The organism is Kitasatospora sp. NPDC005856, assembly GCF_040629945.1.
Lineage (GTDB): Bacteria > Actinomycetota > Actinomycetes > Streptomycetales > Streptomycetaceae > Kitasatospora.
This window is the reverse complement of sequence record NZ_JBEXWT010000017.1, coordinates 1-115,343: the sequence shown is the minus strand read 5'-3', so window position 1 is coordinate 115,343 and position 115,343 is coordinate 1. Positions and strand designations below refer to the sequence as shown.

84 protein-coding genes, 2 pseudogenes and 1 riboswitch are annotated in these 115,343 nt (G+C 74.4%); of the genes and pseudogenes, 35 read left to right on the top strand and 51 right to left on the bottom strand.

Annotated features, from left to right (window positions below):
* Positions 1-30: 30 nt before the first annotated feature.
* Positions 31-1,728, top strand: a complete 1,698-nt coding sequence (locus ABZ449_RS13675) for a protein kinase (RefSeq protein ID WP_360345035.1) — start codon at positions 31-33, stop codon at positions 1,726-1,728.
* Between the two features lie 24 nt (positions 1,729-1,752).
* Positions 1,753-2,062, top strand: a pseudogene (locus ABZ449_RS13670) (DUF4291 family protein); the annotation flags it as partial.
* Between the two features lie 143 nt (positions 2,063-2,205).
* On the opposite strand, the gene ABZ449_RS13665 reads toward ABZ449_RS13670, so the two are convergent.
* The 3 genes from ABZ449_RS13665 to ABZ449_RS13655 all read right to left on the bottom strand — a co-directional run bounded on the left by ABZ449_RS13665 (position 2,206) and on the right by ABZ449_RS13655 (position 3,927).
* Entirely contained in the window at positions 2,206-2,631 is a 426-nt protein-coding gene (locus tag ABZ449_RS13665; protein ID WP_360345033.1) for a DUF3592 domain-containing protein, read from the bottom strand.
* Between the two features lie 257 nt (positions 2,632-2,888).
* Complete coding sequence (locus ABZ449_RS13660; RefSeq protein WP_360345064.1) at positions 2,889-3,080, bottom strand: DUF397 domain-containing protein; 192 nt, start codon at positions 3,078-3,080, stop codon at positions 2,889-2,891.
* Positions 2,989-3,927, bottom strand: a complete 939-nt coding sequence (locus ABZ449_RS13655; RefSeq protein ID WP_360345031.1) for a helix-turn-helix transcriptional regulator — start codon at positions 3,925-3,927, stop codon at positions 2,989-2,991. Before ABZ449_RS13655 ends, ABZ449_RS13660 begins: the two co-directional genes overlap by 92 nt.
* Positions 3,928-4,104: 177 nt before the next feature.
* On the opposite strand from ABZ449_RS13655, the gene ABZ449_RS13650 reads away from it, so the two are divergent.
* The 4 genes from ABZ449_RS13650 (at position 4,105) to ABZ449_RS13635 (ending at position 6,033) form a co-directional block, all read left to right on the top strand.
* Complete coding sequence (locus tag ABZ449_RS13650) at positions 4,105-4,548, top strand: ATP-binding protein (protein WP_360345029.1); 444 nt, start codon at positions 4,105-4,107, stop codon at positions 4,546-4,548.
* 15 nt (positions 4,549-4,563) lie between these two features.
* A complete protein-coding gene (locus ABZ449_RS13645; protein ID WP_360345027.1) occupies positions 4,564-5,118 on the top strand; it encodes a hypothetical protein in 555 nt (184 codons plus the stop codon).
* Positions 5,119-5,196: 78 nt separating this feature from the next.
* The gene (locus tag ABZ449_RS13640; RefSeq protein ID WP_360345025.1) at positions 5,197-5,502 is read left to right on the top strand and encodes a hypothetical protein; all 306 of its coding nucleotides are present in this window, start codon (positions 5,197-5,199) and stop codon (positions 5,500-5,502) included.
* Positions 5,503-5,589: 87 nt separating this feature from the next.
* Positions 5,590-6,033 (top strand): DUF6210 family protein, encoded by a 444-nt coding sequence (locus ABZ449_RS13635; protein WP_360345023.1) that lies wholly within the window; start codon positions 5,590-5,592, stop codon positions 6,031-6,033.
* Between the two features lie 144 nt (positions 6,034-6,177).
* Here the strand turns inward: ABZ449_RS13635 and ABZ449_RS13630 are convergent, their stop codons facing one another.
* On the bottom strand, positions 6,178-6,453 hold the full coding sequence (locus tag ABZ449_RS13630; protein ID WP_360345021.1) for a hypothetical protein: 276 nt from the start codon (positions 6,451-6,453) through the stop codon (positions 6,178-6,180).
* Positions 6,454-6,513: 60 nt separating this feature from the next.
* Entirely contained in the window at positions 6,514-6,960 is a 447-nt protein-coding gene (locus ABZ449_RS13625) for a DUF1772 domain-containing protein (RefSeq protein ID WP_360345020.1), read from the bottom strand.
* A 91-nt stretch (positions 6,961-7,051) separates the two neighbouring features.
* On the opposite strand from ABZ449_RS13625, the gene ABZ449_RS13620 reads away from it, so the two are divergent.
* Positions 7,052-7,630, top strand: coding sequence for a TetR/AcrR family transcriptional regulator (locus ABZ449_RS13620; protein ID WP_360345018.1), 579 nt, complete (start codon positions 7,052-7,054; stop codon positions 7,628-7,630).
* Positions 7,631-7,837: 207 nt separating this feature from the next.
* Here ABZ449_RS13620 and ABZ449_RS13615 read toward each other — a convergent pair whose 3' ends face one another.
* A complete protein-coding gene (locus ABZ449_RS13615; protein ID WP_360345016.1) occupies positions 7,838-8,503 on the bottom strand; it encodes a hypothetical protein in 666 nt (221 codons plus the stop codon).
* A gap of 149 nt (positions 8,504-8,652) precedes the next feature.
* Between ABZ449_RS13615 and ABZ449_RS13610 the strand changes: the two genes are divergently transcribed.
* Complete coding sequence (locus ABZ449_RS13610; protein WP_360345014.1) at positions 8,653-9,240, top strand: hypothetical protein; 588 nt, start codon at positions 8,653-8,655, stop codon at positions 9,238-9,240.
* Between the two features lie 134 nt (positions 9,241-9,374).
* On the opposite strand, the gene ABZ449_RS13605 is transcribed toward ABZ449_RS13610, so the two are convergent.
* From ABZ449_RS13605 to ABZ449_RS13595, 3 genes are all read right to left on the bottom strand, one after another.
* On the bottom strand, positions 9,375-12,557 hold the full coding sequence (locus tag ABZ449_RS13605) for a tetratricopeptide repeat protein (RefSeq protein WP_360345012.1): 3,183 nt from the start codon (positions 12,555-12,557) through the stop codon (positions 9,375-9,377).
* Between the two features lie 83 nt (positions 12,558-12,640).
* Positions 12,641-12,973 (bottom strand): trypco2 family protein, encoded by a 333-nt coding sequence (locus ABZ449_RS13600; RefSeq protein WP_360345010.1) that lies wholly within the window; start codon positions 12,971-12,973, stop codon positions 12,641-12,643.
* A gap of 129 nt (positions 12,974-13,102) precedes the next feature.
* The gene (locus tag ABZ449_RS13595; RefSeq protein ID WP_360345008.1) at positions 13,103-14,101 is read right to left on the bottom strand and encodes a winged helix-turn-helix domain-containing protein; all 999 of its coding nucleotides are present in this window, start codon (positions 14,099-14,101) and stop codon (positions 13,103-13,105) included.
* Between the two features lie 286 nt (positions 14,102-14,387).
* On the opposite strand from ABZ449_RS13595, the gene ABZ449_RS13590 reads away from it, so the two are divergent.
* On the top strand, positions 14,388-14,915 hold the full coding sequence (locus ABZ449_RS13590) for an RICIN domain-containing protein (RefSeq protein WP_360345006.1): 528 nt from the start codon (positions 14,388-14,390) through the stop codon (positions 14,913-14,915).
* A gap of 46 nt (positions 14,916-14,961) precedes the next feature.
* Here the strand turns inward: ABZ449_RS13590 and ABZ449_RS13585 are convergent, their stop codons facing one another.
* Entirely contained in the window at positions 14,962-15,960 is a 999-nt protein-coding gene (locus ABZ449_RS13585; RefSeq protein WP_360345004.1) for a helix-turn-helix domain-containing protein, read from the bottom strand.
* 70 nt (positions 15,961-16,030) lie between these two features.
* On the opposite strand from ABZ449_RS13585, the gene ABZ449_RS13580 reads away from it, so the two are divergent.
* Positions 16,031-16,981: an NADP-dependent oxidoreductase gene (locus ABZ449_RS13580; RefSeq protein WP_360345002.1), complete on the top strand. Its 951-nt coding sequence runs from the start codon at positions 16,031-16,033 to the stop codon at positions 16,979-16,981.
* Positions 16,982-17,051: 70 nt separating this feature from the next.
* On the opposite strand, the gene ABZ449_RS13575 is transcribed toward ABZ449_RS13580, so the two are convergent.
* Positions 17,052-17,561 (bottom strand): hypothetical protein, encoded by a 510-nt coding sequence (locus tag ABZ449_RS13575; RefSeq protein ID WP_360345001.1) that lies wholly within the window; start codon positions 17,559-17,561, stop codon positions 17,052-17,054.
* A gap of 220 nt (positions 17,562-17,781) precedes the next feature.
* Between ABZ449_RS13575 and ABZ449_RS13570 the strand changes: the two genes are divergently transcribed.
* Both ABZ449_RS13570 and ABZ449_RS13565 read left to right on the top strand, forming a co-directional pair.
* Complete coding sequence (locus ABZ449_RS13570) at positions 17,782-19,023, top strand: hypothetical protein (protein ID WP_360344999.1); 1,242 nt, start codon at positions 17,782-17,784, stop codon at positions 19,021-19,023.
* 9 nt (positions 19,024-19,032) lie between these two features.
* A complete protein-coding gene (locus ABZ449_RS13565) occupies positions 19,033-19,500 on the top strand; it encodes a hypothetical protein (RefSeq protein WP_360344997.1) in 468 nt (155 codons plus the stop codon).
* Between the two features lie 3 nt (positions 19,501-19,503).
* Here ABZ449_RS13565 and ABZ449_RS13560 read toward each other — a convergent pair whose 3' ends face one another.
* Entirely contained in the window at positions 19,504-20,580 is a 1,077-nt protein-coding gene (locus tag ABZ449_RS13560) for an NAD-dependent epimerase/dehydratase family protein (RefSeq protein ID WP_360344995.1), read from the bottom strand.
* Positions 20,577-22,709: a DUF362 domain-containing protein gene (locus ABZ449_RS13555; RefSeq protein WP_360344993.1), complete on the bottom strand. Its 2,133-nt coding sequence runs from the start codon at positions 22,707-22,709 to the stop codon at positions 20,577-20,579. Before ABZ449_RS13555 ends, ABZ449_RS13560 begins: the two co-directional genes overlap by 4 nt.
* A gap of 254 nt (positions 22,710-22,963) precedes the next feature.
* Between ABZ449_RS13555 and ABZ449_RS13550 the strand changes: the two genes are divergently transcribed.
* Positions 22,964-24,217: a threonine/serine exporter family protein gene (locus ABZ449_RS13550; RefSeq protein WP_360344991.1), complete on the top strand. Its 1,254-nt coding sequence runs from the start codon at positions 22,964-22,966 to the stop codon at positions 24,215-24,217.
* Between the two features lie 85 nt (positions 24,218-24,302).
* Here the strand turns inward: ABZ449_RS13550 and ABZ449_RS13545 are convergent, their stop codons facing one another.
* Together ABZ449_RS13545 and ABZ449_RS13540 are read right to left on the bottom strand one after the other, a co-directional pair.
* Entirely contained in the window at positions 24,303-25,016 is a 714-nt protein-coding gene (locus ABZ449_RS13545) for an IclR family transcriptional regulator (RefSeq protein ID WP_360344989.1), read from the bottom strand.
* 200 nt (positions 25,017-25,216) lie between these two features.
* Positions 25,217-25,359: riboswitch (SAM riboswitch) on the bottom strand.
* Positions 25,360-25,456: 97 nt separating this feature from the next.
* Positions 25,457-26,509 (bottom strand): hypothetical protein, encoded by a 1,053-nt coding sequence (locus ABZ449_RS13540; protein WP_360344987.1) that lies wholly within the window; start codon positions 26,507-26,509, stop codon positions 25,457-25,459.
* A gap of 259 nt (positions 26,510-26,768) precedes the next feature.
* Between ABZ449_RS13540 and ABZ449_RS13535 the strand changes: the two genes are divergently transcribed.
* On the top strand, positions 26,769-29,933 hold the full coding sequence (locus ABZ449_RS13535; RefSeq protein WP_360344985.1) for a BTAD domain-containing putative transcriptional regulator: 3,165 nt from the start codon (positions 26,769-26,771) through the stop codon (positions 29,931-29,933).
* Positions 29,934-30,060: 127 nt separating this feature from the next.
* On the opposite strand, the gene ABZ449_RS13530 is transcribed toward ABZ449_RS13535, so the two are convergent.
* The 18 genes from ABZ449_RS13530 to ABZ449_RS13445 form a co-directional block, all read right to left on the bottom strand.
* On the bottom strand, positions 30,061-30,294 hold the full coding sequence (locus ABZ449_RS13530; RefSeq protein WP_360344983.1) for a hypothetical protein: 234 nt from the start codon (positions 30,292-30,294) through the stop codon (positions 30,061-30,063).
* Between the two features lie 145 nt (positions 30,295-30,439).
* Positions 30,440-31,279: a dimethylargininase gene (gene ddaH, locus ABZ449_RS13525; protein WP_360344981.1), complete on the bottom strand. Its 840-nt coding sequence runs from the start codon at positions 31,277-31,279 to the stop codon at positions 30,440-30,442.
* Positions 31,280-31,333: 54 nt separating this feature from the next.
* Positions 31,334-32,629 carry an MFS transporter gene (locus ABZ449_RS13520; protein WP_360344979.1) on the bottom strand — a complete coding sequence of 432 codons (1,296 nt, stop codon included), beginning with the start codon at positions 32,627-32,629 and terminating at the stop codon, positions 31,334-31,336.
* Between the two features lie 6 nt (positions 32,630-32,635).
* Entirely contained in the window at positions 32,636-45,955 is a 13,320-nt protein-coding gene (locus tag ABZ449_RS13515) for an amino acid adenylation domain-containing protein (protein WP_360344977.1), read from the bottom strand.
* A gap of 72 nt (positions 45,956-46,027) precedes the next feature.
* The gene (locus tag ABZ449_RS13510; protein ID WP_360344975.1) at positions 46,028-47,023 is read right to left on the bottom strand and encodes a TauD/TfdA family dioxygenase; all 996 of its coding nucleotides are present in this window, start codon (positions 47,021-47,023) and stop codon (positions 46,028-46,030) included.
* Positions 47,024-47,031: 8 nt separating this feature from the next.
* A complete protein-coding gene (locus ABZ449_RS13505) occupies positions 47,032-47,244 on the bottom strand; it encodes an MbtH family protein (RefSeq protein ID WP_360344973.1) in 213 nt (70 codons plus the stop codon).
* Between the two features lie 176 nt (positions 47,245-47,420).
* Positions 47,421-48,605: a cytochrome P450 gene (locus tag ABZ449_RS13500; protein ID WP_360344971.1), complete on the bottom strand. Its 1,185-nt coding sequence runs from the start codon at positions 48,603-48,605 to the stop codon at positions 47,421-47,423.
* The gene (locus tag ABZ449_RS13495; protein WP_360344969.1) at positions 48,605-49,384 is read right to left on the bottom strand and encodes a thioesterase domain-containing protein; all 780 of its coding nucleotides are present in this window, start codon (positions 49,382-49,384) and stop codon (positions 48,605-48,607) included. Before ABZ449_RS13495 ends, ABZ449_RS13500 begins: the two co-directional genes overlap by 1 nt.
* Positions 49,381-51,150, bottom strand: a complete 1,770-nt coding sequence (locus tag ABZ449_RS13490) for a non-ribosomal peptide synthetase (RefSeq protein ID WP_360344967.1) — start codon at positions 51,148-51,150, stop codon at positions 49,381-49,383. Before ABZ449_RS13490 ends, ABZ449_RS13495 begins: the two co-directional genes overlap by 4 nt.
* A gap of 10 nt (positions 51,151-51,160) precedes the next feature.
* Entirely contained in the window at positions 51,161-55,606 is a 4,446-nt protein-coding gene (locus ABZ449_RS13485) for an amino acid adenylation domain-containing protein (RefSeq protein ID WP_360344965.1), read from the bottom strand.
* Positions 55,607-55,638: 32 nt separating this feature from the next.
* Positions 55,639-60,465 carry an amino acid adenylation domain-containing protein gene (locus ABZ449_RS13480; protein WP_360344963.1) on the bottom strand — a complete coding sequence of 1,609 codons (4,827 nt, stop codon included), beginning with the start codon at positions 60,463-60,465 and terminating at the stop codon, positions 55,639-55,641.
* Between the two features lie 153 nt (positions 60,466-60,618).
* Complete coding sequence (locus tag ABZ449_RS13475) at positions 60,619-61,866, bottom strand: glutamate synthase-related protein (protein WP_360345062.1); 1,248 nt, start codon at positions 61,864-61,866, stop codon at positions 60,619-60,621.
* A gap of 74 nt (positions 61,867-61,940) precedes the next feature.
* Positions 61,941-62,933, bottom strand: a complete 993-nt coding sequence (locus ABZ449_RS13470; protein WP_360344961.1) for an asparagine synthetase A — start codon at positions 62,931-62,933, stop codon at positions 61,941-61,943.
* 97 nt (positions 62,934-63,030) lie between these two features.
* A complete protein-coding gene (locus ABZ449_RS13465; protein ID WP_360344959.1) occupies positions 63,031-64,389 on the bottom strand; it encodes a methylaspartate mutase in 1,359 nt (452 codons plus the stop codon).
* Positions 64,386-64,829: a cobalamin-dependent protein gene (locus ABZ449_RS13460; protein WP_360344957.1), complete on the bottom strand. Its 444-nt coding sequence runs from the start codon at positions 64,827-64,829 to the stop codon at positions 64,386-64,388. The genes ABZ449_RS13465 and ABZ449_RS13460 overlap by 4 nt, the downstream gene beginning before the upstream one ends.
* Before the next feature lie 301 nt (positions 64,830-65,130).
* On the bottom strand, positions 65,131-66,396 hold the full coding sequence (locus tag ABZ449_RS13455) for a helix-turn-helix domain-containing protein (protein WP_360344956.1): 1,266 nt from the start codon (positions 66,394-66,396) through the stop codon (positions 65,131-65,133).
* 404 nt (positions 66,397-66,800) lie between these two features.
* Positions 66,801-67,235 carry a hypothetical protein gene (locus ABZ449_RS13450; RefSeq protein ID WP_360344954.1) on the bottom strand — a complete coding sequence of 145 codons (435 nt, stop codon included), beginning with the start codon at positions 67,233-67,235 and terminating at the stop codon, positions 66,801-66,803.
* A gap of 151 nt (positions 67,236-67,386) precedes the next feature.
* Positions 67,387-68,670: a hypothetical protein gene (locus ABZ449_RS13445; protein ID WP_360344952.1), complete on the bottom strand. Its 1,284-nt coding sequence runs from the start codon at positions 68,668-68,670 to the stop codon at positions 67,387-67,389.
* A 418-nt stretch (positions 68,671-69,088) separates the two neighbouring features.
* Between ABZ449_RS13445 and ABZ449_RS13440 the strand changes: the two genes are divergently transcribed.
* Entirely contained in the window at positions 69,089-69,577 is a 489-nt protein-coding gene (locus tag ABZ449_RS13440) for a DUF6325 family protein (RefSeq protein ID WP_360344950.1), read from the top strand.
* Between the two features lie 23 nt (positions 69,578-69,600).
* The gene (locus tag ABZ449_RS13435; protein WP_360344948.1) at positions 69,601-69,894 is read left to right on the top strand and encodes an SHOCT domain-containing protein; all 294 of its coding nucleotides are present in this window, start codon (positions 69,601-69,603) and stop codon (positions 69,892-69,894) included.
* A 115-nt stretch (positions 69,895-70,009) separates the two neighbouring features.
* On the opposite strand, the gene ABZ449_RS13430 is transcribed toward ABZ449_RS13435, so the two are convergent.
* Positions 70,010-70,531 carry a hypothetical protein gene (locus ABZ449_RS13430; RefSeq protein ID WP_360344946.1) on the bottom strand — a complete coding sequence of 174 codons (522 nt, stop codon included), beginning with the start codon at positions 70,529-70,531 and terminating at the stop codon, positions 70,010-70,012.
* A gap of 178 nt (positions 70,532-70,709) precedes the next feature.
* Here ABZ449_RS13430 and ABZ449_RS13425 point away from each other — a divergent pair, with 178 nt between their 5' ends.
* From ABZ449_RS13425 to ABZ449_RS13415, 3 genes are all read left to right on the top strand, one after another.
* Complete coding sequence (locus tag ABZ449_RS13425) at positions 70,710-70,916, top strand: hypothetical protein (RefSeq protein ID WP_360345066.1); 207 nt, start codon at positions 70,710-70,712, stop codon at positions 70,914-70,916.
* Positions 70,917-70,983: 67 nt separating this feature from the next.
* Positions 70,984-71,337 carry a hypothetical protein gene (locus tag ABZ449_RS13420; RefSeq protein ID WP_360344944.1) on the top strand — a complete coding sequence of 118 codons (354 nt, stop codon included), beginning with the start codon at positions 70,984-70,986 and terminating at the stop codon, positions 71,335-71,337.
* Positions 71,334-72,692, top strand: a complete 1,359-nt coding sequence (locus ABZ449_RS13415) for a DUF2252 domain-containing protein (RefSeq protein WP_360344942.1) — start codon at positions 71,334-71,336, stop codon at positions 72,690-72,692. The genes ABZ449_RS13420 and ABZ449_RS13415 overlap by 4 nt, the downstream gene beginning before the upstream one ends.
* 77 nt (positions 72,693-72,769) lie before the next feature.
* Here ABZ449_RS13415 and ABZ449_RS13410 read toward each other — a convergent pair whose 3' ends face one another.
* Positions 72,770-74,377 (bottom strand): MFS transporter, encoded by a 1,608-nt coding sequence (locus ABZ449_RS13410; protein WP_360344940.1) that lies wholly within the window; start codon positions 74,375-74,377, stop codon positions 72,770-72,772.
* A 340-nt stretch (positions 74,378-74,717) separates the two neighbouring features.
* Between ABZ449_RS13410 and ABZ449_RS13405 the strand changes: the two genes are divergently transcribed.
* Positions 74,718-75,608: a YhjD/YihY/BrkB family envelope integrity protein gene (locus ABZ449_RS13405; protein WP_360344938.1), complete on the top strand. Its 891-nt coding sequence runs from the start codon at positions 74,718-74,720 to the stop codon at positions 75,606-75,608.
* Between the two features lie 146 nt (positions 75,609-75,754).
* The gene (locus tag ABZ449_RS13400; protein WP_360344936.1) at positions 75,755-78,505 is read left to right on the top strand and encodes a LuxR C-terminal-related transcriptional regulator; all 2,751 of its coding nucleotides are present in this window, start codon (positions 75,755-75,757) and stop codon (positions 78,503-78,505) included.
* 25 nt (positions 78,506-78,530) lie between these two features.
* Here the strand turns inward: ABZ449_RS13400 and ABZ449_RS13395 are convergent, their stop codons facing one another.
* A complete protein-coding gene (locus ABZ449_RS13395; protein ID WP_360344934.1) occupies positions 78,531-79,385 on the bottom strand; it encodes a hypothetical protein in 855 nt (284 codons plus the stop codon).
* Between the two features lie 310 nt (positions 79,386-79,695).
* Between ABZ449_RS13395 and ABZ449_RS13390 the strand changes: the two genes are divergently transcribed.
* The 4 genes and pseudogenes from ABZ449_RS13390 (at position 79,696) to ABZ449_RS13375 (ending at position 83,225) form a co-directional block, all read left to right on the top strand.
* Positions 79,696-80,091, top strand: coding sequence for an SHOCT domain-containing protein (locus tag ABZ449_RS13390; RefSeq protein ID WP_360344932.1), 396 nt, complete (start codon positions 79,696-79,698; stop codon positions 80,089-80,091).
* Between the two features lie 145 nt (positions 80,092-80,236).
* Positions 80,237-80,908 (top strand): HEAT repeat domain-containing protein, encoded by a 672-nt coding sequence (locus ABZ449_RS13385; RefSeq protein ID WP_360344930.1) that lies wholly within the window; start codon positions 80,237-80,239, stop codon positions 80,906-80,908.
* 3 nt (positions 80,909-80,911) lie between these two features.
* Positions 80,912-81,915 (top strand): annotated as a pseudogene (locus ABZ449_RS13380) (MerR family transcriptional regulator).
* A gap of 68 nt (positions 81,916-81,983) precedes the next feature.
* Positions 81,984-83,225 carry an MFS transporter gene (locus ABZ449_RS13375; protein WP_360344928.1) on the top strand — a complete coding sequence of 414 codons (1,242 nt, stop codon included), beginning with the start codon at positions 81,984-81,986 and terminating at the stop codon, positions 83,223-83,225.
* 276 nt (positions 83,226-83,501) lie between these two features.
* Here the strand turns inward: ABZ449_RS13375 and ABZ449_RS13370 are convergent, their stop codons facing one another.
* Together ABZ449_RS13370 and ABZ449_RS13365 are read right to left on the bottom strand one after the other, a co-directional pair.
* Positions 83,502-84,299 carry a hypothetical protein gene (locus ABZ449_RS13370; protein ID WP_360344926.1) on the bottom strand — a complete coding sequence of 266 codons (798 nt, stop codon included), beginning with the start codon at positions 84,297-84,299 and terminating at the stop codon, positions 83,502-83,504.
* Between the two features lie 141 nt (positions 84,300-84,440).
* Positions 84,441-85,433 (bottom strand): LuxR C-terminal-related transcriptional regulator, encoded by a 993-nt coding sequence (locus tag ABZ449_RS13365; RefSeq protein ID WP_360344924.1) that lies wholly within the window; start codon positions 85,431-85,433, stop codon positions 84,441-84,443.
* A 333-nt stretch (positions 85,434-85,766) separates the two neighbouring features.
* Here ABZ449_RS13365 and ABZ449_RS13360 point away from each other — a divergent pair, with 333 nt between their 5' ends.
* The 4 genes from ABZ449_RS13360 (at position 85,767) to ABZ449_RS13345 (ending at position 93,462) form a co-directional block, all read left to right on the top strand.
* Positions 85,767-86,033 (top strand): hypothetical protein, encoded by a 267-nt coding sequence (locus ABZ449_RS13360; RefSeq protein ID WP_360344922.1) that lies wholly within the window; start codon positions 85,767-85,769, stop codon positions 86,031-86,033.
* Between the two features lie 6 nt (positions 86,034-86,039).
* Positions 86,040-86,303, top strand: a complete 264-nt coding sequence (locus tag ABZ449_RS13355) for a hypothetical protein (RefSeq protein ID WP_360344920.1) — start codon at positions 86,040-86,042, stop codon at positions 86,301-86,303.
* Positions 86,304-86,541: 238 nt separating this feature from the next.
* The gene (locus ABZ449_RS13350) at positions 86,542-92,745 is read left to right on the top strand and encodes a DNRLRE domain-containing protein (protein WP_360344918.1); all 6,204 of its coding nucleotides are present in this window, start codon (positions 86,542-86,544) and stop codon (positions 92,743-92,745) included.
* Between the two features lie 162 nt (positions 92,746-92,907).
* Positions 92,908-93,462, top strand: coding sequence for a hypothetical protein (locus tag ABZ449_RS13345; RefSeq protein WP_360344916.1), 555 nt, complete (start codon positions 92,908-92,910; stop codon positions 93,460-93,462).
* Between the two features lie 128 nt (positions 93,463-93,590).
* Here ABZ449_RS13345 and ABZ449_RS13340 read toward each other — a convergent pair whose 3' ends face one another.
* The 3 genes from ABZ449_RS13340 to ABZ449_RS13330 are packed head-to-tail and all read right to left on the bottom strand — an operon-like array spanning position 93,591 to position 98,104.
* A complete protein-coding gene (locus tag ABZ449_RS13340) occupies positions 93,591-96,113 on the bottom strand; it encodes a glycoside hydrolase family 3 C-terminal domain-containing protein (protein WP_360344914.1) in 2,523 nt (840 codons plus the stop codon).
* A 3-nt stretch (positions 96,114-96,116) separates the two neighbouring features.
* Complete coding sequence (locus ABZ449_RS13335; RefSeq protein ID WP_360344912.1) at positions 96,117-96,824, bottom strand: alpha/beta fold hydrolase; 708 nt, start codon at positions 96,822-96,824, stop codon at positions 96,117-96,119.
* A gap of 26 nt (positions 96,825-96,850) precedes the next feature.
* Positions 96,851-98,104, bottom strand: a complete 1,254-nt coding sequence (locus ABZ449_RS13330; RefSeq protein ID WP_360344910.1) for an MFS transporter — start codon at positions 98,102-98,104, stop codon at positions 96,851-96,853.
* 153 nt (positions 98,105-98,257) lie between these two features.
* Between ABZ449_RS13330 and ABZ449_RS13325 the strand changes: the two genes are divergently transcribed.
* Both ABZ449_RS13325 and ABZ449_RS13320 read left to right on the top strand, forming a co-directional pair.
* The gene (locus ABZ449_RS13325; RefSeq protein ID WP_360344908.1) at positions 98,258-99,286 is read left to right on the top strand and encodes a LacI family DNA-binding transcriptional regulator; all 1,029 of its coding nucleotides are present in this window, start codon (positions 98,258-98,260) and stop codon (positions 99,284-99,286) included.
* Between the two features lie 163 nt (positions 99,287-99,449).
* The gene (locus ABZ449_RS13320) at positions 99,450-102,743 is read left to right on the top strand and encodes an SdrD B-like domain-containing protein (protein ID WP_360344906.1); all 3,294 of its coding nucleotides are present in this window, start codon (positions 99,450-99,452) and stop codon (positions 102,741-102,743) included.
* A 424-nt stretch (positions 102,744-103,167) separates the two neighbouring features.
* On the opposite strand, the gene ABZ449_RS13315 is transcribed toward ABZ449_RS13320, so the two are convergent.
* The 4 genes from ABZ449_RS13315 to ABZ449_RS13300 form a co-directional block, all read right to left on the bottom strand.
* Entirely contained in the window at positions 103,168-103,920 is a 753-nt protein-coding gene (locus tag ABZ449_RS13315) for a choice-of-anchor P family protein (RefSeq protein WP_360344904.1), read from the bottom strand.
* Between the two features lie 215 nt (positions 103,921-104,135).
* A complete protein-coding gene (locus ABZ449_RS13310; RefSeq protein WP_360344902.1) occupies positions 104,136-105,503 on the bottom strand; it encodes a glycosyltransferase family 2 protein in 1,368 nt (455 codons plus the stop codon).
* Positions 105,500-106,117, bottom strand: a complete 618-nt coding sequence (locus tag ABZ449_RS13305) for an archaeosortase/exosortase family protein (RefSeq protein WP_360344900.1) — start codon at positions 106,115-106,117, stop codon at positions 105,500-105,502. Before ABZ449_RS13305 ends, ABZ449_RS13310 begins: the two co-directional genes overlap by 4 nt.
* Positions 106,118-106,176: 59 nt before the next feature.
* The gene (locus ABZ449_RS13300) at positions 106,177-106,374 is read right to left on the bottom strand and encodes a hypothetical protein (RefSeq protein ID WP_360344898.1); all 198 of its coding nucleotides are present in this window, start codon (positions 106,372-106,374) and stop codon (positions 106,177-106,179) included.
* Between the two features lie 370 nt (positions 106,375-106,744).
* Here ABZ449_RS13300 and wecB point away from each other — a divergent pair, with 370 nt between their 5' ends.
* Entirely contained in the window at positions 106,745-107,971 is a 1,227-nt protein-coding gene (gene wecB / locus ABZ449_RS13295) for a UDP-N-acetylglucosamine 2-epimerase (non-hydrolyzing) (RefSeq protein WP_360344896.1), read from the top strand.
* Positions 107,972-108,135: 164 nt separating this feature from the next.
* Positions 108,136-108,894: an alpha/beta fold hydrolase gene (locus ABZ449_RS13290; protein ID WP_360344894.1), complete on the top strand. Its 759-nt coding sequence runs from the start codon at positions 108,136-108,138 to the stop codon at positions 108,892-108,894.
* Between the two features lie 99 nt (positions 108,895-108,993).
* On the opposite strand, the gene ABZ449_RS13285 is transcribed toward ABZ449_RS13290, so the two are convergent.
* Complete coding sequence (locus ABZ449_RS13285; protein ID WP_360344892.1) at positions 108,994-109,398, bottom strand: cupin; 405 nt, start codon at positions 109,396-109,398, stop codon at positions 108,994-108,996.
* A gap of 218 nt (positions 109,399-109,616) precedes the next feature.
* Here ABZ449_RS13285 and ABZ449_RS13280 point away from each other — a divergent pair, with 218 nt between their 5' ends.
* Positions 109,617-110,312 carry a TetR/AcrR family transcriptional regulator gene (locus ABZ449_RS13280; protein ID WP_360345060.1) on the top strand — a complete coding sequence of 232 codons (696 nt, stop codon included), beginning with the start codon at positions 109,617-109,619 and terminating at the stop codon, positions 110,310-110,312.
* Positions 110,313-110,376: 64 nt separating this feature from the next.
* On the opposite strand, the gene ABZ449_RS13275 is transcribed toward ABZ449_RS13280, so the two are convergent.
* The 3 genes from ABZ449_RS13275 to ABZ449_RS13265 form a co-directional block, all read right to left on the bottom strand.
* Positions 110,377-111,129, bottom strand: a complete 753-nt coding sequence (locus ABZ449_RS13275) for an SDR family oxidoreductase (RefSeq protein WP_360344890.1) — start codon at positions 111,127-111,129, stop codon at positions 110,377-110,379.
* Between the two features lie 182 nt (positions 111,130-111,311).
* Complete coding sequence (locus ABZ449_RS13270; RefSeq protein ID WP_360344888.1) at positions 111,312-112,109, bottom strand: metal-dependent hydrolase; 798 nt, start codon at positions 112,107-112,109, stop codon at positions 111,312-111,314.
* Between the two features lie 202 nt (positions 112,110-112,311).
* Positions 112,312-113,133 (bottom strand): lipase family protein, encoded by an 822-nt coding sequence (locus tag ABZ449_RS13265; RefSeq protein WP_360344886.1) that lies wholly within the window; start codon positions 113,131-113,133, stop codon positions 112,312-112,314.
* Positions 113,134-113,393: 260 nt separating this feature from the next.
* Here ABZ449_RS13265 and ABZ449_RS13260 point away from each other — a divergent pair, with 260 nt between their 5' ends.
* A complete protein-coding gene (locus ABZ449_RS13260; RefSeq protein ID WP_360344884.1) occupies positions 113,394-113,624 on the top strand; it encodes a hypothetical protein in 231 nt (76 codons plus the stop codon).
* A 141-nt stretch (positions 113,625-113,765) separates the two neighbouring features.
* Here ABZ449_RS13260 and ABZ449_RS13255 read toward each other — a convergent pair whose 3' ends face one another.
* Positions 113,766-114,353: a restriction endonuclease gene (locus ABZ449_RS13255; RefSeq protein ID WP_360344882.1), complete on the bottom strand. Its 588-nt coding sequence runs from the start codon at positions 114,351-114,353 to the stop codon at positions 113,766-113,768.
* Positions 114,354-114,683: 330 nt separating this feature from the next.
* Positions 114,684-115,127: an SRPBCC family protein gene (locus ABZ449_RS13250; protein ID WP_360344880.1), complete on the bottom strand. Its 444-nt coding sequence runs from the start codon at positions 115,125-115,127 to the stop codon at positions 114,684-114,686.
* Positions 115,128-115,343 lie beyond the last annotated feature (216 nt).

The following is a 115,343-nucleotide window of genomic DNA, read 5'->3' as shown; positions in this document are numbered from 1 at the left end:
CGCAAGCACTTGATCGATAGCCTGCCCGCCGTGAGCACGATCCGCCGACAAACCGCCGCGATCGACGGCATGATCGCCGAACCACTCGGCCCGGGCGATCCGCAGGAGATCGGCAGTTTCGGCATCATCGGCCTCCTCGGCACCGGTGGCATGGGCGAGGTCTACCTCGGGATCTCGGACAGGGGGTACGCCGCCGTCAAGCTAGTCCGGCCGCGGCTGGTCTCCAGCGAGCGCTTCGAACGGGAGCTCGGCATCCTCTACCGTGTGCCGTTCGGCACCGGACCGCGGGTGCTGGCGAGCGACTCCACCGCGGAACGCCCGTGGTTCGCCACCGAGTACGTCCCCGGGCTCACGGTGGACGAGGCGGTCCGGCTGCACGGCCCGCTGCCCGCCGAAGCGCTGTGGCTGCTGCTGGCCGGGACGGCGGCTCAACTGCGGGCCGTGCACGCGTCCGGGATCGCGCACCGCGACATCAAGCCCGCCAACGTCATGCTGGTGTGCGACGGCGTGAAGCTGATCGACTTCGGCATCGCGCGCGCCGCGGACCAGGCGAGGCTCACCCGGAGCGGTGCCGGCTACGGAACGCCGGGCTTCTCGGCGCCGGAACAGCAGGCCGGGGAGGAGGACGTGGCGGCGCCCGCGGACGTCTACGCGCTCGCGGCGCTCCTGCTCCACGCCGCCTCGGGTCGCACGCCCGGCGCCGTCCCCGACGTGGAGCCGCTGCGCGCCCTGGACGCCGACCTCGCCGCGCTCCTCGCGCCCTGTCTCGCTACCGACCCCGGTGCACGCCCCTCCGCCGACGAGATCGTCCTGGCGACCCACGCGCACCGATTCGCCCCCACCGCGTCCTGGCCACCCGAGGTCGGGTCACGCATCGACGCGCGACGTGCCTTCGCCGAGACACCGGTCGGCAAGCTGGAGACCGTCCCGCCACCGGATGCGAGCGCGGCTGCCGAACCCGACGTCGGGACCGCAGCCCTCACAGCACCTCCCCGCCGGCGCAAGCACCTCGTCCTGCTGCCGATCGCCGCGGCGATCGCCCTCGGCGCGGTCGCGGCGTTCGTCCTCAACCCGTTCGCCTCCTCGCAGCACCACGACACGCAGGTGTCCGGCGGTGTCCCGGTCAGCGCCGAGCCCTTGGCCGGGACGACGTACGGGCCCTCCGCGAGCCCCAGTGCCCCGGTCTCCGCCACCGCCACCGCCACCGCCGAACCCTCTCCTCCGCCGTCGACCGCCCCGGCCGGCACGACGGGGACACCCTCCCCGAGCCTGAAGCCCTCGGCCCTCTCCACCGGCAAACCCGGCCCACGCCCGGGCACCCCGCCGGGCACGGCCTCCGTCACCCCCTCGGCAGCCTTTCCCAGCCCGACCTCGTCATCGATCAGCGGCATCAACGGCAGCGAGGACCCGGCACAGGTCAGGGGCTCCGAGGCGGACACCAGTTGGCTCGGCAACGACGCCGCCTGCTCCGCCTGGCTGGACGACAACGGCTCCGGCTCGCTCGCGGGCGTGCTCAACACCTCCCTGTACCAGAGCTGTGTCGCCGAACTCTTCCGCAGCGACGGCATGGCCTACACCTTCGGCGCCTCCTGGGGCGCCGCGAAGACGAGCTTCGTCCCGGTCTCCGGCTACACGATGTGGATCTGCGTCCGGAACGCGAACAACCAGTCCAGCGAGCAGTGCTCCGCCCGCTTCGGCATGAACGGCGTCACCCCGGTCCGCCGGTGAAACGAGGCGGTGACCTTACGAGCAGGGCTGCACCCCGAACAGGCCACCTGGAAGTGCGAGTTGAGGCGCTCCCCGGCCCGCGTCCAGTGGGGCCCCGGAACGCGGCCTGCGCCTGCAACCGCTCCCCCACCGCTCCCTGCAGCTCGGCCTCGTCGGCGAGGCCACCAGGCGCTACGCGGACGAGTGGATCGTCTCCATCGCCGACGTCACCGAACTCGCGCACACGATCCACGCCCACGTGCGGAACGGAGAGCTGGACGCCGCCCGGGGCCTCCTCCCCGCCGAACGCCCCTACCCGTCGGGCGACACGCTCCTCACCCACCTGGGCGCCTGAGCCGTTTCCCCGGCGCATCGAGGTCAGATCGGCAGGTTCCAGCCCGGTCCGTCCTCGCTTCCGACCCAGACCCGCTGTTTCGCCGGCTGGGCAGCTTCATTCGAAACGAACCGTACCCAAACGGGCTTCCCGCCGATGGGCGGTCAGGAGTCGAAGAACCGGATGAGCAGCGATCCGAGGGCGATCGACGGCACGCCGATGCCCCAGGCGAACTTCACGATCAGCCCCTCGGTGGCGAAGTCGATGTCCTTTCGCGTCCCGAGCTTCGCCCGGCTCGGCTTCTTCCGGTCGTAGACCACCGGGAACACGGTGCCCATGGGCTCGGGCTCCTTGACGCTGAGCTCGTAGAACCGCTCGTCGCGGCCATCCTCGGGGAGGCACACCCGGTAGTGAACGCGGTATTTGCGGTTCATCCAGTCCTGGAGGACGGAGACCGCCTCGCCCTCGACCCCACGCCGCTCCAGGGCGCGCAACCGCAGGAACTCAACCAGGTTCCCCACGGTGAAGACCACCGCCGCAAGCCCCACCATGACCAGCACCACGCCGACAGCGACCAGAACCCTATCCACCGCCGCCCCCTCCACCGGTCCCGTAACGGGATCGGTGGAGTCTACTCAGTGCTGCGGTAGAGACAAGCGGCCGCGCACAGCCCCTATCGGCGTTCTCCCAGCTCAGCCCTGAACTTCAGCGGAGCTGCACCCAAGTCGGCTCGCGCACGCCTGCGTTACCGTTTCCCGGAGACGGGTCGACGCCGGCGTGTCGAAGGTGCGACGTCCCGAAGACTCCTGGAGACCGCCACCGTACCGGGCCCGCGCTCGTGCGGCAGTCAGCCTTGGAGCGGGAACTCGCCGTGCCGGATCGCGGCGACGAAGGAGTCCCAGGCGGCGGCCGGGAAGACGAGCGCCGGGCCGTGCGGGTCCTTGGAGTCACGCACGGGGACGAGGTCGGGGAGGAATCCAGGGGCCGCCTCGATGCACTCGCCCGCGTTGTCCCCGCTGTAGCTGCTCTTGCGCCACAACGCCCCGCTCAGCTCGACGTTCTGCATAGCGGTATTCCTCCGTTACCTCGGTGATCAGCGCATGGGAATCGTCGACCGAGAGTACAGCCCCGCGCACAAGATCGAAGTCCCGGCGAGTCTGCTGCACGACCGAAGGAGCGTCACTGAAGTGTCCTCGGTACAGACTCTCCGAGTAGACCCACTCCTTACCATCGGGCATCTCCAGCAGTACCACGGATGTCGTTGGCGACTTCCGGGCCCTGAAGGCGAACGGCGCTACCTGGATCAGCACGTTCGACCGTTCCCCAACGGCGAGTAGGTGCTCCATCTGCTTCCTCATGACACCCGGTCCGCCAATGACGCTCCGGATCGCACTCTCGTGAAGGATAACGATCATTGACGGACCATCATCGACCAAGTACCGCTTCTGCCGACTGAGCCGAGTCGCCACCCGCTCGGCCAACCACTGCGGGTGATCTCGGGCATCGCCAAGACGAAAGATCTCGTAGGCATACTCCTCGCACTGCAACAGGCCATTGATCCTCATGTACTGAAGCACCCGGGTCGCCGCCGCTTCCTCTTCCAGTTCCACGTACTTCTGGAACCAGTCCGGGTGCTCGATGTCCGCATGCCAGTCCACCCGTTCCCACAGCCGCACGAGCAGGCCCCTCATACCGAGCACCTCGTCGGCCTTCCCGACGGTCTCCCGGTCCATCGAACGCTTGCCACTCTCGAATCGGGTGATCACCGTTCGATGACAGTGAAGGAGCCTACCCAGATCCTCCTGCGTGTAGCCCGCCTGCTCTCGCGCAAACCGGAGCGCTTCGCCGAACATCACCGCCGGGCTCGACGTGAGTCCGTTCTCCAAGCGCCGATGTGACATCCCGACTCCCCTCAGGTGCTGCGGATCCCCGCACTCCGATTTAGTCGCAACCGTAGTCCCATCGCCGGATCATTGAGACCGGAACGCAATCATCTGCATGCGCAGCGTGATGATACGCGCTCCTGTCGCACGCCCCCTCCGCCCTCTTGAGGTGCTCCCCCCATGCTCAAAACCCACCGCTGCCCCCGCATGTTCGTCGCGCGTCTCGACTCCCAGGTCGAGTCCACGCCCCTGGCTCGCTACCTGCTCCGCGCCTACCTCTCCGGCCTCCCCTCCGGCGAGCGCTACTCGGACACCGCCGAGCTGCTCCTCGGCGAACTCTTCGCCAACGCCGTCCAGCACTCCGACGCGCCCGACGACCGGCACATCGAAGTCCGCTTCGCCCTCGTCAACTCCCGCCTGCGGCTGGAGATCCACGACGCCGGCTCCGGCCGTCCCGTCCTCCGCACCCCAGCCCCCGACGACGAACACGGCCGAGGCCTGTTCCTCGTCAACGAACTCGCCGAGCGCTGGGGCTGCGCCGACCGCCCCGGCGGCATCGGCAAGTACATCTGGGCGCTCGTCGCCCCCGCCCCCGCCCCCACCCTCACGATCGTCGCCGTCTGAAAGCCCGAACTCCCCATGCACCTCACCACCCTGGCCCGGCACGCCCTCTCCCGCGGCCGGACCCCCGCCGAGACGTACGCCCTCCTCGCCCGCCGCACCCGCACACCGTTGCCTGCCGCCCGGGCGGTCTGCCTGGCCCTCGGCATCCCGCTCGCCGAGACCACCCGCCGCCTCGACGACTGCCACGACGCCCTCCTCGCCCACCCCCGCCCCGGCACCGAAACCGACACCGGCGAACTCCTCGAAGCCCTCGGCGTCTTCGACGTCCCCGTCTCCCTCACCGACACCGAACTCGCGATCGTCGAACACTTCCTCACCGCCATCGACGCCATGGGAGGCATCCGCCCCGGCCACCAACACGGCCTCCAGCGCTGGTTCACCACCGGCAACCTCACCACCGCCTACCTCTCCCTCGCCGCCGCCCACCCCCTCCCCCGCACCGGCAACCCCACCACCTACTGGACCGCCCTCGTCACCGCCGGCGAACTCCTCACCACCACCCCCAACCCCGACCCCCGCCTCAAGTACGCCCTCACCCACTGCCGCACCCAAGCCACCCGCCACCCCTGAACCCCCGCCGCGCCGCGCGCAGGAAGTCGACCCCGCCGACTTCCTGCGCACCCTCACCGCTCCCGCATGATGGTGATCATGACTGATGACCCCATGTCCGTGTCCCTCGCCGAGCTGCGCAGATCGTTCGACCTGTTGCTCCGCCATGTGGAAGCCTCCACAGGCAGCGACACCGTCGTCCTGGACAAGGACTACTTCTGGTCCATCCCCCCGAACGATCTCTACGACGTCACCCGGGAGCCGGACGACCTCACGATCGGACAGCACTCGGAATCCTGGCAGCACCTGAAGGACGTACTCGCCGACCCGGACCGCGTGCTGAGCTACCACCTGACCTGGCTCGCCGACGTCCTGCGGGCGATCGGCCACGAGCTGCCGGCGTAGCCGCCTCCCACCCCGCACAGGAAGTCGGACCCGCCGACTTCCTGTGCACCGGACGGCACCCGGTCGTTCTGTGCGACGCTCCTGAGCATGACTGACGCAGACGGCGACAAGCGGTACATCTTCCTGGACCCGGTTGGCAGCGGGTCGAATCAGGGCTGGATGTTCGTCATCGTGGCCGCGCCGACCGGCGTGATCTACCAGAACCAAGGCGGAGGATACGGCTGCGTCCAGTACCAGCAGGAGGGCTACCTGATCCCCCTGCTCGGGCGGGGCCTGGACGACGACCTGAAGGAGATCTTCGCCGGTGAACTGAAAGGACACGGGTCAAGGCGCCTGGACTGGCCGGCCGGCCTGCTCGACCGGCTGAGGGCCGCGGTCGGCTTCCACGTCTACGGCTCCGCGAACCGCGATGACCCGCTCCCCACACCACTGGTGCTCGACGAGTCCCGCCTGTCGGAGGTCGACGAGGCATGGGTCCCGGTGGTGACGCCCGACGGTCCCGGGGTTCTCGTCTGGGAGAACTCCGACTGATGCCGCATCAGCGGCCCGAACCCGTCCGGGCGGAAGGCGACTTCGGGCTCGCTCCCTTCGGGCATCGGCGGACCGGCGCCCCCGCGGCCGATCCGCAGCGGGCGTCCGTCCTCCTCGCCGTCGATGCCACGGACCCGCACCCGTTCAGTCGCCCGGGTGGGCCCGGCGCCTCCGGAGCTCGTCGAGCCAGCCCCGCACCTGTTCGTCGTCGTGGAGGAAGCCGCCCTCGGGGCCGGCCGGCAGGTCGATGCCGTGGAGGAGTTCGAGTGCCCATCGGGACAGGTCGTCCCAGGCGAGATCGTCATCGGTGATCCATCGCGCCGCCCATCGGTCGACGGCGTCCCGGCTCGTCCGCGCCTCGACGAGCGCGACGAAGCGCGCCTCGATCTCGTCCAGGTCGGGCTGCCTGCTACTGGTCATGAGTCGACCGTAGCGCGTGCCCTGACAACCGCCCTTGCCCGCGAGGTGTCGCCCGCGGGCTCAGGCGAGGGCGGCGACCAGCAGGGTGAAGGCGGCGACGATGACGGCGACGCGGGCGTAGTGGAAGCGGTCCCAGCGGTTCATCTGCTGCTTCCAGTCGGCGGGCCGGTTCTCGGGGGTCCACGTCTTGCCCTGGTTGTTGATCGGGACGAGCAGCAGCACCGACATGATCACGCTGGTGATCAGCAGCGCGCCGGCGGTGACGACGAGGCCGGCGCCGGGGTTGTGCCACCCGGCGACGGCCCAGACGGCGCTGAGGACGAGCGAGGTGATGTACCAGACCGGCATCACGGCGCCGAGCATCCGGCCCCCGTGGGCGCGGCCGAGCTGGCCGCTGTCCTCGGGGAGTGCGTCGAAGATCCGGTTCATGACGAAGGCGACGGAGAACTCCACCCCCACCATCAGGCCGACGAAGACGGTGGTGAAGACCTGAAGTGCGTTGAGCATGGCGACTCCCCCTGGAATCTAGCGCTGCTAGCTGATGAGGCAACGCTAGTACTGCCGCCGCTCGATTGTCTAGCAGTGCTAGGATCAAGTCATGTCGGTACAGGAACGCAAGCAGCGCGAACGGGCGGACCGCGAACGTCTCATCGTGGCCACGGCCCGCGAACTCGCCGAGCAGCAGGGCTGGGACGCGGTCACCACCCGCCGGCTCGCCGAGCGCATCGAGTACAGCCAGCCCGTCCTCTACAGCCATTTCCGCGGCAAGCGCGAGATCATCGGCGCCGTCGCCCTCGAGGGAGCCGCCGAGATGGCCGCGGCGGTGCGGGCCGCGACCTCCGCCGCGGACGGCCCCCGCGCCCGGGTCACCGCGCTCGCCCGCGCCTACCTCGACTACGCCGAACGCAACCCGGCGGTCTACGACGCCATGTTCCAGCTCGACGGCGGCCTGGCGTTCGCGCACGAGGACACCCCGGAGCCGCTGAAGGACGCCTTCGCCGCCCTGCTGGAGAGCCTCGGCGAGGTCGCCGGCGACGGCGTCCACCCGGGGCTGTTCACCGAGACGTTCTGGGCCGCCCTGCACGGGCTGGCCACCCTGACCCGGGCCGGACGGCTGCCGCCGGAACACGCCGAGTGGCGGGTGGAGCTGCTGGTGGACCGGCTCGCCCTGGTCTGACACGCCGTCCCGGCGGGCACGCGGCCGGGCTCCGGCTCCCCCTCTGCGCAGGAAGTCGGCCCCGCCGACTTCCTGCGCTCCCCCGGATCGCCGGACGTGAGCCCGCTCGACCGTTCACCTCACCGACCCGGCGCCGGTCGTTCCGGCGGCGCGGTCGGCTCAGGGCCGGCTCAGGCCGGCTCACGGCGAAGGCCGCAGAACACCCGCTCAGGCACAGACGTGTTCGTAGGAACCCAGCGCCCTGCCGTCGACGCTCCCGAGAACCACCTCGTCCGGCATCGTGCTGCCGTCCGCGAGGCGTACCCGGGCATGCAGGACGCCATGGACGAGCCACGGAGCCCTGACGGCGTAGAGCGTCCGTCGGCCGTAGGAGGTCGGGAAGTCGGCGATGCGGTCAACGGTGAGCGGGCGGCCGTCGCAGGTGACATCCAGGAGCTCCTCCTGGTCGGCATAGAGGAAGGCCACCCAACGGCCGCCGGACAAACTCGACTGGCCGTAGAACGGGTTGAGGGCGGGCGTGCGGTGCGTGGGAAGGAGGTCGGTCGGGCAGCCGACCTCCCGGGTGGCGCCGTCCTCGACCCGCCCGACACAGAACCGGCCGCCGGCGAGGGGCCAGAAGTACCAGTCCCTGCCACCCTCGTCCCGGTAGCGGACCCACTCGCGGCCCTTGGGAGGGGTGTCCGCAATGGCCCGGATCCCCTCCAGGCCGGCCGCGTGCTCGGAGAGCGGCAGCAGCTTGACCGGGCGCCGCTGGACGGCGGCGGACGAGGCCGGGCCGGCGTGCGTGGACGCCGTGCAGGAGACCAGCCCGGCCAGCGCCAGCCCCACGGCGGCCGGAACGACGGCATGGCGGCGCAGCGAGACAAGCTTCATCGTTTCCCCCCGTGTACGACCGCTTCGATCCTATGGTCAACTCCCCTGCGCCGAAGCGGGAACGACACGCCAGGACTGCCAACGCCCCTCCGGTGCCCGATCGGTGGAACCGGAAGGCGGCCAACGGCCTCGCCCGGCAGGTTGATAGCGTGATCGCCGTGACGGAGCTGGAGAACCCGGAGAAGCTGGAAGAGCTGGTCCTGACCCCCGACGAACGGGCACGGGGAGTCCGGATCGACCAGGTGATGTTCACCATGGACTGGACCGGCGAGGACCACCCGGGCCAGCTGGCGGCGTTCGTGGCCGACCGGGTACGGGCCTTCGGGGCGGAACCGGTCGGCGTCGACACGGATACCGTCCACCGGGCGGCCGAGGACCATGCGACCCTGCGCCGGGGCGACCTCCCGGTCCGCCAACTCGACCACCTCTCCGGTGTGCTGGCCGATCTCGGCTGCACGCTCCTGGTATGGGAGGACGGCACCGACACCTACGGGCTGCTGGTCGCGCCGACGGGCGGGCACGAGCCAGCCGGGTTGCTGCACGAGGGCCTCCCGGTCCGGCCCTGGGGCTCGGAGCCCGAGGAGACCCTGGTCAGCCTGAACTGCCCGGACTGCTCCCAGATGCTGGTCTGGGAACTGCCCCCGACCGAGACCCTGGCCGACGAACACTGCGACTGCGGCGCCGCGTTGTTCGACACAGAGGGCCACCCGCTGCCCAACGTCACCCTCCACGCCTGAGCCGGCCCGGCGCCCTGCGTGGGAAGTCGACCCGGCCGACTTCCCGCGCAGTCCGGTGGCGGGTTCCGGTGGCGCCGTTCAGGACCGGCTCGGGACGGCGCCATCCGTCCCAGCTCCGGACAAGACGTGACGTGCTACGGCTTCATCCCTTCGAGCCAGGCCTCAGTCTCCAGCGACAGTTGAAGGAGGGATTCGAAGAGAGACGGACTGGCCTGAGCCCGGTCTCGGATGTAGCTGACGGCTTCGCGGGCGGCCGCCAGGCCTTCCTCACGCCGACCCAGCCTGCCCAACCGAACGGCGAGATTGTTGAGAGAACCGGCGAGGTTGGGCACATGAGCGTCGGGACTGGCCTCGGCCAGGGCTCGACGGATATCGACAGCTTCTTGGATGGCTGCCAGGCCCTCCTCGCGCCGACCCACATCGCTCAAGCGGTTCGCGAGGTTATGGAGTGACGCGCCGAGGTTGGGGAGGTGAGCCTCGGGATTGGCATCAGTCAGGGCGCGACGGAGTTCAACAGCTTCTTGGATGGCTGCCAGGCCTTCCTCACGCCGACCCAGCCTGCCCAACTGAACGGCCAGGTTATTGAGGGAGCTGGCAAGGTTGGGGAGATAGGCGTCGGGATTGGCCTGGGCCAGGGCTCGACGGATTTCGACAGACTCCTGGATGGCAGCCAGGCCCTCCTCACGTCGACCCACATCACCCAACCGAACGGCCAGGTTGTTGAGTGTCAGCGCAAGGTTGGGGAGATAGGCATCAGAGTTGACCTGCGCCAGGGCTCGACGGATTTCGACAGACTCCTGGATGGCAGCCAGGCCCTCCTCACATCGACCCACATCACCCAATCGATTGGCCAGGTTGTTGAGTGTCAGCGCTAGGTCGGGCATGTGAACGTCGGGACCGGCCTGGGCTAGGGATCGACGAAGTTCAACAGCCTCTTGGACGGCAGCCAAGCCCTCCTCACGTCGACCCACATCACCCAACCGGCTCGCGAGAATACTGAGAGAGCCGGCGAGGTTCGGCATGTGAACGTCACGATTGACCTCGGCTAGGGATCGACGAAGTTCAACAGCCTCTTGGACGGCAGCCAAGCCCTCCTCATGCCGACCCGCATTCCCCAGCCGAACCGCGAGGTTGTCCAGACAGCTGGCAAGGTTGGGCAGATAGGCGCCTGGGTTGATCTGGGCCAACACACGGCAGTGGTTGGTGACATTGAGGGCCAGCTGAGCAGCGGCACTGACCAGACGATGGCTTGCACGGGGAAACAGTTTATAAAGCGCGATCAAACCATCGAAGGTAGCGGTGGGGTCCGTGATGACGGCGTCGAGGGCGGTGGTGAGCGGTGCGGGATGGTCGGTGCGGGTGGCGATGGTGACGATGTGCGCGGCCAGTTCCTCGTGGCGGCGGACGCACAGGTCGGTGAGCCGGGTGTCGAGTTGCTGGAACACGGGGTGGGCGGCGGCGCGGCTGTAGACGGTGAGGAGTTGTGCGGCCTGGGATTCGTGGGCACCGTCCAGGAGTTGGTCGGCGAGGGCCGGGTCATCGCTGAGCACGTGGCCGATGTGGCGTTCGGCGAGGCGGTCGGGTTGCAGCGTGCCCCACGGCGGTCCGCCCGGCGAGGTGGCGGGGTAGAGGGCGGCGAGCCAGGCGGTGACGCGGTTGCGGCGGTCGCGGGGCTGGTCGGCGAGGGCGGGCAGCCGTCGCCACAGCCGGTCCGCGTCCTCGCGGTCGGCGGCGCCGGTCAGGTGGGCGGCGGCGAGCGCGGTTTCCAGGGTGGCCGTGCTCAATGTCGGGACGAGGCCGAGGGCGGCCGCGCCGTTGCGCCAGTACCGGCGTTCGTGGGTGAGCAGCCGGTCCTCCACCGTCTCGGCTTCCCCCGAGGCGGGCTCCGCACCGCCGGGTTCCGTGTCCAGGAGGTCGGCGAGGGCGGTCATGTGGAGGGTGAGGGCGTTGCCGTACGCGTCCTGGTCCAGCCGCGGAGGTGTCGGTAACAAGGCTGCGGCCGCCGGCCAGTCCCGTCCGGCCATGCCGTCGACCAGGGGCAGCGCGGCGGCCAGGGCCCGGGCGGCGTCGCGGTACCAGTCGGCCCGCTGACCGGGATCGTCCTGCAGCGGGGCCAGCATCCGGCTGGGTGCGTTCGCGAGGTGCTCCTCGACCGTCGCATCGGCGGTGAGGACCTGGCGCCACCAGTCCCCGCCGGTGCGGGCGAGCAGCAGGACCTTGAACGGCGTGCTGCCCGGGTGCTCGGCGGCGGCCTCGACGAGTGCCTGGATCTGCCCGGTACGGGTCTCGGCGTAGTCGAGGACGACCAGCAACGGCTTCGCCGTGTGGCGCAGCTCCGCCACCTGCTCGGCCGTGGCGCTCTCCTTCGGCCACAGCACCGCCCAGCCGTCGGCGGCGAGTCGGACGGCCAGGTGGTGGGCGAGGCGGGTCTTGCCCTGGCCGCCCGGCCCGTGCAGCAGCCACGCGCCGAATCCGCCCCGCGCGCACCACGCCCGCAACTCGTCCAGCAGCTCCTGTCGGCCGTGGAAGGGCACGACCTGGCGCCGCGCCTGGAGCAGCGCCGCCACCGTGGGCGCGGCGCCCTGGGCGGCATGGCCGAGGACACGGTCGGCGAGGTGCTGGAACTCCACCGCCTCCAGGCCGTTGTGGGCTCCCGCGCCGTGGTCGGCGAGTGCGGCGCGGAAGGCGGGGTCGTGGTGGAGGACGTAGGCGGGCACGGCGTTCAGCTGTCCGCCGGCGTAGTGGGCACGGTCGGCGGAGACGACGCCGATCACCACCCGGCCGGCGAACACGGCCGCCCCCGACAGCCCTCCCCAAGCCGACGTCCCAGCCGATGCCCCGGCCGATGTCCCAGCCGATGCCCCGGCCGCGGGACGCTCCGGGCGGTGCTGGCGCAGGTTCACCACGTACTGGTTGCCGACGAACCCGCTGCCCGGGTTCAGCGTTCCGAGCAGCTGCTCCGCCTCGGCCGCCCGACCGTCGCGCTGGGCCACGTCCGGCAGGCCCCAGGTCTCGCACTCCGTGCCGGGCCGGTCGGTGACCGTGCGGCCCCAGCGCACCGCGCCCGTGGGCGGCTGCCAGGACGGGTCCGGGTCGACGAGGACCAGGGCGGCGTCGTCCCGACCCCCGGGCGTGCCCCGCCAGACCACCCGCCCGGGCGCCGTACCGCTGCCGCCCGGGTGGAACACCTGGACCTCGCTGCCGGTCGGACCGGTGACATGGGCCGACGTCAGCACCAGCCGCCCGCCCACCGCGTACCCCGATCCCGACCCCGACCCGCCGGGTCCGTTCACCCCGGCCAGCCGTCCCCGCTCCACCCCTGCCCCTCCTGCCCCGCCGGCTCCTGCGCGACCGCCCGACCGCCCGACCGCCGCCCGACCGCCCGGCGGCCGGGCCCCGTTCAGCCGTCGATGCGCCCGGAGGTGTCGCCGGGGCCGACGGGGCGCGGCTTCGCGGAGTTCACCAGGACGTCCCCGCCGTCCGGGCGCTGCGGGGTGAGGGTGAAGGAGACCCGGTGGGTGCGCCCGCGGGAGAGCCCGGCCTCGGTCTCGGCGCCCACGGCCCACAGCTTGAACCCGGCCTTGGCCTTCGCGTCGGCACGCAGCTCGACCTCGAACTCCATCTCCACCGGCCCGACCGCGAACACCACCCCGGGGTCGTCCCCGACCCGGGCCGCCGCCGCGAGCAGCTCGTCCCGGACCGCCGCCACCGCATCCGCCAGAGGAACGTCCACCAGATCCACCCCTGTCCACATCTGTTCCACCGTCACATCGCTGCGGACACCGTAGAGCCCGCGCGCCGGTTCACGCAGGTGAACGCCGACCACGACCCGGGCGGCGGCGGTTCCGGTGGCCCGCCCGGTTCAGGGGCGGCTCCGGAGCAGGGCCTCGCCGAGGGGGGTGAGGGTGTGGCGGACGCCGGGGCCGGCGCGTTCGGTGGTGAGCAGGCCCGCCGCCCGCAAAACGGTGGCGTGGTGGCTGGCGGTGGCGGGCGAGGTGCCGGTGCGGCGGGCGAGTTCGGCGGTGCCCGCGGGGTCGGCCGCCGCCCGCAGGGTGCGGGCGCGGGTGGCGCCGAGCAGGGCGACGAGCGCGCCGCCCGGTTCCTCCGCGGCGGCCGGGGCCCAGACCGACCGGTAGGTGGCGAGGTCGCGGGCCAGCGGGTAGTGGAGCACGAGGGGGTGCTCGGGGCCGCGGTTGTCGGTCATCGCCATGGGTTCGGGCCAGAAGAACGTGGGCGCGAGCACGATGCCGGTGCCCCGCAGCCGCAGGTCCGCGTCGACGGGGCAGGGCAGTTCCAGCACCGGCGACCGCCACCGGATGTCCGGGTGCAGCGAGCCGAGCAGGCCGTCCAGCCCGGAGTCCGCCGCGAGCAGCGCCCGCGCGGTGCGCTCGGTGTGCGCGGCGGCGAGCAGTTGGGACCAGTACGGGGCGATCGCGACGGAGTGGTACTTGCGCAGGCCGCGGCCGACCACCGCGCGCCATTCGCGGTCGCCCCGGTGCACCTCCCGGACCCAGCGGGGCACCCTCGGCCGCACGCGTTCCAGGATCCGCAGGTCCGCCGCCCACAGCCGGCCGGGCAGCGACCAGGTGTGGTCGAGGCTGTCCGCCAGGGTGGTGGCGTCGGCGTGGAGGAAGGCCTCCGGGGCCTCGGCCGCCCCGGCGGCGGTCGCCAGCTCGAACAGCAGCCGCGAGTCGGGACCCAGGAGCCTGCGGGTCCGGCTGCGCCACCCGTCCAACGCCACGCCGCCCACGCCGCGGGTCTGCACCAGGGACAGGCTCAGGACCGTCTCGGCGAGCGGGTCGGGTGCCCGCGCGATCCGAACCCTGGTCAGGTCGTCGTGAGTGAAGTGGATGCGCAGCAATCCTGCTCCTCGCGTCGGGAGGCTCCCGTGGGGTTGCGGCTGCCGTCCCGGCCCTCCGGTCCCCGCGAGCCCTGCGCCCCTGCGGCCTTCCGCCCACCGTAGACCGGCGGGTCCGGCGCGCGGCGGCATTGCCCGGCTCTGACCGGATCGTGGCGCTCCGCAGCCGGCGGACGCCCGGATTCGATGGAACCCGAAGGGTCTTGGGAGCGGCCGCGCCGGTTCGTGAGACTGACGAGCGAGGGCGCCCCAGGGTGGCGCCCCGCCCCTGGTGAGGAGTGAACCCGTCATGCGTTCCACCCGTCAGTCCGTCGTCCGTTCCGTGGTCCTGCGCTCCCTGGTCGTCGCCGGCACGGTGCTCGCCGCCGCCACCGCGCTGGCCGCCCCCGCCCAGGCCGATCCGGTGCAGCACCGCTACGAGAACCTCGCCAATGCCAACAAGTGCCTCGACGTCCGCGGCGCCTCCACCTCCGAGGGCGCGCTGCTCCAGGAGTTCGACTGCAAGCTCGCCTCGAACCAGTCGTTCTGGACGGACACCTACCTCGGCGAGACGTCCACCGACATGAAGGCGGCGAACTCCGGTCTCTGTCTCGAACCGACCGGCATGGACGCGGGCGCCACCGTCGTCCAGCGCCGCTGCAACTACAGCCAGGGCCAGCGCTGGGAGCACGTCGCCCAGGCCAGCGGGGTGCTCCTGATCAAGAACCGGGCGACCGGCCTGTGCCTCCAGGACGCGGGCGCGCCGTCGGGCAGTCGGCGCGAGGTGCGTCAGCAGCCGTGCAACGGCACCACGGCGCAGCTCTGGGTGGTGCGCTGAGTCCGGCGGGCGGTCGGGCCCGAGCGGCGCACCCCGGCCCGGCCGTTCAGGTCCGGGCCGGGGTGCCGCTCTGGCCCCGGAAGGTGCTGCGGTAGGCCTGGGGTGACACCCCGATCGCGGCGTGCAGGTGCTGCCGCAGTGAGGCGCCGGTGGCGAAGCCGATCTCGGTGGCGATGCGGTCGACCGGGAGGTCGCTGCTCTCCAGCAGGTGGCGGGCGCGGTGCAGCCGCTGCTGGATCAGCCAGCGGCCCGGGCTGGTGCCCGTCTCCTCCTGGAAGCGGCGGGCGAAGGTGCGCGGGCTCATCCGGGCGTGCGCGGCCAACTCCCGCAGGGCGAGCGGGCGGTCGAGGTGTTCCAGGGCCCAGGCCTGGGTCGCGGCGGTGCCGTTGGCGCCCTCCGGAGGCACCGGCTGTTCGATGTACTGGGCCTGGCCGCCCTCCCGCCAGGGCGGCACCACGCAGTTCCTGGCGACCTTGTTGGCGACGGCGCTGCCGTGGTCGGTGCGCACCAGGTGCAGGCACACGTCGAGGCCGGAGGCGGCGCCCGCCGAGGTGAGGATGTCGCCGTCGTCGATGAACAGCACGTCGGCGTCCAGGGCGATGTGGGGGTACATCCGGCGGAACGTCGGCGCCAGCGCCCAGTGGGTGGTGGCGGGGCGCCCGTCGAGCAGGCCGGCGGCGGCCAGCGCGAACGCGCCGGTGCAGATGGAGACGATCCGGGCGCCGGGGCGGATCCGGGCGAGGGCCGCGCGGTCGGCCTCCGGCAGGTCGGCGGTGACGCGGTGCAGGGCGTAGGGCGGGATGACGACCGTGTCGGCGCTCTCCAGCGCCTCGGGACCGTGCCCGACGGTGATGGTGAAGTCGGCGTCGGTGGCGACCGTCCGATCGTCCGTCGCCGCGCAGGTCACCACCTCGTACGCCCCCGGCACCCCGGGGAAGACCCGGTTGGGGATGCCCAGTTCGAAGGGGTAGACGCCGTCGAGGGCGAGCACGACCACGCGGTGCGGCGGCCGGTCGGCGAGGGCAAGGGGTTCCGTCACAGCCATGGCACGATCCTATCGGTCTTTGGCAATCTTGCCATTTCGCAGGTCAGGGCCGCGCCCGCACGCTTGATCCATGACCACGAACACGATGCGAGCCATCACCCAGACCACCTTCGGCGCCCCGGACGTCCTCCACGAGGCCGAGGTCGAACGGCCCGCGCCCGGCGTCGGGCAGATCCTCGTCGCCGTCCACGCCGCCGGGGTCAACCCCACCGACTGGAAGCACCGCGACCGCCGCATCTTTCTCGGCGAGCCCCCGTTCACGCTCGGCTGGGACGTCTCCGGCGTCGTCGAGGCGGTCGGCATGGGCGTCTCGCTCTTCGCCCCCGGCGACGAGGTCTTCGGCATGCTGCCGTACCCGTACGGCGCCGGCTCGCACGCCGAGTACGTCACCGGCCCCGCCCGGGCCTTCGTGCCCAAGCCCGCCGCATTGAGCCACGTCGAGGCGGGCGCGCTCCCGCTGGTGGCGCTCACCGCCTGGCAGGCCCTCGTCGACACGGCCGACGTCCGGCCGGGGCAGCGGGTCCTGGTGCACGCGGCGGCCGGCGGCGTGGGGCACGTCGCCGTGCAGATCGCCAAGGCGCGCGGCGCGTACGTCATCGGCACCGCCTCCGCCGCCAAGCACGACTTCGTCCGGAGCCTGGGCGCGGACGAGGTCGTCGACTACCGCACCGCCGACTTCGTCCAGGAGGCCCGCGACGTCGACGTGGTCCTCGACCCGCTCGGCGGGGAGGAGCGGCTGCGCTCCCTGGAGACGCTCCGGCCCGGCGGCGTCCTGGTGTCGATCCTGCCCCAGGGCCTGGACGGCCTGGCCGAACGCGCCGCCGAGCTTGGCGTGACCGCCAAGACCCTGCTGGTCGAGCACGACCAGGCGGGCATGGCCGCGATCGCCGCCCTCGCCGAGTCCGGGCAGCTGCGCGTACACGTCTCCGGCACCTACCCGCTCGCCGAGGCCGCCGAGGCGCACGCCGAGGGCGAAACGGGCCGGGTCACGGGCAAGCTGGTGCTCACCGTCCGCCCGTGACAGCCGCCGGCGGTGCGGATCCGGATCGGATCCGCACCGCCGGCGCGAGCTTCGACTGCTCAGCGAGCCACTAGGTGGTGATGCCCGTGAGGATGATCGGCTTCGGGAGGAGCTTCGAGTCGGAACCACCGGTGACGGTCGCGCTCCCGTCGTCGTACCTCTTGGGAGCGGTCCCCGCCACCGGAATGACCATCAGGGTGAAGCAGAGGCGGGTGACGTCGTTGCCCGCGCCCGAGTTCAGGTGACTGTCGAGGTCGAACGCGAGCATCCCTGCCGTGGAGGTGTCCGTCTGGAGGACCTTGGGCACGGTGGTTTTGTAGTTCTGCTCGTCGTAGTAGTAGTAACTTGCCCAATCGACCCACTTCCAGCCGGTCGGGGCCTTGAACTCGTAGTGCAGCTTCCCCGGCTTGTATTCACCGGCCTGCGGGTCCACGTGCAGCGAGATGGTGAAAATATGAAACCCATTGCTGCTGGTGGAGCCGATCGGGGCGCTTTCCTGCGAGATGGCCACCGCCGTCACGGCCTTCACGTCCAGCGGTTCGACGCGCGTCAGCGTTGCCGTCGGTTCTGCAGGCATCATGGAGATCGACCTGCCTTCCTGCAAGGGATTTGGACTGATAGAGGGCGTAGTCACCGAACGCAATGGAGCGGCTACAGACCCCTCCATCAGGCTCGCACACATGGATCGCACACGCACCTCACAAGGCGGCCCCGCGAACACCCGCCGTGCCACAATCGGTACGCACCGCATGCGATCAAACCGTGCCGCTCGTACGATGATCAGTGGAGGCCTGGAGAACATGGGAACATACCCCTACGCCTTCCACATCGCCCTGGACGGGAACGGTCTGAACGGTCTGGAGGGCGCGGCCGGCGTCTGCGTCTTCCGCTACGACCCCGACAGCGGGGAGTACGCCTACCGGATCCAGTATTACGACGGCGTCGCGGGCGGCCACGCCGTCAGCATCACCCCCGACCACCGGTTCGGGTTCCTCGGCAACGCGGGGCAGCAACTCCTCTTCTACGACGTGCAGTCCCTGGACGAGAGCGAACGCGTCTCCACCCTGCGGTTCGAGCCCCCCGACGCCGCCATCAAGAGCAGCACCCACATGGTCTGGCTGGACGCCACCCACGGCATCACCGCGATCGGCGACGGCCTGTGGCTGATGGACCTCGACCGCCCCACCGAGGCCCAGCGCATCGGCGACCACCTGCTGAAGCTCCCGCACGCCATGAAGCGCACCGCCTCCGGCCGCTACCTCGTCTACGGCGGCATGGACCACCCCGGCCGGGGCGAGGCCGCCGAGGTCGGCATCTTCGACCTGGAGAAGCGCGTCGCCCGGCGGGTGCGCCTGCCGACGACCTGCTGGCACGTGGCCTGCCACCCAAGCGACGAGCGCTTCTACGCGCTCTCCTTCCGCGTCCTCCCCCAGGAGGGCCGTGACTGGCACGAGTGGGCGATGGCCTACTTCAAGGAGTACGTCTACGAGATCGACGCCGAGACCGGGCAGATCCTGCGGCACTGGGCCGCCGGCCAGTCCTTCCCCGCGCACATCAACTCGGACGTCTGTGTCTCCGACCGCGAGCTGATCTACTGCAACGGCGGCAGCAGCACCATCGTGATGATCGACCTCGCCGACTTCGCCACCTCCCGGGTGATCGACCAACGCCCGGATCTGTCATGGCAGTTGCGATCGGCCCGGCAGGCGGCGCGGCAGGTCGCCGACGCCTTCACCCGGGGCTCGCCCGGCCCGAGCAGCAAGCACTTCCTCGGCGCCCTGCGGGTCACCCGGGGCACGCTGGTCGACGGGGTCTACGCCTGCCAGCTCTCCGCCGACCAGTCCCTGCTGTTCACCGCCAACCGGGGGCTCAACACAATCACGGTGTACGACTACCCGGCCAACACCGTCCGGCTGCGGGTCGCGATGCCGGAGCTGCGCGCCCACGTCCCCGACCTCCCCGTCTGGACCGACCCCCGTCTGGGGTTCCACCACAGCACGCTGCTGAGCCCCCGGCCGGCCGACGCCGGGAACCCGAACTGAGGAGTGGCCATGAGTCCCGAGACCCCCGAGCAGCTGAACGACGAACTCCAGGCGGGCTGGGAACACCTGCGGTCCACCGCCGCCAACATCGCCGAGCTCCAGACCACGATGTGGGGCGACTGGGCGGAGATGACGGCCGGCCTGGCCACCGGCAGGCTCGCCTGGGGCGAGGTCTACAGCGAGTACTGGAAATTCGTCGCGGACGAGGACCTGAGGTTCGCCCTGGAGCTGAGCGGGCTCGGCATCGACTACGCCCAGCGGGTCGCGGAGGTCACCCGGGAACACGAGGAACGCCTGCGTGACCACCTCCGCCGGGCCGCGCGGGGCCGCGACGTCGCTCCCGCCACGGACGATGACGGCCCGGCCTTCCGCGCCCCGGCCGACAGCACTCCGACGAACGGTGACACGACCGACGACGCCCCGACCGACGGCGGCACGGCCGCCAAACCCTCCCGTTCCAAGAGCCCGAAGCAGTGACGGTCAGCCCTCCCCCTCCCCGTCCTCCAGCGACCGGGGCAGCAGCTCCCGCGCGGCCGTCACCTCCGGGTGCGGCCGCAGCCCGGACCTGACCCGGTCCGACAGGTGCGGGCTGGTGAGCAGCCAGCCGAGCGCCTCCACCAGCGCCTGCCGCGCGGGCCTCGGCCGGTAGCCGAGGCCCGCGGCCTTGTCGTGCCGGTACCAGTAGAAGCGCCCCATGGTCCGGGCCTCCGCCCGGGTGGTCGCCGGCGCCCGGGCGGTCAGCACCGCGCGGATCTCCCCCAGCGTCGCCGCCAGGTACGCGCCGGTGTGGCTGGCGGTGGCCCACGGTCCGCGGGTGCCGCACAGCTCGGAGACGGTCTGGTGGATGGTCCGCCAGGCCCAGTTCTCGCCGCCGAGCAGGTAGCGCTCCCCGGGCAGGCCGCGCTCGGCGAGCAGCACGTGTCCGGCCGCGACGTCCCGAACGGAGACGATGTTGCAGCCGCCCGGGTAGGTGGTTCGCAGCGAGTCGGCCAGGTACCGGGTGATCAGCGCGTTGCTGGGCACCAGTCGCCAGTCGGGCCCGCCGACCACGATGGTCGGGCAGGCCGCCACCACCTCCAGGCCGAGTTCGGCACCCAGGGCAAACGCCGTCCTCTCCTGCTCCAGTTTGGTGACGAAGTAGTCCGGCAGGTACTCCTCTCCGGGCATCCGCTCCTCGTCCCGGGCGACCGGTCCGCCCGAGGAGCCGCAGGTGATGGAGGAGGAGGTCACCACGACCCGCCGGACCCCGGCCCCGGCCGCCGCCCGCAGCACCTCGCAGGTGCCCTCGACGTTGGCGCGGGCCAGTTCCTCCCGGCTGGTGTCCCAGTAGGCGAACACGGCGGCGCAGTGGAAGACCGTGTCGCAACCCTCGAAGGCGGGCTGCAGGCTGAGCGGGTCGCGCAGGTCAGCGTTGACCAGCGGCACGTCCAGGCCGTGCAGCTGGCGGAGATCGCTGCTGCGGCGCACCAGTGCCCGCGCCTCGTGGTCGGCGGCGCGCAGCGCGCGCACCACCTGGGACCCGACGAGCCCGCTGGCGCCGGTGACGCAGGCCCTCACGGGGCCGGCCTCGACCGCCGGTCCCTGGCGGCGGCCTCACGCAGGCCCTGCCAGAAGCCGGCCACCGCGGGGCGCAGCGACTCGCGGAGCTCGTCCAGGAGGGGGGAGCGGGTGGGGATGTCGCCGGGCGCGACGTGCCAGAAGCCGTCCGGTCCCAGGCGTCCGGGTGGGGCCGGCGCGGTGAGGGTCTGGCTCAGGGCCTGGGCGGCGACGGTGCGCACCATCCGGGCGGCCTCGGTCAGCCGCTGGGTGGGCAGTTCAGCGGCCTCCAGGTCGTCGAACTCCTCCCAGGGCCGGCCGATCCGGTAGGGGCGCCCCTCGTACTGGGCCTCGAAGTTGTCCAGGGTGCGGGTGAAGAAGCGCTGGTAGGAGTCCTGGACGAGCGGGTCCCTGAGCTTGGGCCGGGTGTCGGGGCGGATCACCTGCCAGGTCAGCGGCAGGGTGAAGCGCTGGCGCACCCGGATCACGATCCGGGTGCGGTCGCCGTCGTCGGCGGGGAGGAAGGTCACGGAGCCGTCGTCGTACGCGGCGGAGCCGTTGGGGCTGCGGACGGTGCGCCAGGAGATCCGCTGCCGCTGTTCCCGGTAGTCCACCGACTCCAGCTTGCAGACGTCGATGGGCGGGCCGCCGTAGTACGCCAGGTAGTTCGGCTGCGCCAGGTACAGGTTGCGTTCGATCTGGCGGGTGGGCCTGCCCTGGGCGTCGCGGGTCACCACGTGGAGCCGTCCGCCGAGGTAGTCGGTCATGTAGCTGATGGACCGGCTGATGTCGACGCGCCGGACGAACTCCCGGTAGGGCGCGTGGACGGTGCGCTCGCAGCCGAACAGGATCGAGTGGCCGACGTGCTGCCAGCGCATCTGCCAGGCGTCCGGGGGCAGCGCGTCGATGACCGTCTCCAGCGGCCGCAGCAGGTCGGTGATCCGGTCGAAGTCCTCGTGGGTGTAGACGTCGGGGTCGACGGCGAGGGAGACGTCCCGGCGGCGCAGGCCGTCCTTGGCGTTCCCGGTCCGCCAGGCGCGGACGGTGGAGGAGGCCGAGGCCGCGGCGCCGACCATCGCGCACAGGGTGGCGGCGGCGGCCGGGTTCACGTCGGCAGCGCGGATCAGCGAGGTGAGGAGGCGGGAGAGCCGGGCGAGGGCCGGGTCGGTGACCTCCGCCGCGCCCGGGGCGACGTGCCAGGCGGCGATGCTGAACAGCCGGTGGGCCCGGCCGTCGGGGGCGAGCCGGCGCACCGCCTCGACCAGGGATCTCGGCGGGTTACGCCAGCCTGGGTAGGGCGTCAGGTCGCCGTCGATCCGGTAGGCGTCCGGCAGGCCGCGGTCGCCGAGCACTCGGGCGTTGAGCGGCGAGGAGACCGGGTCGACGCCCATCAACAGGGACCCGACCACGTCCGCGAGCACACCGTCCGGTGCGGCGATCACGGTGTCCGTCCGCAGTGGCCGGCCGACCTGCGAGCCGGCGCAGCCGTGGCTGCTCACCACGGCGTCGATGAGGTGGAAGTCGGGCGGGTAGGAGCGCAGCAGGTCGACGATGACCTCGGCGCCGTCGCGCCGGGCGCGGTAGTGGTGGTGCTTGTCGCCCTGGGGGAGGACGCCGAACAGGTTGGCCAGGCACAGGGCATAGCCGAACTCGGGGTGGGTGCTGTTCTTGGCGATGTTGATCCGGAAGCCCGCCTCGAGCCAGCTTCGGGCCATGCCGCTGCCGTGCAGGACGGCACTGTCGGGGAAGTCGGCCGGCTCGACGTCCTCGGAGAGGTCCACGAGGCGGTAGGCGTTGCCCCGCGGGGTGTGTCCGCCGTAACCGAGCCGGCGGCAGGCCTGGCGGAGCCCGAGGCCGGCCAGCCAGGTGTCGGGGCCGCAGCGGGCGGCGCCGACGGTGACGTCGCGGTAGCCGCGGTCGTGCAGCAGGTCGATCAGGTGCTCCACCAGGGCGGCGCTGACGGCGGTCGCCGGATCGCCGTACGCGGACGCGCCCGGGGTCAGCAGCACCGCGACCGCCTCCGGAGCGCCGTGCGCCCGTTCGGCGAGCAGTTCCCAGAGCCCGGCCCGGGCGGCGGCGTCCGCCAGTAGGTCGGCGGCGGTCAGCGGCCGGACCCGGGTGGAGCGGGCCACGGCGGCGACGACGGTCACATCTCCCCCAACGCCGGCGGACGGTCCTCCCGCGCGTGGTCGGACCGGTCGCCGATTCACCGGAAAGCATCCCAAAGAGGTCGAAAGGGATGCTACTGCCCGAAGGTGGACAGCGGGGCGGGGCGCGCTCGTGTCCTGGAACGCGCTCGTCTCCCCGGGCCGGCCTCCGTCACCGGCCGGTCGGAACGCGGCGGGAAACCGAACAGACCGGGGCACAGTCGGACCGATTCGGGCGGGATGGGACGATACCTGCCATGTCAAGCACGTCTTCCCTGGTCCGGGTCACCGATGCCCCGCCCGACCCGCTCCGCCGCCTGCTGCTCGAACTGGGCGAAGCCCTGCTGGGCGGTGGCCTGCCCGTCCATGACGTCGAGGAGGAACTCCACTGGCTGGGGCGGGCGTTGGGGGCCCCGGAGGTACGGGTCGCCGCCCTGACCAACGGGCTCTTCGTCGCGCTGGGGCCGGAGGACGCCACCCGGTTCCAGCCGGTCGGCGGCGCACTGCGGTTCGAGCAGACGGCCGACGTCCTCCACCTGGTGCACCGGCTGCGGGCGGGCGAACTCGACGGGCCGCAGGCGCTCGCCGAGCTGGACGCGATCCGGCGGACGCCGGCCCGCCGGCCCGCGTGGGTGTCGGACCTCGGGGCGCTGCCGGTCGGGGTGGGGGTCTGCCTCTTCCTCCAGCCGGTGGCGGCGAACGTGCTGGCGGCCGGGCTCGGCTCACTGATCGTCGTGGGGCTGACCGTGCTCGCCCGGCGGCTGCCGTACCTGCGACCGCTGCTGCCCGTCACCGCCGGGTTCCTGGTGGCGCTGCTGGTCCTCTCGCTCGCCCGGGCCTCGCTGCTGGAGGGCTCGCTGCGGACCATCGTCGCCACGCTGGCGATCCTGCTGCCGGGCGGGCTGCTCGTCACCGGGCTGTCGGAGATCGCCGCGGGGGCGGCCAGCGCGGGTACGGCCCGGCTGGTGTCCGGCGCGGTGCAGCTGGCGCTGTTCCTCGCCGGAGTGGCCGCGGCGGCGACCGCGACCGGCATGCCGGCCACCGCGCTGGCCGACGTGCAGGTCGCCCGGCCGAGCTGGTGGGTGATCGCGCTGGGGCTGGCGCTCGCGGTGGCCGGCGTGGTGGTCAACGTGAACACCCCGCCCTCGGCCGTGCCGTGGATCGTCGTGGTGATCGCGGTGAGCGTCACGGCCCAGGTGGTGGTGGGGTCGGCGCACGGCGCGGCGGTCGGCGGCCTGGCCGGTGCGGTCACCGCCGCGGCCGCGGCCACCCTGGTGCACTGGCTGCCGGGCGGTCCGCTCTGGCAGGTCCTCTACCTCCCCGCGTTCTGGATCGTGGTGCCGGGCTCCTTCGGCCTGCTGCACACCGCGCAGATCGAGGTCGGCAACGGCGCGCAGTCGGTGCTGACGGCCGTTTCGGCGGTCTTCGGGGTGTCGATCGGCACCCTGATCGGCGCGGTGATCAGCCGGATACCCCGCCCCCGCCGCGCCGTCCTGCTGCCCCGGGTCTGAGACCGTGTCACCGGGCCCTGGGTCGCGCGGAGGATGCGACCCAGGGCCCGGAGCTCTTCTCACGGGTGGCGCTCGGGGGCGCCGCTCACGGGTGGCGCAGGGCCTCGGTGAGCCGGTGGGCGGCCTCGACGACGGCCTGGGAGAGGTGGGCGCCGGGGTGGCGGCTGAGGCGTTCGATCGGTCCGGAGACCGTGACGGCCGCGACCACCCGGTTGGACTGGCCGCGGACGGGCGCGGAGACGGAGGCGACCCCGACCTCGCGCTCGCCGACGGACTGGGCCCAGCCCCGGCGCCGTACGCCGCTCAGGGCGGTGGCGGTGAAGCGGGCGCCCTGGAGGCCGCGGTGGAGGCGCTCCGGCTCCTCCCAGGCGAGCAGGATCTGGGCGGCGGCGCCGACCTTCATGGGGAGGGTGACGCCCACCGGAACGGTGTCGCGCAGGCCGGTGAGGCGCTCGGCGGCGGCCACGCAGATCCGCACCTCGCCCTGCCGCCGGTAGAGCTGGGCGCTCTCGCCGGTGATGTCGCGCAGCTGGGTGAGGACCGAACCGGCCGCGGCCAGCAGCCGGTCCTCGCCGGCGGCCGTGGCGAGCTCGGCGAGCCGGGGGCCGAGCATGAACCGGCCGTTCACGTCCCGGCTGACCAGGCGGTGGTGTTCGAGTGCGACGGCCAGCCGGTGGGCGGTGGGCCGCGCCATGCCGGTGGCCGCGACCAGGCCGCCGAGGGTGGCGGGCCCGGCCTCCAGGGTGCCGAGGATCGAGGTGACCTTGTCGAGCACGCCGACGCCGCTCGTGTTCTCCATGGGTGGGGTACTCCAGTCTCGAGGCCGGGAGCAGCGGGTGGGGGCTGCTCACGGCGGCTCCGGGCGGGGAGCCGGGGGTGTGATCAGCGAGGACGGGCCGGGGAAGTCGGCCGATTGCCTGCGCCGGGCACGAGACGGGTACGCGAAAGAGCCGGGGCGGGAAGCGCCCGGGCGAAGGACAGCACAGAGAGCACCGTGTCTCCTCATCTTTCCCGCGCCAGGGTGGCGACAGGCCGGAGTTGGCACTGATCCCGGACGGCACGGCGCGTACTTCGGACGCCGGGTCGAACGGGGAGTTGCCGGGGCTTCGTAGGGCCGGTCCCTCCACCCCTCTGGATGATTCGCCAGGAACGATACAAGACTCCCCGGGCCGGTCGGCAAGCCCCCCCCCCACGCTCGACCGCGGCCCACGGGGACGGCTCGACGGCGGCTCGGCTCCGTCAGCCGGTGTACGCGGCCCGGTCCGGGCGGCCGGGGGCGGTGGCGTCCCAGGCGCGCAGGGCGGCCAGCGCGGCGGCGCGCTCGGGGGCCGTCGGCCGGGTGCCCTCGGGGCCGAGCAGGTAGTCGGCGACGGGGGTGAGCAGCAGGGTCGCGTCGCCGGCCGGGAGCAGCAGGGCCTCGTCCCACTGGTGCCGGATGACGGTGCGGCGCAGCAGGGTGCCGTGGCGCGGGCGGGGCCGGCCGGCGGGGCCCCGGCGGCGGTGGAGTTCGGGGGCGACCTCGGCCTCCAGGACGGTGCGCACGTCCCGCAGGGAGCCGAGCGGCACGTGCTCGGCGGCGAGGTCGAGCAGGGCGGCGGCCTCCGGGGCGAGCCGGTAGGCGGCGACCACCGCGGCGGTCTCGACGGGGTCGAAGGGCTGCCCGGCGAGCTGGGCCACGTCGATCACGTCGCCCGCGAGGAAGGTGCGTCCGAGCCCCTCCTCGGCGAGGGCGATCAGGCATTCCACGTGGTCGTCGGCGGCCAGGTAGGGGCGGACCGGGACGGTGGCGAGGTCGCCGGCGAGCGCGGCGGTCGACACCCGCACCTGGTACCAGGGGTCGAGCAGCGGGTCCTCGGCGGGCCAGCGCAGGGTGACGGCCGTGTGCCGGGGGCGCTCGCCGAGCAGGCTGACCTCGACCGACTCCACCGGGTGATCGGTGACCAGCCGGTTGACGGCCTGCCAGAGCGAGGCCTCGGTGGGGCCGACCAGGCTGAGCTCGGCCAGCGGCCGGGGCAGGCCCGGCGGGTAGTAGCCGGCCAGCGGGAGGTCGCGGATCGGCCGGACGCCGGTGGCGTCGGCGAGGTCCCGGGCGACGCCCGCGTAACACTCGGCCCGGTCGCGGGCGCGCCGCAGCTCGGCCCGGGCGTGCCGGCCCATCCGGACGCCCTCCCGGTCGAGCGCGGCGAGCACCAGGTACGGGAGGTGGCGCTCGCCCCGAGCGCGGTGGAGCAGCTCGACCGGTCCGGCGACCGGATCGACGTCGAGCAGCCGGTGGAGCAGGTCGGTGTTCATGGGCGTCCGCCTCCGAGGTCCGTGGTGGCCGCCCGGACGGCGGCCGGGCGACCGGGGACGTGGCGGGTCCGGCGGTCGGTGCCGGGCCGACCGCGGGCGCCGCACCACCGATTGTGAGGACGGCCGATCAACGCCGGATCACCACCGGTTCGACGATCTCTCGACATCCCGCCGGGTGCCATGGGTTGATAGGGGCTCATCACATCGGGGGGCGGCACGTGCGGGCGGGGGCTAGCACATGAGGCGGGCAGGTGCAGGCATGGACGATTTCCGGTTCTCGGTGCTGGGACTGATGCGGGCGCAGCGCGGCGCGACCGCGCTGAAGGTGGGCAGCCCCCAGCAGCAGGCGATGCTGGCGGTACTGCTGCTGCGGCCCGGCCACGGTGCGAGCGCCACCGACCTGATCGACGCCCTGTGGGGTGAGGAGCCCCCGGGCACCGCGATGACGACGGTGCGCACCTACGCCTGGCGGTGGCGCAAGGTCCTGCACGGCGAGGAGCCGGACGCGCCGACCGTGCTGACCTCGGTCGGGGACGGCTACCGGCTGGTGCTGCCCAAGCTCGCGGTGGACGCGGCGCAGGCGGAGGAGCTGGCGGCGCAGGCCGAGCGCACGGCGGCCGCCGGGGAGCCGCAGCAGGCGCGGGACCTGCTGAACCAGGCGCTGGAGCTGTGGCAGGGCGAGCCGCTGGCGGGCATCCCCGGCCCGTTCGCCCAGCGCCAGCGCCAGCGGCTCCAGGAGCTGCGGCTGACCCTGCTGGAGGAGCGGATCGCCCTGGACCTGGCGCTGGGCCGCCACTCCCGGTGCATCCCGGAGCTGACCTCGCTGACCACCGAGCACCCGCTGCACGAACGGGCGTACGGGCTGCTGATGCGCGCGCTGTACCAGGCCGGGCGGCAGGCGGACGCGCTGGCGGTGTTCCGCGGCGTGCGTCAGCTGTTCCTCGCCGAGCTCGGCGTGGCGCCCGGGGTGGAACTGGACCTGCTGCACCAGCGGATCCTGGAGGGCGACCCGACGCTCGCCGCCCCGGCCCCGGCCGGCGCGCTCGCCCCCGCCGCATCCGTGGCCGGCCCGGCGGAGCCGGCCGCGCCCGGTTCCGCGTCACCGGAGCCGGCCGCCGGCCCCGCGCTCCCGGACGCACCCGCCGCCCCGGCCGGGACCACCGCGCCCGCCCCCAGACCGGCCCAGCTCCCGCCCGACGCGGCCGACTTCACCGGCCGTACGGCGCTGGTGGAACGGCTGGGCGGGGCCCTCGGCGCGCCGGGCCAGCAGGCGCTGGCGATCGCGACCGTGGTCGGCATGGGCGGGGTCGGCAAGACCGCGCTGGCCCTGCACGTCGCCCACCGGGTGCGCGAGGCCTACCCGGACGGCCAGCTCTACGTCGACCTGCGGGGCGCCGACGCCACCCCGGCCGACCCGGAGGCGGTGCTCAGCGGCTTCCTGGTGGCGCTCGGCGTGCCGGCCGACGCGGTGCCGGACGGCCTGGACGCCCGCTCGGCCCTGTTCCGCTCGGCGGTGGACGGCCGGCGGCTGCTGCTGGTGCTCGACAACGTCCACGACACCGCGCAGATCAGACCGCTGCTGCCGGGCGCGGTCGGCTGCGCCGTGCTCACCACCAGCCGCACCCGGCTCTCCGGTCTGCCCGCGACCGTCCAGGCCGACCTCGGCGTCTTCGAGCCCGAGGAGGCGCTCGAACTGCTGGGCCGCACCATCGGCGCCGAACGGCTGGCCGCCGAGGAGGAGGCCGCCCGGGAGCTGCTGCTGGTCTGCGGCCACCTCCCGCTCGCGGTGCGGATCGTGGCGGCCAGGCTGGCCGCCCGGCCGAGCTGGACGGTGCAGACGCTGGGCCGCCGGCTGGCCGTCGAGCGACGGCGGATCGACGAGCTGCGCATCGGCGACCTGGAGGTGGCGGCCGCCTTCGAACTGAGCTACCGCCAGTTGACGCCCGCCCAGGCCCGGGCGTTCCGGCTGGCCGCCTCGGTGGACGGCCCGGACCTCGGGCTGCAGGCCGCGGCCGCCCTGCTGGACCTGGACGAGTACGACGCCGAGGACCTGCTGGAGGCCCTGGTGGACGTGGCGATGATGGAGTCGCCCTTCCCCGGCCGCTACCGCTTCCACGACCTGCTGCGGGCGTTCGCCCGGCGCCGCCCGGACGATCCCGGCGCGGCCGTGGCGGCCCGCGACCGGATGCTCGACCACCTGCTGGCCACCGCGTGCACGGCCTTCCAGCACGCCGTCCCCGGGGATCCGGCGGCCGGCGCGCTCGGGCCCGCCCGCAGCGCGGGCGTGGCGCTGGACGGCCCGGACGGGGCGCGGGCCTGGGCCGAGGCGGAGGGTTCCGGGGCGATCGCGCTGGCCGCGCAGGTGGCGGCCTGGACCCTCGCGGACGACGAAGCCTCCGGTCCGGGCTCCCCCGCATCCCCGGCTGACGGCCCGGCACCGGAGCCGCTGCGCGCCGCGATCGACCTGCTGATCGCGCTCACGCCGTTCGTCCTCGCCCCGCCCAGCCGTCAGCTGGCCACCACCGCGGAGGCCCTGGCCGCCGCCGCGGTCCACCGCGCCGACCACCGGGCAGCTGGTCGCGCGCACTTCCTGCGCGGCAACGTCGCCCTGGCCACCACCCGGCTGGAGGAGGCCGAGGCGGCCTCCCGGCTGGCGGTGGACGCCTCCCGCTCGGCCGGCGACACGGTGATCCTGCGCCAGGCGCTGAACGACCTCGGCCTGGTCTGCCAGTTCCTCAGCCGCTACGACGAGGCCGTCCGGCACTACGACGAGGCACTGCTGCTGGCCCGCGAACTGGGCCACCGCTCCGGGGCACTGGTGACGACGGTCAACGCCGCGCTGGCCCGGGTGCGCAGCGGGCGGGCAGCCGAGGCGGTGCCGATCTGCCACGAGGTGCTGGCCGAGCTGCGGACCCGGCACGACGATCCGGGCCGGGCGTACACGCTGTACGTGCTGGGGCTGGCGCTGCACGGGCTGGGGCGGCACGAGGAGGCGGTCACCTGGTTCGGCGAGTGCCTGACGGTGGCGTCGGCGGCCGGTCTGCGGGCCCGGGCCGCGCACGCCCGCTACCGGATGGCGGACAGTCTGCGCTCGCTGGGCCGGACGGACGAGGCGCTGGAGCACGCCGGGCAGGCGCTGGAGCTGTGCGAGGAGCTGGGCGCCGAGCGGGACCAGGGCCATGCGCTGCTGGTGCTGGGGCGGACGCTGTCCGATCTCGGGCGGGAGGCCGAGGCGTGCGGCCGGCTGCGCGAGGCGCATCGGATCTTCGTCCGGCTGGGGCTGCCGGAGGCGGAGGAGGTGGCGGGGCTGCTGCCCCGGCCGGAGGCTGCGGCCGCGTCGGCTGCCTCGGCTGCGTCGGCTGCGTCGACTCCGTCCGTCCCGGAGGGATGGCGGGCCGCCGACCGGCTGTCGTCGGGCTGCTGAGGAATCGATCCTGCGCCCGGTTCCGGCTCTCTCAGGAGCCGGTGCGTTCAGGAGCCGGTACGTTCAGGAGCCGGTACGTTCAGGGGTCGCTGCGTCCAGGGACCACTGAGTTCGGGAGCCGGCCTGCTCAGGAGCCGGTGCTGTTCCAGTCGCCGGTGCTGCCGTGACCGGTGCTGGTCGGGGTCGGGGTCGGGGTGGCCGTCGGCGTCGCGTCGCCGCTCACCACCGTCGCCGTCCCGGTGCCGGCCGTCTCCGCCACCGCGACCGTGGCGGAGAGGCCGGCGCCCAGGGCGACGACCACCCCGAGGCCGACCGTGAACAGCCGAAGGCGGGTGCGGGCGGTGGCCGGACGCTGCGTCATCTCTGGTGCTCCCTTGGCTCGCTTCCCCGGGGGGAAGGTGTTCCGTCGTGGTGTGGCACCAGTCTGGCCAGGAGCGGTCAACGGCCGATCTACAGCCGAGCACCGGTGATCACCATTGATCACCGGTGCCCGGCGGCGGCACGTCTCAGTCCACCGAACGGATCTCCAGGGTGCAGCACTTCACGCTGCCGCCGCCCTTGAGCAGCTCGCTGAGGTCCATCCCGATCGGCCGGAAGCCGCGCTCGCGCAGCCGAGCGGCCAGGCCCACGGCCGCCTCCGGCAGCACCACGTGCAGACCGTCGCTCACCGCGTTGAGGCCGAACACCGCCGCGTCCCCGCCGTCCACCAGCAGCGCGTCCGGGAACAGCCGGCGCAGTACGGCACGGCTGCCGGCCGAGAAGGCCTGCGGGTTGTACATGATCTCGTCGCCGTCGAGCACGGCGAGCGCGGTGTCCAGGTGGTAGTAGCGCGGGTCGACCAGCTCCAGCCCGATCACCGGCCGGCCGAAGAACTCCTGGGCCTCCGCGTGCCCCTCCGCCACGCTGCGGAAGCCCCGCCCGGCCAGCACGTACCCGGCCGTCAGCAGCAGGTCCCCCTCGCCCTCGTTGACGTGCTCGGGGTCGAGCGTCTCGAAGCCCCGGGCGCGGAACCACTCCAGGTAGGCCGGGCCCTCGGCGGCCCGCTCGGCGTTGCGGAAGCGCGCGCCGAGCACCTTGCCGTCCACCACGGTGGCGCCGTTGGCCGCGTAGACCATGTCGGGCAGGCCGGGCAGCGGGTCGATCAGGTCGACCCGGTGGCCGAGCTCGCCGTAGAGGGCGTACAGCTGCTCCCACTGGGTGACGGCGAGGTCGGTGTCCACCGGCTTGGCGGGGTCCATCCACGGGTTGATCGCGTAGCTGACCTCGAAGTAGGTGGGACGGCACATCAGGTAGTGGCGCGGGCGGGCGGTCCGGGCGGGCGGGGTCATCGGGGCCATCGGGGTCATCGGGGTCCTCCGGGTGAGGGCGGGTCGGGAAGTCGTCGGGGTGGGTCGGGGCGGTCAGGCGGCGGGGTCCGACGGCCGGGTCGGGAAGTCGCGCAGACCGCGCAGCGGGCTCGCCAGCAGCACCAGGCCGGCCGAGAGCAGCACGCCCGCCATCAGCCAGATGGTGCTGCGGGCGCCGATCACCTCACCGAGCCAGCCGCCGAGCAGGGCGCCCACCGGGATCGCGCTGTAGTTGAGGGTCGCGGAACTCGCCCGGATCCGGCCGATCAGCTCGGGCGGGCAGTAGGCCTGGGAGAAGCTGCCGGCCAGGACGTTGCCCGCCACCACGCCGCAGACCGCGACCGCCCAGGCGAGCGCGCTGACCACCAGCGGCAGCCGCTCGCCCGCCAGCGGCAGCAGCAGGATGAAGGGCGCGACCACCAGCTCGCAGACCAGCAGGGCGCGCGCGGTGCCCAGTCGGCGGGCGATCCGCCCGGCCAGCATCGCGCCGGCCAGTCCGCCGACGCTCACCAGCGCGAACACCCCGCCCACCGCGCCCGGTTCGATCCCCACGCTGCGCACCAGGAAGACCGTCTGCACCGCCTGGATGCCGTTCAGCCCCAGGTTGCCGACCGCCGCGAAGCAGGCGAACGTGCGCAGGTAGGGATCGCGCAGCAGGAAGCGGACGCCCTCGCCGATCTCGCGCGGCAGGCCGCGCCGCTCGGACACCGGCGGGGGGCGCTCCTCCGTCCTGATCCGCCGCAGGCAGAGCGCCGACACCAGGTAGGTGAGCGAGTCGGCGAGCATCCCGCTGGCGGCGCCGAAGGCCTGCGCGAGCAGCCCGGCCGCGCCGGGGCCGGCGATCTCCGCCGCCGAGGCCCCGGAGCGCAGCTTGACGTTGGCCTCCAGCAGGTCGGCCCTGGCCACCAGGGTGGGCAGCACCGCCCCGTAGGCGGTGGAGAAGAACACCTTCACCGCCCCGGTCAGCAGGGCCACCACCACCAGCTGGGCGAGGGAGAGCGCCCCCAGCCACGCGGCCGCCGGAACGCTGCCGAAGAACAGGAGCAGCAGCAGGTCGCAGACCAGCATCACCCGCAGCCGGGGCCAGCGGTCCACCCAGGCGCCGGCCGGCAGGCCGAGGAACAGCCAGGGCAGCCAGGCGGCGGCGTTGATCACGCCCACCGCGAAGGGCCCCGCGCCCAGGGTCACCACGGCCACCAGGGACAGCGCCACGCTGCCGACGGCCGTGCCGAGGGTGCTGGTGGTCTCACCGATCCAGAGCCGGCGGAAGTCCCCCTGGGCCCACAAGCCCCACCGACTGCGCGGCCGCTGCGGCGGCGCCGGTGACTCGATCGGGACGGTGGTGGTCATGGCGGGTCACGCTCCCGGCTTCTCGGTGTGCAGCGTCTCGGCCAGCACGGCGGCGATCCGTGCCAGGGGTTCCGGCTGGGTCAGCTCGCCGTGGGCGCAGTCGAGGCGGTGGCTCTCGATCCGGCCGTCCAGGTACGGGCGCCAGGCCTGCTCGTACGGCCAGTCGGCGGGCTTGCCGGTGGTCGCCCCGAAGAAGACGGCGTCCCCCCGGTAGCGGGTGGGCACGTGCTCGGCCATCAGCTTGCGGTGCCGGTCGAAGACCTCCGGCAGCACCGCCACCGCCTCCCCCAGCACGGCCCGCAGCTCGGCGAGGCCCCGGCCGTCCGCCGGGTCGTAGCCGAGCGAGTGCAGCAACTCGGCGAAGGTGTCGGCGGCCTCGACGGGCGGGGCGCCGCCGGTGCGCGCCGCCGCGGGGGCGCCGTCGAGCAGGGCCAGCAGGCCGACCTCGGCACCCTCGGCCCGCAGCCGTACGGCCATCTCCTGCGCGACCACCGCGCCGAAGGACCACCCCAGCAGGTGGTACGGGCCGTCGGGGCGCACCGCGCGGATCTGCCGCACGTAGTCCTCGGCGATCTCGGCGACGCTCGCCGGTGCGTCGCCGTGCAGGCCGCGGGCCTGGAGGCCGTACACCGGCTGCTCGGGGCCGAGGTGGCGCAGCAGCCCGGAGTAGACCCAGCTGATGCCCGCCGCCGGGTGGACGCAGAACAGCGGGGCCCGCTCGCCGCCGGCGCGCAGCGGCAGCAGGACGTCCAGCGCGTCGGCCGCCGGGCCGTGGTCGAGCCGTCGGGCGAGCCCGGCCACGGTCGGGGCCTCGAACAGCGCCCGCATGCCGGGGTCCGCGCCGAGCGCGGTGCGGACCCTGGCGAGCAGCTTCATGGCGAGCAGGGAGTGGCCGCCGAGGTCGAAGAAGTCGTCGTCGATGCCGACGCGCTCCAGGCCGAGGGTCTCGGCGAACAGCGCGCAGAGGAGCTCCTCCCGCGGCGTCCGGGCGTCGCGGCCGCCGGTGAGCTGCCCGAAGTCCGGCGCGGGCAGCGCCGTCCGGTCGAGCTTGCCGCTGCCGGTGAGCGGCAGCGCGGGCAGCGGGACGACGGCCGCGGGCAGCATGTAGCCGGGCAGGTGGCCGGACGTGAAGGCGCGCAGGTCGGCGGGGTCGAGCGGGCCGTCGGTGACGACGTAGGCGACCAGGCGCAGCCCGTCCGCGTCGGGCAGGACGGCGGCCTGGTGCACCCGCGGGTGGAGCGTCAGCACGTGCTCGATCTCGCCGAGTTCGATCCGGAAGCCGCGGATCTTCACCTGGTGGTCGGTGCGGCCCAGGTACTCCACACCGCCGTCGCGGGTGCGGCGGGCCAGGTCCCCGGTGCGGTACATCCGCACGCCCGGCTCGAAGGGGCTGGCGACGAAGCGCTCCGCCGTCAGGCCCGGCCGGCCCAGGTAGCCGCGGGCCAGGCCCGGTCCGGCGAGGTACAGCTCCCCCGGCACACCGGCCGGGACGGGGTTGAGGTGCTCGTCGAGGACGTACGCCCGCGCGCCGGCGATCGGGCCGCCGAGCCCGGGGCGCTCCGCCGCGCCGAGCGGCCGGCCGAGGGCGTAGACGGTGGCCTCGGTCGGGCCGTACAGGTTGTAGGTGGTGGTGCCCGGTGCCGCGCGCAGGCCCGTCCAGAGCTGCTGGCCGACGGCCTCGCCGCCCAGGACCAGGACGGCCGGTGCGGCGCCCTCCAGCAGGCCCTCGGCGAGGAGTTGCTCGGCGTAGGAGGGGGTGACGTCCATGACGCCGACGCCCTCCGCGCGCACGTACCGGACCAGGGCGGCCGGGTCGCGGCGCAGGTCGTCGCCGATCAGGTGCAGTTCGTGCCCGGCGAACAGCCAGAGCAGGCTCTCCAGCGATCCGTCGAAGCAGAGCGAGGCGGTGAGCGCGACGCGCAGTCGGCCGTGCGCGGCCTCGGCGGCGGCGATCGGCCCGGCGCGGTGGACGGCCAGCAGGGCGGCGAGGCTGCCGTGCTGGACGACGACGCCCTTGGGGCGGCCGGTGGAGCCGGAGGTGTAGATCAGGTAGGCGGCGTGGTCGGCCGAGGCCCGCGGGGCCGGGTCGGTGTCCGGGCCGGCGGCCTCGGCGAGGGCCAGGGCGGGGGTGCCGGCCAGTGCCTCGGGCGCGGGCCAGCCGTCGTCGGTGAGGACCAGGGCGGGGGCCGCGTCGGCGAGGGTACGGGCGGTGCGGTCGGCCGGGTGGTCGGCGTCCAGCGGCAGGTAGGCCGCGCCGGCCTTGAGCACGGCCAGGGTCGCGATCACGCTCCCGGCCGAGCGCGGCAGGGCGAGGGCGACCACGGACTCGGGGCCGATGCCCCGCCCGATCAGGTGGTGGGCGAGCCGGTTGGCGCGGGCGTTCAGCTCGGCGAAGGTCAGCCGGGTGTCGCCGCAGACCAGCGCGACGGCCTCCGGAGTGCGGGCGGCCTGGGCCGCGAAGGCGGCGGGGACCAGCGGGACCTCGGCCGGCAGGGCGCCGCCGGCCACCGGGAGCGCGGCGCGCTCCTCGGCCGACAGCAGCTCCACCCGGCCGATCGGCAGCTCGGGCCGGGCGGCCACCGCCGCCAGCAGCCGGCCGAAGCGGACGGCGATCGCCTCGACCGTCTCCCGGTCGAAGAGGTCGGTGGCGAAGTCGATCGCGCACTCCAGGCCGGCGGGCTCGCCGTCCGCGTCGAAGGACTCGCCGAGGCCCACGCTCAGGTCGAACTTGGCGACCGTCCCGGCGGAGGATTCCACGGAGGCGTCCAGTCCGGCCGCGGCGAGCGGTGCGGACTCGCCCCGGCCCTCCAGCAGCAGGGCCACCTGGAAGAGCGGGTGGCGGGCCAGCGAGCGGGCCGGGTTCAGCTCCTCCACCAGGCGCTCGAAGGGCACGTCCTGATGGGCGTGGGCGTCGAGTTGGGTCTCCCGGACGCGGGCCAGCAGCTCGGTGAAGCTGGGGTCACCCGAGGTGTCGGTGCGCAGCACCAGGGTGTTGACGAAGAAGCCGACCAGCTCGTCCAGCGCCTCGTCGGAGCGCCCGGCCACCACCGAGCCGATCGGGATGTCGGTGCCCGCGCCCAGCCGGGTGAGCAGCGCGGCGAGGGCCGCCTGCACGGTCATGAACATCGTCACCCGGTGCTCGCGCGACAACTCTCCCAGCGCGCGGTGGAGTTCGGCGCCGTAGGGCACGACGACCCGCTCGCCGCGGTGGGAGGCGGCGGCGCGGCGCGGCCGGTCGACGGGCAGCGACAGCTCCTCGGGCAGGCCGGCCAGCGCCTCGCGCCAGTGGGCGAGTTGGCGGGAGAGCAGGCTCTCGCCGTCCTCCTCCGCGCCGAGCAGTTCGCGCTGCCAGAGCGCGTAGTCGGCGTACTGGACGGGCAGCGGCGCCCACTGCGGGGCCTCGCCGCCGGTGCGGGCCGCGTAGGCCGTGGCGAGGTCGCGCAGCAGCGGGCCCATCGACCAGCCGTCGCCGGCGATGTGGTGCAGGACGAGGGCGAGCAGGTGCCCGCCGGGGCCGGCCGGGATGACGTGAGCGCGGACGGGAAGGTCGGCGGCCAGATCGAAGGGGCGGGAGGCGCAGTCCGCCGGGTCGGTGCCGGGCGGCAGCAGCTCGACCCGGACGCGGGCCTGCCCGGCGGGCAGGATCCGCTGGTACGGGGTGCCGTCCTCCTCGGCGATCAGCGTGCGCAGGCTCTCGTGCCGGGTGACCACGTCGCCGAGGGCCGATTCCAGCGCGACGGTGTCCGACTCCCCCGCCACGCGCAGGACGAGCGGCAGGTTGTAGAGGGCGCTGGGGCCCTCCATCCGGTCGATCAGCCACAGCCGCTGCTGGGCGAAGGACAGCGGGATCCGCTCCGGGCGCGCACCTCCCGCGCTCAGTGCCGCCCGCCGCGAACCGGCGTCCAGACGGGCGGCCAGCCCGGCCGCGCTCGGCGCCTCGAAGACGTCCCGGATGCCCAACTCCGCGCCCAGGACGGACCGTACCCGGCTGAGCAGCCTGGTGGCGAGCAGGGAGTGGCCGCCCAGGTCGAAGAAGTCGTCGTCGATGCCGACCGCGTCGAGGCCTAGCACCTCCGCGAACTGCCCGCAGAGGATCTCCTCCTGGGGCGTGCGCGCCGCCCGGCCGGCCGAGAGCGCCCCGAAGTCCGGTTCGGGCAGCGCCCGGTGGTCGACCTTGCCGCTGCCCGTCAGGGGCAGGGTGTCGAGCAGGACGACGGCAGCCGGAACCATGTAGCCGGGCAGCGACTCGGCGGCGAACCGCCGCAGCTCGACGGCGAGTTCGGGAGACTCCTGGCCCACGGTGCAGTGGGCGACCAGTCGCCGGTCGCCGGTGTCGCTCTCCCGGACGGTGACCACGGCCTGGCGGACGGCGGGGTGGCGGGCCAACACCTGCTCGATCTCGCCGAGTTCGATCCGGAAGCCGCGGATCTTCACCTGGTGGTCGGTGCGGCCGAGGTACTCCACACCGCCGTCGCGGGTGCGGCGGGCCAGGTCCCCGGTGCGGTACATCCGCACGCCCGGCTCGAAGGGGCTGGCCACGAAGCGCTCCGCCGTCAGGCCCGGCCGGCCCAGGTAGCCGCGGGCCAGGCCCGGTCCGGCGAGGTACAACTCCCCCGGCACACCGGCCGGGACGGGGTTGAGGTGCTCGTCCAGGAGGTACGCCCGCGCGCCGGCGATCGGGCCGCCGAGACCGGGGCGCTCCACCGCGTCGAACGGCTGGGTCAGCGCGTAGACGGTGGCCTCGGTCGGGCCGTAGAAGTTGTGGCCCGCGGTGCCGGGGTGCTCCCGCAGCCGCTGCCACAGCGCCTGGCCGACGGCCTCGCCACCGAGCAGCAGCAGGCGCGGCGCGGGTGCCTCCAGCAGACCCTCCTCGATCAGCTGCTCGGTGTAGGACGGAGTGAGGTGCAGGGCGTCGATGCCGGCGGCGACCGTGTGGCGGACCAGGGCGGCCGGGTCGCGGCGCAGCTCGTCGCCGATCAGGTGCAGCTCGTGCCCGGCGAACATCCAGAGCACGGGCTCCAGGGAGGCGTCGAAGCAGAGCGAGGCGGTGAGCGCGATCCGCTGCCGGCCGTGGGCCTGCTCGGTGCCCTGGATCAGGGCGGCGCGGTGGGCGGCCAGCAGGGCGGCGACGGCGCCGTGCGGCACCACGACGCCCTTGGGGCGGCCGGTGGAGCCGGAGGTGTAGATGACGTAGGCGGCGTCGCCCGGGTCGAGGGCGCGCCAGCCGAGCGCGGGCGCGCCGTCCCCGGCGTCCCCGGCACTCTCGACGTTCTCGACGTTCTCGACGTCCCCGGCGCTCTCGGCAACGTCCGACGGCGCGGCGACGTCCAGGGTGCGCAGGCCGGCCAGTACCTCGGGCAGCGGCCAGCGCCCGTCGGTGAGGGCGAGCGCCGGGCGGGCGTCGGCGAGCATGTGGGCGGTGCGCTCGGCCGGGTACTCGGCGTCCAGCGGCAGGTAGGCGCCGCCGGCCTTGTGCACGGCGAGCATGGCGACCACCGTCTCCGCCGAGCGCGGCAGGGCCAGCGCGACCACCGACTCCCGCCCGGCGCCGGCGGCCAGCAGGCGGTGGGCGAGCCGGTCGGCGCGGGCGTCCAGCTCGGCGAAGGTCAGCCGGGTGTCGCCGCAGACCAGCGCGACGGCCTCCGGAGTGCGGGCGGCCTGGGCCGCGAAGGCGGCGGGCAGCAGCGGGACCTCGGCCGGCAGGGCGCCGCCGGCCACCGGGAGCGCGGCGCGCTCCTCGGCCGACAGCAGCTCCACCCGGCCGATCGGCAGCTCGGGCCGGGCGGCCACCGCCGCCAGCAGCCGGCCGAAGCGGACGGCGACGGCCTCGACCGTCTCCCGGTCGAAGAGGTCGGTGGCGAAGTCGAGGGCGCAGTCGATCCCGGCGGGCTCGCCGTCGGGGCCGAAGGACTCCTCAGCGATCAGGCTGAGGTCGAACTTGGCGGAGCCGGTGCCCGCCGCGAGGGGCTCGACGTCCAGGCCCGCCGTGGCCGGCTCGGCCTGCTCGTTGCTCTGGAGCACCAGCATGACCTGGAACAGCGGATGGCGGGCCAGCGAGCGGGCCGGCCTGAGCTCCTCCACCAGGCGCTCGAAGGGCACGTCCTGGTGGGCGTAGGCGGCGAGGGCGGTCTCCCGGGCACGGCCGAGCAGGTCGGCGAAGCTCGGGTTGCCGGAAGTGTCGGTGCGCAGCACCAGGGTGTTGACGAAGAAGCCGACCAGCTCGTCCAGCGCCTCGTCGGAGCGCCCGGCCACCACCGAGCCGATCGGGACGTCGGTGCCCGCACCGAGGCGGGTGAGCAGCGCGGCGAGGGCCGCCTGCACGGTCATGAAGAGGGTGACCCGGTGGGCCCGGGAGAGCGCGACCAGCTCGCGGTGGCACTCGGCGTCCAGGCTGAGCGCCACCCGGTCGCCGCGGTGGGAGGCGACGGGCGGGCGCGGGCGGTCCAGCGGGAGCGTCGCCTCGTCCGGGAGGTCGGCCAACGCCGCGCGCCAGTGGTCGAGTTGGCGGGCCGCCAGGCTCTCGGGGTCGGCCTCCTCGCCGAGCAGCCCGCGCTGCCAGAGCGCGTAGTCGGCGTACTGGACGGGCAGCGGCGCCCAGCCGGGGGCGGCGCCCTCGGCGCGGGCCGCGTAGGCGGAGGTGAGGTCGCGGACCAGCGGGCCGAGGGACCAGCCGTCGCTGGCGATGTGGTGCAGCGCCAGGACCAGGACGTGCTCCTCGGCCGAGACCCTCACCAGGGTGGTGCGGACGGGGAGTTCGGCGCGCAGGTCGAAGGCGTGGCGGCAGAGTCCGGCAACCGTGGCGGCCACCTCGTCGGCGGGGCGGTCCAGGGTGTGGAGCGGGACGACGGCCTCTTCGACGGGCAGGACGCGCTGGTACGGGGTGCCGTCCTCCTCGGCGATCAACGTGCGCAGGCTCTCGTGCCGGGCCACCACGTCACCGAGCGCCGACTCCAGTGCGGCGGCGTCCAGTCGGCCCGTCAGGCGCAGTGCGAGCGGTGCGCTGTAGAGGGCGCTGGGGCCCTCCATCCGGTCGATCAGCCACAGCCGCTGCTGGGCGAAGGACAGCGGCACCCGGTCCGGGCGCGCTGCCGCGCTCAGCGCCAGGCGCTGCGCACCGGCGTCCAGGCGGGCGGCCAGCCCGGCCACGTTCGGCGTCTCGAAGACGTCGCGGATGCCCAGCTCCGCACCGAGCGCGGACCGCACTCGGCTGAGCAGCTTGGTGGCGAGCAGGGAGTGGCCGCCCAGGTCGAAGAAGTCGTCGTCGATGCCGACCGCGTCGAGGCCGAGCACCTCCGCGAACAGCCCGCAGAGGATCTCCTCCTGCGCGGTGCGCGCCGCCCGGCCGGCCGAGAGGGCGCCGAAGTCAGGGGCCGGAAGGGCGGACCGGTCCAGCTTGCCGTTGGCGTTCAGCGGCAGCGCGTCCAGCGGCACGATCGCGGCCGGCAGCATGTAGCCGGGCAGCGTCCGGGCGGCGGTGGCGCGTACCTCGGCCGGGTCGAGCGGGCCGTCGGTGACGACGTAGGCGACCAGGCGCAGCCCGTCCGCGTCGGGCAGGACGGCGGCCTGGAGCACCTGCGGGTGGGCGGTCAGGGCACGCTCGACCTCGCCGAGTTCGATCCGGAAGCCGCGGATCTTCACCTGGTGGTCGGTGCGGCCGAGGTACTCCAGCTCCCCGTCGCGGGTGCGGCGCACCAGGTCCCCGGTGCGGTACATCCGCGTGCCGGGCTCGAAGGGGCAGGCGACGAAGCGCTCCGCCGTCAGGCCCGGCCGGCCCAGGTAGCCGCGGGCCAGGCCGGCGCCGGCCAGGTACAGCTCCCCCGGCACGCCCGCCGGAACGGGGTTGAGGTACTCGTCGAGGACGTGGCCGCGGGTGCCGGCGACGGTGCGCCCGAGGACGGGCCGCTCGGTGGCCTCCAGCGGGTGGGTCAGGGCGTCGACGGTGCACTCCGTCGGGCCGTACAGGTTGTGGGCGGCGGTGCCCGGCGCCTCGCGCAACCGGGTCCAGAGCGTCCGGCCGACGGCCTCGCCGCCGAGCAGCACCAGGGCCGGCGCGGGCTCCTCCAGCAGGCCCTCCTCGATCAGCTGCTCGGCGTAGGACGGCGTCACCTCCAGGACGCCGATGCCGTGCTCGCGCACGTGGCGCACCAGGGCGCGGGCGTCGCGCCGCACGTCGCCGCCGATCAGGTGCAGCTCGTGGCCGGCGACCAGCCAGAGCAGGCCGTCCCAGGAGGCGTCGAAGCAGAGCGAGGCGGTGAGCGCGACCCGCTGCCGGTCGACGTCGGCCATCACCCCGGCACGGTGGGCGGCCAGCAGCGCGGCGATGCCGCCGTGCGGCACCACGACGCCCTTGGGGCGGCCGGTGGAGCCGGAGGTGAAGATGACGTAGGCGGCGTCGGCCGCCGTGGCGCGCGGGGCCGGGTCGGTCTGCGGACCGGCCCCGCCGTCGGCGACGTCCAGGGTGCGCAGCCCGTCGAGCACCTCGGGCAGCGGCCAGTGGTCGTCGGTCAGCACCAGCGCCGGGTTCGCCTGCGCCAGCGTGTCGGCGGTGCGGTCGGCCGGGTACTCGGCGTCCAGCGGCAGGTAGGCGCCGCCGGCCTTGAGCACCGCGAGGATGGCGACCACCGTCTGCACCGAGCGCGGCAGCGCGAGGGCCACCACCCGCTCGGGGCCGATGCCCGCGGCGATCAGCCGGTGCGCGAGGACGTTCGCCCGGGCGTTCAACTGCGCGTACGTCAGGGTGAGGTCGCCGCAGACCAGGGCCACGGCGGCGGGCGTCCGAGCGGCCTGCGCCTCGAAGGCGGCCGGCACCAGCGGCACCGGTTCGGGCAGCGGCGTGGCGGCGATCGCGGCCCCGGTCCGCTCCTCGGCGGGCAGCACGTCCAGCTCGGCCACCGACCGGCCGGGGTCGACGGCGACCTGATGCAGGATCAGTTCCAGTGCAGTGGCCAGCTGTTCGGCGCTCTCGCGGTCGAACAGGTCGGTGGCGTACTCCAGGACGCCGGCCAGCCCCGCGGTGGCGCCGTCGGCGCCCTGCCGCTCGACCAGGCGCAGGGTGAGGTCGAAGGTGGCCGTCCCGAAGTCGACCGGCTCCTCCGTCACCGTCACGCCGGGCAGGTCCGGGCCGTCCTCGGCGGCACCCGCGAAGGCCAGCATCACCTGGAACAGCGGGTGGCAGGCGGTCGAGCGGGTCGGGTTCAGCTCCTCCACCAGGCGCTCGAAGGGCACGTCCTGGTGGGCGTGGGCGGCCAGGTCGGTCTCCCGGACCCTGGCCAGCAGCTCGGCGAAGCTCGGACGGCCGGAGAGGTCGGTGCGCAGCACCAGGGTGTTGGCGAAGAAGCCGACCAGCTCCTGCACGGCCTCGTCGAGGCGGCCGGCCAGCGGGGTGCCGATGGGCAGGTCGGTGCCCGCGCCGAAGCGGTGCAGCAGGGTGGCGTACGCGGCCCGCAGCACCATGAAGAGGGTCACGCCGTGCTCGGCGGCGAGCGCGGTGAGCCGGGTGTGCAGTTCGGCGTCGAACTCCAGCGGGACGACCGCGCCGCGGTGGCTGGCGACCGGCGGGCGGGGGCGGTCCAGCGGCAGCGGGAGTTCCTCGGGCGCGCCGGCCAGCGCCTCGCGCCAGTGGGCGAGTTGGCGGGAGAGCGGGCTGTCCGGGTCGTCCTCGTCGCCGAGCAGCTCGTGCTGCCAGAGCGCGTGGTCGGCGTACTGGACGGGCAGCGGCTCCCACCGCGGGGCCGCGCCCGCGAGGCGGGCCCGGTAGGCGTCGGTGAGGTCGCGGTAGAGCGGGCCCAGCGAGGCGCCGTCCCCGGCGATGTGGTGGACGACCAGGACCAGCACGTGCTCCTCGGCCCCCTCGGGCCGCAGGTAGGCGTGGACCGGCAGGTCGGTGGCGAGGTCGAAGGTGTGGCCGGCGAGTTCGTCGGTCGGGCGGTCGGTGACGGTGAGCAGGCCGGTGCCGGGGGCGTCGAGGACGCGCTGGTACGGGGTGCCGTCGTGCTCGCCGAAGACGGTGCGCAGCGCCTCGTGCCGGTGGACGACGTCGCCGAGGGCGGCCTCCAGGGCGGCGGGGTCGAGCGGGCCGCTCAGCCGCAGCGCGAGGGTGACGTTGTAGGTGGCCGAGGGGCCGTCGGCCTGGGCGAGGAACCAGAGGCGGCGCTGGGCGAAGGAGAGCGGCACCCGCTCGGGCCGCACGGCGGGCCGCAGGGCCGGACGGGCCCCGGCGACGCGGTCGGCGAGCCGTTCGGCCAGCCCGGCGACGGTGGGCGTCTGGAAGAGGTCGCCCATGGTGAGTTCGACGCCGAGCCCGGTGCGGGCCCGGCCGACCAGGCGGGTGGCGAGCAGGGAGTGGCCGCCGAGGGCGAAGAAGTCGTCGTCGATGCTGATGTCGTCGATGCCGAGGAGTTCGCCGAAGAGCTCGCAGAGCACCCGTTCGCGCTCGTCGCGCGGGGCCCGCCCGGTGTCGTCGGAGGCGAGGTCGGGGGCGGGCAGGGCGCGGCGGTCGACCTTGCCGTTGGCGTTGAGCGGCAGCACGTCCAGCAGGACGACCGCGGCGGGGACCATGTAGCCCGGCAGGACGGTGCCGGCGAAGGAGCGCAGTTCGGCCCCTGTGAGCGCGGCCTCGGCGGTGCAGTAGGCGACCAGCCGGGTGTCGCCGGGGCGGTCCTCGCGGGCGACCACGATGACCTGGCGCACGGCGGGGTGGCGGGACAGCGCCGCCTCGATCTCGCCGAGCTCGATCCGGAAGCCGCGCAGCTTGACCTGGCCGTCGATCCGGCCGAGGAACTCCACGGCGCCGTCGGCGCGCAGCCGCACGAGGTCCCCGGTGCGGTACATCCGCTCGCCGGGCGCGTACGGGCAGGCGACGAAGCGCTCGGCGGTCAGGCCGGGCCGGTTGAGGTAGCCGCGGGCCAGGCCGGCGCCGGCCAGGTACAGCTCGCCGGGGACGCCGGGCGGGACGGGGCGCAGCCGGGCGTCCAGGACGTGGCTGCGCATGTTGTCCATCGGGCCGCCGATCGGGACCCGGGGTCCGTCGAGGTCGGCGGGGACGAGCGGGTGGTGGGTGGCGAAGGTGGTGGTCTCGGTGGGCCCGTAGACGTGGGCGAGCAGCAGCTCCGGGCAGGCCTCCAGGACACGGCGCATCAGCACGCCGGAGGCGGCCTCGCCGCCGGTGCAGACCACGCGCAGGGCGGCGAAGGTCTCCGGGGCCTGCTCGGCGACGAGGTCGAACAGGGCCTTGGTGAGGAAGACGGCGGTGACGCCGTGGCGGGTGGTGACGGCGTGCAGGGCGGCGGCGTCGAGGGCGCCGGGCGGGGCGACCACCACGGTGCCGCCGGCCAGCAGCGGCGTCCAGATCTCGTAGGTGGCGGCGTCGAAGGCGTGCGGGGAGTGCAGCAGGACGCGCCGGTGGCGGCCGTCCCGCCAGCGCCGGTCGGCGGCGAGGTCGAGCACGTCGCGGTGGCGCACGGCGACGCCCTTGGGGCGGCCGGTGGACCCGGAGGTGTACATCGCGTAGGCGAGCTGGTCCGGGTGGACGGGCACGCCCGGCCGGTGGGCGGGGGCGCCGGCCTCGTCGCCGGGGCGGACCACGGCGGCGCCGTGCGGGAAGCCCGGGTCGGTGCGGTCGGTGAGCAGCACGGGGGCGCCGGTGTCGGCGAGCACGCCGGTCATCCGCTCGGGCGGCAGGCCGGGGTGCATCGGCACGTAGCAGCCGCCGGCCTTGAGGACGGCCAGGGTGGCGACGACGACCTCGGCGGAGCGCTCCATCAGCATCGCGACGGGGGTCTCGGGGCCGACGCCGAGGGCGGCGAGGTGGTGGGCGAGGCGGTTGGCGCGGGTGTCGAGTTCGGCGTAGCTGAGGGTGCCGCCGTCGTGGACGAGGGCGGCGGCGTGCGGGGTGCGGTCGGCCTGGCGCTCGAAGGACTCGGCGAGGGTGCCGGTCCACCGGGGGGCGTCGGTGGCGTTCCACTCGACGAGGAGGCGGGTGTGCTCCTCGGGGGCGAGGACGTCGAGGGTGCCGATGGGGGCGTGCGGGTCGGCGGCGGCGCCGGCCAGCAGCCGGCCGAGCCGGTCGGCCAGCGCGGTGACGGTGGTGCGGTCGTAGAGGTCGGCGGCGTACTCGATCGAGCCGGTGAGCCCGGCGGGGGCGCCGTCCGGGCCGTGCTGTTCGGCGATGCCGATGTTGAGGTCGAACTTGGCGACCCGCAGGCCGATCGGCTCCGGGGCGGACTCCAGCCCGGGCAGGTCGAGTTCGGCGTCCTGGCCGTGGTTCTGGAGCACCAGCAGGGTCTGGAACAGCGGGTGGCGGCCGAGCGCGCGGGGCGGGTTGAGCTCCTCGACGAGGCGCTCGAAGGGGAGGTCCTGGTGGGCGAAGGCGTCGAGCTGGGCCTCCCGGACCCGGCCGAGCAGCTCGGCGAAGCCCGGGTCGCCGGACGTTTCGGCGCGCAGCACCAGGGAGTTGACGAAGAAGCCGACCAGCTCGTCCAGGGCCTCGTCGGCGCGTCCGGCGACTCCGGTGCCGAGCGGGATGTCGGTGCCGGCGCCGAGCCGGGTGAACAGGGCCGCCAAGCCGGCCTGGAGGACGGTGAACAGGGTGGTGCGGTGGGTGCGGGCGAGGGCGAGCAGGGCGGTGTGCAGGCCGGCGTCCCAGGCGAGGTCGACGGAGTCGGCGGCGCCGGTGGGGGCGGGCGGGCGGGGCCGGTCGGTCGGCAGCTCCAGTTCCTCCGGCAGGCCGGCCAGTGCGGTCCGCCAGTGGTCGAGTTGACGGGCCAGCAGGCTCTCGGGGTCGTGTTCGTCGCCGAGCAGGTCGCGCTGCCAGAGCGCGTAGTCGGCGTACTGGATCGGCAGCGGTTCCCAGTCGGGGGCGCGGCCCGCGAGCCGGGCCCGGTAGGCCTCGGCGAGGTCGCGCAGCAGCGGGCCGAGCGACCAGCCGTCGCCGGCGATGTGGTGGAGCACGACCAGCAGCACGTGCTCGGTCGGGGAGAGGGTGAACACCGTGATCCGGATGGGCAGTTCGCGGCTCAGGTCGAAGGTCTCGGCGGCCGCGGCGTCCCGGCGGGCCGGGTAGTCGTCCGGCGCGCAGTCCACGGCCAGGAAGCGCGGACGCGCCTCCTCGGCCGGCAGGATCCGCTGCACCGGGACGCCCTCGGCCACCGGGAACACCGTGCGCAGGGCCTCGTGCCGGGCGACCACGTCCGCCGTCGCGGCACGCAGCGCGGCGGTGTCGAGCCCGCCGCGCAGGCGCAGGGCGAACGGCAGGTTGTACAGCGCGGTCGGCCCCTCGATCTGGTCGATCAGCCAGAGCCGTTGTTGGGCGTACGAAACCGGGATCACGGTGCTTCCTCTACTCGGGTCTGCTCAGCTCACGGCACGGGCTGTTCGGGGGGCGGGCGGCGTCGGGCGGCGTCAGGCGACGGCCAGGGTGGGCCGGACGCTGGGCCGGCAGTCCAGGACGTCGACGGGCTGCCCCATCGAGACGGCGATCCTGCGCTCGCCGCGGTACGGGTCCCGGCCGTGGGCGCAGAGCACGTTGTCGACCAGCATCACGTCGCCGACCTGCCAGCGCTCGCGCACGGTCGCGGCGTGGTACGCCTCGTTGAGGGCGTCGACGTCGGCGCGCTCCAGGGGTTCGCCGTCGCCGAATCCGGTGTTGAACGGGAGGCCGTCCGGGCCGAACTCCTCGGTCATCGCCTCGCGGATGTCCGGGTCGAGCGACCACTCGTTCCAGAAGGCGAGGTGGTTGAACCAGACCTCCTCGCCGGTCACCGGGTGGCGGATGGTGCCGGGGCGCAGCTGGCCGGTGCGCAGGTTGCCGTCCGCCAGCCACTCCCAGGTGATGCCGTTCTCCCGGCAGTAGGCCTCGACCTCGGCGCGGTCCTCGCTGGCGAAGGCGGTGCGCCAGCCGAGGGAGACGTAGTCCGAGTAGTTGCGGGTGAGGGTCCAGCCGGAGGCCCGCATCCGCTCGACCAGGTGCGCGGGCAGTCGGTCGAGGACCTGCCGGCAGTCGGCGGTGGGGGTGGCCCCGCCCTCCTCGGGGGCGGTCAGGCAGGCGAAGAGCAGCCGGCCGGGGAAGGTCAGGGTGTAGCTGTTCTCGTTGTGCATCCGGATCGGCAGGGCCGACGGCAGGTCCGTGGAGGAGAAGACGCCGTTGCCGTAGTCGCTGCGCGGGGTGGCCTTCTCCCGGTACGGGGTGCGCTCCGGGATGAGGACGTCGCGCACGGCCGCGACGTCCTCGGTGCTCGCGACCGGCAGGCCGCGCAGGAAGATCGTGCCGTGCCGGTGCAGCGCTTCGGTGAGCGCGCTCTCGTTCTCGCGCAGCCACTCGCAGGCCTCGCCGATGCCGGCGGTGCGCGGCGCGTGGGCGAGGGCCGGGCGGCCGGGGTTCAGTTCCCAGGTCGGCATGGCGGCGGTCACCGGTCGGCGAGGGCGGCGACCAGGCTGGCGGGCCTGATGTCGGTCCAGTTGGCCTCGATGTGGTCGAGGCAGCCCTGGCGGGTGTCCTCGCCGTGGACGGTGGTCCAGCCGGCCGGCACGTCGATCCAGACCGGCCACAGGGAGTGCTGGTTCTCGTCGTTGACCAGCACCAGGTAGCCGGCGCTGTCGTCCTCGAACGGGTTGCTCATGGTGTCGCTCCTCGGGTTGCTTCGCTCGGGTTCGCTTCGAAGGTCTCGGGTTGCTTCGAAGGTAGGGGCGGGCCGCGCGGCGGAAGGGCAGGAGTCGAGGCAGGAACGCGGCAGTTGGGCGGCGGGGCCGGTGCCCAGCGCGGCGGGGCCGGTGCCCAGCGCGGCGGGGCCGGTGCTCAGCGCGGGGTGAGGCGGACCGGGAAGCGGTCCAGGCCGAAGTTGATGATCGAGCGGTTGTGGGTGACCGGCCCGGTCGGCTCGATGGTGGCGACGCGCTCCAGCATCGCCGTGAACAGGCCGCCGAGCTCGGCCTTGGCCAGCGGCGCGCCGACGCAGTAGTGGGCGCCGAGGCCGAGCGCGAGGTGCTTGTTGGGGGCGCGGTCCAGCAGGATCTCCTCGGGCCGCTCGAAGGCCTCCGGGTCCCGGTTGGCTGACCAGACCCAGACCGCGACCCGGTCGCCGCGCCGGATGGTGCGGCCGTCCAGTTCGGTGTCCCGGCTCGCGGTGCGCAGGGTGTGCAGCCCGACCGAGGTCCAGCGCAGCAGTTCGTCCAGGGCCGAGTCCATGCCGACCTCGCCCCGCTGCAACTGCCGCCACAGATCCGGGCGTTGGACGAGGGTGTACAGGCCCATGGCGGCCGTGTGGCGGACGGTCTGGACGCCGCCGACCACGATGTTGTCCAGGTTGAGGACGACGTCCTCGATCGGCAGCAGCTTCCCGCCGACGCGGTAGGTGGCCATCATGCTGATCAGGTCGTCACGCGGGTCGCCGCGCCGCAGCATCACCTGGTGCAGCAGGTACGGGATGAGCTGCTGGTGGCCGGCCCGGCGCTCCTCGGGGGTGCGGCCGAGGAAGGCGACGTCGCAGACCCGGACGACCATGTCGCGGTCCGCCTCGGGGACGTCCAGCAGGTCGCACATGACGGACAGCGGCAGCGCGGAGACGGCGTCGACGAGGTCCACCTCGCCCTGTTCGACGGCCTGCCCGACGATCGAGGCGGCGAGTTCGGCGATGCCCCGGGAGGCTCCGCGCACGGCGCCGGGCGAGAAGAACGGGTTGGCGGGGGCGCGGAGTTCGCGGTGCCGGGGCGGGTCGGTGAGGGCCATCATCCGGCCGGAGCCGACCGGGACGTTGCCCTCGCCGGCGCCGAGCAGCGAGCCCTGCTCTGAGCTGTAGACGGCGGCGTTGCGCAGCACCTCGGCGGAGTGCCGGTAGGAGAGCACCGACCAGACCGGTCCGTCGTCGACGGTGTCGGTGAGGTGGACGGCGGACTCCCGGCGCAGCTCGGCGACCAGCGCGGGGGTTTCGGGGCGGGCCCACAGGTCGGGATCGGTGAGGTCGACCGCGGTGGTGGTTGGCATCAGTGCTCCGTCGTGGGCTGGTGGGCGGCGCCGGGCCGCGCGATGAGGGAGGAGAGCAGGTCGACCGGGCCGGGCCCGTCGACGGTGGCGAGCAGGTGGCCGCCGGGGACGACGTGGTGGCCGGAACCGCCGCGGGTGTGGGCGGCCCAGCCTTCGAGGCCGCCGACGGCGAGGAGCGGGTCCTCGACGCCGACGACGGTGTGCAGGGCGGAGCCGATCGGCGGGTGGGGCCGGGGCCGGTAGGTGTCGACCACGGCCAGGTCGGTGCGGATGCCACGCAGCGCGTTCTCCTTCAAGTCGGCGTCGCCCTCGACGAGTTCGCCCATCCCGGCCAGTCGCAGCAGCTCGTCGGCGGTGTGCTGGGGGCGGTCCGCCCCGGCCCAGACGGCGGGCGGCGAGGCGGAGGCGGCGACGACCAGCTCCGGCCGCCGCTCGGCGGGCAGCGCCCGGGCGACCTCGTAGCCGAGCAGGGCGCCGAAGCTCTGCCCGTAGAAGCCGAACCGCCCGGTCAGGTGCGGGCCGAGGGCCTCCAGGACGGCGTCGACCAGCAGGTCGAAGCTCGCGGGCATCGGGTGGCCGAGCCGGCCGCCGCGGGCCGGCGGGCGCAGCGCCCAGACCTCGGCGGCCGGGGCGAGGGCGCGGGCGAGCGGGGTGTAGGCGGTGGCGTCTCCCCCGGCGTGCGGGAAGCAGAACAGCCGGTACGGGCGGTGCGGTTGGGGCGCGGGGACGAACAGCCAGTCCCCTTCGACGCGGGGCCGCACCCGCAGCGCGGTCGTCATGCGCCGGCCGCCCGGGCGCGGGCGGTCAGGGCGGGCCGGGGGGCGGCGGTGCCGGCCGCGACGGCCCGCTCGACGGTGGCGGTGAAGGCGGCCAGGTCGGCCGAGTCGAGCAGGTGGCGCAGCTGGAGCTCGATGCCGAGCCGGCGGCGCAGCAGGTGGACGACGCGCAGCGCGGCGATCGAGTGGCCGCCGAGCGAGAAGAAGTCGTCGGTGGGCCGGACGCCGGTGACGCCGAGCACGGTGCCCCAGACCTCGGCGACCTGCTCGGTCAGTCCGCCGCCACCGGCCGGTGCTCCCTCCTCGGGGGCCGCGGGGGCGGCGGGGGCGGGCAGCGCCGCCAGGTCGACCTTGCCGTTCGGGGTGAGCGGCAGGGCGTCCAGCACGGTGATCACCGAGGGCACCAGGTGGGCGGGCACGGTGGCGCGCAGCCGCTCGGTCAGCTCGGCGGCGGTGACGGCGCCGGTGACGTACCCGGCCAGGCGCCGGTCGCCGGGGGCGGGTTCGTGGACGGTGACGGCGGCGGCCTGGACGCCCGCCAGCCGGGCCAGGGCGTGCTCGACCTCGCCGAGCTCGATCCGGTAGCCGCGCAGCTTGACCTGGCGGTCCACCCGGCCGACGTACTCCAGCCGGCCGCCCTCGCCGCGCCGGGCCTGGTCGCCGGTGCGGTACATCCGGGCGCCCGGCCCGCCGCTCGGGTCGGCGACGAAGCGCTCCGCGGTCAGCCCGGGCCGGCCGAGGTAGCCGTGGGCGAGGCCGGGCCCGGCCAGGTACAGCTCGCCGGCGACGCCGTCCGGGACGGGGGCGAGCTTCTCGTCCAGCAGGTGCAGGCGCACGCCGGGCAGCGGTTCGCCCAGGTGCGGCCCGGGGCCGCTGATCGGCGCGGTGACGGCGTCGACGGTGCACTCGGTGGGCCCGTACAGGTTGAGCGCGTCGATGCCGCCGTCGGCCAGCTCCCGCCAGGTGCGCTCGGGGACGGGCTCGCCGCCCATGAACAGCCGCGGCACCCGGGCGCCGGCGAGCGGCTCGCGCAGCAGCTCCCAGTGCGAGGGGGTCAGGTCGAGGTCGGTGACGGCGTGCTCGGCCAGCAGGGCGGCGACCTCGGCCGGGTCGGCGCGGTGCTCGTCGCCGATCACCAGGACGGTGTCGCCGCGGCAGATCCGGGCCCACTGCTGGACGGAGGCGTCGAAGGAGACGCTGGCGTTCCAGCCGACCACCCCGGGCTCGGCGCGGTAGGCGCCGGTCGCCTCCAGGGCCTGGACCAGGGCGGCGACGGCGCCGCGTGGCACCTCGACGCCCTTGGGGCGGCCGGTGGAGCCGGAGGTGTAGATGACGTAGGCCGGGTCGAGCGGGTGGGCCGCCTCCGGCAGCTCGGGCCCGTCGGCCTCGGCGTCCGGGCCCAGCACCGGCACGCCCTCGGCGGCGGGGAGGCCGTCGGCGCTGATCAGGGCGGCCAGCCGGGCGTCGGTGGCCATGAAGGCGAGCCGCTCGGCGGGGTAGGCCGGGTCGAGCGGGACGTAGGCGGCGCCGGCCCGCCAGACCGCGAGCAGGGCGACCGGCAGGTCCGCGGTGCGGGCGAGGTGGACGCCGACCCGGTCGCCGCGGCCGATGCCGCGCTCGCGCAGGGCGCGGGCCAGGGCGGCGGTGCGGCGGTCGAGTTCGGCGAAGTCCAGGCGGGCGGTTCCGGCCTTCCCCGCGGGGGCGAGGACGGCGGTGCGCCCGGGGTGGGCGGCGACGGCGGTGCGCAGGCGGTCCAGCAGATCGGTCATGACGGTTCCCTCAGGACTCTCGGACGGCGGCGGCCATGGTGTGCAGGGCGGTGGCGTAGGTGTCGATGAACTGCTCGGCGGTGCTGTCGGCGACCAGCGAGCGCTGGTGGTCCACGGCGAGCAGCACCCGCTGCGAGACCGGGTCCTGGATCAGCGAGGCACCGAAGGCGAAGCTGTTGGGCTCGTGGCGCAGGGTCGGCTCGGTGCCGATCCGGCCGTCCACGATGCGGGCCGAGCTGAGCCGGCCGAGGGCGTGGAAGCGCAGGTAGCCGAACTGGCTGTCCAGCGCGGTGTCGGTCATCAGCCGGGCGAGGCGGGCGAAGGGCACCCGGCGGTGCGGCATCATGTCCAGCTCCTCCCGGTGGACCTCGCGGACCAGGGCGAGCAGGTCGCCGGTGGGCTCGCAGCTCAGCGGGACGGTGTTCAGGAACAGCCCGTACACCTCGGTGCCGCCGAGCCGTTCCAGCCGGCCGTTGACGGCCAGGCCGGTGGTGACGCGCGGCTTCCCGGTGGCGGCGGCGAGGGCGTGCAGGTGGGCGGCGAGCGCGACCGACTTGACCGGCACGCCGAGCGCTTCGGCGACCGTCCGCAGCTGTTCCGGCGCCTGCGGCAGCACCCGCTCGACGGTGCGCGGCGCCTCGTGCACGGACTCGCTGCCGGGGAACAGCTGGCCGCTGGCTCCGGTCAGCCGCTCGCGCCAGTAGGCGAGCGACCGCTCGTCCCGGGCGGCCTGCCGTTCGACGGCCACGAAGTCGCGGAAGGCGGTGCGCGGCGGCGGGACGGGCGCGCTCAGCGGGTCGGCGGCGAGGGCGCCGTGGCGCTCCAGGATCTCGGTGAGCAGCGAGGTGAAGCTCCAGCCGTCGAGGATCGCGTGGTGCTCGGAGACGGTGAGCTGGAAGGCGTCCTCGGCCAGGCGCTGCACGGTGATCCGGAACAGCGGCGGGGCGGTGAGGTCGAAGGGCGTCCACCGGTGGGTGTCGAACACCTCGCGGATCGCGGCGTCCTGGTCCGGTGTGCCGCGCAGGTCGGCGAACTCGACGGGGGCGGTCAGCCGGCCGTGGACGAGTTGCAGCGGTTCGCCGTAGCCGGACAGGTCGAGGCCGGTGCGCAGCACGGCGTGGCGGTCCATGGCCTCGGCGACGGAGCGTCGGAAGGCCTGCTCGTCGAGGTCGCCGGAGATCCGGTAGGAGTTGACGTTGTGGTAGCTGTCGGTGCCGCCGGCGATCTCCATGTGGAAGACCATGGAGAGCTGCATGGAGACCATCGGGTAGGCGTCGACGAGGCCGGGCGGCAGGTCGGCGCGGTCCTCCGGGGTGATCAGGGCGAACGGCTCGTACGCGTCCCGGCCCTCGGTGACGGGCTTCGCCAGCGGCAGCAGGGCGGCGACGGTGGGGGCGTTGAACACGTCGCGCAGACTCACCCCCCAGCCGCGCTCGTGCAGCGCGCCGGCCAGCTGGACGGCCCGGATGGAGTCGCCGCCGAGGTGGAAGAAGTCGTCGTGGACGTCGATGCCGTCCACCCCGAGGACCTCCGTCCAGACCGCGGCGAAGGCCTCCTCCTCCGGGGTGCGCGGCTCGACGTGGCGGCCGCCGGTGGCGGCGCTGCGCTGTCCGGGGGCGGGCAGGGCGGCGCGGTCCACCTTGCCGTTGACGGTCAGCGGCAGCGACTCCAGCACGGTGTAGCCGGCCGGGACCATGTACGGGGGCAGCGAGCGGCCGAGGAAGGCGCGGACGTCGGCGGGCTCGCGTCCGGTGACGTACGCGGCGAGGCGGTCCTCGTGCACGGTGACGACGCAGGCGTCGACGTCCGGGTGGGCGGCGAGCGCGTTCTCGATCTCGCCGAGCTCGATCCGGAAGCCGCGCAGCTTGACCTGGAAGTCGGCGCGCCCGATGTACTCCAGCCCGCCGTCGGGCAGCCGCCGGGCGACGTCGCCGGTGCGGTAGAGCCGGGCCCCGGGCGGGCCGTACGGGTCGGCGACGAAGCGGCCGGCGGTGAGGCCGGGGCGGCCCCAGTAGCCGTGGGCGAGGCTGCCGCCGCCGATGTACAGCTCGCCGGCCGTGCCGGGCGGCACCGGCCGCAGCCAGTCGTCCAGGACCTGGGCGCTCAGGTGCGGCATCGGGGTGCCGATCAGGCTGCGCTCGAAGCCCGCACTGCCGGCCAGGTCGTGGGTGGTGACGTGGACGGTGGTCTCGGTGATGCCGTACAGGTTGCACAGCCGGGCCGGGGGCGGCGGGTCGAGTTCGAACCAGCGCTGGACGACGGCCGGGTCCAGCGCCTCCCCGCCGAGCATGATCCACTTCAGCGCGGGCAGGGCGCGCGGGCTGCGGCGCAGCACCGGCTCCAGCTGGCGCAGCGCCGAAGGGGTGAGGCAGAGGCAGGAGACGCCCTCCTCCTCCAGCAGCTGGGCGAACTCCTCCGGCGAGCGGCTGGTCACGTACGGGACGACGACCAGCCGGGCGCCGTGCAGCAGGGCGCCCCACATCTCCCAGACCGTCCAGTCGAAGGCGTAGCTGTGGAAGAGCGTCCAGGTCTCGTCCGGGCCGAAGCCGAAGTGCCGCTCGCCGTCCGCCATCAGCCGGCTGACGTGCTCGTGGGCGACGGCCACGCCCTTGGGGCGGCCGGTGGAGCCGGAGGTGAAGATGACGTAGGCGACGTCGCCGGGGCGCCCGGCGGCCGGCGGGCGGGTGTCGGGGCGGGCGGCCAGGTCCGCGGCCTCGGCGGTCAGGTCGTAGGCCCGCCAGGGGCCCTCGGGCACCAGGTCCGGACGGTCGGTGACGACCAGGGTGACGCCGGTGTCGCCGAAGACCAGCGCGGCGCGGTCGGCGGGGGCGGCCAGGTCGACGGGCACGTAGGCGGCGCCGGTCTTGAGCACGCCGAGGACGGTGACCAGGACGTCGGCGGTGCGTTCCAGCAGCATGCCGACGCGGTCGCCGGGGCCGGCGCCGCGGGCGCGCAGGGCGTGCGCGAGGCGGTTGGCCCGGCGGTCCAGTTCGGCGTAGCTCAGGGTGCGGTCGGGGTCGCTGACGGCGGGCCGGTCGGGGTGGGCGTCGGCGGCCCGCTCGAACAGGTGGTGCAGGCAGTGGCCCGGGGTGTCGGTGGCCGCGGCCCCTTCGACCGGGCGGGTGGTCAGCCGCAGCACGGTGGCGTCGGGGTCGTCCAGGGCCGCGGTGAGCAGGGCGTCGTACTCGGCGGCCAGCCGCCGGACGGTCTCCGGGTCGAACAGCTCGCTGCGGTACTCGGCCTCGCCGCGCAGCTCGCCGCCGGTGCCCCCGGCGTCGAAGACGGACCAGGTGAGGTCGAACTTGCTGGTGCCGTTGGAGCGCACCCGGCTGTGGGCGGTGGCCGCCGGGCCGAGGGCGAGCGGGGTGCGGTCCTCGGCGTGGGCGCCGAACACCACCTGGACCAGCGGCGGGTGCTGGGCGCTGCGGGCCGCGCCCAGCTGGTCGACGATCTGGTCGAAGGGCAGGTCGAGGTAGCCGTAGGCCTCGAAGGCGACGTCCTGGACGTGCTCCAGCAGGTCCCGGAAGCTCAGCGCGGGGGCGAGCCGCAGGCGCAGCGGCAGCAGGTTGACGAAGTAGCCGAGCAGGTGCTCCAGTTCGGGCCGGTCGCGGGTGGTGACGGGGGTGCCGACCACCAGGTCGTCGGCCCCGGTCCAGCGGTTCAGCAGCAGGGCGAAGGCGGCCAGCTGGACGGTGAACGGGGTGACGCCCTCGGTCTCGGCCAGGGCGCGGACCCGCGCCGCCGTCCCGGGGGCCAGGCCGAACCCCTCGGTGCGGCCGGCCGCGCCGCGCTCGGCGGGCCGGGGCCGGTCGGTGGGCAGCTCCAGCAGCGCGGGGGCGCCGTCCAACTGCCCCTTCCAGTACGTCAGGTGCTCCTCGAAGGAGGTGCCGAGCCACTCCTCGGCGCAGTCGGCGTACTGCACCGTCAGCTCCGGCAGTTCGGCCTCCCGGCCGCGCACCGCCGCGCCGTACAGCTCGGCCAGCTCGCGCTCGAAGACCTCGGCGGACCAGCCGTCCCAGACGATGTGGTGGACGGTGAACAGCACCGCGGTGCGCTCGTCCTCGACCCGGAAGGCCTCGGCGCGCAGCAGCGGGCCGGCCGCCAGGTCGAAGGGCTCGGCGCAGCGGGCGGCGAGCAGTTCCTCCAGGCGCTCGGCCTGCCCGGGGCCGCTCAGCGGGCGCAGGTCGGTCACCGCGAGCGGCAGGGCGAGGCGGTGGTGCACCTGCTGGCGGGGGCCGTCGGGGTGCAGCGCGAAGGTGGTGCGCAGCGTCTCGTGGCGGGCCGTCACGGCGTCCAGCGCGCCCTGGAGGAGCGCGAGGTCGAGCGGGCCGGTGACGTCGAGGGTCCAGGGCGTGCAGTAGGTGACGGCGCTCGGGTCGAGGCGGTCGAGGAACCAGAGGCCGCGCTGCAGCCCCGAGACGGGCGCGGTGCGCGCCGGGCGGTCGGACGGGCTCACGGCCTCGTTCCCTTCGTGTGCGGCACGGCCCGTCATCGGGCGGCCAGCCGTTCGGCGATGGCGCTCACGGTCCGGGCCCGGAACACCAGTTGCGGGGGGACGCGGCTTCCGGTCTCCCGGGACAGCCGCATCGCGACCCGGACGGCGGCCAGCGAGTTGCCGCCGATCCGGAAGAAGTTGTCCTCGCGGCGGACCTCGGCGAGGTCGAGCACCTCGCGCACGGCGTCGGCGACCAGCCGCTCGGCCTCGGTCAGCGGATCGGCGGCTCCGGCGGCTCCGGCGGCCTCGGTGGCCTCGGCGGCCTGAGCCGCGTCGACCCTCCGGCGCCCGGCCGGGGCGGGCAGCGCCTTGCGGTCCACCTTGCCGTTGTGGTTCAGCGGCAGGGCGTCCAGGACGTCGAGGGTGGCGGGCACCATGTGCTCGGGCAGCAGGGCGGCCAGGTGGTCCAGCAGCGCGTCCGGGTCGGGGGCGCCCGCGGCGACGGTGACGTAGGCGGCGAGCCGGCGGTCGCCCGGGGCGGGCTCGTGGACGGCGACGGCGGCCTCCCGGACGGCCGGGTGGCGGGTGAGCGCGTCCTCGATCTCGCCGGGCTCGACCCGGAAACCGCGGATCTTCACCTGGTCGTCGATCCGGCCGGTGACCTCCAGCAGGCCCTCGGCGTTGAGGTGGCCGAGGTCCCCGGTGCGGTAGAGGCGCTCGCCGGGAGCACCGTACGGGGAGGCGACGAAGCGCTCGGCGGTGAGGCCGGGCCGGCCGAGGTAGCCGTGGGCGAGGCCGCCGCCGGTGGCGTACAGCTCGCCGGTCGTGCCGGGCTCGACGGGGCGCAGCCGCTCGTCCAGGACGAGGACGCCCTTGCCGTTCAGCGCGACGCCGATCGGGACGGAGGCGCCGGTGGTGTCGGCGGGGCCGACCCGGTGGCAGGTGGTCAGGCCGAGGCTCTCCACCGGGCCGTAGCCGTTGGCGACCGCCAGGCCCGGGTAGGCCTCCAGGGCCTTGGCCACATGGGTCACGGAGGCCCGCTCGCCGGCCGTGAAGGCGAGCTTCAGACCGTCGTACGTCTCCGGGAACTCCTCCAGCAGGAAGTTGAACAGGCTCGCGGAGAGCTGGAGTTGGGTGACGCCGTGGCGTCGGGTCAGCTCGGCGATGGTCTGCGGGTCCGGGCGCTGGCCGGGCTGGAGGACGCAGGTGCCGCCGAAGCAGAGCGCGCCGTACAGCTCCAGCGCGAAGGCGTCCCAGGAGACCGGCGAGCACTGCAGCCAGACCTCCTCGGGGCCGAAGCGGGCGTAGTCCTGGCCGAGGTAGGTGGTGGTGAGCGCGCGGTGCGGGACGGCGACGCCCTTGGGGCGGCCGGTGGAGCCGGAGGTGAACATCACGCAGGCGAGGTCGGCGCCGTCGACCGGCAGGCCGAGGTCGTGCGCGGCGTACCGGGCGATTTCGGCGACCGAGGCCTCCAGGTCCACCTGGCGCCCGACCGGGAACGGCACGGTGGCGCGGTGGGTGACCACCGTGGCGGCGCCGGTGTCGGCGACCGCGCCGGCCAGCCGCTCGGCCGGGAAGTCCGGGTCCAGCAGGGTGTAGGCGGCGCCGGCCTTGAGGGCCGCCAGCAGGGCGACGACCAGCTCCGGCCCGCGCTCGGCCAGCACGGCGACGGTGTCCCCGCGCCCGATGCCGAGGCCCGTCAGGTGGCGGGCGAGCCGGTTCGCGGCGGCGTTCAACTCGCCGTACCCGACGCTCCGTTCGCCGGAGATCAGGGCGACGGCCCGCGGGTCGCGGGCGGCCCGCGCCTCGAACAGGGCGTGCACCGGCACCTCGACGGCGGCGGCCAGGGTGCCCAGCCACTCCTCGCACAGGCCGGCCATGGTGTCCGGGGCGAAGAGGTCGCTGTCGTACTCGAAACGGCCGGTGAAGCCGGTGCCCAGGTCGTCCACCGAGACGGACAGGTCGAAGCGGGAGACCGGGTTGGAGTGCAGGGCCCGGGTGACGTCGTGCCCGCCGAGCGTGAACGGCCGCGGGTCCAGCGGGTGCAGCTCCAGCAGCACCTGGCAGAGCGGGTTGCGGTCCTCGGGGCGCTCGTCGAGCGCGGCGCCCGCGATGTCGTCGAAGGGCACCTCCTGGTGGCGGTAGCCGCCGATCGACACCTCGCGCACGTGCCGGACCAGCTCGCGGAAGGAGGCGCCCTCCTCCAGCTTCAGCCGCAGCGGCAGCAGGTTGACGAAGTAGCCGATCAAGCCGTCGAGTTCGGCCCGGCCGCGGACGTTCACCGGCGATCCGATCACCAGGTCGCGCTGTCCGGAGCGGCGGTGCAGGGTGAGCGCCAGCCCGGCCAGCAGCACCATGAACGGGGTGGCGTCCTCGCTGCGGGCGAGCGCCCGGACGGCCTCGGCCACCGGGTCGGGCATGGCGAAGCGGTGGAAGGCGCCGCGGAAGGCCTGCTCCGCGGGCCGGTCCCGGTCCGGCGCCAGGGCCGGTTCGGTCGGGGCGTCACGCAACTGCTCGCGCCAGTAGTCCAGTTGCCGCTCGGCGGTGTCGTCCTGGTACTGCCAGGCGGCGTAGTCGCCGTACTGGACGGCGAGTTCCGGCAGTTCGGCCGGTCGGCCCTCGGCCAACGCGGCGTACAGCTCGCTGAGTTCGGCCTCCAGGACGGGCAGCGAGCCCTCGTCCCAGACGATGTGGTGCAGGAGCAGCAGCAGCGTGGTGGCCCCGCCGGCCCGGAAGACCCGGGCCCGGACCAGCGGCCCCCGCTCCAGGTCGAAGGGCTCCAGCGCGGCCTGTGCCACCAGGGCGTCCACCTGCTCGGCCGTGGTCTCGGTGAGCGTGAACGGCAGTTCCACGGACGGGTGGACGACCTGGCGCGGGCCGTCCTCGGCGAGCTCGAAGGTCGTCCGCAGGCTCTCGTGCCGCGCGACCACCCCGTCCAGCGCCCCCCGCAGCAGGTCGGGGTCGACCGGCCCGGAGAAGCGGAACACCCAGGGCACCACGTAGGTCGGCGCGTCCGGGTTCCACTGGTCGAGGAACCACAGGCCGCGCTGGAACTTGGACAGCGGGGCCTCGGTGGCACCGGAGCGGACCGGGGCCGGGCGGGCGCCGCCGGACGCGGAGGTCACCGCGGCGGCGAACTCGGCCAGCGTCGGCGCGTCGAAGATGGTGTACGGCGAGACCATGCCGAAGACGTCGAAGACCCGGCCCACCACGCGCACGGCGGTCAGCGAATCGCCGCCCAGGTGGAAGAAGTTGTCGTCGGCGCCGACCTCCGGTACGCCGAGCACGTCCGCCCAGACCGCCGCGATCAGCTGCTCGGCGGGGGTGCGCGGCGGGCGGCCGGCCGGGCGGCCCTCCGGCGCGGTGCGCGGCTCGGGCAGCGCCGCGCGGTCCACCTTGCCGCCGGCCGTCAGCGGGAAGGCGTCCAGGGCGGTGAGCGTCGCCGGGACCATGTGCTCGGGCAGCCGCTCGGCCAGCCAGGCCCGGGCCTCGGCGTACTCCGGCGCGGCGCCGGTGACGTACGCGGCCAGCCGGCCCTCGTGCGCCACCACGACGCAGCCGGTGACGCCGGGGTGAGCGGCCAGCACCTGCTCGATCTCGCCGGGCTCGACCCGGAAGCCGCGGATCTTCACCTGGTGGTCGGTGCGGCCGAGGAACTCCAGCGGGCCGTCCTCGGTGGTGCGGCGCACCAGGTCCCCGGTGCGGTACATCCGGGCGCCGACGGCCCCGTGGGCGCCGTCCACGCCATCCACGCCGTCGGTGCCGTCCACGCCGTCCACGCCGTCCACGCCGCCGACTGCCGCCGCGAACGGGTCGGCGACGAAGCGGCCGGCGGTGAGGCCCGCGCGGCCGAGGTAGCCGGAGGCCAACAGCGGCCCGCCGACGTACAGTTCGCCGGCCTCGCCGGGCGGCACCGGCCGCAGCCGCTCGTCCAGCACATGGAGCCGGCGCGCGCCGACCGCGCTGCCGATCGGCACCCGGCCGGCCGACTGCTCCTGCCCGCCGTCGAGCCGGTGGGTGGTGGCGGTGACCACAGTCTCGGTCGGGCCGTAGGCGTTCAGCAGCGGCACCCCGGTCGCCGACCACCAGGCGGCGGCGGTGGCGGGCTCCAGCTTGTCGCTGCCGGAAACCATCAGCCGCAGGGTGCGCGGAACCCGGCCGCCCAGGGCCGCCACCACGTCCTGGAAGTAGCCCGCGGCCAGGTTGGCGACGGTGACGCCCTCGGCGTCCAGCAGGTCCAGCAGCGCGGCCGGGGCCAGCAGCCCCTGCTCCGGCAGGACCAGACAGGCCCCGGCGGACAGCGCCCCGAGCACCTGCTCCACGGCCACGTCCACGGTCGGGCGGGCGAACTGCAGCACCACGTCCCGCTCGGTCAGACCGAAGGTCTCGACGACGGCGGCCAGGTGGCCGGACAGGGCGGCGAGCGGCACGTGCACGCCCTTGGGGCGGCCGGTGGTGCCCGAGGTGTAGATGACGTAGCCGGCGCCGGCGCTCCCGCCCGTCCCCTCGCCCCCGCCGAGTCCGGTCGGGTCGGTGAGCTCCTCGCCGTCGAGGGCGAGGCGGGCCCCGGCGTCCTCGACGATCCAGCGGTTGCGCTCCTCGGGGGCCTCCCGGTCCAGCGGCAGGTAGGTGGCGCCGGCCCGCAGCACCGCCACCAGCGCGACCACGTGGTCCAGTCGGTCACGGCCGGTCACGGCGACCGTCCGGCCGGGAGCGAGCCGGGCGGCGAGGGCGGCGGTCAGGCCGTCCAGCTCCCGGTAGCTGACCGTCCGACCGCCGGCCCGGACGGCCGGCCGCTCCGGGAAGCGGGCGACGGCGGAGGCGAACGGCGCGAAACCGGGCTCCGTGAATTCGGTGGGGAAACCGCGCGAGGACATCATCCAACCCCAGATCGTGAGAGAAATCGGCGACGAAAGCGACGATAGGGGGTGTGCGAAAGCCCTATCGGCAGAATGAGCGGAAGGAAATCGGCAGTTTCGACGGGTCTTCTCATGCCGCTTTCCGGGCAGGCCAGGACCACCGGCCGGAGTGGTTCAGAAATTCCCGGGAGACCAGACGTCGGCCCGGTCCAAGGCCTCGGGGGAGTATTTCCCGAGCGCGCTGATCAGCAGCCGGAGTTCCAGCGCCAGGCATTCCGCGAAACGGTGCAGTCCGGATTCCCGGTCCTCCGCGACGGCGAGCAGCGCCGCCCGTCCGAGCCCCACCGCGCGGGCCCCCAGCGCCAGGCTCTTGACCGCCCGGGCACCCTCCCAGATCCGTCCGGAGACCAGCAGCGAGGGCGGCGGCGCGTCCGCCAGCCGGCGCAGGCACTCCGCGAGCGGCAGACCGACGTGCGGCAGGAACACCCCCGGCGCCCAGCCGGTGCCACCCTCGGCGCCGTCCACCACCACGGCGTCCGCACCGGCCTCGTGCGCCACCCTGGCCGCCTCGGCCACGTCCCGGCCGGGGTAGAGCTTCACCCAGATCCGCACCCGCGGGTAGTTGTTGCGCATCAGCCGGATCTGCTGGCGCAGGATCTCCGCGGTGAAGGTGCCCGGGGTGGCGGCGCGCAGCACCCGGCCGTCACCGAACAGCGGATCCAGCCCGAAGCGGTCGCCGAGCCCGGCGGCGGCCTCCGCGTCCAGCACGGTCATCCCGCCCAGACCCGGTTTGGCCCCCTGGCCGACCTTCAACTCGAAGGCCAGGCGCCCGGATTCGAGCAGCGGTAGGGCGGCCGGATCGCTGTGGACGAGGTTCCACACCTCGGCGTCGGCATCCTCGGTGCTCTGCTGGACGGCCACGCCGCCGAGGCCGTCCGGGAGGTCCTCGGCGTAGGCGCGCAGCCGGCCGAGCAGGGTGCGGTCGGCCGCCTCGCCGAGCCGGCCGTAGCCGTTGACCGGCACCACGTTCTCGCCGATCACCATCGGGATCCCCAGCGCACCGGCCTGCCGGCTCAGGGCCAGCCCGAGGTCGCCGCCGGCCGCCCGGGTGGAGCCGGTCGCGGAGACGTAGACCGGCAGCGCGGAGGCGAACCCACCGATGGTGGTGGCGAGTTCCACGTCGCGGTAGTCGGGCTCGCGGCCGAGGTCGATCAGCTTGGCGAGCCGCTGGGGCAGGAACAGCGGCGGGACGATCCGCAGGGCGTCGAGCACGTCGTCCGGCGCCGCCTCCCCGGGCCGGCCGGCGCCGAACAGCACCCGCCCGTACTCCTCGGCGGGCGGGAACGCGGCGGCCGCCCCGACGCGGGCGCGCCGCCGGACCTCCTCCGCCGGGAAGCCCGGTGCGGTCAGATCGGCGGTCACGCGGCCCACCTCGCTCCGCTCGGCAGGGGCGTTCACCCACTCGCCCCCCTCGACGGTGAGCTCGCTCCGCTCGCTCACGGTGACACCACCCCGGCGAGCTTGGGGAACGCGCTGGCCTGCCAGACGGCGTCCAGCCCGGCGACGTACCGGGTGAACCGCTCGACGCCGATGCCGAAGCCCGCGCTGGCCGGCACGCCCTCGCGCACCAGGTCGAGGTACCAGCGGTACTTCTGCGGGTTCTCGCCGGTCTCCCGCATCCGGGTGATGATCTCCGCGTAGTCGTTGGTGCGCTGGCTGCCGCTGCACAGCTCGCCGTAGCCCTCGGGCGCGAGCAGGTCGAAGTTCCGCAGCAGGCCCGGGTCCTGGGGGTGCTCGCGGTCGTAGAAGCCGCGCGAGCCCTTCGGGTAGTCGGTGACGAAGAACGGCCGGTCGCGCCGGGCCGACAGCAACGCCTCGCCCTCCCAGTCGAGTTCGGCGTCGGAGCTCTGCGGGTGCCCGATGCCGCGCAGTTCGGCGACCGCCTCCGCGTGCCGGACGCGGCCGAAGGAGCCCTTCAGGAGCTCGGCGAAGGCCTGCGGGTCCCGGCCGAGTTCGGCGAACTCCTTCGGCAGTTCGCGCACCGCGCTGTCGACCATGTGCACCACCAGCTCCTCGGCCAGCTGGACGGCGTCGTCCCGGCTCGCGCCGGCGATCTCCACGTCCAGCTGGTGGAACTCGGCCAGGTGCCGGTTCGTCCCGGCGGTCTCCAGCGGCTCCAGCCGGACGTTCGGGGCGATGCAGAAGATCTTGTCGAAGGCGAGCAGCGAGGCCTGCTTGTACAGGATCGCGCTGGTCATCAGCTTGTAGCGGTGGCCGTAGAAGTCGATGTCCACCTGCTTGGAGCCGCGGGCGCCGGGGTCGGTGACCGGGCCGATGATCGGCGGCAGCAGCTCGGTGAAGCCCCGGCCTCGCAGGAACTCGCGGGCGGCGGTGAGCAGTTGCTGTTGGATCCGCAGGGCGCTGCGGGTGGCCGGAGCGGTCAGGTGCCGGCCCGGGTCGGTCGGGGGCAGGGGCGTGGCGTCGGGCATGATCGGGGTCCTCTTCTCTGGGGTGGTCGGTGGAGCTCCGGGTGGGCGGGAGTGCCTCGGCCCGGCAGGCGGCTCGGCGGGCGGCCCTGCGCGCGGCTCAGCGCGCCACGGGCAGGCCCCGCGCGGCGGACGCGGAGGCGGCGGCCGCCGCGTACTCGGCCCGGCCGTCGTAGTCGCGCTGGACGTGGGAGAGGGCGGCCAGCAGCCCGGCCGAGCCGAGGATCGGCGCGCGGCCGCGCTCGACGAGCCCCGCGATCGGCATCGAGCCGACGGCGGACCAGTGCAGCCTCCCGTCCGGGCCCAGCGAGCAGGCCGTCCGCCCGGCGTTGTCGGGGTGCAGGCAGTACGGCACGTCCAGGTAGCCGGCCGCGAACGCCCGCACCAGGGCCCGGCCGAGGTCGGCGTCCAGGTCGAGCACCGCACCGATCAGCGCCCTGGCCTCGGCCTCGATCCCGGTGTCCGGCGTCGGCCCGGCGGCGGGCCCCGGGGGCGTCCTCGCGCTCAGGTCCTCGGCGCCCCGCAGGCGCAGGCGCTCCGCCGTGGCGGCCGCGGCGGCGGTCTCCAGCGCCCGGACGTTCTCGGCGACGGTCGGGATGCGGTGGGCCTCGGCCGTGGTCTTGACGATCAGCCGGGCCGCCCCGCCGCGCACCGCGAGCCGCGCCGCGTCCTCCAGCAGCAGCCGCGCGCCGCCGGGCGAGCGCGGGTAGACGCCCATGTACGCGTACACCACGAGGTGCCGGTCGACGTCCGGGAGGAGGTCCCCCGCGATCCGGCCGAGCGCGGCCAGCGCCTCCTCGTCCTGGCGGGCGTTGGCCTGCTGGGCGTAGCTGAGCGAGATGCTGCGCAGCCCGTGCTGGCGGAAGAACAGCGCCTCCAGCACGCTGATGGCGATCAGCAGCGAGGGCGGGCAGAGCTGCCCCATCATGCAGCCACCGAAGGTCTCCAGGTGCGGCTCCGCGCCGAACTCCCGGACGGAGGCCAGGATTTCGCAACTGCGCCGCCAGCGCGCCACCGCCTCGTGCAGCGGGGTGCGGCCGTACGGCAGGCAGTAGGAGACCGGTCCGCCCTCGGTGGCGTCCAGGCCGGCCGCCAGCAGCGCCTCGAAGATCCGCTCCGGCGCGGCCGAGCCGTGCCGGACCTGCACCGGGAAGCCCGCGTCCGCCACCCCGTGCAGCACCGCCCGGGTGACCTCGACGGGGTGGGTGGCGATCGGGTAGCCGTTGAGGCCCGCCCCGGCGGCCAGGGCGCGGCGCGCGGCCGCGAGGTCGCCGGTGCGGGTGTAGCTGTCCAGGGTGATGGTGCCGACGGTGACGGCGGCCGCCCCGCGGGTGGCGAGCAGGCCCTCCCGCATCACGGCGGCCTGCGCCATGCCCATCCGGGGCTGGACCACCAGGGCGCCCGCCTCGGCGGCCTGGGCCACGAACGCGCCGAAGCCCGCCCGGGCGGGAGCGGTCACAGCAGGACCTCGGAGCGCAGTCCGGCGACGAACGCGCGGAACGCGGCCACCGCGGCGCCCTCCTCGAAGACCGCGTCGAAGCCGGCTGCCAGCAGCGTCCGCTCGCGGTCGGGGTCGTCGGCCCCGGCGATGCCGAGCTTGCCGCCGATGACGGTCGGGGTGCGCCGCAGTTCCGGACAGGCGCGGAGGGCCTCGATCACCCGCAGGCCCTCCTGGTGGCCGTGCCCGTTGACGCTGCTGATCACGATCAGGTCCGGTTCGATCCGGCGGCATTCGGAGAGCAGCAGCGAGTCCGGGACGCACGCGCCCAGATTCGTCACCCGGTGGCCCATCTCCTCCAGCAGGAACTGGAGGAAGACCAGGTTCCAGGTGTGGGAATCCGAGGCCGTCGTCGTCACGACGACGTCCAGACCGTTCTGTTCGGCATTTCCGTGCTCCACAACTCAGCCCTCATCGGTAGAGATCCTCGACGGGCTTCCGGCGCGCATTCGCGGCGGTCCGGCCCCATGGAGAACGCTAGGAACGATCGGGCCCGGCAAGCGGCAGCTCCTGCGGCATTAAGCGGCAGAATCGGCGGCCGTTCGACGGTGGTGGTCGGCCCCCTGCCGGCCGTCCCGGCGACGGTCGGCCCACGACGGCCGTCCCGGCAACGGTCGGCCCACGACGGCCGTCCCGGCAACGGTCGGCCCACGACGGCCGCCCCGGCAACGGTCGACCCTCTGCCGGCCGCCCCGGCAGCGGTCAGCCCGCGACGGCCAGCAGCGGGCCGTCCCCGGCCGGCCCGAGCCGGAGCCCGGGCTCCTCCCGGACGAGGCGCCGGCACAGGTTGAGCACCGTGAAGCGCACGCCGTCCCGGGCGGGCACGCTGCGGATCAGCCCGCGCGACAGCAGTTCGTGCACCGTGGCCAGGCAGGCCTGCAGGGTCCAGCCGCTGCGGACCACCGCGTCCTCCCCCGACCAGTCCCCCGGCTCGTCCACGAGCACTTCCAGCAGGGCACGCTGACGGTCCGTCAGGCATCGGATCGCCGGCTCCACCTCGTCCCGCAGGTCACCGCGCGCGCCGAAGACGACGGGCGGCGCCGCCAGTGTGAACGGGACGGCCGCCAGCCCGGCCACCAGCTGGGCGGTGGACTGCACCAGCGCCCACCCGGCCGCCCGCTCCAGCGCGCCCGGCAGGCCGTCCAGTCGGCGGCAGAGCTCCGCGACGGCGGGCGCCTCGGAGCGCTCCAGGGTGTAGCCGGGGCGCAGCCGGCACAGGTGCGAGAGCAGCAGCCGGACGGCCCCGACCTGGGCCAGCGCCTCCGGTTCGGCGTCGAGTTCGGGGGCCGGGACGGGCAGCGGCGCGAGCGGGATGACCTGTCCCCCGGGCAGCGGCCGGGCCTCCCGGGCGGTGATCAGCACCCGCAGCCCGGGGCAGTGGCGGAACAGCCCGTCCAGCTGACCGGCGTCCACCCCGCCGTCGGCGCCGTCCAGGACCAGCAGGGCGGGCCGGTCGCCGATGTCCCGGACGAGGTCGTCCAGCGGTGCGCGCCAGGGGTGCGGGCCGCCGCCGCAGTCCACCCAGCGCACCGACCAGCGGACGGCCAGGTGCAGCCGGCGGGCGACCTCCAGGGCGAGCCGGGTCTTGCCCACCCCGCCGAGGCCCACCAGCGAGACCAGCCGGTCCCCGTGCACGGCGAAGGCGTCGGCCAGCACCTCGGCCTCCATCTCCCGGCCGACGATCGCGCCGCGCGCCACCGGCGGGGCGGCCGGCTCGGCCACCGGCTCGTCGGCGAGCGGGTGGCGGCGGGCGGCCTCCTCGAAGTCCGTCCGGCTGCGGCCCTCCAGCCGCAGCGCGTCCGCCAGCAGCCGGACGGTCTCGTTGCGGGGCCGGCGCACCCGGCCGCTCTCCATGTCCCGGATCGCCCGCACGCTCAGGGTCGCGTGATCGGCCAGGCACTGCTGGGTCAGTCCGACCCGCTCGCGCCGTAGCCGCAGCAGCTCGCCGAAGCCCGCCGCCGTTCTCACCGCTTGCACCGACTGCCCGCCGTCCATGCCTCGTCTGCCCTTCGTGGTCCGGACTGCTCCTGGGGTCGGGACCGGTGGCGGCCGCAGCGCGGGTCCCGCACGGCCCGTGGTCCGGCCGTGCGGGACCCGGTGATCAGGCTGTGGCCTCCGACCGGCTCCCTCGGTTCCCGATGCTCCTGGCTCGCCGTCTACGCCCGATCAACGGCCGATCACCGGCCCCACCCACGACCTTCACCCGGGCCTCACAGGGCTTCCCGTCGGCCCGCCGGGCCGGACGGAGCCCCTCACCGGGACGGCCGCGGCGGTCCGGCGGTGAGCCGCCCGGTGGGCACGCGGCGGCCCGGACCTCGGCGGACGCCGGGATCCGGGCCGGTCACGCTGTCAGGGACGGGCCTCCTCGGACGTCACTCGCCCGCCTGCTTGAGGCCGCCGTGGCACAGGCCCCAGATGACGAGGGCGTCGATCGCGATCAGGACGATGGCCCACGCCGGGTAGTAGGGAAGCCACAGGAAGTTGGCGATCATCCCCAGCCCTGCGATGGCGACACCGAAGATCCGGGCCCAGAGTGCGCCGCTGAAGACCGCTATGCCCGCCACGACGACGAGGACGCCGATGATGAGGTGGATCCACCCCCATCCCGCGGTGTTCATCGAGTACACGTAGTTGCGGGTGACGACGACCAGGTCGTCCTTGGCGATGACGGAGATCCCTTCGAAGATCGCCATGAGACCGCCGGTGATCAGCATGACCCCCGCGAAGATGGTCCACCCGGACGCGTAGGGGTGCCGCTGGGGCTGGGGGATGTGGCTGCTGCCGACTCCACTGACGCTGCTCGTCATGACAGTGACTCCTTCGATGGCATCCGCCTCGCGGACCGCGGTGGGCGGGGGTGGAACAGAAGTCCTACGTTCACGGTAGAGCCGGATCCCCGTCCTGTCGTGGCGTCGTCCCGTCCGCGGCCGTGGCCCGTACGGCCCTGGTGGAGCCCGGTCAGCCCTCCTTCCGCGGGCCCTCGCCGCCGTCCGGGCCGGGACCGGCGCCCGGTCCGGCCGCACCGCCCGGTCCGGGGGCGCCGCCCGATTCGGCCGCCTCGGCGCGTCGGGGCGGGCCGACCCGTCCGGATGCGGCGAGCAGGGCCAGGACGGCGAGGACGGCGAGGAGCACGAGGACGAGCAGCAGCACGGTCAGCACCGTCGGGTGGTTCCAGAGGGCGAACACCAGGGCCACGATCAGCAGCGCCGCGAGGACGAGCCAGCGGCGGTGGGCGTCGGTCCAGGTGCCGGCCCGCCCGGTGTGCACGCCGTGCGCGTCGCTCCAGCGGGCGACCGAGTCCGCGGCGTGGTCGGCCCCGCCGCGCACGGCGCGCGGCAGCCGTCCCGCCCCGGAGAGGTAGGCGCCGAGCGCGATCACGATGCCCAGGACGATCGCGGTGCGCAGGCTGACCCGCAGGAACCTCACCAGCGTGTCGAAGACCGCGGCCGCGGCGGACGGGGACTGCACGGCGGGTGGCAGGTGGTCGAGGTAGTAGTGCCGGGCGATGACCAGGGCGATCGCCACCAGCAGGCTGGCCCCGGCCGCTCCGAGCGCCGTGGACACCAGGGCCCGGCGCCGGCGCCGGGCCAGCAGGACGCCGACCAGGCCCAACAGCACGGTGATCACCGGCAGCCAGTTGCCCACCACGTCCAGCGCGTGCGCGGCGCCGCGGACCTTGGCCAGCTTGTCGGACTGGAACAGCACCAGCTGCTTGTTCACGTCCGGGATCTTCTCGGCCGGTGTCAGCCCCGCGGCCACCAGCTCCTCCTTCAGCTGGTCCACGGCCTTCCCGACGTCGAGGGTGACCGTGCCGTCGCTGACGCCCACCGCGCCGCGGCCGTGCCCGGTCAGGGCCTGGACCACGGCCGCGTGGGCGGCGCGGTTCGCCTGCGTCCAGACGGTGTCGAAGGCGTCGCTCTGCACCACCTTGGTCGCCGCCTTGGTGACCACCTGGTCCACCGCGTCGTCGATCTTGGGCCCCAGCGACTTGACGGCGGACGCGGCCCGGGGCGGCAGGCCCTGCGCCTGCAACCACGCGGCCAGGTCGGACGCGACCTCCGGGCCGTCCACCTTCACGTCCACCGCCTCGGTGATCCGGTGGACCGCGGCGTCCTGGATCGCCGGGTTCGTGGCCAGCGGCGCGACCGTGGAGACGTACCGGTCGGTGTCCAGCGCGATGTCGTGCACCCAGACCGTGAGCAGCGAGACCGGCACCAGGATGCAGGTCAACGTGATCAGCACGGCCGAGACGGTGCTCCGGACGATCCGGCCCGCCCGGGAGGGGTGCCGGGGCCCGGCGGAGGCGCCCTGGTTCGCCGACCCACCCGGCGGGGGCCCACCCGGCGGGGGCTCGGACGGCTGGGGTTCACTCGGCCCGCTCAACGATCCTCCCGGCGTTCACTGCGCGGCCAAGGCGCCGCTGGACTCCATTCACGCCGCACGGGCCCCCGTCCGGCACGCCGGGCTGGGCCGCCCGGAGGAGCGCGCGGCGGCGCCCGGCCCGTACGCCCGACCCGTACGCCCGGCCCGGCGCTCGCCCGGCACCGGGCCGTCGCCTCACCCCGGGCAGGTGATCCGCGGGCGCGGCGGGGCCCCTACGGTCGAACCAGTGCCGGCCCGTCGGGCCGGGCGAGGGACTCCCCCCGAAAGGAGCACCGACATGGCCGAGGACGACCTCGCCGAGACCGGGCCCATCGACTACCTGGTGGTCGAGTTCCCCGGCAACCGGATGACCGGGGAAGGGCTTCCGCTGCTGATCGACCTGGTGGACCGGGGGCTGATCCGCATCCTGGACTTCGCCTTCGTGCGCAAGGACGCCGACGGCACCGTCGCGGGCATGGAGATCGCCGACTTCGACGGTGACGGCCGCCTGGACCTGGCCGTCTTCGAGGGCGCCGGCTCGGGCCTGCTGGACGCCGGCGACCTGAGCGAGGCCGCCGGGGTCATCGAGCCCGGCAACTCGGCCGGTGTGCTCATCTACGAGAACACCTGGGCCGCACCGTTCGCCACGGCCCTGCGCCACAGCGGCGCCCGGGTGGTCGCCAGCGGCCGGGTGCCGATGCCGGAGCTGCTGCGCTCCCTGGACGAGCTGGAGGGTGACGCCGGCAGCGATCCGGGCGCCGCCTCCGGGCCGTCCGCCACCGCGTGAAGTCGCCGAGAGGAGTACGAGTCATGCCTGGACTGCTGCGCGGTGTCGCGCGCACCGCCGTCGTCGCCGGAACGGCGACCGCCGTGTCCAACCGGGTCTCCCGTCGCCAGGCGGGTCGTTGGGCGCAACAGGACGTGGCGGCCGAACCCGCGCCGCCGCCCCCGCCGCCGCCCGCTCCGGCCGCACCGGCCGCACCGGCCCCGACGGGCATGGACGCGAAGATCGCCCAGCTGCAGCAGCTGGCGCAGCTGAAGGACCAGGGCGTCCTCACCGAGGAGGAGTTCGCCACCCAGAAGCAGCGGCTCCTGGCCGGCTGAGCACCGGCCGGACCGGCCGATCACCGTCGGCCCGGCGGCGGCATCACCCGCCGCGGGTGATGCCGTGCTCGACGGCTGATTCGGTGCCCGAGGGCTGATTCGGTGCCCGACTGGTTCAGTGCCCGACGGCGACCTTGGCCGCCACGATGACCAGGCCGAGCACCAGGTTGACCGCGCCCTCGGCGGCGATCTGCCCCGGCGAGGCGCCCGCCCGGCGGGCGCCCAGAGCCGCCCAGGCCACCTGCTGGGCCACGGCGACCCCGAGGGCGAGCCAGGCGTTCTCCCCCGCCCCCAGCCACGGGCTGACCAGCACCGCCAGGGCGGGCAGCGCCGACGCCTCGACCAGCGGCCACTCGTGCCGGCCGACCTCGCGCACCTGGTTCCAGGTGACCTGGCGGCCGGCCTCGCGCTGTCCGGCCACGTGCGCGTAGACGTGGGCGATCCAGAACACGATCCCGGTGATCACCAGTAGCAGGATGAGCGACAGCCGGGGGTGCGGTCCGCTGAGGCTGGAGGCCGCGATCACGGAGGCGGCGAGCATCGAGCCGTACACCGCTCCGGCGTAGTCGGTCCGGTTCCGGGCCGCGCCCCGGGCCGGTTCGCGCGGGGCGGGGGTGCGACTGCGAGGCGTTGTCACGGCCGGCCTGCTCCCGTCGTCGCCGCGAGGACGGCCGATGGGTCCGTCGCGGCCATCATCACCCGCGCCGCGGCTCCCGGCGCGCCCGCGCTCACCCGCTCCGGGTGATCCGGGACGCGGCCGCCGCTCGTAGCGTGGGGGAAGGATGTGTCCCTCTTCGTCCGTCGAAGAGCTCGCCGTGAACCCCTGCCCCCCGATCGCCGAGCACGGGATCATCGGCGGCCTTCGGACCGCCGCGCTCGTGGCCACCGGCGGCGACATCGACCGGTGGTGCTCCCCGCGCTTCGACTCCCCGAGCCTCTTCGCCTCCCGGACCGCCGCCGCGCGACCCCGCGCACGGGACCGGCCCGATGAACGCCGCAGGAGGACCGTAGGAGACCTGTAGGAGACCTTCAGGAGAACCGTTCCACCACCCCGACGAATCCGTCGAACCCCGCAAGGAGGCGAGCCAGGTGCTCGGTATCCACCACCACGCGTCACGTCACAGCGGCGCAGCCTCACCCGACGAGCTCGGCCGAGTCGGCTGGCTCGTCCTCGGGTCCGCGATGATCGTCGCCGGCGCGATCGCGCACGCGCTGTCGGGCATCGTCGCGATCACCAGGGAACTCCTGCGCCCCGCGCCGCAGCGCGCACCCGCGCCGACCGGCCCGGTGCACCCGGGCGACCTCAGCGTCGACGAGAAGGACGGCTGGATCCTCATCAGCGTCCTGTTCGTCCTGGCCGGCACGGTGGCCCACGCCCTCGCGCACGTCATCGGGACCATCAGGCAGGCCACCCGCGCGACGCACCGGCAGGTGCGGGCATGACGGCGGCGCCGCCCGAGTCGCCCGCCGGCGCGGTCCCGACGGGTCGCCTGGCCCGTCGGACCGTGCCGCGCTCGGCCCACGGGATCTGGGCCCCCGGGCCGGACCGGGCCGACCCCGTCGACATCCTGGAGGCCCAGGCCGCCACCCGCGTCCCGGAGCTGGTGCCGATCCGCTACGGCCGGATGGCGGCCTCCCGCTTCGCCTTCCTGCGCGGCGCGCCCGCCGTCATGGCCGCCGACCTCGCCGCCTCCCCGAACACCGGCCTCACCGTCCAGCTCTGCGGGGACGCCCACCTGTGCAACTTCGGGCTCTTCGCCTCGCCGGAGCGCGCCCTGCTCTTCGACCTCAACGACTTCGACGAGACCCTGCCCGGCCCCTTCGAGTGGGACGTCAAACGCCTGGCCGCGAGCGTCGCCGTGGCCGCCCGCGAGAACGGGGAGCCCGACGGATCCGCCCGGGCCGTGGCGCTCTCCTGCGCCCGGGCGTACCGCCTCGCCATGCGCCGGCTCGCCGGCCTCGGGGAACTCGACGTCTGGTACGAACGGGTGGACACCGCCGAGCTGCTGCCGATGATCCGGGAACCGGCGTACCGCAAGCGCGTCCGGGCCGCCCTGGCGAAGGCACGCGGGCGCACCAACCTGCAGGCGCTGGCCAAACTCACCGAGCCCGGCCCGGACGGCACACCCCGGATCGTCAGCGACCCGCCGCTGCTGGAACCGATGGACCCCGAGGAACTGCCCCGCCTGCGGCAGATCCTCCTGGACTACCGGGACACGCTGGCCGAGGAGCGGGCGACGCTGCTCGACCGCTTCGAGCTGGTCCACGCGGCCCGCAAGGTGGTCGGCGTGGGCAGCGTGGGCACCCGGTGCCACATCGGGCTGTTCCGCGGACGCGCCACCGGTGAGCCGCTCTTCCTCCAGGTGAAGGAGGCCGAGCGGTCCGTGCTGGAACCGCACCTCGCGCCCAGCCTCCACCGGCACCAGGGCCAACGGGTGGTCGTCGGACAACGGCGTCTCCAAGCCGCCGGCGACGTCTTCCTCGGCTGGGCCACCGGCCCCGCCGGACGCGACTTCTACTGGCGCCAGCTGCGCGACATGAAGGGCTCCGCCGTCATCGAGGGCATGCCCACCGAGCTGCTGGACCGGTACGCCGAACTGTGCGGCCGCACCCTCGCACGCGGGCACGCCCGGACCGGGGACCGCGTCGCCGTCGCGGCGTACCTCGGCTCCGGGGACGCCTTCGACCGCGCCATCGCCGACTTCGCCCTCGCGTACGCCGACCAGACGGACACCGACCACGCCGCCCTCACCGCCGCGATCGACAGCGGCCGGATCACCGCCCGGCCCGGCGTCTGAGCCCGCCGTCGGCACCGGCACGGCCGGTGTCGGCGGCGGCGACGGCGACGGCGACGGCGACGGCTTCCGGACAGGCCCTACGCCCCGCCCGTCCCCCCGCCCCCGCGCGTCCGCTCGCTCCCGTCCGACGCCCGCCGGGCCGGCAGGTGACCGGTGAAGGCGAAGCCGGTGAGGGTGATCCCGGCGGCGGCCAGCAGCGACACCTTGAGGCCGTCGAGCTGGGCCTCCCGGTAGGAGTCGACGACGGCCTCCGCCTCCTGCGGCGGCACGGTGGTCCCCGCGAGCGCGGTGGCGAGCTGGTCCGCGGGCACGAAGGCGACGCCCGCCTCGATGCTGATGCCCGCCTGCTGCTTCACCGCGTCGGAGATCCGCGGGTCCTCGGCGACGGCGTTGCCGAACGCCACCGTCAGCGCGCCGATCAGGATGGCGCCGATCAACGCGGTGCCCAGGGACGAGCCGAGGTTCTGCGCGGTGTACTGCAGCCCGCCGACCTCGCTGCGGTCCGCCTCCCCGACGCTCGACTGCACCACGTTGCCCAGTTGCGAGGCGAGCAGTCCCATGCCGATCCCCAGCAGGCTCATCGCCAGCGCGAACGACAGGTCGTCGAGGGCCGGTCCGACCGTGCCGACCAGCCACAGCGACGAGGCGAACAGCACCAGCAGCCCGATCCGCACGACCGTCCTCGGCGAGGCGAACCGACCGAGGACCGGGCCGGACATCGAGGCGGCGAGCATCGTGATCGACACCGGCAGCAGCCGCAGACCGGTCTCGAAGGCGTTCTGGCCCTGCACGACCTGGAGGTACAGCGGGATGACGAAGAACAGCCCGAGGAGGATCAGGTTCTGGCTGAAGAGCATGGCCAGGCCGGACCGCAGCGGTGGGATGCCGAACAGCGCGAACCTGACCAGCGGGTGCTCCCGGCGCAGCTCCCACGACCGGAACAGCACCAGGAGCACCCCGCCGAGCGCCACGGCGAAGAGCGTCGGCGAGAACCCGAGGACGGTGAACGGCGGATTGCGGGGCTGGAGCCAGCCCCAGGAGCTGCTCTGCAGCACGGCCAGCACCACCAGCCCCAGCCCGGTCGCCGACAGCACCACCCCGACCACGTCCAGCCGCGGGTGGTGCTCCGGTGCCGGCTGCGGCTCGATCCAGCGCATCAGGAACAGGATGACCACCACCAGGACGACCTCACCGGCGAAGACCAGCCGCCAGGTCAGGTAGGTGGTCAGCCACCCGCCGAGCATCGGCCCCACGGCGATGCCCGCCCCGGCCAGGCCGCCGATGACACCGTAGGCGGTCGCGCGGTCCCGCCCCCGGTAGGCGCCGGCCACCAGTGCGGCGAGGGCCGGCAGGACCAGCGCCGCGCCCAGCCCCTCGATCACCGACCAGCCGAGCGCCAGCAGCCCCAGGGTGGGGGCGACCGCGGTGATCCCCGACCCCACGGCGTAGACCACCAGCCCCACGATGAACATCCGGCGGCGCCCGAACATGTCGCCCAGCTTGCCGCCGGTGATCATGAACGCAGCCATCACCAGCGTGTAGAGGGTGATCACCGCCTGGATCGCCGTGACCTCGGTGTCGAAGTCCTCGACCAGCTGGCTGATGGACACGTTCATCACCGACGCGTCGAGCACCATCAGGAACTGCGCCGTGCCCAGGACGATCAGCGCTCTCCAGCGGTTCACCCTGACTCCTCGTGCTCACCGGCCCACGCGGGTTCGTACGCGCCTGACTCGTACGCGCCTGCCTCGTACCCTCGTGCCCCCGTGGCCGATCCGCCCGTCGAGGGCGCTCCCTCCGGCCGGGTGACCGCCCGGGCCGCGCCCACGCGCGGCCCGGTCCACGGGGGGCGGCGGGGCGGACGGGGCACCTGAGCGCCGGTGTCCGCGCGTTGCGCCGAACGGCGGGCCGTCCGAGGTGCCGCCCGCCGTGCCGTCGCCCAGTCTTGGACGGAACCCTCGGCGCTCGGGCCGACGGCGGGCCGAGGCGGACCGGGGTACAGGCATCGACCGGAGGGAGCGCGCAGTGGCGGCACAGCGTGGTGAGCCCGGCCGCGCCGACTGGTTCCGCGCCAGGACCGCCTGGCTGAGGGGACGGACGGCCACCCTGCGCGAGGCCCCGTTCCTGCGCCGGCTCGCGGCCCAGCTGCTCCACGTCCGGGTCCTGGACATGGCCACCCGCCTGGCGGCGCAGACCTTCCTGACCGCCATCCCGGTGCTGTTCGTGCTGGCCGCCTTCATGCCCCAGGAGGTGCGCGACAGCGCCTCCGATTCCCTGCGCACCGTCCTCGGGCTCCAGGGCGCCTCGCTCGACGAGATCAAGGGGGCGCTCCACCCCAGCGGCGAGAGCTCCACCACCGACACCTTCGGCGGCATCGGCATCCTGGTGACCCTGCTCTCCGCCACCAGCTGCAGCCGCATCCTGCAACGCCTGTGCGAGCAGAGCTGGCACCTGCCCCACCTGGCGGGGCGTCTGGCGGCCTGGCGATGGCTCGCCTGGCTCCTGGTGTGGCTGACCGCCCTGCTCCTCCAGGGCCGGCTCCGGTCCGGGTTCGGCGTGGGCTCCGGCCTCGGGATCGTGCTCTACGTGATCACGGCCACGCTGCTCTGGTGGTGGACCCAGCACCTGCTGCTCGGCGGCCGGGTCCCCTGGCTCCCGCTGCTGCCAGGGGCGGTTCTCACCGGTGCCGCGCTGTCGGTGCTCGCCTGGGTGTCGCGGCTCTACGTGCCCCACTCGCTGAACCGCAGCGTGACCCAGTTCGGACCGCTCGGACTGGTCTTCACCCTGCTCAGCTGGCTCATCGTGGTGTTCACGGCCGTCACGCTCGGCATCGGCATCGGGTACGTGGTGGCCGGCCAGGGACGGCTGGCCCGGCTCCTGGGGACTCCGGAGACGGCGCCGGAGGACGAGGACTGAGGGCCGCCGGACCGCGACCGCGGGGGGCGGACGGCCCCCACCCGTGGGGCCGTCGGCCCCCTTTGCCGGGCCGGTCGGCGTCGGCCAGGATGGGGATTGTCAGTGCTCCGCGCACGCCCTGCGCCCTCCCCCCTGAGGTGAGCACCATGCCCCTCAGCCCAGCCGTCGGCTCCCCCTCCCGTCCGGCGGACGCACCCCGACGCGGCACCGCCCGGCCGGCCCGGATCCCCGGCGGCGACCCGGTGCTCGCGGCCCGCTTCGCCGTCCCCCCGATCCCGGGGACCTTCGTGCACAGGCCACGTCTGGTCGAGCGCCTCGGCGACGGTCTCCGGACCTCCTCCCTCCTGCTGGTGAACGCCCCGGCGGGGGCCGGCAAGACCCTGCTCGTCGCCGACTGGCTGGCCACGATGCGGCCGCGCGGTTCGGCCGTCTGGCTCACCGTCGAGCGGGAGGACAACGCGCCGGGAGTGTTCTGGGCCTACCTGCTGGAAGCCGTCCGGCACCACGGCATCGCCCTTCCGGACGACATCGGCAGCCCCGCCCGGGCCGACGAGGTCGACCACTCGCTGCTGGCCCGGCTGGCCGCCCACCTGAGCCGCCGCGAGGAACCCGTGGTCCTCGTCCTCGACGAGTTCGAGCACGTGTCGTCCGCCGAGGTGGCCTCCGGGCTCCACTTCCTGCTCGGCCACGCCGGCCCGGGTCTGCGGCTGGTCCTGATCAGCCGGACGGAACCGCGCCTGCCGCTCCACCGCTACCGCGCCTCCGGCAGTGCCACCGAGGTCCGGGCCGCCGACCTGGCCTTCCGCCCGCGGGAGACCGCCGCGCTGCTGCGCCGGCACGGCCTCGCCCTCTCCGCCGAGACCGCCCGGGCGCTGACCGAGCGGACCGGCGGCTGGGCCGCCGGTCTGCGACTGTCCGCCCTGGCCGCCCAGGGCGCCACCGACCCCGAGGCGTACCTGAAGGAGTTCGAGGCCTGCCGCAGCACGGTCGCGGACTTCCTGCTCGCCGAGGTGCTCGACACCCAGCCCGCCGAGACCCAGGACCTCCTGCTGCGCACGAGCGTCCTGGACCAGATCCACCCCGATCTGGCCGACGCCCTGACCGGTCGGCCGGACGGAGCGCGGATCCTCGCCGACCTCGCGCGCGCCAACACCTTCGTCGAGCCCGTGGGCCACTCCTGGTACCGCTGCCACCCACTGTTCGCCGAGATCCTGCGCGTCCACCTGGCGGCGCGCAGCCCGGGGGTGGAACGGGCGCTGCACCGCAGGGCGGCCCGCTGGCTGACCGCGGCCGGACACCTGACGGACGGGCTGGTGCACGCCGCCGCGGCCGGCGACTGGGAGTTCGCCGCGACGCAGCTCGTCGACCAGCTGGCCATCGGACGGCTGTTCACCGGCCGCGACGCGGACCGGCTCGACCGCCTGTTCGCCGACATGACGCCCGACGCCCGCGGACCGGCCCCGGAACTGATCCGGGCGGCCCGCGACCTCGCCCGCCACGACGTGGACCACGGCCTCGAACACCTCCGACGCGCCGAGACGCTCCTCGCCGGATCCGAGCGCGGTGCCGGGGACGTCCCGACGGCCCTGCTCAACGCGGCCCACCTGCGGGTGCTGGCGGGCCGGCTGCTCGGCTCGGCCGACATGGCCCGGGCCGCCGCCGTCCAGGCCGCGCGCCTGGAGGAGGACGTCCCGCCGGAGCTGCTGCGGGAGCACCCCGAACTGCCGGTGCTCCGGCTGACCGATCTGGGTTCCGCGCTGCTCTGGAAGGGCAGCCTCGACGCGGCCGGAACGGCCCTGTCCGCCGCCGCGGCGGCGGCCGACGGCGCCTCCACGGCCTGTCCGCGCCACGAATCGCTCACCCGGCTCGCCCTGATCGACCTGCTCCGGGGCCGGCCGGCGCAGGCGGAGGTCCACCTGCGCAAGGCCGGGGCCGAGGCCGAACTCGCCGGTCTGGCACCGGATTCCCGCACGGGGGTCGGCCAGCTGGTGCTGGCCGCGCTCGCCGTCGACCGGGACGACCTGGCCACGGCGCGGGCGGCGCTCGACCGGGCCGCCGGGTCGGCCGCGGCCGACCACGACCCGGCCGTCGCCGCGGGCATCGCGATCGTCCGGGCGAGGACGCTGCTGGCCGACGGCCACGCCCGTGCGGCCCTCGACCTCCTCGGCGGGCTGGACCTCCTCGGCGGGCCGCGGGGCGGCGCTCCCGCCGCCGGACCGCCGCCGCCCTGGGTGCGGGAGGGCGTGGCCGTGGCCGTGGCCGCCGGGCACCTCGCCGAGGGGGACCCGGCCGCCGCGCTGGAGGCGCTGGAGCGCAGCGGCGCCGACGGGCCGGAGTGCGCCGTCGCCGCCGCCCGGGCGCACCTCGCCGCCGGGGAGAACCGAGGTGCCCTGCGGATCCTGGAGGCGATCCCGGAGCGCGACGGCCACGGGCCCGCGATCACCGTACGGGTCCTGCTGGCCCGGTCCCAGACGGCCCTCGCCCTCGGCGACGAGGCCGCGGCCCAGCGCCTGCTCGCCCGCGCCCTCGCGATCGCCCGGCCGGAGCGGCTGCGCCGGCCGTTCCGGGACGCCGGGCCGTGGCTGCGGCGCCTGCTGCACGCCCGCCCCGAACTGGTGGACTCCCACGGCTGGCTGCCCCCCGACCTCCTGCCCGGCCTGCCGCCCAGGACGTCCGGGGCCGCCGCCACCACGGACGACCCGGTCGAGCCGCTGAGCGACCGCGAACTGGACGTCCTGAAGCTGGCGGCACAGATGCTGTCCACGGACGAGATCGCCGCCGAGCTTTTCCTCTCGGTGAACACCGTCAAGACGCACCTCAAGAGCATCAACCGCAAGCTCTCCGTCACCGGGCGCAACCGGGCCGTGCGGCGGGCCCGTGCGCTCCACCTGCTCTGACCGGGCACTCCGGGCGCGGCCCGGCTCAGCGGCGCCGGTTGCGGCGGGCCCGGAGGAAGCGCCAGCCGACGGCCGCGGCACTCACCCCGAGCAGCACGAGGAACATCGTCAGCCACGCGCTGTCGCCCGCACGGAGGTCGGTGACCAGCACCAGCAGCACCGCGCCCACGGTCGTCAGGCACGCCAGCACCGTCCGCAGCGCCACCAGGAGCACGCCCGGGCGCAGGATCGACGGGCCCTTCCTCGTCTGTGCGGCCGAAGGCCCCGTCAGCCCGTACCGCAGCACGGCACGGTCGGCGAGCTCGCCGGTGGCTCGGCGGTACATGTCGCCGCACGCGGGCACCCACACGAACGGGATCACGGTGCCGACGAGCACCAGCGCGCCCAGGCCGATCCAGCCGAGCCACTTGCGCAGTCCCCCGCGCGACGGGTCCTCGGGGGTCAACAGGCCGATCAGGTAGGCCTGGCGGCGCACGACGGACAGCCAGGAGGCCTTCTCCCGGCCCTCGGTCGCGGTCCGCGCGGCCTTCCGCAGGGCCTCCTGTGCCTGCTCCGCCGTCGGATGGACCCCCTGCACCACCAGGATCTCGGCCGCCGCGTCGTCACCGCAGGGGTCACGGCCGGCCAGGGCCGCGAGCTCCAGCACCATGCGCAGCTGGGCGAGCAGCGCGGCGACGAACGCGACCGGGAGCAGGAGGATGAACGGGCCCCCGAGGAAGGAGCCCTCGACCACGGTGCGGCGCACACCCCGGTCGACGACCTCCCGGGTGGAGTCCGGACCGGCCGCCCCCTCCCGCTCGGCCGCGCGCAGCGCCGCGGCCGTCTCCGCCGCCTGGGGGCCCAGGTAGTCGACCACGAAGGCGGCCAGGCGCTCGGGCATGTGGGAGGGATCCGCCCGGACCGTCCTCAGCAGTCGTCGCACCACGCCCGGTCGTTGTCGCCGCTCACTCTCCGCTCCGCCCATCAGCCGCAGAATAACCCCGCCGATCGGCGGCCGCCCCGGGCGGGATCACCCGGTCCGGGTGATGCCGGGACGAGCCGGCGGGGCGTACCTGGAGGGTGGAGCACGTCACGGCTTCCCGCCCGGACCCCTCGGACGCCCCGGGTGGCCGCTCGGGCGCCCCCGCTCGGCAGACCGCGCACCCGCGGCGGCCCGTTCGGGGCACGCCGTCGATGTCAGGAGGCTCGCGGTGGACTACCCACTGCTCGACATCTTCTTCACCACCATGTGGATCTTCCTGTGGATCATGTGGTTCTTCCTGCTGTTCCGCGTCTTCGGGGACCTCTTCCGCGACGACACCGTGAGCGGCTGGGGCAAGGCCGGCTGGTCCGTGTTCCTGCTCGTCCTGCCCTTCCTCGGCGTGTTCGTGTACCTCATCGCGCGGGGCAAGGGCATGGGCCGGCGAGAGGTCCAGCGGACGGCCGAGGCGGAGCAGGAGTTCCGCGCCTACGTCCGGCAGACGGCCGCCGAGACCACGGCGCCCTCCTCCCACGTCGACGAACTGGCCCGCCTCGCGGAGCTCAAGAAGAACGGCGACATCACCGAGGACGAGTACCAGCGCGCCAAGGCGAAGGTGCTCGCCTGACGTGACCTGACTCCGCCCGGGACCTCCCCTCGGGCCTCCCTCCTCGGCCCGGCCACCCACGGCCCGGACCCGCCCGGCCGGCCGGCCGGCCGCTTGACCTTGACACGGTGACAAGGCCTTCACTGCTGCCGAGGAGGTGGTCCCGATGGCCGGGCCGGTGACGGACACGAACACCCTGCGGGCACTGCGGGGGCTGGAGCACGACGACCCGTCGGTGCGGCTGCGGGCGGCGATGGCCGTCGGCAGCCGCCCGCACCCGGGATTCGTCGGCGGGCTGGTCGAACGGTGCGCGGTCGAACCCGAGTTCACCGTGCGCGAGACGCTCACCTGGGCGCTCACCCGGCACGAGCCGGCGCAGACCGTGCCGCTGCTGCTCGACGAGCTGCGCGCGGACGGAGCCCAGGCACGGAGCCAGGCCCTGCACACGCTGTCCAAGATCGGGGACCGGCGCGCCTGGCCGGCGATCACCCCGGCACTGCTCGCCGACGCCGACGACGAGGTGGCCCGCAGCGCCTGGCGGGCCGCGGTCGTCCTCGTACCCGAGGGCGGGGAGCGTGCGTTGGCCGTAGTCTTGGCCGCTCAGCTCGGGCGCGGCGGACACGGGACGCGGTTGAGCCTCAGCCGGGCGCTGATCGCGCTCGGGGAGGCGATGCTGCCGACGCTCGACGCCGCGACGACGGACCCCGATCCCCGGGTGCGCGCCCACGCGCTCGCCACGGAGAGGCTGTGGCGCGACCCGGATTCCGGATTCGAGTTCGCGATCGAGGAGGCGAAGCGCACGGCGGTCCTCGGCGAGGGCCGACAGGAGGGACGGTAGGCAGTGTTGATCGGCGACGTCGCGCGGCGCTCCGGGGTCAGCGCCCGCATGCTCAGGCACTACGAGTCGCTCGGCCTGGTGCGGGCGACGGGCCGCACCGGCTCCGGCTACCGCCGGTACACCGACGAGGACATCCGGCGGATCTTCCACATCGAGAGCCTGCGGTCGCTGGGCCTGTCGCTGCGCGACGTCGGGCGGGCACTCGACGACCCCGGCTTCGCACCCGCCGAACTCGTCGAGGACCTCATCCGCCGCACGCGCGAACGCATCGCGGCGGAGACCGAGTTGCTCACCCGGCTGCGGCGGATCGACGCCGCGGAACCCGCCGGCTGGGAGGAGGCGCTCCAGGTCGTCGCGCTGCTCCAGGCCCTGGAGTCGAAGAGCCCGGGGCCCGGCAGCGCGCCGCCCTGTCCGCGGGCGAGGACGTCGCGGTGCCGGTGGAGGCGCTGGTCGACGCCGTGCTGGGCGAGTCGGACCCGAACGTCGCCGGCGCCCTGCGCTGGGCGCTGGCGCAGAGCGGCGGGGACGGGGCGGCCCTGCTCGCCGGGGGACTGGACTCGCCCGCGGCCGAGGTGCGCGAACGCGCCGTACGGTCCCTCGCCGAACTGCCCGACGGCACGGCGACCGCACTGCTGCGCGGCGCCCTCGACCACCCCGACGCCGTGGTCCGCGGGTACGCGGCCCTGGCGCTCGGGGCCCGCGGCGTCGCCGACGCCGTCCCGACGCTCATCGACATGGTCGTCGAGGCGGTGAACGACGCCGACGCGGCCGACGCGCTCGGCGCGCTGGCGGGCGACCCGGCGCTGACGGAGCGGATCGCCACCGGGCTGGTCGACCGCCTCGCCCGGGACGCCCTCGGACCGGACGCCCGCCGGCGGCTCACCCAGGCGCTCGCGGACGTCCCGGGGAGCACCACCTCCCGCGCCCTCCAGGAGCTGGTCCTGGACGAGGACCGTGCGGTCTCGCTCACCGCGACGTACATTCTCAAGCTGCGCGACACGCGATAGCCGCGGCCGCGATCGGGGGGTTCGAGGGTGGGGGTTCCGAGAATGGGGGGTTCGAGGGTGGGGGTGGCGTGACAGGGGCCGGGCGGTTCCGTCGGCAGCGGCGGCTGTTCCTCTCGGTGGCGATCGACACGTTCGGCTCCGGCGTCTTCCTGCCGCTGTCGCTGCTGTTCTTCGTCACCGTCCAGCACTTCCCGGCGGCCGCCGCGGGCACGGCCGTGACGGTCGGGTCGATCGCGTCCTTCGCCGTCGTGCCGCTCTGCGGACGGCTCGTCCAGGCCGCGGGGCCCAAGTCCTGCCTGCTCGTCAGCAACGTCCTGACCGCGCTCGGGTACGGCCTGTTCTTCGCGGCCGGGAACCTGCCCACGGTGGCGGCCGCGAGCTTCCTCGTGACGGCCGCCGACCGCCTCTACGGGGCCGCCTGGCCGACCCTGGTCGCCCGGTTCGCGAAACCGGCCGAACTCACCGAGTGGTTCTCCGCGGTCACCGTGCTCAAGACGACCTCCCTGGGAGTCGGCACCCTGGGGGCGACCGCCCTGACGGCACTCGCCGGCGGACACGGCCTGCAGGTCGCGCTCGCCCTGAACAGCGCGAGCTCCCTGTTCGCGGCCGTCCTCCTGCTCCGGGTCACGGTGCCGGCCGCCGACCGGCCCGGGCACCGTGCGCCGAGGTCGAACACCCGGACCGCGCTCGGCGACCGGCCCTTCGTGTCCCTGGTCGCCTCCCAGACGCTGCTGTCGGCGGCCTGGCTGATCCCGACGGTCGCCTTCCCCGTCTACCTCGTGGAGAGCCTCCACCAGGCCGCCTACTGGCCGACCGTGGTCGTCGCCGTCCGCTACGCCACCGCCACCACCCTGCAGATGCGGATCAGCCGCCGGCTGTCCGGCTGGAGCCGCTCACGGGTCCTGCTCCTGTCGATCGGCGCGGTCGCCGCCGCCATCGCCCTCACCGCGACCCTCTCCACCGCCCCGCACGCCCTCCAGGGCCCGCTCGCCGTCCTCGTGGCAGCGGTCCTGGCCCTGGCCGAACTCGCCTCGAAGCCCACCGCGGCCGCGGCGGCGGTCGCCATGGCGCCCAAGGGCGACGAAGGCCCGTACATGTCCCTGTTCCAGCTGACCTGGACGGTCTCCTACGCCGTCGGCCCGGCCGTCATCGGCCTGGGCCTGCAGAACCCCCCGCTGCTCTGGGCCGCACTGGCCCTCTGCGTCGCCGCCAGCGCCCTCGCCCACCGCCTGCGCATCCCGCTCCGCCACCCGCCGGCGCGCCTCCCCCGCCCCGCCCGCCCCCGACGGCAGGAGGCCGACGCCCCGTGAGCGGAGGCCGCTCGACACCCGTACCGACTCCCCGCGCCGCGCGCGCGAACCGCCGGAACCCGGCACGCCCACGCCGTCGGCCGCCGGCTGCCCAACCCCCTCGCCACGGAGGCCTGTCGACGCCCGAGAGCGCCAACTCCCGCACGCCCGCGGCAGGCTGAGCTCAGGCCCGCACCGGCCACCGGCCGGCGAGGCCGGAGGCTCGCGGCTACTACGGCAGCGTGGCCGCTCGACACCCGAACACGCCAACTCCCGTACACCCGCGGCAGGCTGGGCTCAGCGCCGGACCGGCGGTTGGGTGGTGAGGCCGTAGGCGCGCAGCTGGTAGGGGAGCGTGGTCGGGCGGCGCCACTGGAGGTCGAGGCCGCAGGCGACGAGGACGGTGCCGAAGGCGTGCCGCATCGCGTCCTGGACGGCGGTCAGGGCCCGGACGGCCCGCTCGTCGGTGGCGGCGGACAGGCGGCGGGAAGGGTTCCAGCGGAGGTCGGCGAGGCCGGTGGTGTCGTCGCCGTCGTCGACCGGCCGGCACGGCGAGAGGGTGATGCCGGGGGCGTGCTGGTGCTCGGCGACCGGCAGGCCGACGAGCGCGGCGGCGCGGCGCACCGCCGCGACGACGTCCGCGCCGATGCCGAGGTCCTCCGGACGGGCCCCGGCCGGGGCGGGGGCGGCGGCGTCCCGGCCGGTGGCCGGGGCGGGCCCGTCGGCACGGCCGACCCTGGTCTCCCCGCCGAGCCGGCCGGCTTCGACCTCGATGCCGAAGGCCGGCAGGAACTCCGCGAGCGCGTTCCGCATGGTGCTGCCGACGACCCGTCGGGCGGCGGACGCCGGCTGCTGGGGCTGTTCCATGGCCGCGGCGGCCGCCAGCCGGGGGCCGGGCTCCCAGTGCAGGGCGATCCGGCCGGCGCAGTCGTCGGCGTCGTCGTAGGGCCGGGCCGGACGCAGGTGGACGCCGGGCCCGTGCCCGCCGTACCCGACGGGCAGGCCGGCCAGGAGGAGCGCCTCGGTGACGCGGTCGACGAGCAGCGGGTCGATCCGGGGCCCGTCCGGGGTCGTGCGTTCCACAGCCGTGTCCACGCCGTCCTCCTCCGTGTCCCGGGCGGCGGCCGACCGCCGGCGCCCCGAGCGTACGGCGTACCCGGACAGCCCGTCGGCGAATCCCGGAACCGGCCGCCCGCGACGCGCCCGTCGCCCGACCGGCCGGGCGACGGGCACCGGCTACAGCCAGCCGCGCTGGGCGGTCTTCAGCCCGGCCTCGAAGCGGCTCGCCGCGTCGAGGCGCTCCATCAGGGCTGCCATCTGCCGCCGGACGGTCCGCACCGAGATGCCGAGCCGCTTGGCCGCCGCGTCGTCGGTGAGCCCGGTGGACAGCAGCCGCAGCAGCTCGCGCTCCCCGGTGGTCAGGGTCAGCGGTGCCACCCCGTCCCGGTCGTCGGCGATCGGGACGGCGGTCTCCCAGGTCTGTTCGAACAGGGCGACCAGGGAGGCGACGATGCCGGGCTCGCTGGTGCACAGCGCGCCGGCCCGGGTGTTCGCCGGGTCGATCGGCACCACGGCCGTGCTCCGGTCGAAGACCAGCATGCGCGGCGGCAGCACCGGCGCGGTCCGCACCTCGCCGCCGAGGCCGGCCATCCAGCGGGCGTAGTCGAGGGTCTCCGGGGCATCGGCGTCGTGGATGCTGTCCTGGTAGACGGTGCGCAGGCGGACTCCGCGCCGCAGGGCGTCCTCGTCGAGCGGCCGGGAGGCGGCCAGGCTGGCCGCGGACTGGGCGCCGCCGGGCATCACCGCCAGGACCTCGGTGGTCAGCCGGGTGGTCAGCTCCTCCAGCTTGTCCTGGATCGCGTCCAGGCCGAGCAGCCGCTCGCGGCCGCCCAGCGGGGTGTCGGCCCGCACCTTCGCGTACTCCCCCAGGGCGCGCGCGACGGCGGCCTTGGAGGCGGCCACCTCCTGCTGCCGGCGGGCGAGTTCCTCCTCCTGACGGCGCAGCAGGATCTCCAGTCCGCGCTCCGGGCTGACCGGCCGCAGGGTGCCGGGCCGTTCGCGGGAGGTGCGCAGCAGGGTGAGGTCGGCGAGCCGGTCGAGGGCCTCGCGCACGGCGGCCTCGGGGAGGCCGAGCCGCTCGCAGAGTTCCGCGACCCCTCCTTCTGGGTCGGCGAGCATTTCCCGGTAGACGGCTTCCGCAGCGGCATCCAGCCCCAGCAGTTCCAGCACTTCTCGACCCCTGATCCCCGTGGACGATTCCGTATGCCCGGTCGGCCCGGAGCCGATCATTCCTCCGGCCGGAACGCGCTCGCAAGGGCATGATCCGGTCAACGCCCCGCCCCGGCCGCCGACGCCCCCGGCGGGGCCCGCAGCAGGGCGGGAGCCCGGCCGCCGCCCGGCTCGGTGTTGCAGCATGCTGCCTGTCCTGATCCTGCCCGCGGATTCGCTTCCCGTGGCGGGCCGCGGAACGGGAGGATTCGTGGTGCGCGCACTCCCCGATTTCCGGACACCCAGAACTGCGGTCTCCCTCAGCGCAGTTCCCGCACAGAACAGGACTCTCCCGTGTCCGTCCGTCCGCTCGCCGCCGTCCTCCTGACCCTCGCCCTCGCCGGCTCCGTCGCGCCGGCCTTCGCCGCCGGTCCGACCGCCCCCGACGCCACCCCGTCCGCCGCCCAGGGCCCTGGCGGGGGGATCGGCTGGGACGGCCCCGTCGCCCAGTCGATCGGCTGGGACGGCCCCTCGGCCGACTCGATCGGCTGGGACAGCCCCTCGCCCGAGTCGATCGGCTGGGACGTCCCGTCGGCTCATGACGCCGTCGGGCAGGTCTGACCTGCGGTGTTAGCGGTCCATCTGACCCTGCCGACCTCCGCGCCCGACTCCTCCCGAGAGATGGCGGCCGCGAAGGTCCAGGCCGCCCTGTGGGGGTGCGCCGACCCGGACGACGGCCTGGAGCACGTGCGCGCCCTCGCCGTCCCCGACGGCATCGGCCTGGTGCTCTACGTCCGCGCCCCCGACGAGGCGGCGGCCCAGTCGAGGGCGCAGGACCTGCTGGACCGGGCCCTGGCCGTCACCGGCCGGCTCCCGTCCGGCCTCGGGTAGTCGCGGCGACCGCCGGCGTTCGCGTCGGCCGCCGGTCGTCGCGCCCGAACGGTTTCCGCTGCTCCGGACGGTTTTCGACCGATCACGCCGGTCCGCGACATTGGCCGATTCATTACTGGCGCTTTACCCCCCGCATGGCCGGCGTGCCGTCAGCGCCCCCCGCCATGCCCCGATTCCTCAAGCCTTCGTCCAACCCCGTTCCTCACCCCCTTCCCGAACAGACCAGTCGAGGAGTTCCATGTCACGCCCCATGGGCGGATCATCACGGCACCGGGCCGAAGCCGGCTCGCCGCCCCCCAGTGCCCCGCGCCGTCGCAACGGTGTCCTGCGCAACACCGCCGTCGCCCTGGCCGTGGTGCTCGCGGCCGAGGCCGCGGCCGTCATCATGACGACCGGTCAGGCCGTGGCCGTCACCCCGGAGCAGTCCCCGAAGTCCGCCAAGGCCCTGGGCCCGGCGGAGGCGAAGGACCTGGCCACCGCGCATCTGAAGGCCCGGTTGGAGAACCGCCGGATCGAGGTGGTGGACGAGCGCACCGAGTCGACGACCACCTGGATCAACCCGGACGGCACCACCACCCTGGACCTCGCCTCCGGCCCCGTCCGCTACAAGGACAAGTCCGGCAGGCTCCAGCCGATCGACGTGGACCTCGCCCGGCAGTCGGACGGCAGCGTCAAGGCCAAGGGCCACCCGCTGAACCTCTCGCTGGCCGGCGCGACGGCGCCCGCCGCGGCGTCGAAGTTCAAGGCGGCCGGCGCCCCGGCCGGGGACGCGAAGGCCCCGACCACGCCGCTGGTCTCGCTGGACGACGGCAACGGCACCGCCATGTCGCTGTCCTGGCGCGGCACCCTGCCCGAGCCCACGGTGGACGGCGCCAAGGCCCGCTACGCGAACGCGCTCACCGCCACCGACCTGGTCATCGAGTCCACCCGGACCGGCTTCGAGCAGTTCCTGGAGCTCAAGGACCGCTCGGCGGTGGCCGCCAACGGCAGCGTGACGCTCACCCTGGACGCGGCCGGCCTCCAGGCCCGGCAGAACCCGGACGACTCGGTGTCGTTCCTCGACCCGAAGACCGGCGAGGAGAAGGGCCAGCTGCCCGCGCCGGTGATGTGGGACGCGCAGGTCGACGAGCGCAGCGGCGACCACACCCGCACCGCGCCGGTCGCGCTGAAGGTCACCCAGGACGGGAACGCGATCGATCTGACGCTGACCCCGGACGCCGCCTTCCTGAACGACCCGAAGACCAGGTACCCGGTGACGATCGACCCCGCGGTCAACATCGGCGTCGGTTTCGACACCTTCGTTCAGCAGGGCTACGCCACCGACGTCTCCTCGCAGACCGAGCTGAAGCTGGGCAACAACGGCTCCGGCCAGGTCGCGCGGTCGTTCCTGCAGTTCCCGATGGCGAAGATCAGCGGGAAGCAGATCACCGGCGGCAAGCTCAACCTGTGGAACTTCCACAGCTGGTCCTGCACGGCGAAGAGCTGGGAGGTGTGGGACACCGGCACGGCCACCACGGCCACCCGCTGGACCGCCCAGCCCGGCTGGAACAAGAAGTGGGCGACGTCGACGGCGACGAAGGGCTACTCCAGCTCCTGCAACGACGGCTGGGTGAACCAGGACATCACCGCGCTGGTCAAGGCGTGGGCCGCCAACGGCAACGCCAACAACACCCTGGGCATCCGGGCCACCGACGAGTCGGATCCGTACGGGTGGAAGAAGTTCAACTCCGGCAACGCGACGTCCAACACGCCGTACCTGTCGGTGACGTACAACACCCCGCCGGCGGTCTCCACCCTGGTCTCGCCGGCCGACGCCGCGCTCACCGGCGACTCCACGCCGACGCTGTCCGCCAAGGCGACCGACCCCGACGGCGGCAACATAGCCCTCGACTTCGAGGTGTGGGCGTCCAACGGCACGGCCGCGCTGCAGTCCGGCCGCACCGCCATGGCCGCCTCGGGCTCCACGTTCACCTGGACCCCCGGCACCGCGCTGGCGGCCGGCTCCTACAAGTGGCGCTCCCGTTCCTGGGACGGCACCGCCAACAGCGCCTGGTCCGCGTTCCGCACCCTCACCGTGGACACCACCGCGCCCGGCATCACCGCCGTCTCCTCCGGGGACTTCCCGGCCGGCCAGTGGGCGGGCAGCCCGGACGCCAACGGCGACTACAGCGGCACGTTCACCTTCACCCCGCCGACCGGCGACGTGAAGGACGTCCAGTACAAGCTGGACGGCGGGGCCTGGGTCACCGCGGCCACCACCGGCACGCCGGTCAGCGCCAAGCTGACCTTCAAGGCGGGTGCCCACACCGTCACCGCGCACAGCCGCGACGCCGCGGGCAACGTCTCCGCCGACAAGACGTACACCTTCTACGCCGGCAAGGGCTCCGCCCTGGTCGCCCCCGGCGCCGGTGAGCGCCCGGCCCGCCGCACCTCGCTGCAGGCCGAGGGCAACAGCACCTACACCGGGGTGCGCTACCAGTACCGCCGCGGTGAGACGGACGTCTGGAAGGACGTCCCGGTCGCCAACGTCACCACCACCGGCGGCCAGCCGGTGACGGCCTGGCCGTTCGCCGCCCCGGGCGGCAAGCCGGCCGCGCTGACCTGGAACATCACCGACACCCTGGCCGAGAACGGCCCGGTCGACGTGCGCGCGGTGTTCACCGACGGCACCGCCACCGACGCCACCGAGCCGAACACCGTCACGGTGGACCGCAACGCGGGCACCGCGCCGGAGACCAAGGTCGGCCCGGGCTCGGTGAACACCCTCACCGGTGACCTCACCCTCTCCGACACCGACGCCGAGGCCTTCGGCCTGCACGCCGAGCGCTCCTTCTCCTCCCGCCGGCCCGCCAACGGCTCGGCCCAGGAGGGTCAGGCGGCGATCTTCGGTCCGCAGTGGAGTTCCGGCACCACCGCGGAGATCACCGACGCCGACTACTCCTACGTCCGCCAGACCTCGGCGACCTCCCTGTCGGTGGTCTCCGCGGACGGCTCCGAGACCGGTTTCACCGCCACCGGCACGGGCGGCTGGAAGCCCGAGCCCGGCGCCGAGAACCTCACCCTGACCGGCGCGTTCACCGCCGCGTTCACCCTGAAGGACACCGAGGGCACCACCGTCACCTTCGCCAAGGTCGACCCGGCAGCCACCACCTGGCAGGCCTCCGCCTCCTCGCTGCCCAGCGACAACTCCACCACCTCCGTGGTCTCGGAGAAGGTCGTCTCCGGCGGCAAGACCCTGGCCCGCCCGAAGTACGTCGTCGCGCCCAGCTCGGCGAGCGCCTCCGCCAACTGCGCCGCCGTGCCGTCCACGGCCGGCTGCCGGGTGCTGGAGTACGTCTACGCCGACACCACCACCGCCACCGCCACCGCCCTCGGCGACACGGCCGGCCAGGTGAAGCAGATCCGCCTGTGGTCCACCGACCCCGGCGCCGCCACCGCCACCCCCGTCGTCGTCTCCCAGTACGCCTACGACGACCAGGGCCGCCTGCGCGAGGTGTGGGACCCGCGGATCAGCCCCGCGCTGAAGACCGCCTACGGCTACGACACGGCCGGCCGCGTCACCACCGTGACCGAGCCCGGCGAGCTGCCGTGGACCCTGGAGTACGGCAAGGCCGGCAACGCCGCCACCGCCGGCGACGGCATGCTGCTCGCCGCCTCCCGCCCCACCCTCAAGCAGGGCAGCAAGGACGTCACGGACGGCACCGCCACCACCTCGCTGGTCTACGACGTCCCGCTCAGCGGCGCCAACGCGCCGTACCCGCTGGCGCCGTCCGACGTCGCGGCCTGGGGCCAGAGCGACGCCCCCACCGACGCCACCGCCGTGCTGCCGCCCGACGCCGTCCCCGCCACCCACGACGGCAAGGCCCTCGGCACCGCCGGCTACAACCGCGCCTCACTGACGTACACCAACGCCTCCGGCCGCGAGGTCAACACCGCCGCCCCCGGCGGCGCCATCACCACCACCGAGTACAACGCCTACGGCAGCCCGGTGCGCACCCTCACCGCCGAGAACCGCATCCTCGCCCTGGCCACCACCGGTAGCGACCTCAACAAGCTGCGCGCCCTGGGCATCGCCGGCCGCTCGACGGCCGACCGCGCCCAGGTCCTGTCCTCGACCTCGCTCTACTCGGCCGACGGCAAGCGCCTGCTGGAGAGTCACGACCCGCTGCAGCTGGTCACCCTGGAGCACGACCTGGCCGCCTCCGGCACCTCCCCGGCGCTCGCCGCCGGCTCCGAGGTCCCGGCCCGCGCCCACACCGTCACCACCTACGACGAGGGCCGCCCCGCGGGCGCCGCGGTCAGCGACATGACCACCTCGACGACGGTCGGCGCCCGGATCGACGGCTACGCCGCCGACGCCGACACCCGGACCACCGCCACCGGCTACGACTGGGCCCAGGGCCTGCCCACCACGTCCGTCCAGGACCCGGCCGGCCTGAAGATCACCACCGCCACCGGCTACGACGCCGGCGGCCGGGTGACCTCGCAGAGCCGCCCGAACTCCACCGGCTCCGACGCCGCCACCACCCTCACCACCTACTACACCGCCACCGGCACCGGCCCGTGCGCCGGCCACCCCGAGTGGGCCGACCTGGTCTGCTCGATCGCCCCGGCCGCCCAGATCGCCGGCGGCGGCACCAACCCGCTCCAGCTGCCGACGAAGACCTTCCAGTACGACCGCTGGGGCAACGTCGCCGTCCAGAGCGAGAGCGCCAACGGCGTCACCCGCACCACCACCCGCAGCTACGACGCGGCCGGCCGCCCGGTGAAGATCACCGTCACCGGTGGCACCGGCACCCCCGTCGCCGACACCGTGCTCGGCTACGACCCCGCCACCGGTGAGCTGGCCTCGCTCAACAACGGCAAGGCCACCATCACCCAGGGCTACGACAAGCTCGGCCGCCAGGTCTCCTACGACGACGGCGCCGGCAACGTCACCACCACCGAGTACGACAAGCTCGACCGCCCGGTGAAGAAGTCCGACTCGGTGCCGTCCACCGTGACCTACGGCTACGACACCGCCAAGGACCCGCGCGGCCTGCCGACCTCGCTGACCGACTCGGTGGCCGGCACCTTCAACGCCACCTACGACGTCGAGGGCCGCCTCGTCACCCAGACCATGCCCGGCGGCAACACCCTGACCAGCAGCTACGACAGCCGCGGCATCCAGACCGGCAAGACCTACACCAACCAGGCCGGCACCGTCCTGCTCGCCGACACCGCCGACTACACCGTCCACGGACAGCAGGCCGGCCGCACCCAGAGCGACGGCAACAGCACCACCAGCGGCTACACCTACGACGCCACCGGCCGCCTCACCAAGGCCGCCGACAGCACCGGCCTGGCCTGCGCCACCCGCACCTACGCGTTCGACAAGAGCAGCAACCGCACCAACCGCACCAGCGTCACCGACGACTGCGACCCCGCCACCGCGGACGCCGTCACCCAGGCCGAGACCCACGGCTACGACACCGCCGACCGCCTCACCGACACCGGCTACGTCTACGACGCCTTCGGCCGCGCCACCGCCCTGCCCAAGGGCGCCCAGCTCGGCTACTACGCCAACGACCTGGTCCGCACCGAGACCTACGCCGACGCCCGCAGGACCTGGGACCTCGACGCCTCCGGCCGCCTCGCCGTCGCCACCACGGAGACCAAGGGCACCGACGGCACCTGGACCGTCACCGCCCAGGAGACCAAGCACTTCGACGGCGGCAACGACAGCGCCTCCTGGTCCAAGGACGCGGCCGGCAAGCTGACCCGCAACGTCCTGGACCTCACCGGCCAGCTCACGGCCGCCACCGGCACCGACGGCGGCGCGATCCTGCTGCTGACCAACCTGCACGGCGACGTCTCCGTCCAGATGTCCCCGGACGGCCTGGAAGACCTCGCGGTCTACCACTACGACGAGTACGGCAACACCGTCGACGCCACCGGCACCACCGCCTACGGCTGGCTCGGCGGGGCACAGCGCGAGAACGACAGCCTCTCCGGTCTCACCCTGATGGGCGTGCGCCTGTACGACTCGACCACCGGCCGGTTCCTGCAGACCGACCCGGTCCTGGAGGGCTCGCCGAACGCCTACGGCTACCCGGTCGACCCGATCACCATGGACGACCTGACGGGCCTGTCCTGGCGCAAGAAGTGGGTCGCCTACTTCAGCCGCGCCGAGGGCAACACCATCGGTGGTCTGCTCTACGTCTCCGGCAAGATCGCCCAGGGCATCTCCAAGATCCTGCGCAAGCTCCCGCACTGGGCCGCCCGGGCCGCCGGCTACGTCCTGTGGGCGCTGTCCTACCTGATGAAGAAGGTCGGCAAGCAGTTCCTCAAGGCGGCCAACAAGCGCGGCAGCCACGGGGTGATCTTCACCTTCGGGATCTGGCGCTCCAGCCACTGGTGGGTGCCGGACCGTCCGATCTACCGGGTGAACCCGCGGTACTGAGCCACGGAGGACGCCTCACCGATCCACTGACACCGACGCTCCACTGATGCAGGACAGGTAAGGCCGGGCCCGGGGGTGCTCCCCCGGGCCCGGCCGCTTTTGCACGTCGATGATCATCCGGGCGTAGGCTCTCGGCTGATCACAGGGGCAGGAGAGGGAGACATGGGCCAGAAGATCATCCGGTTCTCGGACCTGACCGGCAGGCACGCGGAGAACGACCGGGACCTGGTGCGGGTGGTGGTGCTCCAGCACCCCGACCTGACGGACGGTCCGGTCGAGATCGACGCGCTCGCCGGGGAGTTGGGCGAGGTGCGGGAGCTCGCGCTCGACCTGGTCACGATCGAGCTGCACCACCCGGACCGGGAGGAGCCGCAGACGGTCGTGATGGAGGCCGAGACCTTCGACCGGCTGGCCTCGGCCGCGCCGATGGCCGAGGTGCTGCGCGACGCCAGGCCGGCCGCCCGGGACGCCGCCTCCGCGACGGCCGCCGCCGGCAACCGGGAGCGGGTCAACTACGGCAGCCTGGAACACGCCGGGCGACCGCACAAGGGCCGCACCACCGAGGCGGAGAAGCAGGTCGTCCAGCAACACCTGGACAGGATCAACGAGCGGCTCGCCGCCGAGGGCGTCCGCACGATCGACCCGCAGAACGTCGAGCACGTGACCCGCTACGGCCTGGACACCCTGGCCCGGGAGACGGGCGTGATGTTCGGCTGAGCGGCCCGGCCGCCCCGCCCGGGCCGGAACCGGGATCACCCCGGGCCACGGCCGCAGCGGTTGACGACGAGGGGGCCCCGACGTGCGCCGGTTCGCACGTCGGGGCCCCCTCGGCAAGCGGTCCCGGGTCAGGCCTGCGGCGGCACCACCAGGGCCAGCGCGAGCGGCCGGTCCCCTGCGCTGCGGCCGGCCTCGACGGTGTGCACGCCCGGGTTGACCCGCCAGGCGCGGGCCGCGGTGTCCCAGCTCTGCACGGCCCGGCGCGCAAGGGAGATCCGCGCGGTGGCGACGGCGCCCGGTTCCGCCCCGACCACCGCGAAGCCGGCCAGCTGGCGGTCCGGACGGCTGCGGTCGGAGCCGTCGGTGGCCAGGTAGACCTGCACCACCTCGCGCCCGGCCCGCCCGCCGGTGTTGCGCACCCGTACGGTCACCTCGGCGAGCACGTCGGAGGCGCCCTCCACCAGCCGCGCCTCCAGGCCCTCGTACGACCAGTCGGTGTAGCCGCCACCGGCCCCGAACCAGTACGCGGGAGCGGCGCCGGCCCGGCGCTGCCAGGCCCGGTAGCCGATGAACAGGCCCTCGGCGTAGTCGAGCCGGCCGTCGGTGGGCTCGACCCCCCAGACCGGGGCGTCCGCCTCCTCGGCGGGCCAGGTGGTGGGCAGCCGCCCGCCCGGCTCGGCCGCGCCCAGCAGCACGTCGGCGAGGGCCTCGCCGGCCTGCTGTCCGGGGAACCACGCGAGCAGCACGGCGGCCACCGAGTCGCGCCAGGGCATCAGGACCGGAGCGCCGGCGTTGACCACCACCACCGTACGGGGGTTGGCGGCCGCCACCCGGGCGACCAACTCGTCCTGGCGGCCCGGCAGGCGCAGGCCGGCCCGGTCCACGCCCTCGCTCTCCACCTCCTCGGTGGTGCCGACCAGCACCACCGCGACCTCGGCCGCGCGGGCCGCCGCCACGGCCCGCTCGATCAGCTCGTCCGGGGAGGCGGTCGGCGCGGCGTGGCCGAGCGTGAAGGAGACCAGGCCGAAGCCGGCGAAGTCGCTCGCCTCGGGCATGGTGCACGTCAGCGTGACCTCGGCGTCCCGGCCCTCCGCGAGGGCGAGGTCGAAGCGGCGCTCCGGAGGGTTGAGGAACGCCGCGGCCGGGTCCTCGCCCTCGGGCAGCAGCACCCCGTCGAAGAGCACCTCGCCGTCCGCCTCCAGCGTGAACCGGCCGACGCCGCGGACGGCCAACGAGTGCCGCCCGGCGGCTTCCGCGGTCAGGGTGCCGGTCAGCCGGACCCGGGCGAGGTCGGTGAAGGAGACGCCGCCCGGCAGCGCGCCCAGCCAGCGGACGCTGCCGTCCGCCTGCGCGGCCGTACCGAGCGACGCCCCGTCGGCGCCGAGCAGTTCGGCGGTGCACGGGAAGGCGGCCGGCGGGAGGAAGGTGCGCGGGTCGGCGCCGATCTCGTGGACCAGGTCGGTGCCGGCGCCGAGCGCAGCCCGCAGGCCCTCCAGCGGCGTGACCACCCGGGTCGGGAAGACCTGGGCGCTGCCGCCCCCGCCGATCCGGGCCTCGGTCGCGGCCGCGCCGATCAGCGCCACCGAGGCCGGCGCCGGGTCCAGCGGCAGCACGCCGCCCTCGTTGCGCAGCAGCACGAAGGACCGCGCCGCGAGTTCGCGCACCAGCGACTCGCCGTCGACCGGCGCGGGCAACTCCTGCGCCGGGACGGCGGCCGGAGCGCCGGCCAGCACGCCGACCCGGGCGGCCAGCCGCAGGACGCGGCGGGCCAGCGCGTCCACCACGGCCTCGGGCACCAGGCCCTCGCGGACGGCCGCCACCAGGTGCTCGCCGTAGACGGTGGCCGGGCCCGGCATCGCCACGTCGAGGCCGCCGAGCGCGGCCCGGACGGTGTCGCGGGCACCGGTCCAGTCCGAGACCAGGACCCCGTCGAAGCCCCACTCCTCGCGCAGCACCGTGTTGTTGAGCTCGGCGTGCTCGCTCATGCTCGGCCCGTTGACCGAGTTGTACGCGGCCATCAGGCCCCACGGGTGGGCCTTCTCGACGATCGCCTCGAACGGTGCCAGGTACAGCTCGCGCAGGGTGCGCTCGTCCACCCGGACGTCGACGGTGTAGCGGTCGGTCTCCGAGTCGTTGGCGACGAAGTGCTTGGGCGTGGTGGCCACCCCGCCGTCCTGGACACCGGAGACCATGGCCGCACCGATCTCGCCGGTGAGCAGCGGGTCCTCCGAGTAGCACTCGAAGTGGCGGCCCCCGCGCGGGCTGCGGTGCAGGTTGACGGTCGGCGCGAGCACCACGTGGGCGCCCTTGCGCCGGGCCTCCTGGGCGAGCAGCCGGCCGGCCCGGCGGACCAGGTCGAGGTCCCAGGTGGCGGCGAGGGCGGTCGGCGAGGGCAGGGCGACGGACGGGTCGTCCGGGGTCCAGTGCTCACCGCGCACGCCCGCCGGGCCGTCCGACATCACCAGCCGGCCGAGGCCGATCTCCTCGTTGGCCGGCAGCGACCACATGTCGGCACCGGCCAGCAGGGCGACCTTGGCGGGCAGGTCCAGCCGGGCGAGGGCGGCCTCGACGGCGGCCTCGCGGCGGGCGTCGGCGGCGGCCCGGTCACGGGCCTCGGGGGTGGTCACGGCGTTCTCCTTGCGGTCGTCCACGGCTCAGATCCACCCTTCCAGCGCGGCCATGAAACCGGCGTGGTCGTCCCGGTGGACGGTGTGTCCGGCGCCGGGCACGGTGCGCACCTCGAACCCGCGGGCCCGCAGCAGTTCGGCGTCCGCGTCGCTCACCAGGAAGCTGTCCTCGGCCAGCACCACCAACGAGGGCACGGCGGGAGCGGTCGGCAGGCCCGACTCCTGCCCGGGCATGGCCAGGGCCGAGTCCGGGTCCCAGGCGGCGAGGGTGGCGAGCTCGACGTCCACGTCGGCGCTCTCCCAGCGCGGGTTCATGGCGGTGATCTGCTCCCGGCCGGCGTGCCGGAACTCCACGAACACCGTCGGGTCCACACCCTCGGCCCGCGCGAACTGCCAGCCCGGGTCGACGTAGACGGCGCGGGCCGGCTTCAACCGTTCGACGGCCCGCAGCAGGGTGATGCCCCCGAGCGAGTGGCCGATGGCCAGTTCGACGCCGGCGGGCACGGTCTCGGCCAGGTCGTCGGCGTACGCGTCCAGGGCGTAGCGCTCCTGCGGGGTCCGCCCCGCGCCGCGCGGACTCAGCCCGTGGCCGCGCTGATCGACCGCGATGACCCGGTAGCCGCGCTCGGCCAGGGTCGGGCCGACCCGCCGCCAGGTGCGGTGGTCGGACATGATGCCGTGGACCAGCAGGGCGATCCGGTCGCCGCTGCCCCACTCCTGGGTGTGCAACTTCATGGGAGGGAAACCTTTCTGGTGGATGGTCACCGGACGCCGCGGATGGGCTTCACGGCGAGCGCGCCGGCCACCGCGAGCGCGGCGGCGAGCAGGAACAGTGGGGTGTAGCCGCCGAGGCCGACCACCGCGGAGGCCACGAAGGGCGCGATGATCTGCGGGCCCGCGTTGGCGATGTTGAGCACGCCCATGTCCCGGGCCGCGTCCTCGGCCTTCGGCAGCACCATGGTGACCAGCGCGGTGTCGACGGCCATGAAGCAGCCGAAGGCCAGGCCGTTCACGGCGGAGAAGACGATCATGCCGGGCCAGGTGGGACTGAGGACCGGGATCAGCAGGGCGACCGCGGAGAGCGCGGCGGACAGGCCGATGAAGAGCTTGCGTCGGTCCAGCCGGTCCGAGAGCACCCCGCCCACGACGGTCGAGACGGCCATCGCGGCCGAGGAGACCGGCGTGAGGATCGCGATCGCCCGCTCGGGCGAGAGGCCGCCGGGCAGGTCGATGTGGTCCTGGAGGATGTAGAGCTGGTAGCCGACGACGGCGAAGTAGCCCAGCACCAGCAGCGCCCGGCCGATGAACGCCCAGCGGAAGTCCGGCTCGCGCAGCACGCCGAGGAAGGCGGCGGCCTGCTCGCGCAGCGGCACGGCCCGCTTGGCGGGCAGCGGCCGCTCCCGGGCGAGACCGCTGAACAGGACGGCGGCCAGCGCGACCAGCAGGCCGAGCACCAGGTAACCGGTGCGGAGGCGGTCGGAGAACGCGGAGGCCAGCAGGACGCCGAGGGTGGAGCCGATCGGCAGGCCGAGCCCGACGGCGGCGGAGGCGGTGCCCCGGCGCGCCGGCGGGACCCGGTCGGGCACCACCGAGGTGAGCGCGGCCTGGTAGAAGTTCATCGCCGCCTGGCCGAGGCACCAGGCGATGCAGACCAGCAGCACCGAGTTCACGCTGCCGAGCAGGGCCATCGTGGCCACCGCGGCCAGGCCGCCGCCCAGGATCCACGGGTTGCGCCGGCCGGAACGGTCGGACAGGGCACCGGCGAACGGGTTGAAGAAGGTGGCGAAGATCGCCGCGACGCCGCTGATCAGGCCGAGGTTGGCCACCTTGGCGGCCGGGTCGAGGTGTTCGACCTGCAATGGGAGCAGCACGCCGCCGACGCCGAGGTAGAGCGCGTACATCGCGGTGTTGCCCGTGAAGAGCAACGGCAGCAGGCCGCGGCCGGCGGACGCCGGGGCCTGCGGGACTGCTGCCGGGACGTCCTGCGGAGCGTCGCCTGCGGGGGAAAGGGCCACATTGCCCTCCAGGGGAAGTGCCCGGCGGGGGGTGGGGGTGCCGGGCAGCGGATCGACATCAGGTTACACGTGTAACGGTTACTCGTGTAACCAGATGTTTAGCAGGGCATTCGGCCAACGGCCAGAGCCGGCCGTGAAAGGATTCGAACCGTTATGAACAGCGACCACGACCTTCCCGGCCCCGCCGCGCCGCCGCCCACCAGCGCCGACGTCGCCAAACTCGCCGGTGTCTCCCGCGCCACGGTCTCCTTCGTGCTCAACAACACGGCCGGCGGCCGGGTCAGCGAGCAGACCCGGGCGAAGGTCCGGGCCGCCGCCGACCGGCTCGGCTACGTCCCGCACGCCGGCGCCCGCTCGCTGCGGGCCGGCCGCACCGGCCTGGTGCTGCTGGTCGGCTCCGACGCACCCATCGGGTCGCTGTTCAGTGGCTTCTACCGGGGACTCCAGGACGCCCTGCCGCGCTACGGCTACACCAGCGTGCTGCTCGGCCCGACCCCGGGCGGCTGGAACGACGCCGCCCGGGCCTGGGCCGAGCTGCGGCCCGCCGCCGTCCTCTGCCTCACCCCCGGGCTCACCCCCGAGGGCGTGCGGACCCTCCACCGCTCCGGCACCCGGGCGGTGTTCACCCTCGGCGTCCCGCCGGTACCCGGCGCGCACGCGCTGATCATGGACCAGCGCGAGGTCGGCGCCGCGGCCGTCGCCCACCTGCTGGAGCGCGGCCGGCGCCGGATCGGCGTCGTGATGCCGGCCGACCCGGGGCTCGCCCTGTTCGCCGGCCCCCGGCTGGCCGGCGCCCGGGCCGCCGCCGCCTCGGCGGGCGTCGGTGTGACGGTCGAACCGCTGCCGCTGGACTACACCGAGGAGTCCGCCGCCGAACTCGCCGACCGCTGCCGGGAGTCGGGCCTGGACGGCCTGTTCGGCTACAACGACGAGTACGCGATGCTCGCCCTGCGCGCCCTGCAGGACGCCGGCCTGGACGTCCCCCGGACGACGGCCCTGGTCGGCGCCGACGACCTGCTGCTGGCCCGGCTGCTGCGGCCGCGGCTGAGCTCCGTCCGGATGCGGCTGCCGGCCGGCGAGGAACTGGCCGCCCTGGTCGACCGCGCGGTCACCGACCCGGACGCGGTCCCGGCCGGCCGGAACCTGATGGCCGTCGAACTGATCGCCCGCGACTCGTCCTAGGGTCCGTCCGGCAAGGATCCGCCGGACAGGCCCCGGGGGCTCCGCGGATCCCGGTCGGCGTACGCGGTGCGGCCGGACGAGCGACCGCCGGGCAGGTGAATCGCCGCGACCGCCCCTCGTGTCGCCGTCCGGCCCGAAGGAGCGATCGGCTGGACTGCGCGCTATGCGTATTCCATTCCGGACCGGGCGGATCGCCTCGGTCCTGGCGCTGGTGGCGGGCTCGCTGCTGAGCAGCAGCGTGCTGGCCCCACCGGCCCAGGCCGCGATCTCCTTCACCAAGAGCGTCGACAAGGCGACCGTCTCCCCGGGGGAGAACGTCACCTACACCCTGCGCTACACCTGCTCCATCACCGAGTGCACGGGCGGGCACATCCTCGACACCCTGCCCTCGAACATGCAGTTCCTCGGCTGGACGCCGGACCCGTCCTCGGTGGACGTGGCCGCCTCCACCGTGCCCGCCGCGGGCGCGATGGGCGGCACGATGGACATCCGGCTGAAGGACCTGAGTCCGGGCACCACCGCCACCGTCACGGTGACGATGAAGTACCCGAACTTCACCACCCCGAACGGCACCACCTCGACCAACTCGGCCACCATGTCGGCCGACGGCGAGCCCACCCAGTCCGCCACTGCCGACACCACCGCCCAGGTGCAGCCGCAGTACACGGTGACCAAGGGCATCCAGACCTCCAGCAGCGACGGACGCACCGTCACCTACCAGTTCAGCGCCTGCGCCACCGACAACGTGCCCAACGTCGACCTGGACACCAGCCGGCTGCTGGACACCCTGCCGCCCGGCGCGGTGGTGGACACCGGCCGCTCGCCGGGCTGGTCCCAGGTGGCGCCCGGCCCCAACACCTGGGGCTACGACATCGGGGCGTTCGTCTCGGGCAACGGGCGCGGCGGCTGCCGCACCCCCGGCGCGCTCGTCGTCCACTACCCCGAGGCCGGCTTCCCGAACGGGACGACCTCCGACAACACCGTGGACCTGCTCGGAGCCCCGCTGACCGAGGCGGAGCGGCAACTCGACACCGCCGGCACCACCACCGGCCAGTTCCAGCCGCCCGTCACCGGCGTCCAGGTGACCGCCAGCAAGACCTGGCAGTCCACCACCACCTCGGGAGACCTCAACTCCTTCAGCCTGTCGGCCACCAACACCTCGGGCCCCGCCACCAGCCTGACCATCACCGACCCCGGCGCCGGCTCGACCGACGGCATCTACAACTGGGTCTTCCCGCAGTCCCTCCAGCTGGAGCCGTGGAACCCCACCTCCATCCAGCTCACCCTGCAGTACCGCCTCAACGGCGACCCCACCTGGCAGACCTTCACCCCGGGCAGCCCGTTCAACGGCTCCACCCCCCGTCGGATCACCTTCGAAGCGGGTGCCGGCGACCCGGCCGACGACGTGCTCGGCATCCCCGCCGGGCGCTGGCTGGACGGCCTCAGGTTCACCTGGAACGGCCCGATCCCCACCGGCTGGAGCCCCGGCAACGCGGTCCAGCTGGTCACCCAGGTCGCCACCCCCGGCCACGACGGACGCCAGGCCCCGGACCCGCTCACCAACTGCGTGGACACCAGCGCCACCGACGGCACCGACACCGCCACGGCCAACGCCTGCGCCCGGACCACCATCACCCAGGCCACCAACCTCGGCGCGGCCAAGACCACCGTCGCCGGCGAGCTCTCGGCGCCCGGCGGCAAGGCCACCTTCCAGGTCATCCCGTACAACCGCAGCGCCCGCGACCTCGACCGGCCGCTCGTCCTCTTCGACGTGCTGCCCGCCGGTGTCGTCTACATCGACGGCTCGGCCCGGCCCGACCCCAACTACCCGGACGCCAAGGCCCCGTCCTCGATCACCGTGACCCCCGGCCCGGACGGCCGGCAGATCCTCCGGATGGAGTGGCCGGCCGGCGCACCGGACTCGACGTACCTGCACGACCCGCTGGCCTACCGGATGCTCTTCGACGTCCAGGTCGCCAGCAGCGTCCGCGCCGGTGACCTGACCAACGACGTCTACGTCACCGTCGACCAGCCCACCCACCCGGTCGCCTGCATGTACGGCGGCTCCGACAGCGGCAGCACCCCCGACGTGCTCGACCTCAACGGCAACGGCGACACCAGCGAACTGCTCTGCCACGCCTCCTCCAAGATCCACGTGGACGCGCCCGCCGTACTGCGCTCCTACAAGGAGGTCAAGGGCGACCTCGACGCCGACTACGTCACCATCGGCACCGCCACCCCCGGCGGCACGACCTCCTGGCGGATGACCGTCCGCAACGACTCCCCCGACCCGGTCACCGACTTCATCGCCTACGACCAGCTCCCCGCCCCGGGCGACAACTACGTGCTCACCCAGGACGCCGCCCGCGGCAGCACCTGGACCCCCTCGCTCAGCCAGCCGATCACCAGCAGCGACCCGACCGTGCTGATCGAGTACACCACCGACCCCAACCCCTGCGTCGAAGCCGTGATCGTCGACCGCACCGGCTGCAACAGCGCGGCGGTCTGGAGCACCACCTTCCCGGGGCCGGGCACGGCCACCTGGTTCCGCATCCACCGCCCCGGCGCGATGGCCCCGGCCGAGTCCTTCACCCTCACCTGGCCGATGGTCGCCTCCTACGACGCCCCCGAAGGCGACTACGCCTGGAACAGCTTCGCCTACACCGCCACCGACAACGCCGGCCGCCAGCTGCTGCCGGCCGAGCCCGCCAAGGTCGGCGTGGCCATCAAGCACGTCGCTCCGTCCGACAACGCGCTGGGCGACTTCGTCTGGCACGACCGGGACGGCTCCGGCGTCCAGAAGCCCGGCGACGAGGGCATCGCCGGGGTCACCGTGCACCTGCTCGACGGCAACGGCCAGCCCATCCGCGACAAGGACGGCAAGCCCGTCACCACCGTCACGGACGCCACCGGCCACTACCTGTTCGACAACCTGCCCGACGGCAGCTACCAGGTCCGGTTCGACCTGACCACCCTCCCCAAGGGCGCCAAGGTCACGGCGAAGGGCGCCGGCACCGACCCGAGCAAGGACTCGGACGCCGACCCGACCACCGGCATCACCCAGACCGTCACCCTCAGCGGCGGACAGCGCGACCTCGACCTCGACATGGGCGTGATCCTCCAGACCACCTCCCCGTCGCCCACCGCCTCGCCGTCGCCGACCTCCTCGCCCAGCCCGAGCCCGACCTCCTCGCCGTCGCCGACCTCCTCGCCCAGCCCGAGCCCGAGTTCGTCGCCGTCGTCCTCCCCCTCACCGACCTCCTCGCCCAGCCCGACGGCCTCCGCGACCCACACCCGCACCCACCCCCACACGCCTCGCCCGTCCGAGAGCGGCGAACTGCCGCACACCGGCGGCTCCTCCCCCGACACCCTCGTCGCGGCGCTCGGCGCCATCGCCCTGCTCGGCGGCGGCACCCTCTGCTTCGTCGCCTACCGCCGACCGGGCCGGCACGGCTGACGCCCGCCCGGACCCCACCCGACACCAGTGGCGCCGCCCCATCGAGGGCGGCGCCACTGGCGCGTTCGGGAGCTGGCCCGGCGCTGCCGACCCGGCGGTGCTGTCCCGGCGGCCTAGTCGAGCTGGGACAGCGTGTCGGTGACCAGCTTGGTGGCGAAGTCCTTGCCGTTGCCGGAGATCCGGTTGATGTACTCGGCGAGCAGGACCGCGGTGGCCTCCAGGGGGTTCATCTCCTCCTTGGTCCACGGCCCGTACTGGGCGGGTGGCGGTGGGACGGGCCCGGTCCCCCACTCCCCGTCACCCGGCGGCGGCATCTCACACATCAGGGTGAGCCCCGGAGGCCGGGTTGACGGCGGTGGATCGAGGGCGGCCGGCCGTGGTCCGCGACGGCCCCGGGCCGACCGCCCTCCCTCCCGTCCCGGCGTCAGACCGTCGACGCGGCGGAGCGGGCGTTGCGGCGACGGACGTAGACGGTGGCCAGGACGCCGGCGAGCACCGCGCCACCGCCCATCCCGGCGACGGACGGGTTGATCATCGGGACGGCGGCCGCGGGCTCCGCCCCACCGCACTGGGCGTGGCCGATGACCAGGTCGGCACCGTTCAGCGACGGCAGCAGGGTGATGTGGACGGCGTTGACGGTCAGCACGCCGTTGGCGTCGGTGGTCTGCTCGTTGAGGACGATCGAGCCGACGAGCGGGATGTCGACCTTGGTGTTGGCCGGGGCATTGGCCTGGAGGTTGACCGGGAGGAGGCCGACGGTGACCGATCCGCCCGCTATCAGGCCGCTGCCGGTGGCCCCGGCGGGAGTGGCGGTGCAGGTCGAGTTGACGCCGGTCAGGGAGACCGAGGCGACACCGAGGTCGAGCCCGAGCTTGTCGACCGTCGCCGAGGCCGACGCGGTGCCGGCGGCCGGGTTCCCGGCGGTGGTCGCGGTGAGCGTGGAGTTGGTGGCGACCGGCCCGACGTTGAGACCGATCAGGGTCTGGGTGCCGCCGGAGGGGTACGTCGACTCGGGCGAGGGCGCCACGGCGACCATCCCGCCCAGTGCCTGCGTGGAGACGACGTAGGCGTCGGCCGTGGGGGCGGGCAGCGCGGCGTGGGCCGGGGAGGCCACGGACAGGACTCCGACGGCGAGCGCGGTGCCGGCGAGGACGCGGTTGCGGGTGCGAGTTCTCACGGGTTGGCCTTTCGGACGGGGGCACGGCGGAGCTGTGCGTCCGCGGTGCGGGGCAGGAAGGGGGGTGGTGCGTCGTGGTGGTGGTGGTCGTGGTGCGTGGGTGTGGTTGTGGCGGTGCGTGGTTGTGGTGGTGCGTGGTGGTGCGTCGACTCCGCCGGCCGGCCGTGGCGTTCGCTTCGGCCACGGCCTCCGCGGCCGGGGAGAAGTCCCGGTGCTCAGGCGGTGGCGATCTCCTGGGCGGCGGGCGCCGGCAGCGGCTCGGCCGTACGGGCCGTCTTGTGCCAGGAGCCCTTGCGTCGCACGATCCGCCAGAAGGCGCGGATCGCGACGAGGTAGGTGGTCGCGGCGTAGACCGCGAGGGCGAGGCCGTAGCCGAGCGCGGCCCGGCGGCTGATCCCCGGTTCGCTGCGGCGCCGGTACAACGGCCCCCAGAGGGCGAACTCGGCGACCCCCACGACCAGGTAGAGCGCGATCAGCGCCGCGCCGCCCTGGCGGAGGAAGGCCAGCACGAATTCGGGGTAGAAGACCGCGTTGTAGCCGAAGGCGGCGATCGGCACGGTGTAGACCACCAGGCCGACGACCTGGAGCCAGGGCTGGACCATGAAGTAGAGGACCTCCAGGAAGCCCGCCGTGGTGAACTCCCGGGAGCGCCAGACCTGCCGCAGGTACGGCGCGCACTGCATCGAGCCCTGCGCCCAGCGGACTCGCTGGGTGATCAACTGCCGTACGTTCCAGAGGGCTTCCTGGTCCACCCAGGCGGTCGTGGTGTAGCCGTTGCGCCAGCCGGCCAGCATCATCCGCAGCCCGAGCTCGAAGTCCTCCAGCAGCGCCCTGCCCCACGGCTCGCCGCCGTCCCGGTCGATCGAGCGCAGCGCGCCGAGCCGGTTGGCCTGGCCGTTGCCGCCCACGTTGACGGTCCGGGTGAGCCGGCGGGTGATCTGGATGGCGGAGATCGGCCCGCGGAACTCGATGTCCTGGAGCCGGGCCAGCAGTCGGGCGAACCGGTTGGCGAGGCGCCCCCGGTGCGGCAGCGGGACCGCCACGTCCCGGTTGGACATCCGAACCTCGACCTGGACGGCGCCGATGGCCGGGTCGCCGAAGAAGGACGCTCCGGCGAAGGTGTCCAGCATCCCCGGGGAGGGCCGTCCGTCGGCGTCCAGGACGATCAGCACGACCCGGTCGGCGTCGGCGTCCTCCGGCAGCCAGGCCTCGAGCGCCCGGTACGCGGCGTTCAGGGCGTCGCCCTTGCCGGTGCGCGCCTGCGGCAGCCGCCGGCCGACCAGGTGGACGGGCCGCCCCTCGGCCGCCCTGGCCCGCACCACCTCGGCGGTCCGGTCCTCGGAGTGGTCGTCGACGACCCAGACCCGGGCCGCGGGGAAGTGCCGGGCTAGGTAGTCCAGGGTGGTGCCGATCACGGCCTCCTCGTCCCGGCAGGGTATGAGGAAGTGCCAGTCGAACCGGCTCGGGTCGCCCGGGGCGTCCGGGCGGGCCCGCAGGAAGTTGCGCACGATCACCGCGACGTAGGCGAGGAAGCCGATTCCCAGCACGAAGGAGAGGGAGACGGACAGGTCGAGCAGGGTCACGGCGCATCGGCCTCCGCGTCGCGGGTGGACGTTCGGGTGATCAGGTGGAGGAAGAGCAGCAGCGCGACCAGGCCGGCGGCCATCATCAGCACCGAGCCGAACAGGACGTGCGTCCAGCCGAACCCCTCGTCGCCGTAGCGGTGTTGCATCGCGACGATCAGCGTCAGCCGGCCCAGGTTGGCCGCGACGACCAGGGCCGCCGCCAGGACGAAACCCAGCAGCACCCTCGCCGGTCCGCGGGTGCCGAACAGCAGCAGGACTCCGGCCAACAGGGCCAGCGGGGCGATCAGCAGGGCGCTGCTGCACCCGGTGGTCAGGGCGATCCCGCGCCCGAACCCGCTCGCGTCGCCGGCGTACAGCACCGGCGCGTCGGGGGACTCCAGCAGCAGGGTCCGCAGGCCGAGCAGGTGGGAGGCGAACCACCGCGCCCCGGCCATCTCGTGGAACCGGTAGGCGCGTTCGCCGGCGACCAGCGCCCCGCACAGGCCCAACAGCAGCGGCCCGGTCACCCCGGCGAGCACCCGGCCGGACAGCGGGGCCCGGCCGTGCCGCAGCAGCGGCGAGCGGGCCGGGCCCGGTGGCCGACCGGGTTGCGGGTACACGTCTGCGGTCACGAGGAAACCCCTTGGGAGGAAGGCGGGTTGACGGAGGACGACTGGACGGGGCGCGGTGGCTACCGGTCCTCGCGCTTCCGGTCGGCCGGCTCGTCCCGGTCGGCGGCCAGCCGGCTGCGCCGCAGCAGGGCGACACCCACCAGCAGCAGGGCCGTGCCGGCCGCGGCCACCAGGCCGAGGCCGGGCGAGCCGGTCGAGGCCAGCACGCCGCCACCGGCCGCCGTCGGGGGAAGGCCGCCGCCTATGGGTCCGTACATGGGTGGTTCCTCTCGTTGCGACCGGGTTGTCCCGATCTTTGCGATCTGGAGCCGTATGTTGCTGGGCCGATCGGATGATCCGAAAGATCCGCCGCGCCCATTCGGGTGGAAATCACCCGTTTGCCGCAACCGGCCGCGCGGGGGCGCCGATGAGCCGGTATCGGCGGGCAACGGCCGCCGCCAAGTCGGCGCGGCGCAGGCGATGTTGATGCACCGGTATACGAACGGCCGCCGGGCACGCCGCAGGCTGCTCGCGGCCCCTTCGGCCAAGTGGGTGAACATTGGTCAGGCCTGGGGATCTTTCTCGCGAATCCCCCCATATCGTCTGCTGATACTTCCCCGACCCACCCCTTCGCCCCTTCGGAGCGCCATGTCCTCGACCGATGTCGCCCTGGTCCTCGGAACCCGGCCGGAGATCGTCAAACTCGCCGGAGTGGCCCGCCTCCTCGGCCCGCAGGCCCGCATCGTCTGGAGCGGCCAGCACTGGGACCCGGCCCTCACCAGCACCTTCTTCACCCAGTACGGCCTGCCCCGCCCGCACCACCTGCTGACCGGCGTCGGCGGCGAGCCGCGCGGCCGTCAGATCGGCCGGATGGTCAGCACGCTGAGCGATCACCTCGCGGCCCGCCCCCCGGCCGCCGTGGTCGTCCAGGGCGACACCAACACCGCCGCCGCGGGCGCCCTGGCCGCGCACTGCGCGGACATACCCGTCGTCCACGTCGAGGCCGGCCTGCGCTCCTTCGACCCCGGCATGCCCGAGGAGGCCAACCGCCGCCTGATCGCGCCGCTCGCCGACCTGCACTGCGCCCCCACCGCGACCGCGGCGGCACACCTGCTGCGCGAGGGGATCGACCCGGAGCGCGTGGTGATCACCGGCAACACCGTCGTCGAGGCAACCCTGGAGACCCTGCCCGCCGACGCCGAGGCCCGCCGCATCGTGGCCGAACACGCCGTCACCCCCGGCGGCTACGTGCTCGCCACCATCCACCGCCCCGAGAACACCGACGACGCCGCGCGGCTCGCCCAGATCCTCGACCAGCTCGCCGCCCTGGACCTACCGGTGCTGCTGCCGCTGCACCCCCGGACCAGGGCCGCCGTCGAGGCGTTCGGCCTGCGCGGCCCGGTCGCGCGGCTGCACCGGATCGAACCGCTGGACCACGCCGGCTTCCTCGCCCTGGCCCGGCACTGCCGCCTGCTGGTGTCCGACTCCGGCGGGATCCAGGAGGAGTGCACCGTGCTCAAGCGCCCGCTCGTGGTGGTGCGCAACTCCACCGAGCGCCCCGAGGCCGTCCGGGCCGGCTTCGCCCGGCTCGCCCGCCCCGGCCACGAACTCGCCCGCGCCCTGCGGGACCTGCTGGCCGACGAGGCCGCCGCCGAACGGCTGGCGCACCTCCCCTCGCCCTACGGCAGCGGGCAGGCGAGCGCGGAGATCGTCGCCGCGGTGCGCAGCCGCTACCTCACACCCGAGCGGCTCCCCGAGCGGCCGGGCCGCTCAGGCCGCTCCGCCGCCCCGGGTCAGGGGTTCCTCGGGGCCAGGATCGGGGACGGCCCCGAGGTGCGGCCGGTGCGTGCACCCCTGGCTTCGCACGGCGGGTGACCGACCGCGTTCCGGTCCCTCGACCTGGATCCCGGCCTCGGCGGCGGCCCGGCCGGTCGGCTCCCCGGCCGGTCGGCGACACACCCGCCGTCACACCGCCGTCACGTTCCCCCTGGATACTCGGAAGGCCCACCGCCCGCGCGCCGTACGACGGAGGACCGCAGATGACCGCCCGCACCGACCGCCCCGCCTTCCTGCTGGTCCACGGAGCCTGGCACGGCGCCTGGTGCTGGGACGCCCTGCGCACCGCGCTCGACGCCGCCGGGTGGCGCTCCCACACCGTGGACCTGCCCAGCTCCGCCGCCCACCCCGACGGCGCCCACCCCGACGGCGCCCGGCCGGCGGGCCTGCTGGAGGACGCCGCCGCGATCCGCGACCGACTGCGGCGGATCGACGGCCCGGTGGTGACGGTCGCCCACTCCTACGGCGGCGCCCCCACCACCGAGGCCATCGCGGGCGCCACCGACGTGGTGCGGGCGGTGTACCTCGCCGCCTTCCAACTGGACGCCGGTGAAAGCGTGTTCTCCTTCCTGGGGGCTCCCGCGCCGAAGGACGACACGGGCCGCACCCCGCCGAACCCCGACGCCCGCCGCATGTACTACACCGACGTCCCCGCCGCCGAGGCCGACCGCGCCGTGGCCCGGCTGACCCCGCAGAACGTCCGGTCCTTCACCCAGCCGGTGGCCACGGCGGGCTGGCGCACCGTCCCCTCCAGCTACATCGTGTGCGAGCACGACCAGGCCCTCGAGCCGGCAAGGCAGCACGAGCTCGCCGCGCGCGCCGACACCGTCCACCGACTGCCCAGCGGCCACGCCCCGTTCCTGTCCATGCCCGGGGAGCTCGCCGTCCTGCTGGGGCGGATCGCCGGCACCGTCCCGCCGCGGGGGCGGGGGGCCGATGCCCGGAGTCGCCGGGGGCGCTGACGGCGGCCCGGGGCGGCCCGCCCCGTCCGACACCGCCCGGCCCGGGCACTCCGACCCACTCCCACCCACCCCGACCCGCCCCACGGCCCCGGCCGTCCGTCACCCGGCCTCGGTGCGCGGCTCCAACCGGGTGCCGCTGCGGAAGGTGATCGACATCAGGTCGCTGGGGGCGTCGAGCTCCAGCCGGTGCCAGCGGCCCCGGGGCACGATCGCGGCGGTGCCCGCCGTCAGCCGCACCACGGAGCCGGTGTCGCCGGGCTCGACCGGGCGCAGGTGGAGCCGGAAGCCTCCGGCCAGGCAGCAGACCGCCTCGTCGGCCTCGGGGTGCATCTCCCACTGGTCGGCGTGGACGTCGGCGTCGCTCTCCACGTGGAAGGTCGCGATCTGCCAGGCCCCGGCATCGCCGCCGGTCATCCGGCGCCCGGCGGCCCGGACCTCGCCGTCGGGGTGGACGTGCAGGGCCGAGGCGAACAGGTCCACGGCCGCGAGCGGAGTGGTCGTCATGAGCGGGTTCCTTCCGGTCGGTTCTCTTCGGGGGTGAGCGGGGCGGTTCGCCCGGGCGCGTCCGGCCGCCGCCGGGGCGGCATCAGGGCGGCCGGCACGTGGCAGGGGCGCCCCGGTAAGTTTTTGTACATGTATAGAAAGTAGCCCCGGACGATCCCCGCTGTCGAGTCCCGGGTGATGATGGAGGCATGCAGCAACCCTCCGCCCCACGGCCGTCCATGCCGCAGCCCGCCGGCTCACAGCCCGCCGGATCGCGTCGCGCCCCGCGCAAGGCCACCGGTCGGCCTCCCCGCATCTCCCGGGAGGAGGTCGTCGGCACGGCGCGCCGGATCGTGGACGAGGAGGGCGTCGAGCGGCTGACCATGCGCCGCCTGGCCACGGAGATCGGCAGCACGCCGATGGCGCTGTACCACCACGTCCGCGACAAGGAGGAGCTGCTCGTCCTGCTGCTGGACGACTACGCCGCGCGGACCCTACGACCGACCGAGCCGCCCGCCGATCCTCGCGAACGGGTCGTCACCGCGGCGGCCGCCATCCACGGGGCACTCGCCGCCTGCCCGTGGATCGTCGAGGTGCTGACCGGGGACAGCCTGATGTCCGCCCACTCCCTGTGGTTCGTCGAGCAGATCGTCGACGGCCTGGTCGCCTGCGGCCTCCCGCCGGAGCGGGCCGTCCAGGGCTACCGCGCGATCTGGTACTACACCGCCGGCGAGATCATGGTCCGCGCCACGGCGGCCCGCCGCCGGCCCGACGACGACCGCCCGACCCACCGGCAGCAGGTCTTCGCCGACCTCGACCAGGAGCGGCTCCCCCGCCTGGCCCAGCTCGCCGACCGCTGGGCACCGCTCACCGCCCAGGACACCTACCGGGACGGCCTGGAGGCGCTGGTGGACGGCCTGCTCGCGGCCCGCTGAGCGGAGCCGGCCCCACGTCCGGCCAGGATCCCGCCCCTCCCCTCCCTCCCGACCGGCACCCGGCCTACTTCCCGACCACGATCCGTCCGACGAGGCCGCTGAGCGCGCGGGGCGCCAGGCGCCGGGCCGTCCAGAGCGCCCGGGTGCCGCGCCCGGGGAAGGCCCACGCCTGTCCGCGCGCCAGCGCGCGGTCCATCGAGTCCAGCACCTGCTCCGGGCTCAACCCCCGTCGCGGACCGAGCAGTTCAGGAGTCGCCAGCCGGATGCGGGCCAGCATCGGGGTCTCCACGGCGGGCGGGCAGACGCACAGCACCCGGATGCCGTCGCCGCGGTGCTCGGCCGCGACGATCTCGGCGAGGAAGTGGACCGCGGCCTTGGCCGCGCCGTACGCGCCGCCCATCGGAACGGGCACCCAGCCGCCGATGGAGCCGAGGAGCACCAGCTCGCCGCCGCCCCGCGCGGCCATCGCCGGCACCACGGCCCGGACCATGTGGAGCGTGCCCCCGTACAGCACGTCCATCAGGCGCAGGGCGTCCGCCGGCTCCGCGTCGAGCAGCCGTCCCATGGTGGCGACGGCGGCGCAGTGCACCAGCCGGCGGGGCGGGCCCAGTTCGCGGCCGATGTCACCGACCACGGCGACGACCGCCGCATGGTCCGTGACATCGCAGACGAACGGGCTCATGCCGGGGGCGAGTTCGGCCAGCGCGTCGAGACCGGCCGCGTCGACGTCGACCGCCGCGACCGCCCAGCCCGCCCGCGCCAGCCGCAGCGCCGCCGCCCGGCCGATCCCGCTGGCGGCACCGGTGACGATCGCCACCTGACCCGGCCTTCCCGGAACTCCCGACTCTCCCGGCTTTCCGTGCACGGACGCCATCTGCCACGCTCCCACGGCTGCGAGGACCGCCGGACTTCCGTTCCCGGCACCGACCGGTACCTACCCGGCCGACGGCCCCCCAACTCCCCTCGCGCGAGGGCCGGTCGGCCCCACCGGTGGCCCCGTCAGCTTCCGAAGAAGCCGAGCGCCCCCGCAGCGCAGACTCCGCCGGCCCCCATGAACACAGGGGTCAGCACCTTGATCTCCACCCAGCTGCCGGCCCGGAACCGCATGCCCTTCGGCGGCCCGATCGGGTACCAGCGCCGACGCCCGATCGGGATCGGCCACAGCACCGGGCAGCCCGAGACGGTCAGCGCGTCGCCCAGGCAGTGCACCAGCGCGCCGAGCGCGATCGGCAGCCCGATCCACAGGTACTGCTGCCCGGGCTCCTCGAACAGCCACTGCGAGCCGTTGCCCGGCTTGTCGAGCACCTCAGCGAGCATCCAGGCGCTGGCCGCCCCCAGCAGCCACACCAGGACGTCGCTGGAGACCCGGGCCTGCCGCCACAGCAGGCCTTCGATCGCCAGCACCATGTGCACGAACAGCACCACCAGCACGCCCCAGCGGCCGCCGTACACGGCCACCGCCGCGGCGCCCGCCCCGCACAGCACCGCCCAGAGCCAGGTGTGCGTCAGCGTCCGGTGCCCGCCCGAACGCCTCGGGTCGCCCTTGCCCCGGGTGGCCTTGTACGCCGCGTACGACAGGTTGTCGATCACCTCGCACAGCGCCCGGGACACCGGCCCGAACGCCCGGGATATCGTCGCCGCCTTGTGGTCCAGGTCCGGCGCCAGCGCCGCCCCCGCGCAGATCAGCGCCCCCGCGAGCAGGACCGGCCAGGGCATCGGCTCCCCCATCCCGGCCGCCACCGCGCCCACCCCCAGCCATGCGGCCGCACCCGACAGCGAATGCGCCGGTCCCATCATGTCCGTACACCACCGATCCTGATCAGCTCGGTCCTCACCGCGAGGACCTGACGTCACGGCAGCCTATCCGTCCAAGATCACCGACCGGGCACACCTCACCCGCCCCTCCCCCCACCTCCCCTCACCCCCTGCCCGCCGGCGCGGCCCGGCCGGGCGAGCCCCCGCCGGCTCCCGCCCGCCGGGCCGTCCGGCGCCCCACCGGTCAGGCCAGGGCCTTCTCCAGCGCGGCGAGGTAGCCGCGCATCATGTGGTCACGGATGCCCTCGCCGTCCGGCGAGAACGCCGCCGCGCCCAGGCCCCTGGCCCGGTCGGTCAGCCCGGCGACCAGTCCGACCTTCTCCTTGATCCGGCCCGAGGAGTCGATGTGCCGCAGCGCCTCGACATGGGTGAAGGCGGGCTCCGGAGGAAGCTCCGGGACGATGTCGTTGCCGTGGACGAACCGGAAGGTGCGCCCTTGCAGGCCCTTGTCGTACGCGGCGGCGAGCAGCCGGTCGCAGGTGCGGGGCTGACCGAAGGTGTAGACGCCGTCGGCCGCCAGCCGGGGATCCTCCAGGTCGAGCCGGGCGGCGACGAGCATGGCCAGGGCACCCCCGAGGCTGTGGCCGGCGAACCAGACCGTCTGGTCGTCCGTCCGCAGGTCGGAGATGGCCTTGGCGACGTCGGGGTAGATCGATTCGAGGGCCTCGGCGAAGCCGTAGTGGACGTAGCCCGTCCGGGCGGGACCGGGCCAGGGCGGGGTGGTCGCGTCCGTGAGCCAGTCACGGATCTGCGCGGGTTCGGTGCCGCGGAACGCCGTGACGATCATGCCGTCGCCGGCCATGGTGTAGGCCTGGGTGTCCTGTAGCGGGAACGGCGGGGTGAACCGCGTCTGGTGGTGCCGTACGGTGTCGAAGCCCCAGGCACGCGCCTGCTCGTCGATGGTGGCCTCGTCCTTGTAGGCGAGGTCGGCGGCCTTCGCCATCCAGTACGCGTGCGGAAGGCTGTAGCCGGTGACGCGCTGGTCGAAGGTGGTGGGCACGGCCATGGGAGGACGCTCCTGTCGGTTCTCGGACGGAACAGCGAATCGGCCTCCAGAGCCCCACCCACACCCACCGCCGGGTGCACAACGCGACGACCTGGTGACCAGGAGTGACGCTACCCCGCATGAAGTTCGTGGGCGACCCGGCCACCCACCCGACCGGCCGGGCCCACCCCCGGCCTTCAGCCGCCCCGGATCTCCCTGCCGGGCGGGGGCACGCCCGGACCCGGGACAATGGTGAACCCGTATGCCACCAGGAGGACGCCGTGAGCGACAGGATCCCGCGTGACCGGCAGGGCCGGTGGCACGGCCGACGAGAGCTCGGCTCCCGCGGGCCCACCAGGATGCCCGCGCACCCCCGGATGCCGCTGCCGGAGGAGGTCGCCGCGCCCGAGGGGTTCGGGCGGCAGCCGTCGGACGACGGTGTCGACGGGCGCGACGGGGCGTCCTCGCCGCCACCGGGCTGCCCGAACCCGCCCGCCGACCCGGCGGAGTAGCGCGGGCCGCCCTCCGCCGACCGTACGGTTCGGTTCCGGCGACCCGTGCGCCGCCGCAGCGTCAGGCGTCCGGCACCGTCCGGCCCGACGCCCGAGCCCGCGTCGCGGCGGCAGCGGGGTCCGCGCGCGGGAAGCCGTGGCTCAGGCCCACGGTGGCCGGCCCCGGCCGTCCGCCCACAGGGCGAGCGCCCGCTGGTCGACGGCGCGGATGCCCACCTGGGTGCAGAACGCGGCGGCGGCCTTGGTGAACGAGCTGGTCGTCACCACGGCGGCCAGGTCGCAGTGGTGGACGTCGCGGTAGGTGCCGTTGACCTTCTGGACGTCCTGGGAGCCGACGGAGGTCCTCGGCCCGTACCGCTTGGCCTGGATGAGGATCCGCTGTCCGGTGGGGGTGGTGGCCAGGACGTCCGCCGCGAGGTCGCCGGCCCCGCCGACCACCTTCACCTTCGTGCAGCCGTCTCGGCGGCACAGGTCCGCCAGCGCGTGCTCGAAGGCCTTCGGGGTCATCGCCAGGAACGGTCCGATGTGCCGCAGCCGGGCGGTCCGCGCCTCCGACTCCCGTTGCCGGGACCGCATCCGCGAGCGGAGTACGGCGACGCCCGCGCCCGCGCCGACGACCAGCGCCGCGGCGACCAGCGCGAGGTGCTGGGCCAGCCAGCGGACCACCAGCGAGACCACGACGACCGCGACCAGCGCGGCGGCCCCCAGCAGCGGCGCGTTCTGCCTCATCCGCCGCACCCGGCGGGCGGTGGTCGACCGACGTCGCCGAACGGAACTGCGGGCCACGGCACTCCCCCTCACGCCACGGTGTTCGGACGAGCCTAGAAGCAGCCGGGTCGGTGCGTCCGCGATCCGGGCGAACTCCCGTGGCCGGACGGCCGAGTTGACCGAATCCCGGGCCATCGGCGGCCGAACCCCGGCCGCTCCGCCGCTCCCCCGCACTCCCCCGCTCCGACCTGCGGCGCCGTACGGGCTCTGCCGTTTCTTGACTACGCCGCACTGCCGAGGCCGCCACCGTCCGCACGGTCGCCGGCCGTGAGCGGACGGACGGGACCCGGCTCAGCTCGGACCGGTCCGCCCCCGCGCGCGTTCCTCGACGTACTCCTTGAACCGTCTCAGGTCCCCCTTCACCCGCTGGTCGACCACTCCCCTGGCCTCGGCGGCGGCCTGCTTCCCCGGACCCTCGGGCCGGAAGTCGACGGCCAGGGTGACCCGGGTGTGGCCCGCGTCGAGCCGCCGGAAGGTCACCACGCCGTTCCGGTCCGTTTCCCCGCCCGCCGTCCGCCAGGCGATCAGTTCCTCGGGTTCCTGGTCGACGGTCTCGGTGTCGAACTCGCGGGTGACGCCGTCGATGCTGGTGCGCCAGTGGTTGTGGCGGGCGTCCAGCCGGGTCACCGAGTCGACGCCCTCCATGAAGCGCGGGAACTCCTCGAAGTGCGTCCACTGCTGGTAGGTGGTGTGCAGGGGGGCGGCCACGTCCACGGACTCCTTCACCGTGTTCATCAGGGCCTCCTCGTACGGTGCGGCCTGCGCGTTTCCGGCCGTACCCTTGGCTTTCCCGTAGGGGCCCGGCGCAACCGTCCGGCCCCGCCACACCGGCCCCACCGGCCCCGGCCGTGCTACGAGCCGACCGGATCCCCGGGCCCGGGGCGCTGCGTGTCGCCCTCGGTCAGGTGTCGGGTCACCGTGTCGAGGTCCGTGCCCAGCCGCTGGGCGGCG

Bases quoted from the DNA above. Each gene is read 5' to 3' on its own strand.
- ABZ449_RS13650 (WP_360345029.1), top strand. From the start codon at position 4,105: ATGCTCAAAACCCACCGCTGCCCCCGCATGTTCGTCGCGCGTCTCGAC.
- ABZ449_RS13645 (WP_360345027.1), top strand. From the start codon at position 4,564: ATGCACCTCACCACCCTGGCCCGGCACGCCCTCTCCCGCGGCCGGACC.
- ABZ449_RS13640 (WP_360345025.1), top strand. From the start codon at position 5,197: ATGACTGATGACCCCATGTCCGTGTCCCTCGCCGAGCTGCGCAGATCG.
- ABZ449_RS13635 (WP_360345023.1), top strand. From the start codon at position 5,590: ATGACTGACGCAGACGGCGACAAGCGGTACATCTTCCTGGACCCGGTT.
- ABZ449_RS13630 (WP_360345021.1), bottom strand. From the start codon at position 6,453: ATGACCAGTAGCAGGCAGCCCGACCTGGACGAGATCGAGGCGCGCTTC.
- ABZ449_RS13625 (WP_360345020.1), bottom strand. From the start codon at position 6,960: ATGCTCAACGCACTTCAGGTCTTCACCACCGTCTTCGTCGGCCTGATG.
- ABZ449_RS13620 (WP_360345018.1), top strand. From the start codon at position 7,052: ATGTCGGTACAGGAACGCAAGCAGCGCGAACGGGCGGACCGCGAACGT.
- ABZ449_RS13615 (WP_360345016.1), bottom strand. From the start codon at position 8,503: ATGAAGCTTGTCTCGCTGCGCCGCCATGCCGTCGTTCCGGCCGCCGTG.
- ABZ449_RS13590 (WP_360345006.1), top strand. From the start codon at position 14,388: ATGCGTTCCACCCGTCAGTCCGTCGTCCGTTCCGTGGTCCTGCGCTCC.
- ABZ449_RS13585 (WP_360345004.1), bottom strand. From the start codon at position 15,960: ATGGCTGTGACGGAACCCCTTGCCCTCGCCGACCGGCCGCCGCACCGC.
- ABZ449_RS13580 (WP_360345002.1), top strand. From the start codon at position 16,031: ATGACCACGAACACGATGCGAGCCATCACCCAGACCACCTTCGGCGCC.
- ABZ449_RS13575 (WP_360345001.1), bottom strand. From the start codon at position 17,561: ATGATGCCTGCAGAACCGACGGCAACGCTGACGCGCGTCGAACCGCTG.
- ABZ449_RS13570 (WP_360344999.1), top strand. From the start codon at position 17,782: ATGGGAACATACCCCTACGCCTTCCACATCGCCCTGGACGGGAACGGT.
- ABZ449_RS13565 (WP_360344997.1), top strand. From the start codon at position 19,033: ATGAGTCCCGAGACCCCCGAGCAGCTGAACGACGAACTCCAGGCGGGC.
- ABZ449_RS13550 (WP_360344991.1), top strand. From the start codon at position 22,964: ATGTCAAGCACGTCTTCCCTGGTCCGGGTCACCGATGCCCCGCCCGAC.
- ABZ449_RS13545 (WP_360344989.1), bottom strand. From the start codon at position 25,016: ATGGAGAACACGAGCGGCGTCGGCGTGCTCGACAAGGTCACCTCGATC.
- ABZ449_RS13540 (WP_360344987.1), bottom strand. From the start codon at position 26,509: ATGAACACCGACCTGCTCCACCGGCTGCTCGACGTCGATCCGGTCGCC.
- ABZ449_RS13535 (WP_360344985.1), top strand. From the start codon at position 26,769: ATGGACGATTTCCGGTTCTCGGTGCTGGGACTGATGCGGGCGCAGCGC.
- ABZ449_RS13530 (WP_360344983.1), bottom strand. From the start codon at position 30,294: ATGACGCAGCGTCCGGCCACCGCCCGCACCCGCCTTCGGCTGTTCACG.
- ddaH (WP_360344981.1), bottom strand. From the start codon at position 31,279: ATGACCCCGATGGCCCCGATGACCCCGCCCGCCCGGACCGCCCGCCCG.
- ABZ449_RS13520 (WP_360344979.1), bottom strand. From the start codon at position 32,629: ATGACCACCACCGTCCCGATCGAGTCACCGGCGCCGCCGCAGCGGCCG.
- ABZ449_RS13510 (WP_360344975.1), bottom strand. From the start codon at position 47,023: ATGCCGACCTGGGAACTGAACCCCGGCCGCCCGGCCCTCGCCCACGCG.
- ABZ449_RS13505 (WP_360344973.1), bottom strand. From the start codon at position 47,244: ATGAGCAACCCGTTCGAGGACGACAGCGCCGGCTACCTGGTGCTGGTC.
- ABZ449_RS13500 (WP_360344971.1), bottom strand. From the start codon at position 48,605: ATGCCAACCACCACCGCGGTCGACCTCACCGATCCCGACCTGTGGGCC.
- ABZ449_RS13495 (WP_360344969.1), bottom strand. From the start codon at position 49,384: ATGACGACCGCGCTGCGGGTGCGGCCCCGCGTCGAAGGGGACTGGCTG.
- ABZ449_RS13490 (WP_360344967.1), bottom strand. From the start codon at position 51,150: ATGACCGATCTGCTGGACCGCCTGCGCACCGCCGTCGCCGCCCACCCC.
- ABZ449_RS13480 (WP_360344963.1), bottom strand. From the start codon at position 60,465: ATGATGTCCTCGCGCGGTTTCCCCACCGAATTCACGGAGCCCGGTTTC.
- ABZ449_RS13470 (WP_360344961.1), bottom strand. From the start codon at position 62,933: ATGCCCGACGCCACGCCCCTGCCCCCGACCGACCCGGGCCGGCACCTG.
- ABZ449_RS13450 (WP_360344954.1), bottom strand. From the start codon at position 67,235: ATGACGAGCAGCGTCAGTGGAGTCGGCAGCAGCCACATCCCCCAGCCC.
- ABZ449_RS13440 (WP_360344950.1), top strand. From the start codon at position 69,089: ATGGCCGAGGACGACCTCGCCGAGACCGGGCCCATCGACTACCTGGTG.
- ABZ449_RS13435 (WP_360344948.1), top strand. From the start codon at position 69,601: ATGCCTGGACTGCTGCGCGGTGTCGCGCGCACCGCCGTCGTCGCCGGA.
- ABZ449_RS13415 (WP_360344942.1), top strand. From the start codon at position 71,334: ATGACGGCGGCGCCGCCCGAGTCGCCCGCCGGCGCGGTCCCGACGGGT.
- ABZ449_RS13400 (WP_360344936.1), top strand. From the start codon at position 75,755: ATGCCCCTCAGCCCAGCCGTCGGCTCCCCCTCCCGTCCGGCGGACGCA.
- ABZ449_RS13395 (WP_360344934.1), bottom strand. From the start codon at position 79,385: ATGCCCGAGCGCCTGGCCGCCTTCGTGGTCGACTACCTGGGCCCCCAG.
- ABZ449_RS13385 (WP_360344930.1), top strand. From the start codon at position 80,237: ATGGCCGGGCCGGTGACGGACACGAACACCCTGCGGGCACTGCGGGGG.
- ABZ449_RS13350 (WP_360344918.1), top strand. From the start codon at position 86,542: ATGTCACGCCCCATGGGCGGATCATCACGGCACCGGGCCGAAGCCGGC.
- ABZ449_RS13345 (WP_360344916.1), top strand. From the start codon at position 92,908: ATGGGCCAGAAGATCATCCGGTTCTCGGACCTGACCGGCAGGCACGCG.
- ABZ449_RS13335 (WP_360344912.1), bottom strand. From the start codon at position 96,824: ATGAAGTTGCACACCCAGGAGTGGGGCAGCGGCGACCGGATCGCCCTG.
- ABZ449_RS13325 (WP_360344908.1), top strand. From the start codon at position 98,258: ATGAACAGCGACCACGACCTTCCCGGCCCCGCCGCGCCGCCGCCCACC.
- ABZ449_RS13320 (WP_360344906.1), top strand. From the start codon at position 99,450: ATGCGTATTCCATTCCGGACCGGGCGGATCGCCTCGGTCCTGGCGCTG.
- ABZ449_RS13300 (WP_360344898.1), bottom strand. From the start codon at position 106,374: ATGTACGGACCCATAGGCGGCGGCCTTCCCCCGACGGCGGCCGGTGGC.
- wecB (WP_360344896.1), top strand. From the start codon at position 106,745: ATGTCCTCGACCGATGTCGCCCTGGTCCTCGGAACCCGGCCGGAGATC.
- ABZ449_RS13290 (WP_360344894.1), top strand. From the start codon at position 108,136: ATGACCGCCCGCACCGACCGCCCCGCCTTCCTGCTGGTCCACGGAGCC.
- ABZ449_RS13285 (WP_360344892.1), bottom strand. From the start codon at position 109,398: ATGACGACCACTCCGCTCGCGGCCGTGGACCTGTTCGCCTCGGCCCTG.
- ABZ449_RS13280 (WP_360345060.1), top strand. From the start codon at position 109,617: ATGCCGCAGCCCGCCGGCTCACAGCCCGCCGGATCGCGTCGCGCCCCG.
- ABZ449_RS13270 (WP_360344888.1), bottom strand. From the start codon at position 112,109: ATGATGGGACCGGCGCATTCGCTGTCGGGTGCGGCCGCATGGCTGGGG.
- ABZ449_RS13265 (WP_360344886.1), bottom strand. From the start codon at position 113,133: ATGGCCGTGCCCACCACCTTCGACCAGCGCGTCACCGGCTACAGCCTT.
- ABZ449_RS13255 (WP_360344882.1), bottom strand. From the start codon at position 114,353: ATGAGGCAGAACGCGCCGCTGCTGGGGGCCGCCGCGCTGGTCGCGGTC.
- ABZ449_RS13250 (WP_360344880.1), bottom strand. From the start codon at position 115,127: ATGAACACGGTGAAGGAGTCCGTGGACGTGGCCGCCCCCCTGCACACC.